The organism is Pseudonocardia sp. TMWB2A (assembly GCF_017312135.1).
On record NZ_QKQY01000002.1, the window covers coordinates 3122502 to 3237230 of the forward strand.

Genomic DNA, 114729 nt, shown 5'->3' on the forward strand with positions numbered 1-114729 from the left:
TCGCTGTCTGCGGGCTGAGGGATCGACGGGCTATCGCGACAGCGCTGTGGCGTCTGGCGCTGGCAGCCCGGGACCGCACAATCGAGTAGAGCCGGACCGCACAACCGCCCTCATCACCAGGTCGACCCGGTGATGAGGGCGGTTGTGTCTGTCGGCAGGTCGGTCGATCCCTCAACCGTCCACCACCGGGAAGATGTCGTCCATCGCGGTTGCGCCGTGCTCCAGGACGGGCCGGAGCTGCTGCCGGTACACCGCTTCGGTGATGGCCGTCCCGCTGTGCCCGACCAGCCGTGAGATGTGCTCCAGTGGCATTCCGGAGTCCGAGAGCAGCGAGACGAAGCTGTGCCGCATCTCCCGGGGCGTCCACTCGGCTGCGTTCAGGCCGGCGGCTGCTGCGACCTTGCGGAACGAGCGGCGGACATTGTGTGCGTCCATCTCCGATCCGGTTCGGGTGGCGAAGACGAGCGAGTCCGGTGCGCTGTCAGCACCGGGTCGGTTCGCGTGGTCCCGGAGCACGGTGACGCAACGCTGCGGCATCCCGAGGCGACGGCGGGACCTCCGCGTCTTGGTGTCCCCACCGATCCGCACCGACCTTACGACGGAGATCGACGGTGGGAGCGGGGGAGTCGCGTTCGGAGCCCCGTCGAGGTCCACGTCTCCCCAGCGCAGTGCACGCAGTTCCTCGGTCCGAGCCCCGGTGAGAAGCGAGAGGACGATGTACGCCCGCAACGGACTGGCGTCGGCGGCCTGGAGAAGCGCGGTCGCCTGTTCCAGGGTGAGGGACTTGGACGGGCGGCCCGTGCGACCGGCCGGGGGAGTGCAGATCGAGACGACGTTGCGCTTCACCTTGTCCCGGGCCATCGCGTGCGTCACCGCACGGTTGAGCAGCGAGTGCATGAGCCGGACCGTGCGAGTGCTGACCGTGCGTGCTTCCGCCCGCATCCACCGGTCGACGTCGTCGGCGGTCAGGTCGCGCAGCCGTCGCGCTCCGAGCTGGCCGACGATGTGGGTCTCGGCGATCGTCCGGTAGTTCGACACCGTCGACGGCGCGCGGCCCGACAGCCCGAATGCCAACCAGTCGTGCACCGCTTCCCGGACCGTGTAACTCCCGGGAGAGACTGTGGTGCCGTCCTCGTGGTCCCGCAGGATCTCGCGCAGCTTGGCCTTCGCCGCGGTCTTGGTGGTCCCGCTGGCCTTGCGGGTGATCCGCTTCCCTCTGCCGTCGAACCCGAGCGTAGCGGTGGCGATCCAGCGTTGACGGGACTCGTCCCAGTGCAGACCGCCCTCCCCACGGCTCCTCCGGGCGGTCACGACGCGGCCCGGTAGTCGTCGGTGTCGGCGGCTTCACGCTCCAGGAGAGCGATGTACTCGGCGATCGCCGACGCCGGGATGAGCCGGGTCCGCCCCACGCGGACAGACCGGAGGCGGCCACTGCGGAGCTGCTCGTAGATCACGCTGCGGCTCAGGGAGAGAACAACCATCGCGTCGGTCACGCGGTGCAGTTCCTTGCCGGTCATGACGTCCTCCCGTACTCGGTGGGCTGGGTGCTACTGGTGCGGCGTTGCTCGCGTCGTCGTTCGGCGATGCCGAGTGCGATCTCTCGTTCGGCGTCGTTGCGGTGTCCGATGTGGACGACGGCCCAGTCGTTGACCACCAGCACTGACCCGGGCTCGGCCGGGGTGTCGAGTGCGGCCAGGGTTTCCCCGAGCCGGTAGGTGCGTCGGTCGCCGCGGATCGCACCGAAGGTCGTCGAGTAGGCGCGGGACTTGGTGAGGAAGTGGCCGCGGAACCCGAGCATGTGCGCCCACCGACGCAGGTTCAGCCCCTCGTACTCCTCGCGCCCACCGAGCTCCCACGCGGTCTCGATCAGCCGCCGGTGGTGCGCGGTGATGTCGAGGTGGCGGACATGGGCGATGTCGCGGATCGGACGGTCGGTGGCCTCGGATTTGCCGGTGCCCTTGGTGGCGTACTTGGCGACGTAGGCCGCCAGGGCGCTATCGGTGATCTCGCCGTCGTCGTTCTCCAGCGCGACTGCGGTGGTGGAGGTGATCGGTCGGACGTCGACCTGCGAGCCCCACGCGAGCGCCAGCGGGACGCCGTCGGGCCGGTCGACGACGAGTGAGACGGCGCGCGCAGCGTCCCGGATTGCGGCGTTGAGCCCGTCGGCGGTGAGGCCGACGGGTGGGGTGGTCCAGGGCCCGTCGGGGCCGTCGAGGCGGACGACGGCGTGGAAGTGGACGAGTCCGCGGCGCTGGTACTCGGCGACCTTGGCGTAGGACAGGCGGGCGTGGTCGCGGAAGTCGCGGACCTTGATGCCGAGCATCGCGGCGAGGGTCCGGCGCAGCCGGATTGCGAACCGGTCCCACAGTTTGCCCACGTGGGCCTGCCATAGGACTGCGCCGACGTAGTCGTAGGTGTCCGGGTCGAGCGCGGTCCCGACGCGCGGGTCGTCGCGGTGGTGCTTGTCCCCACAGCCGCAGGGGACGACGAGCCCGCGGGCGGTGATCCGTCGCGTGTGGACGGGCCCGAACGACGGTGCGGTCAGCGTGGCGAACACCCGCGGATGCGCCGCAGCGGTGTCGGGAACGCCCTTGCCGCCTGCCATCCCGGAGCGGATGAGGTGGTAGGCGTCGGAGGCGTAGCGGTCCGAGCAGGCCGGGCACACCGACGCCCGTCGGTTGCCGCACGGGGCGAGGATCTCGCCGTCGCGTTCGGCGAGGACGGTTCCGGTGGCGCGGTCGTAGATCCGCGACGAGCCGGTCAGGTGGATGGGGGCGGCGCATCCGCCGATGGCGGTGACCTCGCGGCGCCAGGTCTGGAAGCCGGAGGATCGGAGCAGGTGCGACAGATCGTGCTCGTGCTGGGTGGTCGTGGCAGCCGTCATGGCGGCATCCCTCCTGGGATGTGGTCGTGGGGTGGCACCGGCCCCGCCGGGAGCTGGTCTCACGCGGCGGAGCCGGGCCGGAGCGCAGGACTGCTCAGCGGCGGTAGGTGCGGTGCTCGTGCTCAATCTCGACCGGCCCCGGCGTGAAGCCGTGGTAGCGGGCGAGGAGGCGGGCGGCGGCCCGGTAGCTGGATGCGTGGCCGACGAGTGCGCCGTGGTCGTTCTCGACCCGGTAGCGGCCGTCGTCGCGCAGGACGGTCCCGCCTTCGCCAGTGGTGCCAAGGATGACCAGGGCCTTGCCCGGTTCGACGACGTCGACACCGATCACCCCGGTGGAGCGCTGCGGCGCCTTCGTCGGCTTCTCCGCCGCTGGGCGCTCCGGGATCGGCTGGAAATGGTCCCAGCGGCTCACCATGTCGCGGGTCGCCTTCGGCACGAGTACCGAGCGGGCCGGGCCCTCGGAGCCGTTGTGGTGGACGTGGTGGGTGCCTCCGAGTCGGAGGTGTCCGGTGTCGAGGAGCTGGGCCACGGTGTCCGCGTCGTGGCGGGACACGGCGTCGGCGCAGCCGGGGCGGGCCGGGTCGGCGCGCAGGACGTGTCGGGTGCGCTCGATGATCAGGAAGCCGGGCTCCTGGGCGGTGGCGACGATGCGGGCGACCTCGCGCGGGTCCTGTGTGGCGGCCGGGCCGTGGTCGTCGGTCTCGACGGTGACCGGGTCGCCGAACAGTGCGTCCTGCACGGTGCCGGTCATGCCGACCACCACCACGTGGCGCGGGCTTCCCAGGACCATTCGCGGGCGAGCTGGCGGATGACGTACCACTCGGCGACGACGGCTCCGCCGGTCACGATCCAGAACCAGCCGGAGGCGGTGCCGAGGTAGAGCCAGGTGCCGCCGATAATCAGGGCGAACAGCAGGGTCAGCTTGGCCCAGGTGCGCAGGGCCCATGCGGTGGTGGCGCCCATCAGGCGGCGCCCCGATCCCCGGTCAGCTCGATGACCTGGGCGTCGCGGGGTGCGCAGCGCTGCACCAGCTCGGCGATGTCGTCGTCGGTCACGTAGGCGGCGCGGAAGCGGACCGGCAGCCGGGAGCCGTGGTCGATGACGAACCCGACACCGGCGTGCCGGTCGTCGCCGGGGATCTCGTCGGCCAGTGCTCCGCGCTCGCGGGCTCCTTCGCCGAGGACCATGTCGACGTGGCTGGCCGCGGTGACGGCGAGGCAGATTCGCTGGGTGAACAGCTCGCGGACGTCGAGGACGTCCTTGGAGGGCTCCTGGAGGTAGCCCTGCACCGTGAACAGCGATGCCCGGCCCTGGGTCATGATCTCGGCGAGCAGCCGGAGGGCGTCGCGGACGGCGGAGCGGTCGCCGTAGGCGGTGAGCATGGCCATCTCGTCGATGACCAGCAGCTCGACCGGTGTTTCGACCGACGGAGTGCAGCGGCGGATGTTGTTGTCGCGCATCCAGTCCTGCCGGTCGCGCATGGCGTCGCGGAAATCGGTGAGCAGCTCCAGCGCCTCGCCCATCGTGGTGGCGTAGCGGTGGAACAGCGGGGCGCCCTGCTCGGTCTCGACTCCGCCCTTGAGGTCGACCATCCAGACCCGGGCGACGCCGTCGCGCAGGCACGGTCCGAGGGAGCGCAGCGTGCCCCACAGGACCGATCCCTTGCCGGAGCCGGTGCGGCCGGCGACCAGGCGGTGTCCGTCGACGACGGAGGCGGTGAAGGGCTGGCCGTGCTCGTTGTCGCCGATCTCCAGGGCCCGAAGGTCGACGTCGTCGACGGTCTCGGGGATGTCAGGTGCGGGGATGGTGCGGGTGAACGGCAGCTCCCACTCGATGACGATCGCGACGACTCCCGGCCGGTGCCGGGTGATCGCGACACGGTGGGCGATCAGCGCCTCCCAGAGGACCGATGCCTTCTCCTGCCAGTAGGCGACGTCCTGACCGCGGACCATTCGGACGTAGACGGTGTCGATCGACGGCGAGGAGGAGCGGACCCGCAGGACGCGGGGGACGAGCTGGTCGCCGGTGTGGCGGTGCTCGCGGGTCAGTCCCGTGTCGGACATGAGCTGTGCCCAGCGTCGGCCGCGGTAGACCGTCCAGCGGCGCCACGAGGACCGCAGTCGCGGGGCGGCGAACCGGTCGAAGGTCGCCGGGTGGACCCGCCACCACACGAGGACGGCGGCGACCGCGGCAGCGACGGTGAGCCCGGCGCCGAGCGGGCCGAAGGTCGCGGCCAGGCCGAGGCCGAGCAGCGGCGCCAGGGCGAAGCCCGGGTGTCGGAGCAGCCAGGCGGCGGCCTGGATCTCGCGGCCGGGGGGACGGGTGGCGCGTCCCGCGTGGTGGCGGGCCGGGCCGTTGATACGGGTTGCAGTGCTACTACGGTTGTTCATTGCTACCGGTCCTCACGAGTTCGAGTCGGGTAGCGGGACGCCCGCCGGTGTTTCCGCCAAGAATCAGATCGGCGGGCGTCCCACCACCCAGGTGGTCATTTCTGTTCGCGCAATGCGCCGCGTGCCGAGTCGAGCTGCACCGTCAGGTGCGCGACGTCGCGGGCGAGGTTGTCGTGGGTGTTCTTGAATCCGCCCGTGCGGTACGGGATGCCGTGCAGCGAGCGCTTCAGCTCGCGCATCGCCGCGTCCAGCTCGTCCACGGTCCGGTCGACTGCCTTGGACACGTCACTTCCTCCACTCCCGGGAGACCAGCTCGGCCTCCCACTTCTGCGCCGACGAAGCCATGACCCGCAGCGAGCTGTGTGCCTTCTTCGCCGACGCGGAGATCTCGTCGGGGGAGGCGACCGACCAGTGCCGCCCGTCGGCGCCGGCCTTCGCCGAGCTGCCCTTGCCGTTCCTGCGAGGCTTGGCGTCGGTGGCCTTCGCGGCGACCTTCTCGGCGTCGGCGAGTGCGTCCCCGACGAGCTGCAGCGCCCGCCAGAACTCGCCGTACTTGCGCAGTGCACGCCGGTTGACCTTGGGCAGGGTCCTGAGCCGGTCACGGGGCCCGAGGTTGAGCGCCATCGGTCAGACCCCCTTGCGGATCGCGACCTGCGCCAGCCGCAGGCCCTCCGCGACACCGGCCCGCCACGCCTGCTCGGTCGCGACCTCCGAGCCGTAGGAACGGATCCAGGTCCGCCGCTCGTGTTCCAGACGCCGGACGAGTCGGCCGACCCCCGCGGTCACTCGCGATCGGTTCGTGGTGGTCGTGTTCATCGCTGTGCCTCCGTTCCGACCGGCGACCGGGCGTCGCTGGTCTCGCCTTCTCCGAAGCAGCCCGGGCAGGCCCCGGAACCGCTGCACGCCTCGCACTCGACACCGTCGGTCGAGTCGCCGTAGCCCTCGCACGCGTCGCAGGCGCGGCTACCGCTGCATTCGCCACACATCACCGGCGATCACCCCTGATCGGAGACACAGGTGTCCCCATTGCGGAATTGCTCGGATTTGCCGGAACCGGTCCGGCGGGAAGAACTACGCCGCTCAGAATCGCGGCGGGTACTGCTACTCGCCCTCGTTGTCCTTGCCACGCCGAACGGGCATCGCGTGCGCCGGACGCAGCCCCAGCGCCTTGAAGGCGATGCCCGACACCGTGCGGCCGTCGCCGGACTCGATCGAGTACGGGTTGATCCGCGGGTCGATGAGCTGGACCCGGCTGTCCTCCGGGAAGTCGTTGCCCGGGTCGGTCGTCAGCGTCACCTTGATCTCCTCGCCCTTCGGCGACCGCTCACCGGGACCGACCTGGAGCTTGGCGAACAGCGACACCACGAACTGCGCGACACCGTCCCGGTCGGTCACCGGGATCTGCGCGCCGTTGGCGTCCTCGCGCGTCTTGGGTGCGGGCGGCTCCACCACCGTGAGCTTGTAGCCGTCCAGCACCACCGGGAGGTTCTTCATCGTTTGCGCCCCTTCGTCTCGTCGTTGGCGTAGATCTATGAGACCTGGACCACGGGGGACGTCGGCACCGCCAACAAGGGACGTGACAGGACGTTTTAGGGACGCTATAATCGTCCCTGCTGTGGTCGACCGTCCCAGGAGGTCCCATGACCACGAACGAACGGCTCCGCGGCTCGATCGTCGCGGCCCGCCTGCACCCCACCGGGCTGGCCGAGCGCATCGGCGTGGACCCGAAGACGGTCGAACGCTGGATCACCAAGGGACGCCTGCCGCACCGCACGCACCGGGTCGCGGTAGCCGGCGCCCTGGAGGTCGACGAGGCGTACCTCTGGCCGGAGATCCTGGGCCAGCAGGTGACCCAGTCCGCCAGCGTCGCCGAGCTCCTGGAGCTCCACCCGACTCGGGCGTCGGTCCCGCACGACACCTGGCAGCAGCTCTACGGCTCCGCCCGCGAGGCGATGGACATCCTGACCTACGCCGGGTCGTTCCTGTTCGAGCAGCACGAGATCACCGAGGTGCTGCGCACCAAGTCCCGCGAGGGCGTGCGCTGCCGCTTCCTGATCGGCGACGAGACCTCCGACGCGGTCCGCCTGCGTGCCGAGGAGGAGGGCACCAGCGGCGGCCTGGAGGGACGCATCCAGCTCCACCGGCGCTACCTGCGCGACGTCGTCGGGCTGCCCGGCATCGAGGTCCGCACCCACGGCACGACGCTCTACAACTCGCTGTTCAGGTTCGACCAGGACCTGCTCGTCAACGGCCACGCCTACGGTGCCCCGGCCGGACACTCCCCGGTCATGCACCTGCGCCGTGTCCCTGGTGGACGGATGTGGGAGCACTTCATGCGCTCGTTCGAGGAGGTCTGGGACTCGGGAACGCCCATCGAGAAGTGAACGTGCGCCATGCTTGAGTCATGGGCCGCATCGACTACTTCCACGACCCCGACGCCCCGCAGGCGAACAGCATCGTCCCGTCGACCACCGCCGCCGTACGCGACGACCGCGGGCGGTTGCTCATGATTCATAAGGTCGACAACGACAAGTGGGCTCTGCCCGGCGGCGGCATGGACCTGGGGGAGTCGATCGCCGACGCCGCCGTGCGCGAAGTCGCCGAGGAGACCGGGCTGTCGGTCGAGATCACGGGGCTCGTCGGAATCTACACCGACCCCGGCCACGTCATGGCCTACGACGACGGCGAGGTCCGCCAGCAGTTCTCCGTGTGCTTCCACGCCCGCCCCACCGGCGGCACATTGCGCGAGGACGGCACCGAGACCAAGGCCGCGAAGTGGGTCGAGCCCGCCGACATCGACGGCCTCACGATCCACCCGTCCATGCGCCGGCGGATCGACGACGCGCTACGCGGCGACCCCACCCCTCAGATCAACTGAACTTGGCCCGCTCCAGCCGGATCATCGTCTGATCAATCGCGATCTCGATCGACGTCCGCGCCGCCGTCATCGCCCGCGCCACCACCGAGTCCGGCTCGTAGCGCTCCAGGATCTCCTCCAGGCGCTCCGGGTAGCCCATCCGCTGCCCGGCCGGGCCGGTCGTCATGTCCGCGGTCCACAGCGCATCGGAGACCGGGGAGCGCTCACACTCCCAGTGGGCCAGGCGGTCGCCGAGGCCGCGGTGAGCCACCTCGTAGGACGCCGCGGAGTGGTGTGCGACGAGGGCGCAGAGACGGTCCGGGTAGCCCAGGCGCTCCAGGTAGGCGGCGCCGTCGATCTGGTGGCTGCCCGTGTCGCGGACGTCGGGGGAGTAGCCGATGTCGTGCAGCCACGCCGCGACGACCAGTAGCTCGCGATCCTGCTCGTCGACCGCCGGGGACAGCTCGCGCGCCTTCTCCGCCACGGCCTGGACGTGGGCCCAGCGGCGGTGCAGCGGTTCGAGGAGCTGTTGGGCGAGGGAACGGGCCTCACCGGGCGTCGGCGTCTCAGGCATCACCGACAACTCTAGGCCCGTCCCACCAGCCGATCTCGGCCGCTCGGCGAGCCAGGACCTGGAGCCGAAGCGCGCCGGTGTCGAAACTCTCCGTGCATCATCAAGGCGGCGCCTCCGGCGCCGTGCGGCACTGTGTCTGATGCAGCCGCAAGCGCTCGCGCGGGGCGTGCGGCCTCCGGCCGGTCCCCGCGCGGCGCGCGGTTGCTGTCCGACGCCGGCGATATGTTCGTTCGCTGTGCAGAGCTGCCCGAACGCCGAACCGCACATCGCCCGCTCATGTAAGTGGGTCAGTCGAGCCACGCCACATGCCGACAGAGGTTGTGGCTTCCGTCCGATCGCCTCGGGTTCGATAGCCTTCCGGCCATGACGGCAGACGAACCGGTCGAGGCGGAACCAGTGGCGAACATGTTCGACCGCTCGTTGACGAGTGAGGAACTTGAAGACCTTACGGACGCGGACGAAGCGCCTGTTGCGGTCACTTTTTCCAGCCAAGACTTTGATGTCTCGGGGCTCGTCAGGCGTCTGGATAGCAATTCCATGTTTATTCCGCGCCTTGGAATCGTAGACGACCGTGTCGGAATGGCGGGCTTCCAGCGAGGATTCGTGTGGAGCAAGGCGCAGATGGACCGCTTCATCGAGTCCTTACTCCTGGGATATCCTGTTCCTGGCATATTCCTGATTAAGCAATCGGAAGACAATCGACTCCTCGTCCTGGACGGCCAACAGCGCCTTCTTACGCTCTCAAAATTTTCCGAAGGTGTACACCGCAACCGGCCATTCGTCTTGACAAATGTAGCCGACGAATTTAAAGGCTTGACGTATAAAACTCTGCCAGAGGCGCTAAAGTTCAAGCTCGACGACTCGTACATGCAGGCAACTATTGTTTCTGCAGACGGGTCAGCAGCGGTAGACAACGCGATCTTTCAAATTTTTGAACGCTTGAACTCGGGTGGAACCCAGCTTACGCCGCACGAGATTCGGGTAGCACTAGCGGCTGGCCCGCTCATTGAGTACCTAGAGGAACTCAATAGCGATGTTAGTTGGCGCGCGCTGTACGGGCCACGATCTGCGCGAATTAGGGATCAAGAGTTGGTCTTGCGAGCACTTGCGTTATATATTGACGCAGCTAGGTACTCTCGCCCGCTCAAGATCTTCCTCAACAGCTTCGCGTCCAAGAATCGCCAGCCGGATGAGGCGATTCGAGGCGCAGGGACGTTGTTTAGGGCCTCTTGCAAGGCCCTTATAGATGACGGTATTGGCCAAGCGGCTCTCCGTCGGCCCGACGTTAGTCAGGTCAACGCTGCCCAGGCAGAAGCTGTCATTGTCGGACTGATGCACGCAATAGATGAAGGAGGATCCCTGCCGAAAGATCTCGGCCACAGGATTCAAGGACTGCAGCAGGACCCAGAGTTCGTACACGCAACAACTCGCGCCACAGCGGACAATGATTCCGTAGCGTTTCGCCTCGCGAAGACCCGGCAAGCGTTCACTAAGAAATGACAACATCTGCGTGGCCGCCACCGGGGATTCGTCAGCGGTTGCTCGACCTGCGAAGTACGCGGGATGCGCTCAGTGCAGTCGATTCGACTGAGTACTTCACCGAGCAATGTCTCGCTCGATACCTTACGCTGCGTTCGGCCGGATATCTGGAGGCCGTCCGGGACGACGCTTCAGATCAATTTACCGAGACTCGAGCATCCATAGAAGTGGTCCGACGGGTACGAGCGCACCTTCGCACCGGCCTGGGTGTGACTCCAGAGCAGCTCAAGCGTTTCATTGGATCTTACTCACCGGACTGGGCGGAGGAATTTAACAACTTCCTTGATGCTGATGATAAGGCGTACCGTACGAGCCTAGGATCTCTTGTTGCGGCCCGCAAAAAGGTAGCCCATGGCGATGGCGACAACGTTACGACCGCAAGGGCACTCGCCTGGTGCGGCACTGCCGAGTCCGTAGGTGATTGGATCGTCCGGCGGTTCGACCCGTCTCGGCCGACCAAAGATCCGTGCTGATCCGCGAAGCATGTGCAGGCTACCGACTCCATCTAGATCCTATGCAGGGCATGCCCTCGCCGGGCGGCAGATCTCGGAGAGGGGGCACGCCATCTCCCCGACCTCCCGGAGGGCTACCACACGGCACACCGGGCGCAGGCCTGGCAGGGTCGGCGGCGGTGGGCGAGCAGCTGCGCCCGACGTGCCGCGCGGTCGGGCGAAGCCAGGTCGAGGAGATGGCGCTTCGGCCCAGGTGCGTGGGGCGGAGCATTTCCGGAGCGGGACCGGCGGGCGCGGCCGACACCGGCTGACACGAAGCATCAGGAAACCGCAGCTCAGACGACACGAAGCGGCACCGTCCGGGCGAGCGCGGGCGACAGCTTCCGCCTTCAGGACGAAGTGGTCTCGGCGGCCGCGCCGCGTAGTGCGACACATGGGACGAACGGTAATAGTCGGGCATGTTTGGTCGTCGACTCGTCAGGATCAATGAGGCAACCACCCCGAGCGATCTCGACAACAGGCAGATGAACGAACTCGTTGACTGCTGGGTCGAGGTGACGAACGCCGGAGGAGCCGCGGGATTTCCTTTCCCGCCTGTGAGCGAGACCGAGGTCCTTCCAGTGCTAAGGCACCTCGTCGACGGCTTGGACCCGATCACTCAGCGGTTGATCATCGCCAGCAGCGATGACGGCATCGTGGGGTGGGTAACCGTAGAACGCGATCTCAACCGTCTGGTTGCGCACTGGGGTGTGGTGGTCCGGCACCTTCAGGTTCGTCCGTCCTGCCGAGGTGTCGGCACCGGAGAAGCTCTGATGCAGCGTTGTCGCGACACTGCGCGCACCGAGATGGGGCTCGAACAGCTCCACCTGTCGGCACGAAGCGGGCAAGGGCTAGAGGAGTACTACACCCGTTTGGGCTGGACCTGCGTTGGCTCGTGGCCGAACGCGCTCAGACTGTCGAGTTCGGACACCCGCTCCGAGGTTCTATTTCAGCTCGCCCCCCTGTGAGACCGCGTGCGACGAGCGTGCGATACGGCAGGGTCCATGACGGTCAACAGCGGTCACTCGCGACCACGATAACCCGCAGGTCAGAGCCCAGATCCGGCGCCGTGTATCGGATTCCCAAGCTGAAGACGTCTGAGTGACCAAATGAGTGACAGTCGACGTGCGCGCCAACGAACGCCTACGAAGGCTCCCGGGCCGTTGACCTGCGTGGACTATGGAGTGGTGGCTGGCCGGCCGCCGCCCACGGGTGCCTGGGGGGAGGGGGCAAAGGCGTAGTACGTAGAGACGTCCGCACGAACGTTGATCCCGCTTGGTCCCTCAGGTGTCATATGGGAATGCCTGGCTCCAGCCGGTCGGCGAGCCCAGCAGGACCCGCTTGGAGAACGCAGGGGCAAGCCACAGGTGGCTGATGCCCTCGGGAGTCCATGCCCGGCCGGGTGGTACCTCCTGGCCAAACATCAACGCACTCGTGACGTCGAACCGCAAGTCGCTTTGATGCACAATGAGGAAGAGGTGCCGTTCGTCTGCCGGCGTCCGCCGCAGCTTGCTGACGCGGCGGATCAGATGATCGGCGGTGAATGCTTCATGCAGTACGTCATTGAGCCCCGAAAGGCTGTCGTCGACAACCCCGCCACCCCCCTCCGGCGTGACCATCGCCGCGCGGATCTTGCTGCCTTCAACCGCAGGAACTCCAGGGTGGCCCCGGAGACTGACCGACGACTCCTCGACCAGCCAACGTGCGTCGGCGTCGAGGTTCTCCACGTCGGCAACGAACAGCGCGTCCGGCCTCGTGACGCTTGCTGCCTCACACAGCAGCACGACCTTGGCGAAGCACTGGCGAGCTCGGGGGAGATCACGGACGTCGCCGATCGAGACCGTCCACCACCAGATGCCGGGCAAAGGCCACTCGAAGCCGTCTCGACCGAGTAGGTTATCGAGCTGCAGTGCAGTTGGGTCGGTCGCAGCCCTCGTGACCTCGAATGCGGCGCTGCGTCCGTCTGCGTAGTCGAGAAAGGCGTCGACGGCACCGATCCTGCCGCCGACATCCCATGCACGTGCCGCAGCACCAGTTACCCGCTCAGCAACCCGGCATGCCGTCCGCTCTGCGTTGTCCAAACCATTGAGCGCGTCGGTCATCGTACGAGTAAACCAGGTCCTTTCCCCGCCGCCTTTATCTCGGAGCGAGAGTGGCCGGGGCCGTGCGACCCAGTCCGTGCAATTGGCGTGCAACTACCAGCGGTCAACCGCGGTCACCTGCCGGGTATAGCTGTCCACTGTTCTCGCAGGTCGAGGCCGAAGAGCGCCAGTCTGGCGAGGCCTTCCAAGCTGGCTACGGCTGTTCGTCGGACAGGCGCGGCCCGGCGCTGTCGTAGTAGCGCCGTCGGGCCGCCTTGACGACCTCGGTGGCGGGCCCCGAGGCGTGGTCAAGGTTAAGAGGCGGGTCGAGAGCCTGGATGACATCAGCTTCAACGTCCCGGGGGGTCGGGTACTCGCACCAGGAGACGCGCAGGTTCTCGCCCATCCACTGGGTGAGCCGAGCTTCGTCGTCGTCGACTAGGACGACGCGACCGCTCCAGCGCGTCCGGTACTCCTGCTCATCGAGCAGAAGGCCGGCGAGTGTGCGGCGCAGGGTTGAACTGCCACTCCGACGCAGGTGGTTCGAGGCGAGCCGCGTGCAGAGCTTCGTCGCGAGACCGACGTAGAGGAGCCTCAGGCCCGGCACCCCAGGGTGGGGAAGACCCAGCAGGCCAGGCAGGACGGCGGGAGGCGCCTACCAGGCATAGAGGCCCGGAACCGACGGCGCCAGAATGCGGACGTCCTCGGTGGGGACTGGGTTGTCGATCAGCGCGTCGACGACGGACTCGATCGGCGGGGGAACAGGCGACACCACGGAAGTCTGCCCGGAGACCGAGCGGCGAGGTAGCTGTTCGTCAATCGTTCGTCAGCGCGTCCACCAACGGCGATAGACAGCGACAGCCGCGAGAGCGATTTCACGCAGGTCGGGGCGTGTGCGATCGCAAACCTCACACGTCCGTCGATCTTGCTGATTCGTTCCGCTTCAACTTCTGAACCGCACGTCGGGTCGGACCGCGTCCGCGCGGATGAGGCCCGGGGCGGTCAGGCGAACACGCGCGCGAGCCAGTCGGCCCAGGCCTGCTCGGTGGTCTGACGGTCGATGTCGGTGTAGATGTAGTGGCCCACGGCCTGGGGCATGCCCATCGCCGAGTTGTCGTGGAAGCGGTAGAGACCGTCGGCGGTGCGCAGCGCGAGGAAGTTGACGAACGCGGGGTAGGCGAAGTCGACCGCCCCCTCCAGCGCGGGCAGGCCCTGCGGGGTCAGACGTAGCTGCTGTCCCTGTTCGAACGGACCCTCGACGCCGAGGGCCTTCTCAAGGGTGGCCCACGAGTCCGGCGTCGCTGAGGACGGCGGCCCCTGGGCGGTGACGAAATTGGTGGGCCGTCCGGCGAAGTGCTTCAGGTACTGCGCCAGGGTGTGCAGATACATGTCCCAGCCGTAGCCGCTCATCTCGCCGAAATCGAACTCGGCGTCCCAGTCGTCGCCGAGGTAGCCGCTGTGGACGAAGGTGAGGGAAGTGGTGCTGTCGTCGTCGGCCGCCACGAGGTACTCGAACGCATGGAAGGCGCCGTTCTCGGCCTTCGGTGTGCGCACGACCAGACGCTCGTTCTCGGTGGCCTCGACTTCCATCCCGTCCTTCGCCTGGTAGGGATCCGGGGACCAGGCGGCCTGGCCCTCCGGGGTGGCGATCGCTCGCCACACCTGCTCGGGTGTGGCCTCGAGGACGACGGCCTTGCGGATCTCGAAGTTCTGGGACACGGCGATGCTCCTTTGCGGTGGTTCCGGCTGGCTTCGGTTGGGGCCGGAGGGCTTCGACGGGCGGTCGATGAGGTCAGCGGAGGTCGCCGTTGGTGGTATCGGGAACGGCGGGGTGCAGGGCGATGACCAGGCGGTTGAGCTTGCCTGTCCCGGCCGTACCCGGTTCCTGGCCGGTGTGATGCCTGGCCACCAGCCCGGTGACGACGGCGGCGAGCTCCTGGGTGAAGGCGGCCCGGTCCGCGGCGGAGGCGAAGCGGATCTGGCCGTCGATGGCGAAGGTCGCCACCGGCCTACGCGCCCGCTGCGCTCCCGTGAGCAACGTGCCCACGTCGCGCACCAGCCGGGATGCCAGGGCGAGCAGCCAGCGCGCCGAAAGCTGGTCCGGGGCACGGCCCGGGTCGGGCTGGAGCTGCCCGAGGGCGCTGGGGGAGATCACGTAGGAGGCGGATGTGGCCTGCAGCATCCGCTCGGTGAAGTTGCCGCGGCGCCGCTCCTCGACGAGCTCGACCAGGCCGTGCTGCTCGAGGACCCTCAGGTGGTAGTTCACCTTCTGGCGAGGAATGCCGAGCCGGGCAGCGATGGTGGAAGCCGACCCCGGCTCGATCAGGTCCCCAAGGATCTGACGCCGCAGGGGATCCAGCGACGCCTCCGCAGCGGCCGGGTCCTCGATGGTGCTCACCTCGTGCATGCCCTCATCCTGACCGTTGACAAATAATTTTGTCAAAGCCATGCCTTGCGAGCGGGGCGCCACCGGACTGCGCGGTTCTCAGTCGATGCCTATGTCTCCGGGGGGACGAAACGAGCGCTGTCAATCGCCCAGGCTGAGACCGTCGCCCGCGTCGGTCGGGGATCGCGCTCAGCAACGTAGTGGAGCAGCGGGACACGGCAGCCCGGTACAAATCCGGTACAAACCAGCCCGACCAGCGATGCCCAAGGACGACCAGCCATAACCAGTGAAATCGCAGGTCAGTGGCCGGACAAGCGGCGTTTCGGGTGGTCGGCATTTCCCCAGCGGCAGTACATCTCCTATCGCAATGCCCTCGCCGGGCGGGCTCACCTCCGGGACGGTGGGCCGTGCCATAGCGTGTGGGGGAGCGAGGCCGGCGGACACCCACGGACGGAACGAGGGCGCTGCCCCGGGCGTCGATGCTCTACTTCGGTTACCTCACACCGGCGAAGTCGAACGGAGCGAGTGTGAGGGCTGTGTCCCGACGTGTCCCACGCGATCGTGTACCGCTAACTCGCAGCTCAGCGCGTTAGCCTCATCTTATGGGGATTCGTCGATGGGGCATCGCGGCGACCGCTCTTGCGCTGGCGTTCGCCGCCTCTTGCGGGACAGGCGCCAAGCCGCAGGTGTGTACTGATCTGGAAGCAGCGAACGACATCTCCGGTATCGCACAGGCGATCGATGACGTCGCGCCTGGACACGACTATGCAGCGAACGAGCTGAAGGCCGAGGCGGCGGTAAGGGAGAGCTGTCCCGATCAGGATTTCAAGCTAGAACGCTACCGCGAGCAGGTCCTGAACCCGGTTCTCGGCGGGTCGTAAGGTAGGCAGGGCGCCGTATCGTTGACGGCGATGCTCGTGCTCCTGGTGGTCGATGGGGCGGCAGCTGCTTAGAGCTAGCAGCGAGTGTCTAGCTGAGTGACAACCGACTGGCGCCCTGATGGACATTCACGGACGTCATGGGACTCCGAACAGCGCGAACGCGAGCATCGGCGCACGCCATCAATGTTTCACCTGTGCCTGGGGGTCAAGGGGTCGCAGGTTCAAATCCTGTCGTCCCGACGGTCGGAAAAAGGCGGTATCACCTTCGGGTGGTGCCGCCGTTTCTGCGTCTGGCCTGCGGATGCGTCAACGGTGATGATCCTCGGATGATCGTCCTAGACGATCATGATTGAGTCTACTGTGGTCTCATCGTGGAGCAAACATGGAGCACATCGCTCCACGGCGCGAAAAGAGGTCCGGATTCTGCTCCACGATCGTTGTGTCGTTCGGGTGAATCTGGTGCGGTGTGGTGCGGTTGGGTTCGGTTGACCGCCGGGAGCCGGCGTTCGCATTGGGGTGGTCGTTTCGGCCGTGGTCGGGTATTAGGGTCGGGTCCGGGGAGTCGGTGGCGGCTTGCCGCCCCGGCGGGGCCCGAACCTGCGCTGTGCCCCCGGGGGATTCGCGCAGGTACTGCGACCGCCGACGTGCGGCAGCTGGTTATGGCGACAGCCGTTAGCGTTGTGCAGGGTCGTCGGCGGGACGCGGCGCGATCCACACCGGTGAAGGGGATGCCACGGGAGTCCGAGCATGGTGGGGACGTATAGGTGGTGGGAGTGAGGACGGGTCTGCCCAGATTTTGGTTGACTCCTGACCTGTGAGGACATGGTCCTCGCTGGAAGGATCGTCATCATGCCCAAGCCGTTCCCGAGGGAGTTCCGGAACGACGTGATCGCGGTCGCCCGCCAGGGCGACCGGTCCCGCGCCGAGGTCGCCCGCAGTTTTGGGGTCTCGGAGTCCTGCCTGAATCGGTGGTTGCAGATCGCCGACCGGGAGGACGGGATCGCCACCGACATCGGCTGTGAGACGGGCACTGCCGCTGGTGTCGCCAAGGACCTGGAGGCGGAGAACCGGGAGCTGCGTCGGCGGGCCAAACAGCTGGAACAGGAGAACGAGATCCTGCGCCGCGCGACGGCCTACTTCGCCCGCGACGTCCTCCCAAAATGATGTACCCGCTGGTCCTCGACCTTGCCGACGACAAGATCCCTGTCGCGGTGACCTGCCGGGTGCTGGGCTTCTCCAAGCAGGCCTTCTACCGGTGGAAGGCCAACCCGGTCTCCGACCGCGACTACGACGACGCGCACCTGATCAACGCCGCGATCGACGTCCACCACGACGTCCCCGAGTTCGGCTACCGGTTCATCGCCGACGAACTCACCGCCCACGGCCACACCGCCTCCCGCACCCGGGTCGGGCGGCTGTGCACGATGCAGCGACTCTGGTCGGTCCACGCCTGCAAGCGCGGCCACGCTCGCCGGCCGGGGCCGCCGGTGCACGAGGACCTTGTGCGCCGTGAGTTCACGACTGAACGACCTGACCAGCTGTGGCTCACCGACATCACCGAGCACCCCACCGCCGAGGGCAAGCTCTACCTCTGCGCGATCAAGGACGCCTGCTCGAAGCGGATCGTGGGCTACTCCATCGACGCCCGCATGACCTCGGCGCTGGCTGTCGACGCGCTGCGCAACGCCATCACACTTCGAGGAGCCCTGGCCCCAACGGTGGTGCACTCCGATCGCGGCAGTCAATTTCGATCACACGCCTACCAGCGAGAACTCCGCTCTGCCCGGTTGCGGGGTTCGATGGGCAGGGTCGGCACCTGCGCGGATAACGCCGCGATGGAATCGTTCTTCGCGCTACTGCAGAAGAACGTTCTCAACTGCCGGCGTTGGAGCACCCGCGCCGAGCTTCGACTGGCGATCGTGTCCTGGATCGAGACCACCTACCACCGGCGCCGCCGCCAACAGAGCCTCGGTCGGCTGACCCCGGTCGAGTTCGAGACACTGCTCGACACCGCTCACGCGGCCTGAACCGCCTACCCACACCGGGTCAACCAGAGTCTGGGCAGTCCCTACCGGAGACCGACGTGATCGCGGGCCGCTACATCCTGGCCACCCGCCTCGGTATCGGCTCCACAGCCACGGCTATCGGGCCTGGGGCCCGACGAGGGTTCCGCGGCCGCGCTCAGGCTGTTCGTGAACGGCTGCGACGCGACCGGACTGAATCGACAACGCCGTGAACTACGCGCGATGACCCACTTGCACCATCCGTGCCTGGTCCGGCTTCACGGCGGGGGAGTCGACCGCGGACGGCCCTTCCTGGTCTCCGACCTCATCGACGGCCAGACCCTCGCCGAGCGACTCGCTCACGCTCCGCTGGACATCGACCGGGGTCGATCACAGCGCCAGACGCCCATCGGCGACGACAAGCCCCGACCCCGACAGCTCGACCTGGGATCCGTTGACGTGGACTTCGAGCAGGCTCGGTCGGCCGATCGCACGCCCTTGCTCGATGCGGGTCACTCCGCCGTCGTCGGTCACGCCGTCTCGAACCAACAGCGCGGCGAGCGGACCGGCAGCCGTGCCGGTGGCGGGGTCCTCCTCGATCCCGACGGTGGGGTTGAAGAACCGCGCGTAGGCGGTCGAGGCGGCCCCGGGGGTAGCGGCGTAGAGGTAGCAGCCCTCCGCGCCGACCGCGGCGAGCAGGTCCTTCAGCTCACCGTGACGGGGCGCGGCCGCGTCGACGGCCTCGACGGAGGCGGCGGCGACGAGCAGGTGCTCGGCCCCGGTGGACCCGACCTGTGCGGCGACGTCGCGTCGCAGTGCGCCGGAGGTCAGTCCGAGTGCGCCCTCCAGTGCGTCGTGGTCGTCGGTCCGGCCGAGGAACCGCGGCGGGGACTGCCGCATCGTCACCCGCACCTCGCTGGTGTGCGGGTACTCGACGCGGACGGCCAGGACGTCGTCGCCGATCTGCTGGACGAATTCGGTGCGGCCCGCGGGCAGCCGCCCTGAGCGTGCCAGCCAGATCCACGCGCCCATCGCGTTGTGGCCTGCGCCGAGGACCTCCACCCCGCCCGGGGCGAACGACCGCAGCCGGTAATCGGCGCCGGGGGCGGTCGGTGTCACCAGGAAGGTGGTCTCGGACTGGTTGAACTCCTTCGCGATCGCGATCATGAGCTGCTCGGTGAGGCCGTCGGCGTCCGGGACCAGGGTCAACGGGTTACCCGTCAGCGGTTCCCGCGCGAAGACGTCGACCCAGAAGAACGGGACATGGGGCATCGAATCTCCTCTCATCGATCTCCACGTTAGAGACCGGCCGTCGCTGCTCACAGATCGTTCCGACGGTGTTGACCAGCCATCGCCACCGGATCTGCGACAGAATGGGTTCATGGCCGACGTATCACCTCTCGACCCCGTTGACGTCGGGTTGCTCACCGCGCTGCAGCGCGACGCCCGGACGTCGCTGCAGGAGCTGGCCCGCCTCGTCCATCTGGGCCCGTCGGCAACCCGGGCCCGCCTACTGCGGCTGCGGGAGCACGGGCTGCTCACCGAATACCGGGCCGTCGTGCCCCCCGCACGGGTCGGATTCGATCTGCACGCCGTGATGCGGATGAAGGTGCACGGGTCACTGTTCGACCAAGTGCTCGCGATAGTCGACGACGAACCCCAGGTCGTCCGCTGTCTACGCATCACCGGAGAGTTCTGCTACAACGTCGAGATCGTCGCGCGCGACATGTCCGACCTCGGCCGGATCACCGCCCGCTTCGCACGGATCGGCTCCGTCACCACCGACCTCGTGTACGAGGTCGTCGTCGACCGTCCCACCCCCGTCTCGACTGATCCGTGAGCGGAGCTCTCAGGACCGCGCCCCAGGGTCCGGCGACCGGTGAGTCGGGCGGTGTCGCAACCCCACGGGCGACGCGGACATGCAAACCCGGTCCCGGTCGCTCCACCGAACCGGGCCAACTCTGTGCACGTACTGATGCCGCACCCACCCGGCCACCATTGCAAACCCACCTGGCTCGCATGCCGTGACGGCACTCGCTCGACCGTCCTCACATGAACGTGACGACCTGCAGAATGGCGTCCGAACCGGCAACGAAGCAGACGATGGGACGGTACATCGGTGAGGTTCTTGATTCTGGGTGGAACGGTCTTCCTCGGACACGCGATCGCAGCCCGGGCCCGCGATCGCCATCACCATGTCACCTGTGCCGCACGGGGTAGTGCTCCGGTCCCGCAGGGATGTGACTTCGTGTCCATGGATCGTGACGACCGTGATGGGCTCAGCCCGCTGACGGAACACACCTGGGACGTGGTCGTCGACGTCTCCCGTACCCCCCGCCACGTCATGCGTGCGGTCCGTTCTCTGCGCGGCCGTCATTGGGTCTACGTCTCTTCGGGCAATGTCTACGCCCACCACGACCAGCGTGAACCCGCCGAGACTGCGCAGCTGCTGCCACCCGTCGACGACCTCGACGATCCCCACGACTACGACTACGGGCGAGCCAAGGTCACCTGCGAGAACCTCGTCCGGGAGAACGCCAGGTCAGCGACCGTGGTGCGTTCTGGACTGATCGGAGGCCATGGAGACTGGAGTGCCCGCAGTGGCTACTACCCGTGGCGCTTCGCGTATCCCACCGGCCAGGACGTGCTCGTCCCCGATGCACCGGACTTCCCGGTCGCGATGATCGATGTGGAGGACCTCGCAGACTGGATCGTGCAGGCCGCTGAGAACAGCCTCGACGGCGTCTTCAACGCCACCGGACCGACCATCACCCTCGCCCAGTTCCTCCACACCTCCCGCGTTGCCGCGGACAGCTCGGCGGAGACCCGCCCGGTGTCCCGCACCGACCTCGCTCGACATGGAATCACCGCCTGGAGCGGTGAGTGTTCCCTGCCGCTGTGGATCGACGATCCGGGCTGGTGGTGGTTCGCGACCCTCGACACACGCGCCGCCCGCGCGGCAGGCCTGGTCACGAGGCCTTTGGAACACACCCTCGTTGCCGCCCTGGCCTACGAGGACGATCGCCGCAGGCACGGCGGCGGACCCGGTCCATTGGGGGCCGGCCTGAGCGATGACGACGAGAGGCGACTCCGCTCCGCGTTGACGTGAGCTGCCAACCCGCGCCGGACGGCTCGACTGCGTCACCGAGACCTCTGTCGTTCAGTGCTGACGCGGTGACCGAAGTCGGTCCGGGGTCACGTCGGGGTCGATCACCTCGGTCGGAAGGGCACCGCGTAGGGGTCGGCGACGACCTCGACGTCGTCGCCCAGGGACCATTCGGCCGTACGGGCAGCAAGTGCCGCGGGCACGGCCTGCGACGGTCCTGGCCCGGCCGGAACATCGTAGGTGGCGTGAGCGGTGTGCGGGAGGACAACGCCGTAGCCGCGTGCCAGGGCGCCGCGAGCGGTCGCGGCGACACACATCTCCGACATCACTCCGCAGATCGCCAGGCGCCGCACTCCGCGCTCGCGCAGCTGTCCGTCGAGTCGGGTGCCGAGGAAGCCGTCGTCCTCGGATTTGTCGATGACGGGTTCACCGGCCCGCGGTGGACGGTGCAGCTGCCAGCTCGCCGTGCCGGGCTCGTCGATCGCGCCGGGTGGTCCGGCGTTGCGTAGGTGGACCACAGCGGCTCTCGCGGCTCGCGCTCGGCCCAGAAGCGTGTCGACCGCCTCGATCAAGGGCGGGGCGTCCGGAACGGCGTCCGCGCCGGTGACGACACCCACCTGCATGTCGACCACGACGACGCAGTCGACGGGCTGAGCCTGTTCGTGCTCTGAGGACTTCTCCACGAGATCGACAGGGTAGGGGCCCGTCCGGATTTGCGGGCGCAGGCGGTTCTCGGCCGAGTGAACGGATCGTGGATCCCCCGGCGTGTCCGGAGACGTGATCTTCTGAGGAGATGGAGTCATGACACGTCGTTGTCAGCCGCCCTATCCGCCGGGACTGCGTGAGCGGGTCGTGCGCATGGTCGCCGATGCCCAGGCTGACCACGAGTTGCTGTGGGCGGCGATGAACGCGGTCGCCTAGAAGCTTGGAGTGGGCACTGGGGAGACGGTGCGCAAGTGGGTCCGCCAGGCCGAGATCGACGCCGGTACCCGGCCCGGCACGACCAGCGAGGACTCCGACGAGCTGCGCCCGGCTCAAGCGGGAGAACGCCGACGGCGCACCGGTTCCCCGGTCGCCCGCTCCACGTGGCCCCCGGCCGCGTTCGCCGATCACTGCAAGGTGGTCGAGGGGATCATCTACCGGTTCCGCTGCGGTTCGGCCTGGCGCGATGTGACGGTCGTGACCGATGATCGGAGTGACCGGAACCGACGGGCTCGGTCGAACGTCGGGGTCCGCCCCGTCCTTCGTCGGAGTGGACTTCTACGGCTGACCGATGTGTGGGGATGAGCTGCGCTCCTAGCGTGCGGTCATGTCACACAGTGGTCAGCCGGCGGTCGGGTGGGCCTCCCCGACACCGGGTTCCGAGCGCCTCCTCGCCCCGGACCTGGCTCGGGGGGTGATGTTGCTGCTCATCGCCCTCGCCCACTCCCGGATGCTGCATGCGGGGGGGAACCTGCTCACGAGACCGGCCGGTGGGGGCTGGGTCGACGTCGGGGTCCAGTGGCTGCTGACCTCTTTCGTCGACGGACGGGCCGCGCCCCTGTTCGGGCTCCTGTTCGGGTACGGCCTCGTGCAGATGACCCGCCGCCAGACCGGTCCCGGCGGGGATCCTGCCAACGCGCGGCGCTTGCTCCGTCGGCGCGGGCTCTGGCTGATCGTGTTCGGTGTCGCCCATGTCGTCCTGCTCTACAGCGGTGACGTCATCGGTTCCTACGGTGTGTTCGCCCTGCTGTTCGCCGCGGCGGTGACTTGGTCGAACCGCCGGCTCTGGTGGGTGTTCGGGGTCACCCTCGCGTTCGGGGTCGCGGCCGCCACGGCTCTGCAGCTGCTCGCCGCCGCCGAGGCGTCGTTGGCGGTGGGGCCGACCCTGCTCGACAGCGCGGCGCTGCGCGCGTCCGCTCTGATCGTGCTGCCCATCGCCGGGCTCAGCGTCGCGCCCGCGATCCTGATCGGGATCTGGGCCGGTCGGATGCGACTGCTCGAGCAGCCCGCCCGCTATCGGAGCGTCCTGATCCGGGTCGTCCTGATCGGCTTCCCGGTGGGGATCGTGGGCGCCCAGCCGGTGGCGTTGCAGGCGGTGGGTCTGTGGTCCCCGGATTCGGTCGGCGCCGGTGCCCTGGCCGAGGCGGTGTTCGCGGCGACCGGTATTGCGGGGGGCCTGGCCTACATGGCCGCCATCGCACTCGTGGCCGACCGCCTCGATCAGCGACGCGGACCGGTGACGAACGCGTTGGTCGCCTGTGGTCGCCGGTCGATGACGTTCTACATCGCGCAGTCGCCGGTCTGGTTCGTCGCCACCGAACCGTCGTTGCTCGATCTCGGCGGTCGACTCGGCGCGGCGACGGCCGCCGCGGTCGCTCTCGGCACCTGGGTGGTCACCGTGATCATCGCAGCTGCTCTGGAACGTTGGGGACGGCGCGGACCGGCCGAAGCACTCCTGCGCCGCCTCACCTACGGAGCCGGGCCGAGCACCACACGTCCTGCGGCAGCGTGACCTGTGATCGGCCCCCGGAACCCGTCCGCGCTACAGAACGGATAGTGCTCATGCAGATCGACGGTCCACAGCGTGCACTCGATGCTGGAACGTCTCCTCCCAGAGACATCGCTGCGCGCACGGATACCGTGCCGGCCGGGGTGGAGTACCACCGTGTCCTGGCGGGGGAGAAGCGGCAGCTCGGGCGTGGCCTGCTCGCCATCGTGCTCCTCGTCGGGGGCATGTGGGCGATGTTTCTCGGCTTCGCAGTTCTGGCACGGTGGCTGGACCTGACGTTCGGCATCCCCCAGTCCGCTGACGGGCGGGGCCTCCTCACCCCGACCATGCACGCCTGTGGGTTGCTGGCCACCGGCTTGATCATCCCCTGGAGCATGTTCATCCAGCGCTGGCTCTACGGTGTACCCGGTGCCTCGCTGCACTCGGTCTTCTCACGATTCCGGCTGGACCTCTTCGCCCGTGCGTTGTTCGTCATCGCGCCGGCGTTCGTGGTCCTCAACGTCGTCAGCAACTACATCCTCCCTGCCGAGTCGACCGCGTGGGTGCAGAGCGACCTTCTCTGGATGTTGGCCGTGACGCTGCTCCTCATGCCGCTACAGGCCGCAGGCGAGGAGTACGGGATCCGTGGGCTGATCTTCCGGGTTGCGGGGAGCTGGGGGCGTGGCCCCCGGTCCTCGCTCGTACTCGGAATCGCGGTGTCGACTGTCGTCTTCGCCTCGATTCACCTGGCGGGAAATCCGTGGTTGTATCTCTGGTACTTCATCCTCGCTGTCTCTGCCGCGCTCATCACGTGGCGTACCGGAGGTATCGAAATCGCGGTCGTCATCCACGTCGCCTTCAACACGCTGAGCTTCGTCTTCGCCATCGCGATGAGTTCGGACCTCGCCGGCGGTCTCGACCGTTCTGTCAACAACGCTGCGACCGGTATTTCCATGATCACGCCCAGTCTCGTGGTCATCGCGACGGTCGTGGCCGTGTGGTTCCGGACGCGTCACACCGGTCCGGTCACGACACCAGTGATGGACTCGCAGCGCGCAGAGGGCTCCGCACCGCAGTCCTGACCACTCTCCGGGTCCATCGAGTCCTGAGCCCGGATCCGAACCGGGTCCCGTCAGATCTCGTGGGATATGACGATCTTGCCGCGTGGGCGACTCCGGCCCGGGACCGGGGCGCCGTGTTCCAGCAGGGTGTGGGCTCGTGCGATGTCGGCCAGGGGCAGTACGGCGCCGATCACCGGCCGGAGCCGGCGCTGGTCGACCAGGCGGGCGAGGGCGTCGAGCTTCGCCCGGCCGGGGCTGACGAACAGGAAGTGGTAGGTCGCGTTCAGCCCCCAGGCGGCGAGCAGGTTCTGCGGCTGCGGGGTGTCCACGATGGAGACCACGCGGCCTCGGTCGGCGAGCGCCCCGGGGCTGCGCGTGAGGGTGTCGCCGCCCACTGTGTCGATCACGACGTCGGCGCCGCCCAGCGCGGCGACCTGCGGCACGTAGTCGGTGGTCGAGAAGTCGATCGCGACGTCGGCGCCCAGCCCGGTGACGAAGTCGTGGTCCCCGGCCCGGGCGGTGGTCACCACCTCGGTTCCCAGCGCGGCGGCGATCTGGATGGCGACCGAGCCGACTCCGCCCGCTCCTCCGTGTACCAGTACTCGCTCGCCGGGCTGCACCTGAGCGCGTTCGACCAGGGCCTCCCACGCCGTCATGCCCACGAGGGCGAGCCCGGCGGCCTCGGTGTGCGACAGCTGTGCGGGTTTGCGCGCGACCAGTGCCTGGTCGGCCACGTGGAACTCGGCGTAGCTGCCGTGCTCGTCGAACAGCGGCGCCAGGTACCAGACTTCGTCACCGGGCCGGAACTCGTCCGCCCCGGGACCGGTCTGTACCACCACGCCGGAGACGTCGTTGCCGATCACCGCGGGCAGCGGCGTCTGGTCGCGGTAGTCGCCGCGCCGGGTCTGCAGGTCGAGGGGGTTCACGGAGGTGGCCTACACCTGCACCAGCACCTGGCCGGGCCCAGGGACGGGATGCGGACGCCTCCGGAGCGTGAATGCCGACTCCGGGGCACCGAAGCGGACGAGCTCGGCCACACCCATCGACTGCCGACCGGCTGCTGCGCGCCCTCCGAGGTGCTCGTCGAAGTGCCGTTCGACGGCTCGGTAGAAACGTATCCGGTTCTCCGGGTCGGCGAAGCCGTGGCCCTCGTCGTCGGCGACTAGGTACTCCACGGGAACGCTGCGTTCCCTCAGGGACGCGACGATGGTGTCGGACTGCTCCCGGGGGACGCGGACGTCGTTCGCTCCCTGCGCGACCAGCAGCGGGGTGAGGATCCGGCTCACCATGGTGATCGGCGAACGGGCGAGCATGTCGGCTTCCTGCCCGGGGTCGTCGGGGTCACCGATGTAGCGGTAGAAGCTGTTCCCGAAGTAGGGACGGCCGAACGGCGGCAGGGTGCGCAGGAACCGCACGAGGTCGGAGATGCCGACGTAGTCGACGGCGGCGGCGAACCGGCCTGGGTCGAGGGCGACGGCGACCAGCGCGGCGTAGCCGCCGTAGGACCCGCCGTAGATGCCGACGCGGTCGCGGTCGGCGTAGCCCTGGGCGACGGCCCAGTCGACGGCGTCGACCAGGTCGTCGTGCATGGCGCGGGCGAACTCACCGATCGCGGCGGTGACGTGCCGGCGGCCGTGTCCGGTGGATCCACGGAAGGTGACCTGCAGCACCGCGTGGCCGCGGCTCGCGAGGAACTGCGCCTCCGGGTCGAAGCGCCAGGAGTCGTGCGTCCACGGCCCGCCGTGCGCGAGGAGCACCAGGGGCAGGTCGCGGGGCGGGATCCCGACCGGGAGGGTGAGGTAGCCGTGCAACGGCAGCCCGTCGCGGGCCGGGAAGCCGACGGGGGTCATCGGCGCCATCGTCTCCGGATCGAGGTGCGGAAAGCTGCGGAACAGTCGCCGGCTCTCCCCGGTGGAGTGGTCGTGATACCAGGTCACGCCCGGGTCCCGGTCGTGGGTGAAGGTCACGACCCAGCGCATCTCGGACAGGTCCGAGGACACCGTGGCCAGCACCCCGTCCGACAGCGACCGCAGCGCGGCGTACACCTCGGCGAAGTGCGGGTCCACGACCTCGACGTGCGGGCGGTCGCCGACGAACCGCGCGGCGAGGACCTCGCCGGTGCGCCGGCTCGTGTACACCGCGGGCGGTAGCACGTCGGGCAGCATGACGCCGCTGGTGTCGAGGTCGTGCCCGTCGACGGCGGCGACGACGGTCTCCGAACCGGTGTCGCGGTCGATCCGGACCAGCCGCAGATCGTCGGAGTCCTGGTAGGACCCCACCAGCAGGCCGGTCCCGTCGGCGGTGACCTGCTGGGGCTGGACGCCCGTCGGGTACTCGGCGCCACCGAGACGGCTGCGCAGGTGCCCGTCCCCGGTGCCGGGATCGATCGCGTGGATCTCGAGCGTGCCGTCCTCGGCGAGCACCGTCCGGAAGGCGGGCTCACCGTCGCGGTCCAGCAGGACGGTGTCTCCCGGCGTCTCCTGCTCGTGGTGCAGGACCGTCTCGCCGGTACCGACGTCGATCCGGAACACGTCGATGAACATCGGCCGCTTGTTCATCCAGACCAGCACGGCGTCCGGCACCGGGTGGTGGGGCTCGACGCCGATCACCCGCGACCCGGGATCCAACGGTGTCAGGTCGACCGCGGCCCCCTCCGGGTCGTCGAGGTCGACCCGGTGCAGGTGCCAGTCCTCGTCGCCGTCGGTGTCCTGCAGGTAGAGCAGCCAGCGGGGGTCGCCGGTCCAGTAGTAGGTGGTGATGCCGCGGCGGGTGTCGTGGGTGACCGGGAGCGCGTCCTCGTGCGCGTCGTCGACGCCGCGGATCCAGACGTTGCGCCGGCCCCGGTGCGGGGCGAGATAGGCGATCCGGGTCCCGTCGGGCGAGATCGACGGGTTCGCGAACTGCGGGTCGGCGAAGAGGTCCTCGATCCCGATCGACTCGGGCGGCGGACCGTGGGGTGGGATGGTGGTCATCGGTGCTCCGTCTCGGGTCGCGTTCCGGTCGCGCGGACTCAGGTGAGGAAGACCGGCGGGTTCTCCCCGCGGAGCCGGTAGTCGGGTCGGGGTCGTTCGAGACGGATCGACTCGAGCACGGTGTAGGCGTGGTACTTGGTCTGGCTGGTCGCGCCGGCCAGCCACTCCCACCACAGCTGTCCGGTGCTCGTCTCCTTCTCCAGCACGTACCTCGTGGCGTGGTTCGCCATCGAGTTGATCCAGTTCTCGGTGCCGACGAAGACCCGGTCCCACCCGGCGCCGTCGAGGACGGTGAGCAGGGCGTCGGAGCGGCTGAACCGCTCGACCGCCGCCGTGGCGCCGTCGAGGACGTCGGCGAAGTACTCCACGCAGGTCCGGACGTCGTCGTAGGTGCCGAAGTGCATGTGGTGGCCACCGACGAAGTAGTCGAAGTCGTACTCGAGGATCTGCGCCTGGGCCTGGTACCAGCCCATGATGTTCTGCGAGGCGTCGCAGTGCATGAAGGTGACGCTGCCCGGGCTGACGATGTCGACGACGGTCAGCACCTTCTCCGCCGGGGCGTAGACGAAGATGTTGCCGGGGCAGTGGTTCTCCCCCTTGTAGGACAGCTCGAGTGTCACCCCGCCGACGACGAGGGTGAGGTCGTCGTCGAAGACCGTCGTGGGCGGTGGGCGCAGTGGGTCGGGGAAGCGTTCGAGGAGCTCCCCGGTGATCCGGTGCGCGACGATCTCGACGTCGGGTCCGTACACGGCCGCGGCGCCGATGTGGTCGGCGTGCCAGTGGCTGTAGACGACGTGGGTGACCGGCTCGTCGGTGACGTCGGCGATCGCGGCCAGCATGTTCTCGCCGATCGTCGGCGGCGCGTCGATGGCGACGACGCCGTCGTCGGTCACGACGAACGCGGCGTCGTAGCCGCCGCTGGTGACCCAGTGGAACCCCCCGCGCAGCTGCTGGACGTGGTACCCGAGCCGCTGGAAGCGCTCGCTGCGGAAGTACGGCGGGTAGTACGTGGCGGGGTCGGCCGGGTCGTCCTGCCCGGCGCGCGGGAAGCCGTAGTGGTCGATGGCGAAGAACGCCGGATCGTCGGTCGCGACGATGGGCTTCTGGGGCATGGCGTGGTTCTCCTGGTCGTTCTCGGGGCGCGGCTGGGGATCAGGCCGGGGTGGGGAAGCGCAGGACGGCTTTGAGCACCGCTCCGGAGGCCACGTCGTCGAACGCCGTGTCGATGTCGGCGAAGTTGTAGTGGCTGGTGAGCCGGTCGACGGGGAAGCGCCCGTCCCGGTGCAGCGCGATCAGCTCGTTGATCAACAGTGCCGGCACCGCGTCGCCCTGGATGATCCCGTGCAGGCTCTGCCCGACGGCGAGCCTCGACGCGTCCACCATCGCGTCGGCACCGTCGTGGAAGGCGACGAATCCGAATCGGCCCATCGGGGCGAGCGCGTCGACCCCGGCGGTGAGGTTCTGCGTGCGGCCGCTGGTGTCGAGGGCGAAGTCCGTCCCCCGCGGGACGACCGCGCGCAGTGCCCCCGTCAGATCGTCCACCCGGCCCGCGTCGACGACATGGGTCGCACCGAGCTCCCGGGCCAGGTCCAGCCGGGCCTGCTCGACCTCCACGGCGATGATGGTCGCGGCGCCCGCGATCCGCGCGGCCATGACCGCTGCCAGCCCGACCGCGCCGGTCCCGAACACCGCGAACGACGAACCGCGCGTCACGCCGAGTGCGGTGAGCACGGCTCCCGCCCCGGTCTGGAACCCGCAGCCGAGCGGTGCCAGCACCTCCAGCGGCAGGTCGGCGGGGACCTTGACCGTGTTGCGCCGGTGCGCCAGCGCGTACGTCGCGAACGACGACTGCCCGAAGAAGTGCCCGCGGGGCGCGACGCCGTCCGCGCCGTCCGCCGCGTGCAGACCGTTGGTCCCGTCGAGCCGGGCCCCGGCGAAGTTGGCGTCCCAGACCCGGTCGCAGTAGGCCGGGTGCGCGGCGACGCACGGCGGGCACACCCCGCACGAGTGGTAGGACAGGACGACGTGGTCGCCGGGCCGGACCGCGGTCACGGCCGCTCCGACCCGTTCCACGACACCGGCGCCCTCGTGGCCCAGCACCACGGGCAGCGGGGTCGCGATCCGCCGTGCGCGGACGTGGGCGTCGGTCGCGCAGATGCCGGTGGCGACCATGCGCACGAGCACCTCGTCGGGGCGGGGATCGTCGACGGTGATGTCGCGCATCTCGAAGGCGCCGTCCCGCGTCTCCAGGACGGCCGCCCGTGCGGACACACTCATCCGACGGTGCCGGGGTGACGGGCGGCGGTGCCGGGGCGATCGATCACGTGGGTCATGGCCTGCTCTCGGTGGGGTGACGCTGCGTGCGACGTACTCCGAGCACGCTAGGAGCGGTTCGGGCGACCCGGATCAGCCGTCCTATCCGCTGTCGGGGCGCCGTCCCCGGGCGGGGCACGGCCCGCAGATCCCGTCGAACCGCGCGGGCGCGGGCGATGACGGATCGGTCATCCGATTCGTGGGGACGGTCGGGCTCCTAGCGTGTGCGACGACCGGTGCACTGCCGGGCCGGGGGGAGTGTGGCCGTTCGTGATCGAGCGTGACTACGGACAGCGTCTGGAGTTCGGTGTCCGGCTACCCGGCGGACCCGACCCGGCGGCCACGGTCCGGCTCGCCCGGGCGGCCGAGGAGCTGGGGCTGGACCTCGTCGTCGTCCCCGACCGGCCGGACCGCCCGGACGCCGAGGCGTGGACGGTGCTGGCCTGGATCGCCGCGGTCACCGACACCGTCCGGCTCGGCACCGACGGGCACGACGGCACCGTGCGGAACCCGGCGGCGCTCGCCAGGACCGCCGCCGGCCTCGACCATCTCAGCGGGGGCCGGGTCGAGCTCGGGATCACGGTGGGGGAGCCCGGGAACGACGGCGCGGAGACGATCGACGTGGTCGCCGGGCTGTGGGACGTCCTCGAGCACGGGCTCGCCCGCGTGGACGGCCCGCGGCACCGGCTCGCCGGGGCGCAGAGGGCCGCACCGGCGCACGACGTGCCGATCACGGTGAGTGGCCCGGACCCGCGCGACCCGGACCTGGCGCGCCTGGCGGGACTCCGCGCCGACGGCTGGTCGGTGCCCCTGGCCGGCGCCGACGACCTCGCCGCCGGCCGGATCCTCGTCGACGCAGCCGCCCGGGAGGCCGGTCGTGACCCGCGCGAGATCCGCCGGTGGGTGACCGTTCCCGCCGCCGGTGCCGACGGCGGGGCGGCCATGCTGCTGGACCTCGTCGTCGCGCACGGGGTGGGGACGATCGTGCTCGACCCCGGTCCCGGCCGCGACGCCCAGGAGGCACTGACCCGGTTCGCGCGCGACGTCGTCCCCGCGGTCCGGGCGGGCGCCGATGCGGCCCTGCCGCACGGCGCGGGCGGGGTGCGCGTGCGCCGGTCCTCGGCGCTCGCCCGGCGCCGGCCCGGCATCGACTACGACGGCGTACCGGCCGGGCCGGTCGCCGTCGAACCCGGGGACCTCGCCTACGCCCGGCTGCGCGGCGGATACCTGCGTGGCGGTTCGCCGGGCATCGTGCTGCGAGCCGCGACCGCCGAGCAGGTCGTGGACGCCCTGGCGTTCGCCCGTCGACACCCCGACCTGCCGCTGTCCCGGCGCAGCGCGGGCCACGGGCTGTCCGGGCGCTCGACCAACGACGGCGGCATCGTGATCGACGTGTCGGCGATGAACGCCGTCGAGGTGCTCGACGAGGCGGCACGCCGGGTCCGGATCGGACCGGGCGCCCGCTGGACCGACGTCGCGACCGCCCTCGCCCGCTACGGCTGGGCGATCAGCTCGGGCGACTACGGCGGCGTCGGCGTCGGCGGGCTCGCCACCGCCGGCGGGATCGGCTACCTGGCCCGCGGGCACGGGCTGACGATCGACCGGCTCCGCGCCGTCGAGATGGTGCTGTCCGACGGCTCGGTGGTACGGGCCTGCGACACGGAGAACCCGGACCTGTTCTGGGCGGTCCGCGGCGCCGGGGCCAACTTCGGGATCGTCACCGCGTTCGAGTTCGTCGCCGACGAGGTCGGCCCGGTGGCGTTCGCCGCGCTCACCCAGGTGGTCCCCGACGTCGCGGGCTACCTCGTCGAGTGGGGCCGGGTGGTCGAGGAGTCCCCGCGCGACCTCACCGTTTCTCATCCTGCCCCCGCCGAACGGCCGGCGACCGACGGTGGCGCTCACCCGCACCGTCGTCGACTCGGCGGATCCGGACCCCGTGCTCGCCCGGTTGCAGCCGGTGGCCGGGCTCGCCCCGGTGTACGAGCAACAGGTGGCGATCACGTCCTACGCCGACATCATGGCGAACGCGAGCGACGACGCACCGGTCTCGCGCGGTGAGCCGGTCTCCCGCAGCGGGCTTGTGCACCATCTGACACCGGAGTTCGCGGCGGTCGCCGCCCGGGTGCTCCGCAGCGGTGCCGTGCACTGGTTCCAGCTGCGCTCGGTGGGGGGTGCGGTCGCCGACGTCGACCCGGATGCCACGGCCTACCCGCACCGGTCGCCGAACTTCTCGCTCGTCGTCATGGGCAGCGATCCCGACGCCGTCGACGCGCAGTGGGCGTCGCTCACGCCGTTCCTCGACGGGCTCTACCTCAGCTTCGAGACGAGCCTGCGACCCGAGCGGATCCAGCAGGCCTGGCCTGCCCGCACCCTCGCCCGGCTCCGGGCGCTCAAGGCGACCTACGACCCCGACGGCGTCTTCGACGACAACTTCGCCCTGACCCCGGCCCCGGAAGCGAGTCCCCGATGACCGACTACGGCCACGAGCTGACCTTCGGCTGCTTCCTCACGCCGGTCGCAGTGCCCCCGATGCGCCCGGTCGAGCTCGCGCTCGTCGCCGAACGGGCCGGGCTGGACCTCGTCACCTACCAGGACCACCCGTACCAGTCGGCGTTCACCGACACCTGGACGCTCATGTCGTTCGTCGCCGCCCGCACCGAACGGGTCCGGATCTGCGGCAACGTGCTCAACCTGCCGTTGCGTCCGGCCCCGGTGCTGGGCCGCGCCGCCGCGAGCCTGGACCTGCTCAGCGGCGGCCGGGTCGAGATGGGGCTGGGAGCCGGGGCGTTCTGGGACGCCGTCGTCGCCATGGGCGGCCCGCGTCTGGCACCCGGCGAGGCCGTCCGGGCGACAGAGGAGGCGATCGCGGTGATGCGCGGGATCTGGGCGGTCGACGAGCCCGGCCCGCTGCGCGTGGCCGGCGAGTTCCACCACGTCGACGGCGCGAAGCGGGGCCCTGCGCCGGCCCACCCGATCCCGATCCGGATCGGAGCGCTGGGACCCCGGATGCTGCGGCTGACCGGACGGCTCGCCGACGGGTGGCTGCCGTCGCTGATGTTCCTGCCGGACGGCCCGGCGTCGCTGGCGGGGATGAACTCCCGCATCGACGACGGCGCCGCCGCGGCGGGCCGCGACCCGCGCGCGGTGACCCGCCACCTCAACATCGCCGGATCGTTCACCGACACCGGGAAGGGGCTCTTCGACGGGCCACCGGAGCAGTGGGCCGAGCAGATCGCCGACCTCGCGCTCACCCACGGGACGTCGGGGTTCGTCCTGGCTTCCGACGAGCCGGGCGCACTCGAGCTGTTCGGACGGGAGGTCGCGCCCCGCGCCCGCGAGATCGTCGCCGCCGAGCGGACCGGGTGAGCCCGTGCGCGATCGGGTCACGCTCCTCGCCCGGCTCCGGGGCGGCGGTCCCGCCGGCCGCCCTTGAGTGTGCCCCGGGGGCACGGTGTCTCGTCGAGCCATGACGACCGACGGGGAGGACCCCATGGTGGAGAACGGCATGCTCCGGTGACGTGGAGTACCCGCGAGATCGCGGAGATCACCGGAACCAGCGTGAAGGCGGTGCGCTACTACCACGAGATCGGGTTGCTCCCCGAACCCGACCGGGCGCTCAACGGCTACAAGAAGTACGAGGTCCACCACCTGACCCGGCTGCTGCACATCAGGCGCCTCACCGATCTGGGAGTTCCGCTGGCGCAGATGGACGAGGTGATGCGGGACCGCAGCCACGCGTCGATCTTCCGGGCAGTCGACGCCGAGCTGGCGAGAACCGTCGAACGCCTGCAGGCCGTTCGCCGCGAGCTGTCCGCGCTGTCGCTCCCCGGCGCGACACCCCAGGTCCCCACCGAGTTCGGTGCCGTCGCACCACGGCTGCGGGAGAACGACCGCGCGTTCCTGACGATCTGCGCCCAGGTCTATTCCGAGGAGTCGATGACCGCGGTCCGGGAGCTTCTCGAAGCCGCCCCGAACGACGAGCTCGACGAGGCGTTCCGGGACCTGCCCGAGGACGCCGACGAGGAGCGCCGCCACGCACTCGCCGAACGGATCGCGCTCGTGACGGGGCCCGGTGCCGACGGCTCCGTGGCGTGGCAGTCCAAGGCCGTCACGCCGCGGCAGGCCGACGCGACCCGCAAGGTCGTCGGGCACGCCGTGGCGGCGTTGTTCAACCGTGCCCAGATCGACGTGCTGCGGCGCGTCCAGGAGATCAACGCGGCCGCCGGCGAGTCCTGAGGCCGCTCGCGCACACACCGCGGGCGGACCCGCATGTCCGCCACGAGACCGCATCGCCGTCCGGACCGGGCGGTGACACCGCACCAGGAGAACCCGATGACCAACCTGACCGTGCTCGACGCCCGGGGCCGGATCCGCGGCCTCGCCTGGACCATCGACTTCCGCCCGACGAACGCGCTCGCCACCCTGGTCCTGGACCCGGGGAGCTCGGTTCGCGCCGAGGCCGGCGCGATGGTCGCCATGGGTCCGGGGATCGAGCTGACGACCGAGGTCGAGGGCGGCCTGTGGAGTGCGGTCAAGCGCTCCGCCGGCGGCCGCTCGATGTCGGTGTCCACGTTCACCGCGCGGGAGGGCCGGGACCGGCTGCTGCTCGCGCCGCCGACCCCCGGTGACCTGGTCGCCGTCGGGCTGAACGGCCAGGCGTACGACATCGCCGGCCACGCCTACCTCGCCGCGTCCCAGGACGTGGCCGTGGACACCCGGTGGGGCGGCGCCAAGGCGTTCTTCGCCTCCGACAACGCTCTGGTCGTGCAGGCGAGCGGGAACGGGGTCGCGTTCCTCGGTGCCTTCGGGGTGTTGCTGCCCCAGCAGCTCGCACCGGGCGAGAAGCTGGTGGTCGACACCGGGCACCTGGTCGCCTGGGACGCGTCGTTGCGCTACGAGATCCGCAAGGCCGCGACGAGCGCCTGGAAGTCGATGGCCTCCGGCGAGGGGCTGGTCGCCGAGTTCACCGGGCCCGGCAACCTGTTCCTGCAGTCCCGCAACATCGAGGCGCTCGCCGCCGCCCTCAAGCCGCACCTGCCCGGCTCGGGCTGAGCCGCCGCCGCGCCGACGGCCCCGCGACAGTCACGACATCACCACGACCGAGGTGCACGAGAACCATGGACAGCCGTTCCGCCGCCGAGCTCGGCGCGCTCATGACCGAGAAGCTCGCCGGCTTCCAGATCGCCCAGGCGCTCCACGCCGTGGCGAGGCTGGGAATCCCGCAGGCCCTGCTGGACGGACCCCGGACCGTGGCCGATCTGGCGGCGACCGCCGAGGTGGACGAGCACCTGCTCGGCCGGGTGCTGCACACCCTGACCGGGCAGGGGGTGTTCACCCACCGGCCGGACGGGACCGTCGCGGTCACCGAGCTGGGGGCCACGCTCGCCCCGGGGACCCGGGGTTCGGTGTACGGCACCGCCCTGTTCTGGATGCAGACGCACTACGCGCCGTTCGCCGCGCTGACCGACGTCCTGCGTACCGGGCGCACCGCGTCGGACCTGGTCAACGGGATGCCGTTCGTCGAGTTCCTGCAGGCCCATCCCGAGCACGTTCCTGCGCTGACCGCCGCCATGGCCGACGTCACCCACGGCGCGCAGTCCGAGGTGCTGGAGGGCTACCGGCTCCCGCCCGGCACCGTCGCCGACATCGGTGGCGCCGACGGGTCGGTGCTGGCCGCGCTGGTCGCCGACGAACCCGACCGCCGCGGATGGCTGGTCGACCTCCCGGCCGTCGCGGCGACCGCGCACGAGCAGCTCGCGACGGCGGGCCTGGCCGACCGGATCGAGGTGCTGGGCGGGGACTTCTTCGAATCGGTGCCGTCGGCGCAGGTGTATCTGCTGTCCACCGTGCTGCACGACTGGGACGACGAGGACGCGCTGCGCCTCCTCGGACGGATCCGGGCGGCCGCGACCCCCGGAGCGCGTCTGGTCGTCGTCGAGGTCGTCCTGCCGGACGGGGACGAGCCCCATCTCGGCAAGATCTCCGACCTGACCATGCTCACGATGGCGGGTGGCCGGGAACGCAGGCGCTCGGAGTTCGCCGGGTTGCTCGACCGGTCGGGTTTCGCACTGGACCGGGTCGCGCGGTCGAGCGCGTCGGGGTACTCGGTCCTCGAGGCGACCGTGCGGGAGGTCTGAGTCCGCCGCCGGCCACCGCTCCCGGCGCGGGTCCGTGCCGGGAGCGGTCGTCAGCTGCCGTCCCGGACGGGACGGCGGGGGTAGAGCCACCGGCGCAGCAGGCCGGTCACGGCGGGCATCATCAGGTAGGTCATCACGGTGCTGAACAGGACGGCGAACAGCGCGGCGCGGACCGGGAGCGGGAGTGTCCCGAGCCACGGGGTGAGGACGCCGTTCGCCACCAGAGACACCGGGAACACCGCGATCCCCTAGGCGACGGCAATCTTCCAGCGCGGTGGCGCGGCCGTCGCCGCGGCGGACGGAGCACGGCAACAGGTCTCGATGCCCGACACCGTCCGGGGTGCGTCCCGGCCGTCCGCGCCGCTGCGGGGCTCCGGTCCGTCGGCCGCGGTCACGGCGCGGTGTGCACGAGGTGTTTGGTCTCCTGGAACTCCTCCAGCCCGCGCAGGCCGTTGAGCCGGCCCACGCCGGACTGCTTGTAACCGCCCTCCTCGAACTGGTCGTGGACGACCGCCCAGGTGTTGGTCCACACCGTCCCCACCCGCAGGTCGCGTCCGACCCGCAGCGGCCGGTCCACGTCCCGGGTCCAGACCCCGGCCGCCAGGCCGAAGTCCGTGGCGTTGGCGCGCTCGACCGCGTCGCGCTCGTCGTCGAAGACCTCGAACGTCGCGACCGGGCCGAACACCTCGCGCTGCACGATCGGCGCCGTCACGGCGGTGACCTCGACCAGCGACGGGCCGAGCAGCGCCCCCTCTCGGCTGCCCCGCAGCAGCACGGTGCCGTGGGCGGCGGCGTCGGCGACGGTCCGTTCGACCCGCACGGCGCTCGCCTCGTCGATCATGGCGCCCATGTCCGACGACGGGTCGGTACCGGGGCCGACGCGGACCGCGCGCAACGCGTTGACGAGCCGCCCACGCAGCTCGTCGGCGATGCCGCGGTGCGCGAGGACCCGGCTGCCGGCCATGCAGAACTGCCCGGCGAACGTGGTGACGGCCATGGACAGCACGGGCACGGCGGCGTCGAGGTCGGCGTCGTCGAACACGATCATGGGTGTCTTGCCGCCGAGCTCCAGGGACAGGCCCTTGAGCGTGGGTGCGGCGGCCTCCATGATCTGCCGCCCGACCGCGGTCGACCCCGTGTAGCTCACGACGTCGACGTCGGGGGAGGAGACCAGCAGCCGCGCACCGTCGGACCCGCTCTCGGTGAAGACCGTGACGACCCCGGCCGGCAGGCTCGGGGCCGAGCCGATGATCTCGGCGAGCAGCTCGTTGACCAGGCCGGTCTGCGCCGGCATCTTCATCGCGACGGTGCACCCGGCGGCCAGGGCGGGCGCGAACGAGCGCGTGGACAGGATCACCGGCGAGTTCCAGGGCACGATGATCCCGGCGACGCCCGCCGGTTCCTTGAGGGTCGTCGAGTACATCCCCGGGCGGACCTCGGCGGCCCGGCCGTGGTCGGACAGGGCCAGCGCGGCGTAGTAGCGCAGCTTGGCCGCGGACGGGCCGACCTCGAAGGCCGCCTCGTTCAGCGTCTTGCCGTTCTCGCGGGACAGCAGATCGATGATCTCGTCGCTGCGGGCGTCGAGCCGGTCGGCGATCTCCGTCAGCGCAGCGGCACGCAGATGCCGGTCCCGCGACCACTGCGTGGCGGTGATCGCGTGCCGCGCGGCGGCGATCGCGGCCCCGGCCTGTGCGGCGCCACCGTCGACGAACGTACCCAGGAGCTCCCCGGTGGCGGGGTCACGGGACTCCCGCCGGGTCCGGGCGGCGCCCCCACCGCCGCCGTGACAGTGGTGGGCATCGGGTGCTGCCGCGGGGTTCGACATCTGCGGGTCTCTTCTCGTCGGTGTCGAGGTCACGCTAGGAATCCCGGGCCGGGCGGGCATCGGTGGTGTTATCCGTCGTCGCGCGGCCGTGCCGTCCCGATCCGCCGTCTCCCGGTCGTGGCCATCCGTCATCCCCGCCCGGCGAGACCGGCAGCCACGAGGTCGCGGCGGGAGCGGACCCCGAGCTTGGCGAACACGTGGGACAGGTGATGCCCGACGGTGCGGTCGCTGATCCGCAGCCGGGCCCCGATCTCCCGGTTCGTGAGGTTCTCGGCGGCGAGCTGGGCCACCCGGCGTTCCTGCGCCGTCAACGTCGCCGCGCCCGTTCCGGCACCGTGGGCTCGGCGTGCGGGCGCCGTCGTGAGGCGCTGCTCGCGCCGGGCCCGCTCGAGCATCGGGCGGGCTCCGAGGGCGTCGAACGTCTCGACGGCGGCGTCGAGCTGCCGGCGGGCGTCGCGGCGCCGCCGCTGTCGCCGCAACCACTCGCCGTAGAGCAGGTGCGCCCGGGCGTGGTCGAACGGGCGCCGGGACGCGCCGGGCTCGTCCAGCGCCGCCCGGTAGGACCCTTCGGCGTCGGGCTCGTCCAGTAGCGCACGCGCCAGATGCGCGGCGGACCTCGCCCAGGGCGCACCGGTGCGCCCGGACCAGGCGGCGAGCGCCGCGGCGCGACGCTCACCGATCTCCGGCTGCCGCGCCTGCACGGCGGCCTCGACCGTGTCCGGGCCGGCCAGCAGCGCGACGACCGGATGAGCCGCGGGATACCCGCGCTCGTCCAACCGGGACAACAGGTCGAGTGCCGCGTCGGCGCGACCGGCCCCGAGCGCCGCCAGCCCGCGGTTCCAGTGCGCCGCCGCGCTGACCGCACGGTCGTGGCGCGGCCCGGCGAGCTGCAGGGACCGCGTGGTCAGCGCCTCCACGTCGTCGTGGTCGCCGCGGACGGCGGCGAGCCATCCGAGGCAGTTGCGGCACTCCGCGGCGATGTGCTCGGCGCCGATCCGTTCGGCCGATGCGAGCCCCTCGGCCGCGGCGTCCCGGGCGGCGTCCCACCGCCCCGCGGCGATGTCGAGTCGCGCACTCCGGGCCAGTGCCGCGGCGAGCGAGGTGCGGTCGGCGTGCCGGCGGTGCCGGTTGAGCAGGGTGTGCACGGCATCGGCGAGCGGCTCGTCGATGCCCCACGCCAGTCCGAGGAGCGAGGCGGGGAGCAGCTGCGACTCCACTCCGGCGATGCGCGCCATGACGTCGCCGAGACCGGCCGACGGTACGGCTCCGACGGGGTCCGTCGCCGGCGCCCACCACGTCCGGACGACGGGGAGGACGTCCGGCAGTCCGGGGGTCGTCAGGTTCGCGAGCCGGGCCAGGGTCTCGCGCACCAGGTCGTCGCGGGCCGCGGACCATCCCGCGTGCAGGGCGGCGACGCCGAGCTCCACACCGCTGTGCGGATCGTCGAGCTCGACGAGATCGCGGGTGAGCGACCGGTGTGCTCGTTCCAGGGACCCTTCGGTGAGCTCGAGCACCCCGCGCAGGCCGCGGCTGGCGCGGGTGGCCCGGTCCTCGTCGGTCAGGCTCCGGGCGTCGGCCAGCAACCGGCGCGCCGTCGAGGCCTCGCCGCCGTGCCAGGCGGCGACGGCCGCACGGGCGAGCCTGCGGGTCGCCGCGGCCGGGTCCGGGGAGAGCTCGGCGGCCCGGCGCAGGATCGGTACCGCGCCGGGACCCGTCGGCGCTGTCCGCTCGAGCGCCCCGGCGATCTCCTCGTCGACGTCGTGGACGGTCGCGGCCCGGTGCCAGAGATGTCCGCGACCACCCGGGGGGAGCGCGCCGCCGAGGATCCGGTGGGCGGTCCCGCGATCGGTCGGGGAGGCGCCGGCGTAGACGGCGGCCCGGACGACCGGGTGCCGCAGCGCGGGCCGGTCGGGTGTCCCGGCGAGCAGCCCCGACCGGGCCGTCTCGTCCCAGACCGGCTGCTCGCCGTCGCGGGGACGTGCCGACCGGGCGAGCGTGAGCTGGTCACCGTCGGTACGGGCGGCGGCCAGCAGCACCACCAGTTCACGCGCCGGGGACTGCATGGCCTGCAGGCGTTCGGCGAAGGCCTTCCGCAGCCGGGGGCCCACGGGCACCGTGCCGGTGAGGTCGCCGTCCGACGTCGGCAGCTCGTGCAGGGCCAGCGGGTTGCCCCCGCCCGCGTCGACCGCCCGGGTGACCGCGGCTCCGTCGATGCCGGGATGCGCGGTGGTGACCAGCCGGGCGGCGTCGTCGTCGGTGAGCGGGCGGACCGGGAGCCCCTCGATCCCCTCCCACGGTCCGCCCGCCGGCGCGTCGTGGTCGGCGACCAGGATCACGACCGGGTCGGTCCGCACCCGCCGGGCGACGAAGCCGAGCACGAATGCGGTGTCGGCGTCGAGCCGGTGCGCGTCGTCCACGACGATCAGCAGCGGACGGTCGAGGGCCGGCGTCGACAGCAGGGACAGCACCGCGACGGCGGTGAGAAGCCGGCCCGGTCCGCCCGCCGCACCTGCGAGCACGGCGCGGAGCGCTGCGGCTCGGGACACGGGGAGGGCCGCGATCAGGTGCTCGACCGGCCGGAGCAGCGTGTACAGGCCGGCGAAGGGGGTCGCGGACTCGCACCGCGACGGCCGGACCACCCACGACGTGATGTCGGGGGACAGGGCCGTGACGTGGTCGAGCAGCGCGGTCTTCCCGATACCCGGCTCGCCCCAGAGCACCAGGGCGCCCCCGGTGCCCCGGCGGGCCCGGTCGAGCACCTCGGTCAGGGCGGCGATCTCCGCCCGCCGTCCGACGAGCCCGGCCGGGGCACCGGGCGCCGTCATCCGAGGAGGTGCGCGGTCAGCCGGGCCGGGGCGTCCTCCTGCAGGAGGTGACCGGCGTCGTCGATCCAGTCCAGCGTCGAGTGCGGGATCCGGTCGTGCAGCCAGGTGCCGTACTCCGGTGGCAGGATCCGGTCCTGGCGCCCCCACAGCAGCCGGACGGGCACGGTGATGGAACCGAGCAGCTCCTCGTACGGTCGGGTGTCGGCCTCGGTGAGCTGGCGGTACTGCCGGTAGTAGGCGGCCTGCCCCTCCGGCCCCCGCCACGGCGCGAGGTAGGCGTCGAGCACCTCGGGGCGCAGTCCGCGGTGACTGGCGTTGCGCAGGTGGGCCGCGACGAGCGCCTCGTGCGCGTAGCCGGGCAGCGCGGCGAAGACGTCCGGGTGCTCGCGCATCAACCGGAACAGGCCGCGTTCCCAGGACCCGCCGCCGACGGCGTCGAAGATCGTGAGATCGCGGTAGCGGGCGTGCTCCAGCAGGTGGGCGCGCAGGACGATCGCGCCGCCGATGTCGCCCGCGACCACGCTGGGCTCGTCGAGCCCCCAGTGCTCCAGCAGGCGTGCGAACCGGCCGGCCTGGGCGGCGAGCGTCAGGTCCTGACCCTCGTACTTGTCCGAGCGCCCGTAGCCGAGGTGGTCGAAGACGTAGACGGTGCGCGTCCGGGCGAGCGCCGGGGCGATGTCGCGCCAGAGATACGACGAGTACGGCGTCCCGTGCACCAGCACGACCGGCGGCCCGGTCCGGCCCGACCGTGCCCACCGCACGGTCCCGGCGTCGGTCTCGTACGACTCGGGCAGCACCCAGTCCCCGCCGGCGTTCATGACGATCCTCCCGTGTCCGATGGCATGTCTCTCCTGGGTAGCCGGGTCGACGACCGTGGGCGACCGTTCAACGCACCGAGCGAGGGGCGGATCCGCGCCGCCTCTCGTGCAGCCAGACCACCACCACCATCGCGATGTTGACCGCGCCGAGGATGAGCAGCGGCGGGCCGCCGGTCTCGGTGGAACGATCGACGGCCGCGGTACCGCCCCCGGACATGACGTTGTTCCCGATGCCGGCCAGCACGTTGTTCACGACGTGGAAGGCGATCGGCGCCTCCAGCCCGCCGCTGATCATGGACATCAGACCGGTGCTCAGCGCGATCAGCGCGATGTATCCGGCCAACCAGGGGTCGGCCGAGCCGTGCAGCGCGGCGAACACCAGCGAGGACACGACGAGGCCGACGACCAGGGCCGGGCGGACGGCGCGTACCCAACTCGCCGTCGCGGGGAGCAGGACGCCGCGGTACATCAGCTCCTCGCCGGTCGCCTGGATCGGGGTGGTGAGCAGGGTGACGGCCAGCAGCGCGAGGGTGGTGTCGGTGATCCCGAAACCGGTCCACCTGGTGGCCTCGGGCCCGACCACTGCCACGGTCCCGAGGCCGGCGGCCACCAGGACGGCCGCGCAGGCCGAGTAGTAGCCGAGCCGTCGCCGGTCGAACCGGCGCAGCGGGCTGAGGAGCATCCGCCACGGGACCCGGGTCATCCACGCGAGCAGCAGGACCGCGACCACGCCCGTCGCCCCGATGGAGAGGTTGGCGGCCAGTGACTTCAGCGGGGTGAACTCGGTGGAGAACGCATCGTCGGAACCCTCGACGGCGCCGACGACCGACCAGGCCAGGACCTGGGAGCCGAGCAGGACCACCGGCAGGACCGCGAGCAGCACCAGCGGTTTCCACCAGCTCATCCGCAGGTGCGCGCCGAACGGCCGCGTGCCGTTGACCGCGGTGGGGAGGAGCTGGGTCACGTCGTCGGGTGTGGAGTGCTGTGGTCCGCCGGCAGCGGAACGAGGACCAGAGACCGGCCTGTGCATGGGAACCTTCCCGAGTTCTTGCGTCGACGGAACGAGGGGACGACCTACGGGCACCAGCACACAGCCTGCCCCCGGGGCAGGGTCAAGAACGCCGCCCGGATCGTGGCCACGCCCGGTCCGGGTGTCACGGGACCAGCAGCAGCTTTCCCCCGGTGTGCCCGGCTTCCAGCGTCCGGTGGGCATCGCCGGCCCGGTGCAGCGGGAAGGTGCGGGCGATCCGGGTGCGCCACCGCCCCGCGGCGATGTGCTCAAACGCCTCCCGCACCGGGCGGCGGTCCCGGTTGCCCGGGTGTCCGGCGCTGAAGGTGACGCCCTGGGCGGTCGCGGCCGGATCGGCCAGGGTGACGACGCGCCCGGTGCCGCCGCGCAGGTCGACCAGCGTCGACACGAGTCCCTTCCCCGCGGTGTCCAGTGCCGCGTCGATCGGGCCGGGTGCGACCGCACGCACGCGGTCCGCGAGGTCATCGCCGTGCTCCACGGCGGTCGCGCCGAGGCTCTGGACGTACTCCAGGCTGGACCGCCCGGAGATCCCGATGACGGTGAGCCCCTGCAGCCGGGCGAACTGCACGGCGGCGCCGCCGAGGGCTCCGCTCGCCCCGGTGACCACGATCGTCCCTCCCGGGCTCGGTCGCAGCAGCGCGAGTCCCCGCGCGGCGTTGTCCGCGGCGATGACGGTCGCGGCCGCATCGGTGAAGGACACCCCGTCGGGGATGGTCGTGTAGTTGCTGCTGAGCGTGAACTCGGCGTAGGAGCCCTGGGCGAAGCTGTCCGGCCAGCCGGCGACGCGCGCACCGACCTCGATCCCGGTGACGTCGTCGCCGAGCGCCGCGACGGTGCCGGCGAACTCGAACCCGATGATCGCCGGAGCCGGCAGGTCGAAGTCGCCGGACCGGGCGAGGAGCTCGGCGGGGTTCACCCCCGCCGCGCGGACCTCGACCAGTACCTGGCCGGGTCCCGGTACCGGGGTGTCCACCTCGGCCTCGTGGAGTACGTCGGCCGCGCCGAAGGACGTGATGACCGCTGCTCTCATGACTGCTGTTCTCCCTTTCGTCTGCCGTGCGGAACGGGGTCCACGCGACGGTCCGGTCGTTGTGCTGTGCCGGCCCCGGCCCGCCCGGGTGGACCGGGATGCCGGGCGGTGTGACCCGCACGTACGACGGCACGACGGTCCCGGTGCGTCCCTCGTGCGCCACCGGGTCGTCGTGCCACCAGGCGGCCAGGACGTCGAGGCACTCGTCCAGCCGTGCCCCGCGCTCCTCCCAGGGCACACCCACCGCGGCGTACTCGTCGGGACTCCACCCGATGGCCGAGCGGTCGATCACCCACCCACAGGCTCTCCGCGCCCTGCTCCTCGGCTGTCGTGGTGGCGGGGACCGCGGCGTCGACGCCCCGGTCCCCGCGCGCCGCGGACAGCGCCGGAGCTTTTCCTAACGGCGTCGGGTCCCGGGCGAATCGGGGAGCGGATCGGTCGGCTCCGGGGCGAGGGACGCGGCCGCCGACCGGGGGATGCGCGACGGCGGTCGGTCAGCCGGCGCGCGGACGGTCCCGGTGGCGCTGGCCGGTCCTGCGCTCGGAAGTCTCCTGCTACCGCACCCCGGTCAGCGCGGACTCGGCGACCCGCGCGACGAGACGGCTGTTGTGGACGGCGTGCTCGAATCCCGGGGTGTCGTGGGTGCCCAGCGCGATGTCCCGGGCGAGCGCGGCGTACACCTCGCCGACGTTGATCGACGCGCCGGTCCAGATCTCGGCCGCGGTCGGGCCGACACCCGAGGCGACCGGGCGGTCGGGGGCGGCGAAATCGACGGCGGAGGTCAGTGTCAGGTCCCCGACCTGGACCCCGGCCGGATGGTCACCGGTCAGCGTCAGCCATCCGTCGGTGCCGCGGACCTCCAGGCGGAACCCGGCGGCGGGCGGGACGACGCCGCCGAGGACCTGCACCCCGACGGGCGCGCCGGAGGTGGTCACGACGATCGCGTCGAGGTGGTCGGGGACCTCGCGGACCGCGGTCGTGCCGGTGTCGGTCAGCGTCACCTCCGGCCACAGGGTCGCGGTGCGGGCGTCGATCCCGGTGATGTCGCCGAGGATCGCCTCCACCACGTCGAGCACGTGCGCGGCCGCGATCGGGAGCAGCCCGGCGCCAGCGGCGGACCGGTCGAAGTAGGCGTGGTCGCTGGTGGACTCGGGACCGTTGCCGAAGGTCGTGCCCACGACCCGGGCGGAGAGGATCCGCCGAGCCGGCCGGACGCGACGAGCTCCGCCGCGCGCCGCGCCGACGGGTTGTGCCGGCCCTGCAGGCCGATCGCGGTGTGCAGCGCCCCGGCCGCCGCGGCCATCTCCTCGGCCTGGGCGACGCCCGTCCCCAGCGGGGACTCCGAGTACACGGCCTTGCCGGCGGCCAGGGCGGCGAGGACCAGCTCCCGGTGCGCCGGGACCCTGACCGCCACGGTGACCAGGTCGACGCCGGGGTCGGTGATCATCGCGTAGAGGTCGGCGAACCAGGTTCGGCTGTGCGGCGAGTGCGGGGACGTGGGACGCGCCCGCCCAGCTCGCCCGGGTGTCGGCGCCGATGATACCGACGCGGATCGGACGGTTCGTCATGGTGGTGTGCTCCGTTGGTGAGGGGTGGTGGGCCGGCTCAGCGGTCGATGGCCGCCATGTCCGGTTCGGCGTGGCGCTCTCCGACGGCCGGCCGCAGCGCGTCGAGGCGCGCGGTCTGTGCGGCGGTGAGCCGGACGGCGGCGGCGGCGGTGTTCTCCGTGACCCGCTCGATGCGGGTGGTGCCCGGGATGGGGGCGACGTCGTCGCCCCGGCCCAGTAGCCAGGCCAGTGCGACCTGTGCGGGTGTGGCGCCCACGTGGTCGGCGACGTCGCGGATCTCGTCGGCGATGTGCAGGTTGCGGGCGAGGTTGCCGTCGGCGAAGCGGGGGTTGGTGCGGCGCCAGTCGTCGGGGGCGAGGCCGTCGAGCGACCGAATGTCACCGGTGAGGAAGCCGTGTCCGAGCGGGGAGTAGGGGACCAGCCCGATCCCCAGCTCTCGCAGCGTGGGCAGGACCGCGGTCTCGACGTCGCGGGTCCACAGCGAGTACTCGGTCTGGACCGCGGCCAGCGGGTGGACGGCGTGCGCGCGACGGATCGAGTCCGGGCTCGCCTCGGACAGCCCGATGTGCCGGATCTTGCCCGCCGCCACCAGCTCTGCCAGCGCCCCGACTGTGTCTTCGACGGGCGTCGAGGGGTCGATGCGGTGCTGGTAGTAGAGGTCGATGTGGTCGGTCCCGAGCCGCCGCAACGATCCGTCGACGGCGGTGGTGAGGCCGTCCGGGCTGCCGTCGGGCACCGGGCGTCCGGTGTGTGACACCAGGCCGAACTTGGTCGCCAGCACGACCTCGTCCCGGCGTCCGCGCAGGGCCCGCCCCAGCAGCTCCTCGTTGACGAACGGCCCGTACGCCTCGGCGGTGTCGACGTGGGTGACACCGAGGTCGAGTGCATGTCGGATGGTGCGGATCGCGGCGGTGTCGTCGCGGCCGGCTCCGGTGTAGAACGCCGACATTCCCATCACTCCCAGGCCGACGCGGGAGACCGCGAGACCTCCCAACGACGTGTGTGGCATACGGAGAGCCTCCCGGTGTCCGAACTTGATGCTTCAACATGTACCGAGTTCAACTTGAACTGTCAATAAATGCGTAGGCTGGATCGATGACGGACGTGCATCGGCAGGACGACCCGCAGTGGCTGGACGACGCGGAGATGCAGGCATGGCTGGCCAACTCGGCGATCATGATCAGCCTGCCGGCGGCGCTGGACGCCCGGATGAGACGCGAGTCGGACCTGACGTTCTTCGAGTACATGGCACTGTCGGTGCTGTCCGAGCAACCGGAGCGCAGCCTGCAGATGAGCGAACTGGCCGCCCGCACCGCGGCATCGCTGTCCCGGCTCTCCCACGTGGTAGGACGGATGGAGAGGCGTGGTCTTGTCGTCCGGGCCCGTCTCCCCGGAGCCGGGCGGCGCACTGTCGCGACGCTGACCGAGGCCGGCCGGGGGGTGGTCGTGGCGGCGGCTCCGGGGCACGTCGCCGCGGTCCGCGAGTATCTTCTGGACCACCTGGAGCGCCGGGACCTGGCCGCGCTGACTCGGATCGGAGGCGCGGTGGACGCAGCTGTACGAGCAGAGGGTGCCGCCGGTGGGCAGTGACGCCGCCCGGCGGCCGCAGCCCGATCGCGGTCGGCGGTTCGGGTGCGGCCGTTTCGGCGAGGAGCGGGTGGGTTCCGGTCAGTCGTCGTTCGGGAGGTATCCGCCCAGGTGGCGGGCCAGGAAGCGCTCCAGAGTGCGGTAGAGCTCGATGTTGCTGTCCGGGTTGACGAACCAGTGACCCTCGCGGTCGTTGAGCAGATACTCGACCTCGGCGTCGCGGGCCCGCAGCGCCGCGGCGATCCGGTCGGCGTTGCTGCGGTGCACGCGGACGTCGTTCGCGCCGTGGATCAACAGGACCGGGGCGGTGATGTCGTCGACCCGGCTGATCGGGGAGCGGGCGAGCATGTCGGCCTCCTGGGCCGGGTCGTCGGGGTCGCCGATATAGCGGCCGTAGCTGTTGTAGACGGCCTTGCGTGCGACGGGGACGACCGAGCGGGTGAGATCGGTGAGGTCGGACATGCCGGTGTAGCTGATCGCGGCGGCGAAGCGGTCCGGTGTGAACGCGGCCCCGACGAGGGCGGCGTAGCCGCCGTAGGAACTCCCGTAGATCGCGACCCGGTCGCGGTCGGTGTGCCCCTGCGCGATGGCCCAGTCCACGGCGTCGATCACGTCGTCGTGCATGCGACCGGCGAACTCGCCCATCGCGGCCTGGGTGAAGGCCTTGCCGTAGCCGGTGGAGCCGCGGAAGTTGACCTGCAGCACCGCGTAGCCGCGATCGGCCAGCAGCTGGACCTCGGGGTCATAACCCCAGGTGTCGCGGTACCAGGGCCCGCCGTGCAGCAGTACCACGGTCGGCAGGTTCCGAGGCTCGGTCCCGACCGGCAGCGTCAGGTGGCAGGGCAGGTCCAGGCCGTCGCGGGAGCGGACGGTGACGGGGGTGACCGGTGCCAACCGCGCCGGGTCGAGGTGGGGGTGGGGCCGGAACAGGCGCCGCGCGGCGCCTGTGGTGTTGTCGTAGAACCACGTGGCCCGGTGATCACGGTCGTGGGTGAAGTCCACGACCCAGCGCTGCGCCTCGTCGTCGCAGGACACGTGGGCCAGGTCGCCGTCGGAGAGCTCGGTCAGCCGGGGCAGGACGGCGGCGAAGTGCGCGTCGAGGGCGTGGATCACCTGTCGTTCGCCGAGGTAGCGGGCACCGAGTAGCTCCCCGGTCGCCGGGTGCACGATCAGCGAGGGGGGGAAGCGCGGGTCGGCCTCGGGGCGGGGGGTGTCCAGGTCGAACACGGGGTGGCTGTCGACGCCTGTCTGCTCGCCGGTGTCGAGGTCGAGCCGGACCAGTCGGGTGCGGTCGGAGCCGCGGGGCGACCCGATCCACAGCCCGGCCCCGTCCGGGGTGGGGACGCACGGCACGAGGCCGAACGGGTGGTCGAGCCCGCACGATCGGCTGATCGTGCGGGGCGCGCCGTCGGTCTGCTCGGAGAGCAGGTGGGTGCCGTTCTCGGTCGTGCCGAGCTGCAGGACACGCCCGGTGGGCGTGCGCAGCCAGCCGATGGCGTCCCCGTCGCTCTCGGCGACCGGGATCGACCGACCGGTGTGGAGATCGACCTCGTGCAGATCGATCAGGTCGGGACGGCGGGCGTTGAGCTGGACGAACGCCGACGCAGGCCGGTCGGGACAGAACTGTGTGCCCACGACGCGTACGCCCGGTAGGGGAGTGAGATCGACCGCGGGTTCGTCGGGTCGGGCCGGGTCGACGCGCATCAGGTGGTGGTTCTCGTCGCCGTCGGCGTCCTGCAGGTAGAGCAGATAACGAGAGTCCCTGGTCCAGAAGAACGTGTCGATGCTGCGACGATCGTCAGAGGTCACCCGCCGGGCTTCCGGATCGTCCGCGGCGTCGGCGTCGGGCCACTCGCCGGAGGAGTTGTGCAGGCCGCGGACGAACACGTTGAGCCGGTCCCGCCACGGGGCGAGGTAGGCGACTGTCATGCCGTCGGGTGAGATCCGGGCGTCGATTCGAGCAGGTGGGGCGAAGAACTCCTCGACGGTGGTCAGGTCGGTCATCATGGCGGGCTCCTCCCGGTTCGTGATGCGGACACCCCGGATTCGAAGCTGTGCCGCCGCGTCCGAGTCAAGGAGTGGGTGGTGTGTCACATCCGACTGGGAGCGGACAGGTTCAGCGTGCTGTGAGCAGTGCGCACGAGGATGAGCGTGCGGTCACGGTGCCGCGGCGGGTGACGGCGTTGTCGAGGGCAGCGACGGTCCGGTACAGCCACTGATCGCCCATCCACTGCACGCACAGCGCCCGACCGTTCCTGCTTGGGACGGTCTCACCGTTGGCGCGCAGCTCGTCGAGGAAAGTCTCGACCTGGGTGTGCAACCGGTCCGCGGGCACCGACCGCTGGTCGCGGCCAAAGGAACTCTTGAACACCGCCAGCACCAGCGGTGTCAGCGTCGCCTACTCGGTCTGGATCGGCATCGGGGCGGTCCTGACGGTCGCCTGGGCGATGCTGACCGGGGACGAGGTGTTCACCCCGGCCAAGGCCGTCGTGCTGACCGTCCTGATCGGCTGCATCGTCGGCCTGAAGTTCGTGAAAGCGCCGGCCGAGCAGCCGGACGCATCCGTCGCGGGTGGGAACCCGACCACCGGACGGGCGCGCCCCTGAGCACACGACCGCAGCCGTGGGCCCCGGGCCGGCAGCGGCGGTGACGCGGTTGCGGGCGTCGGTACCGACGGGCCCTTCACCCGTACCGGGCGTCGGTCTCGCGCGTCACCACACGACGGGAAGACTCTCCACTCCGAATATGGCCTTGTGCCCGGCCCAGGCGACATCGTCGACGTCGACGGCCGGCCGGAGCCCCGGAAACCGGCGCAGCAGCGCCGGGAACGCGAGCTTCATCTCCATCCGGGCCAGCGGGGCACCCAGGCAGTGGTGGATGCCGTGCCCGAAGGCGACGTGGTTGGTCGGGGGGCGGGTGATGTCGAAGCGCCCGGGCTCCTCGGTGATCTCCGGGTCGCGGTTCGCGGCGGGCAGGTGGAACAGCACCAGCTCCCCGGCGCGGATCGTCGTGCCACCGATCTCCACGTCGCGGGTGGCCAGGCGCGGCGAGCCGGAGTTGACGATCGACAGCCAGCGCAGCAGCTCCTCGACGGCAGCGGGCACGGCGGCGGGGTCGTCGCGGACCAGCGCGAGCTGCTCGGGGTGGCGCAGCAGCGCGAGGGTGCCGAGGCCCAGCATGTTGGCGGTGGTCTCGTGCCCGGCGACGAGCAGCAGGTTGGCGACGCCGACGAGCTCGGCGTCGGTGAGGACGTCGGCGTGCTCGCGAATCAGCATCCCGATGAGGTCCTCACCGGGGTCACGGCGGGCGCGACCGACGAGGTCCTGCATGTAGGCCAGAGCCTCGGCGGCGAGGGCGACCCGCTCCTGCTCCCCGGTGGTGGTGTCGAGCTGGCGGGCGGTGCGGGTCTGGAACTCCTGCTGGTCGGCCGGCGGCACACCGAGGAGCTCGCAGATGACCAGCGACGGGATCGGCAGCGCGTAGTGGGCGACGAGGTCCGCGGGAGGACCGGTCCGTTCGAGGGCGTCGAGGTGGTCGTCGACGATCTGTACGACCCGCGGCTCGAGACGGCGCATCCGACGTACCGTGAACTCGGGGGTGAGCAGGCGGCGCAGCCGGGTGTGGTCGGGCGGGTCGAGCGAGAGCAGGTTTCCGCTGCGGTCCCCGGAGAGCTGGCGGGGGTCGCGGCCCGGGGAGCCCTCCAGGTCGGCGGGGGTCCACCCGTTGCGGAAGGAGTCGGCGTCGCCGAGCATCCGGCGGACGTCGGCGTGGCGGGTCAGCATCCACGCCTGCGGGCCGAAGGGGGTCGGTACCCGGCGGAGGGGCTGGTCGCGCAGCGCCTCCGCTGCGGGGGCGGGTCCGAAGCCGGTGCGGCGCAGATCGAGCTCGGTGGTGGTCATGAGTGGTCCTCCCGGACGGGGTCGATGGCGGGGCGACGGGGGATCGCGGCGGTGATCGCGACGGCGACGAGTGCGGAGCCGGCTCCGAGCAGCATCACGACGAGGAACGCGGTCTCGGTCGGGACGGCGACGCCGCCCACGGTCGTCGTCATGCGGGCCAACAGCACACCCGCGACGGCACCGGCGGTGGACAGCCCGATGGCGCGCATCAGGTTGTTGAGGCTGTTGGCGGCCGCGGTCTGGGTGACCGGCACGGCTGCCATGACCAGCGCGGGCATGGCCCCGTAGGCGAGACCGACCCCGGAGCTGATGACGACCGAGCTGAGCACGAGCTGCCAGATCGCGGCGTGGAACGCCGCACCCAGTCCGTACCCGGTGGCAACGACGACCGCGCCGACCATCAGTGTGGTCCGCGGCCCGCGGGCGGCACTGATCCGCGCCGACACCGGCGACATCGCCATCATGCAGAGTCCGCCGGGGGCCAGGACCAGCCCGGCGACCAGGATCGACTGCCCGAGCCCGTAGCCGGTCTCCTTCGGCAGCTGCAGCAGCTGCGGGAACACCAGCGACATCGCGAACATCGAGAAGCCGAACACGGCGGAGGCGATGTTGGTGAGCAGCAGCGGACGGCGCCGGCTGACCCGCAGGTCGATCAACGGTTCGGGGGTGCGCAGCTCGTGCAGGCAGAACAGTGCGAGTGCGAGGGCGGCGGCGCTGAGCAGCCACAGTGTCGGCGGTGCGGCCCAGCCCCAGCCGCCACCCTTGGACACGGCCAGCAGCAACGTGACCAGCGCGACCGAGAGCAGAAGGGCCCCGAGCAGGTCGAACCGGCCGCCGGTGCGCTGCGGCGACTCCGGCACCAGGCGGGCGACGAGGGTGATGACGACGGCTCCGAGCGCGGCGGCGGCCCAGAACAACGCGTGCCAGTCCGTGGCCTGCACGACCAGCGCCGACAGGGGCAGGCCCAGCGCGCCACCGACGCCGAGCGAGGCGCTCATCGTCGCGGTGCCCGACCCGACCCGCTCGGCCGGGAGCAGGTCGCGCATCAGGCTGATGCCGAGCGGGACGACACCCGCGGCCAGCCCTTGCAGCACCCGGCCCACGAGGAGCGGGACCAGCGTGGCGCTGAGCGCAGCGACGGTCGAGCCGATGACCAGCACCCCCAGGCACACCAGGAGCATGCGGCGCTTGCCGACCATGTCGGCGAGACGGCCCACGACAGGAACGGCGACGGCGCCCGCGAGCAGGGTTGCGGTGACGATCCAGGCGGTGTCGGCCGGATCGGCGCCGAGCAGCCGCGGGAACAGCGGGACCAACGGGATCACCACGGTCTGTTGCAGCGAGACCACGATGCCGGCCGCGGCGAGGACGGCGACCAACGCCGGGGCGCGTTCCCCGGGGACGGGCCCGGTCGGCGGGGAACCGGGCGTCGTGTCGGGACGAGTCATGTCACGAACGCTAAGTCAATCAGTTGACTGAAATCAAGTGTGGGTAGTTGACTGTCTGCGGAGAGGGAGGCGAGATGGACAGAGTGGACCGGCAACACGTGGACCGGGCGGGGGCGACCCGCAAACGCATCCTGGATGCGGCGGAGCGGCTCTTCGCCGAACACGGGGTGCGTGCGGTGTCCAACCGTGCCGTCGCCGAGGCGGCGGGGCAGGGCAACAACACCGTCGTCGGCTACCACTTCGGCACGAAGGCCGACCTCGTACGGGCGCTGGTCCGAAGGCACGCCGCTGCGATGGACGCGCGACGCGAGGCGATGGTGGCCGCGCTCGGTCCCGCACCGGGCGTGCGCGGCTGGGTGGACTGTCTGGTGCGCCCGGTCGCCGAGCACCTGGCCGAGCAGCGGGTGCCGACCTGGTACGCCCGGTTCGGAGCGCAGGTCATGACCGATCCCGAGTTCCGCGAGGTCATGGTGGGGGAGTCGCTCGGGTCCCGGTCGCTGACCACCGTCCTCGACGGACTGAACAGCGCGCTGCCGACGCTCCCGCCCGCTGTGCGGCTCGAACGCGGCGACATCTGCCGCCAGCTGCTGGTGCACCACTTCGCGGAGCGGGAGCGGGCGCTGGCCGACGGACTGCCCACACCACGGTCGTCCTGGGACGAGGCTGCGGACGGTCTCGTCGACGCCTTGGTGGGGATCTGGAGGGCGCCGGTGAGCAACACGAGGCGAGCCGACTAGCCACGCACATGCGGCACCCGTCTGATCCCGGCCGTCGCCGGTGACGTTCCCGGACGGGTCGCGGTGCGCCGTGACCGGGTAGGGCGGCCGCCCGCGCGTGTGGACGACGGCACTGACCGTCCTCGCGTCAGAGTGCGGCGAGTCGCTTCTCGATGTGTCGTGCCTGCACCGGTGTGAGGTCGGCGACGGGGCGTCGCGGTGAGCCGACGGGGTGGCCCAGCGAGGCCAGCGCGCTCTTGATCGCGGGCATGAACGGTACCGAGATCAGCGCGTCGATCACCGGGTACACGTGCTTCCACGCCGCGAGGGCCCGATCGTGGTCGCCGTCGCGCACCGCGCGGTAGACCGCAACGATCTCGGCCGGTACGACGTTCGCGGCGCCCGCGAGGACACCGGCCGCGCCCTCCACCAGCGAGGCGTGGATCAGGCTGTCCCAGCCGACGAACGTGGCGACGTGGTCGGCGTGGTGGTGGACAAGCTGCAGCGCCTGCTCCATGTTCGCGCTGGAGTCCTTGACGTAGCGGATGGTGTCGATCTCGCGGGCGAGGGTGCCGACGGTGTCGGGGTCGAGGTTGACCCCGGTGGCCGCCGGGATGTTGTAGAGCATGACGGGCAGGTCTGCCGCCCCGGCTACCTCGCGCAGGTAGTCGACGGTCTCGAGCAGGGTCAGCGGCTCGTAGTAGGGCGTCACGAGCATGGCGATGTCGGCGCCGGAGATCCGGGCCTCGTCGGTCAGCCGGATCGCCTCCGCGGTGCTGGTGGCGCCGGTCTGGGCGACCACGGGTACCCGACCGGCGGTGTGCTCCACGACGGTGTCGACGACGAGGCGTCGCTCGTCGGTGCTCAGCGCGGCGAACTCGCCGGTGGAGCCGCAGGCCACGAGGCCGTCGACACCCCCGTCGATCGAGCGGTCGACGAGGAACCGGAGTGCGTCGACGTCGACGGCGCCGTCGGCGTCGAAAGGGGTGGCGAGCGCGGTGAGGACGCCCTGCAGGTGCTGGGTCATGTCGATTTCTCCTGACGGTGGACGGTGTGGACGGATGCCGGTGGTCGGTCTCAGGACGCGACGGCGGAGGCGACGACCGGCGCCTCCGCACGGCGTCCGCCGCGGGTCTGACGTTCGGTCGCGAGGACGCCGGCGGCCTCCTGCGCGGCGGTGAAGCCGGAGGAGACGGCGGTCTCGGTGTAGAGCGTGCCGAGGTAGTCGCCGGCCAGGAACACGCGTTCGGCCGGTCGGGTGAGGGCCGCTTGCAGGGCACCGCGCCCCGGGAAGCAGTACGGGGCTCCGGTGGGCCAGCGCTGGACGTGGGCCTCGGAGATGACGTCCGCGGAGCCGGGCAGCACCTGATCGAGATCGCGGGTGTAGATGTCGAGGATCTCGTCGTCGGACCGGTCGAGGAGGGTGCGGGCCAGGCCGGCGGGGGAGAACGTCATCAGGCTGCCGCCCGGCCGGCGGTGGGTGGTCTCGGCGCCGCGGGCGATGTTGCCCATGTTGAGGGCGACGTTGAACGACCGCTTGGGTGTGGCGATTCCGTAGGCACCGTCCCACGGGCGAGGACCGGTCTCGTCGGTCAGGAACGCGGCGCTGACGTAGGGCCCGTAGACGATCTTCGACAGCGCCTCTCGAACGTCACCGGGCAGGTCCACGCCGACGCGGTGCGCGACCGGTGCGGGCGCGGCGAGGACGACGGTGCGGCCCTCGACCTCGTGGTCGACCCCGTCGCAGGTGTAGCGGACGACGACCGATTCGCGGCGGTGCACGACCTCTTGGACGTGGGCGCCGAGTCGGATCCGGTCACGCATCGACGCGGCGATGGTCTCGGTGAGCACGGACGGGCCGCCGGAGATGCTGCGGTCCAGGCCCTGGCCGATGTTCCAGACCAGGCTGAAGTAGCCGATCCCGGCGCCGGCGGCCAGCTCGTCGGGGTCGGCGGCCGAACGCGTGACGGTGGGCCGGAACAGGGCCTCGGCGTCCTCGGGCAATGAGCCGGTGTACTCGGCGAAGGTCCGGTCGTTCTCGAAGGCGTAGATGCGCTCCTGCCGGGCCCGGGGGCTCTCGCCGGGGCGGACGGAGACTGCGCGGGCGTAGCGCAGGACGTCGAGACCGACCCTGGCGCCGGCACGGACCAGGGCGATCCGTGACGCGATCGACATCGGGATGCGCACCGGGTAGCTCTCGACCCGGCCCTTGAGCAGGAGCTTGCCGTTCATCGCGAGCCCCGTGAGCGAACCCGGCACTTTCACCGAGCCGACACCGGTCTCGCCCAGCAGGGCCGCGGTCGCGGTGTTCGCCCCGGCGAAGACGTGCCCACCCCAGTTGAGGAAGTACGGTCCACGCCGTTCCGAGCGGATCCGCCCCCCAACCCTGTCGCCGGACTCCAGCACCACGGTGTCCCAGTGGCGCAGGCGCCAGGCCGCCGCCAGACCGGACAAGCCGGCTCCGACGATCACTACGTCCTTCACGTCGTACTCCTCGTGTGCTGTTACGGGCGGAACGGTTCTCGCGGTGCGGGGTTTCGACCTGGCCCCGGGGGACCGGGTCGACCGGGTCAGGACGACGGTGCGTCGGAGGAGCTGACCGCGGACCGTGCCCGGGAGTCCGCGGCGCCGAGCGCGGCCGCCTCGCCCAGACCGAGGTCGCGGGTCTCGGGTGCCCAGAGCCAGGACACGACCAGCCCCAGCAGCGTGATCACCGCACCGATGAGCATCGTGGGGCCGATCCCGAGACCGGACAGCGACAGCGGGACGAGGAACGTCCCGACAGCTGCTCCGATCCGCGACAGCGACGAGGCCAGACCCACCGCGGAGCCTCGGATCTCGGTCGGGAACAGCTCGTTCGGGTAGATCCACTGGAGGATCTGGGAGCCACCGATGAACACGGCGTAGGCGACGAACAGACCCATGACCACAAGGGTGGGGGCGTCCGGGAAGATGCCGAGCAGCAGCATCGCCAGGCCGGCCCACAGGAAGCTGTGGATGATCAGCGACCGGCGGCCCATCCGGTTCACCAGAAGCAACGAGACCACGCAGCCGACCATGAACATCACGGTGATGACGGCCGCGCCGATCGTGTCCGCGCCCTCCTCCAGGCTCAGTGCCCCGAGGATCTTCGGGCCGAACGCGTAGATGGCGAACAGCGGGACGATCGAGCACGTCCAGAACAGCGTGATGAACAGCATCCGCTTGCCGTAGCCGGCCCGGAGCAGGGCACCGATCCGCAGGTTCTCCTGGACCTCGGGCTCGATGTCGTCGACCGAGGCGTCCGGGCCGAAGACCTTCTTCATGACGGCCGTGGCCTCCTCGGTGCGCCCCTTCTTCAGCAGCCACCGCGGCGACTCCGGCGTGCCGATCCGGCAGAGCACGATGATCAGGCCCGGGAGCGCGGCGCTCGCGAGCATCCAGCGCCAGCCGTCCTCGTGGGCCAGCAGCAGCTCGCCGACCAGGTAGGCCGCGGCCGCGCCGACGAACCACATGGTGACGAACGCGCCCAGCAGCGGACCGCGGTACTTCCGCGGCGAGAACTCCGCGAGCAGGGACGTGGCGATCGGGTAGTCGGCGCCGACGGCGACGCCGACGAGCAGCCTCATGACGATCAGCCAGAACGCGTCGGTGACGAAGAACTGCAGGGCCGAGAAGACGATGATCGCGATGAGGTCGATCGTGAACAGCAGATGCCGTCCGAAGATATCGGTCAGCCACCCGCCGACGAACGCCCCGAGGAAGATGCCGATCAGCGCGGCGGCACCGACCAGACCCTCCTCGGACGGGGTGAGGCCCAGCGTCGGTGAAGCCTGGACGAGGGCGACACCGATGATCGACAGCACGTAGCCGTCGAGGAACGGTCCGCCCGACGCAAACAGCGCAAGCTTCTTGTGGAAGCGGGACAACGGCGCGTCTTCGAGCACATTGTGGGACATCGGGACTCCGGATTCGGGTGCCGTGCCGCGACTGTGCGGCAACGCTCCGCGTGGCCAGCGGCGCGTACCGACGACGGTGTCAGCGAGAGCGCGGTGGCGGCTTCCGGCCACCGTCCGAACCTCGGACCCTTCACTCCGACACGGTGTCGGATGCAGCTCTGTGAACTGATGATCCGTCTCGCCGCGCCGCCGTCGCCTACCGTTGACCCCTCTGCTGGGGGCGCATACCTTCGGACGCTCGAACGCCGACGCACCGATGTGACCGGGGGACTGACGTGACCACCGACCTTGCGGTCGTCACCCGCGGCCCCGTCCGCCGGTGACGGCCCCGCGAGCCCGGGGACCGGGAGGCCCGGACCTGCCGACCGGGGTGGTGGCCGACGGCCTCCAGCAGGTCGTCGACGCGCTCGCGGCGAGATTGGGCCGGTCGGTCGCGGTCGACGACGGCCGGGGCCGTCTGGTCACCGTCAGCCGGCATTTCGGTGACGAGGACGACATGCGTGTCCACGCACTCATCCGGCGCGAGTCGGACCCGCGGGTCATGGCGCACTTCCGCGCCCATGGCATCTACGACTGGCGTGCGCCGGGACGGACCCCGGCGGCCCCGGACTTCGGCTTCAAAGCCCGTGTCGTCTGTCCCGCGCGGGCGCACGGCGTGCCCTTCGGCCACCTGTTCCTCATCGACGACGGAGTGCAGGAGTGGGAGGTCGACCTCGCCGCGGCGGCCGCCGCCGAGGTCGGGCTGCTGATGTACCGGCGGCTGGTGATCCACGAGCAGGACGGCCGGCGGCGTGGGGAGCTCGTCCGTGACCTCGTCGCGCCCGCCGCCACTACGCGTGCCCTCGCCCGCAGGGCGCTGGGTGCCGAGCTCGGCGTCGAGGGGACCGCGCCGGTCGTCACGCTGGTGGTCGATGTTGCCGAGGCCGGGCACGAGACGGACGTGTGTGAGTCGGGTCTGGCCGCGGGAGTGGAGCGGGCCGCCCGCGACCACGGGATCTCCCGCCCCCTGCTGTCCGTGGTGGCGACCAGGGCCGTCCTCGTCCTGACCGGCGAGGCGACCATGACGGGGACGCCCCGCTCCGTGGCCACCCAGGCGGTCGCGGAGGCGGCGAGGCTCTGCCGGAGCCGGGTCGTCGCGGGCCTCGGGAGATCCGGTGTGGGGACTGATGCCACCGTCGACTCCTACGACGTCGCCCTGCTGACCGTGCGCGCGGCGACAATGCTCCCCGCACTCGGCGACATCGTCGGCGAGGACGACCTGGGGGTCTTCGCCGTCCTGCTGCGCCTACCCGACGACGAACTCCGACCGTCGCTGTATCCGGGTCCGCTGCGCAATCTGCTCGCCCACGAGTCGGGGCCCGGCCTGGCGGAGACGCTGGAGGTCTACCTCGACGAGGGCTGCGAGGCGACCCGGACCGCCGCGCGCCTACAGATCCACCGATCGACGCTGTACTACCGACTCGGGCGGATCGAGTCGTTGTCCGGGGTCTCGATGCAGGACGGGAACGGGCGGTTGGCGCTGCACATGGGCACCAAGCTGCGGCGCATCGTCGAGGCCCGCAGCGGCGGGCGGACCTGAGACCGACACCCGTCCCGACGGCTCGTCCGTACCGTGAGACGGGATGCGTGGGCGCGCGGAGCTCCCCGGTCCGGAACGGGAAACTCCGGATGATCGTCCGGCGTCCGACCTGGATCTGATCGAGCAGCTGCGGCGGAGCCAGAGCCAGAGCCAGCATGTTCACGAATGGTCATGGCCGTCGCACGTGCGGTGGAGCTGGGCGCCTGCGGTGGCAGGAGATCAGCAGGACACCGAACGGTACCCGCCGCCGGGTCTACCAGGATCAGCGTGCCGTGGGCACAACGGGCGACGACGAGTCCGCCGTCGGTCACCACCAGGGTCGATGATCAAACGCGTGCACGGCAGTGTCCACAGCGTCGCGCAGATGGCTAGGACCCCGACGCGGACGGGTCCGATCCCACGAACCGGGACCAGCAACTCGTCGCCCAGGAGTGCCACCCGCGCTCCACGACCCGGTGCGACCGGGCGGCGCTGCGATCAGGTGGGCGGAGCGGCACTCCCAGATCTCGATCATGCGCCCCTCGGTCGCCGTGTCGCGCGGCCCGCCCTCCGCCGGGCCCGCGGTCACCCCGGAGAGGAAGAGCTGTTTGCCGACCTGTTGGCCCTGGTCGACGGTCACGCCGAGGGCCAGCGGCGGCCGATTCGGCATTCGAACGACAGCGATCTGTCCGATCGGCGATGAGCGGCGTGAAGACTCATTGACCGGTTGGCTGGAGCAATCGTGGAGCAAGGCCCCTGCACGGGGCTGAATCCAACGACATCAAACCGCACCGTAACGCACCACCTGGCCTGCAAGGACGTGCGTTTCCCCTGGTCAGGGTCACCGTGAAAAGACCCTGGGGGTCAAGGGGTCGCAGGTTCAAATCCTGTCGTCCCGACGGTCGAACTGGGGCGGTTTCTCCTGTCGGAGGGGCCGCCCTTTTCGCTGTCTGCCTGGGGATACTCAGTACTTCGATACTCACAACGGTGATCTTCGGGTGCGATCGCCTACGGGGTCATTCCATGATCGAACCCCCGTTGTGTGCGCCCTGTGTGTGCGAGGGGTATTCGGTATGTGCGCCGAACGCCTCGCGGGCCCGCGCCGCAGCACGCGCCTCGGCCTCGGCCGCGTCGAGCGCGTCCTGCATCGCGTCCACGGCCTCCCCGGTTACGTCGGCGGTCAGGTAGGAGCACACGTCCGAGGTGATCGAGACGGCGCTGTAGCGCAGGGTCTGGCTCACGATCGGCAGGAGGACTCCCCCCCCCCCGCGATCATCATTGACGTCGCGAGGTGCCGCAGTTCATGCACCCGCACCCGGGGGAGTCCCGCCGCGTCGGTGAGCGCCCGGAACTTCCGCAGTACGTACTCCGGGCGCAGCGGCGCGCCGTTCTCCCGGGCGAACACCAGGTCGTGACCGGCAGAGGCCTCGCCCCATCGCGCCCGGTCGCGGTCGTGCCGTTCACGCTGACGCCGCAGTGCCTCTACAGCCCGCGCGCGTTGCGCCGGGCCGCCCCGAGGGTTCCTCCCGCGCGGGCGTGGATCGTCGAGGCCTTGTCGTCGGCGAGGAGCGGGCCCGGCTGGCCCGGACCCTGGGCGCGCACGTGTTCGCCGAGCGGGCCCGCCGCGGGTGGACCCAGGCCCGGCTCTCCGAGCTGTCGGGTGTGGGGGTCGGGCTGATCGCTGACCTGGAGAACAGGCGGGCGCGTCCGTCGGATCGGACGACGGCCCGGCTGGCCGCGGCGTTCGCCTCGGACGGCGACGACCTGGCCCGCGCGGTTGAGGGCCCGTCCGTCGCCATCCACACACGGCGTAGTCAACCAGTGCCAGACCGGATCGCCAGATCAGTACGGTCGCCGGATGATCCTCGCCGCCGAGGCCGCCACCTCCGCCACCTCCGCCACCACACCCCTGTGGGTCACGGTCCTGACTCCGACCCTGACGCTCGTCGGTGTCCTGTGGACCCAGCGTGCGGCGGACCGTCGGGCCGATCGCGACGCCGAGCGTCGTATCGAGCATGAGCGCGAGCGTGCCCTTGTAGAGCGAGTCCACGTTCTGTACGCGGACCTGCTGAGAAAGCCATGGAGCTTCTCGAATCCGCTTCTGAGGGCACTGGCAGCTTCGATCGGACCTACATTGACTTCGTTGCCCTCCAGATTCAGGCCCAAGCGCTCGGTGAACCGTCTGTTGCTTCGATGGCAGGGGTCTTCTTCTCGAAGACCAACGAGCTGGATGAAGCTCGTCGTTCTGTCGATCGTGGAAAGCTGCCGCCTGCCTGGGAGGCTGCTCTCGATTCGGCAGTAGACCACCAAACTGCCCTTATCGAGGTTATCCGGCGAGAGCTGGCGGTCCGTCCTACCCGTCTTGCCCGTTGAGCTTGTCGATAAACGAGCCGAACGAGTCCATGTCGTACTCGCGCTTGGCATCGAACCTGCACCCCGGACCGATGGCAACCCTCCATCGAACCCCGGCACGTCGACGGTCGTCGTCGACGTGCCGGAGAACGCGCCCGGCGCCCGTGACCCCTCGTCAGGGCGCGGGCACCGTGCCCTGACGACCCCCGGCGGAGGCCCCGGAGGTGGCGGTGACCATCTCGACGTGCCGGGTGTCGGGCAGGCCGAGCGTGCACAGCGCACTGACCAGGGCCAGGAACGCCAGGTAGAAGCCGATGGCCGTGCTCCCGTAGGACGCGACGAGCGCGGTGGCGACCAGCGGTGTCACCGCGCCGCCCAGCACCCCGGCGAGGTTGTAGGCCAGTCCTGCTCCGGTGTAGCGGTACTGCGCGCTGAACAGCTCGGGGAGCATCGCCCCGACCGGCCCGTAGGCGAATCCGACCACCCCGAGCACCAGGCACATCCCGAGCCCGAACGACCAGACGGTGCCGATGTCGAGAACGGGGAAGGCGATCAGCCCGACGACCACGGAGGCGAGGTTCCCGGTGAGCACGAGTCGCCTGCGCCCTCGCCGGTCCGAGGCCACCGCACCGATGATCGTGGTGACGGCGAAGACGGCACCGCCGATGATGCCCAGTGCGAGCACCGTCGTCCGCGGGTGCTCCAGCACCGCGGTCCCGTACGTGGTCAGGTAGGTCACGCCGATGTAGAAGAACGCGAAGACGGTCGTCGTGACGAACGCGCCGAGGAACACCTCACGCGGCTGGCGGGTGACCGCCTCGAGGACCGGCAGCTTCGCCACCGAGCCGGACGCCTTCGTCGCCTCGAACGCGTCCGACTCCTCGATCCGGAGCCGGACGAACAGTCCCACCCCGATCAGCAGGGCGCTCCCGATGAAGGGCAGACGCCAGCCCCAGGCGAGGAACGCCTCGTCCGACATGGTCAGTGCGGTGACCAGGAAGGTGGCGCTGGCGAGGGAGAACGCGACCGACGGCCCCAGCTGGGGGTACAGCGCGTACTTCCCGCGCTGGGCCTTGGGGGCGTTCTCCGCGGTGAGCAGCGTCGCCCCCGCCCACTCGCCGCCGACCGCGAGGCCCTGCAGGATCCGCAGGACCACCAGCAGGATCGGTGCGAGGGCGCCGATCGCGCCGGTCGAGGGCAGCAGCCCGATCGCGACGGTCGACGCCCCCATGAGCAGCAACGTCGTGACCAGGGTGCGCTTGCGACCGATCCGGTCGCCGAAGTGTCCGAACAGGACCGACCCGAACGGTCGGGCGACGAACGCGACGCCGAAGGTGGCCAGTGCCAGCAGGGTTCCCTCGGCCGCCCCCAGCTCGGGGAAGAAGACCTTGTTGAACACCAGCGCCGCGGCGGTGCCGTAGATGAAGAAGTCGTAGAACTCGATCACGGTGCCGGTCATGCTCGCGAAGGCGACACGGCTCATCGGGTTGCGCTGCGTCGCGCCGGTGGAGGTCATGGTCTGGGCTCCGTAGGGATCGTCACCGCGTGGAGGTCACCGTGGTCGGCGTGGGCCGGGACGGTCGCGAGCTGCTCTCCGGAGCCGAGCTCGTCGATCGCGATCCGGCGCATGCGGAACTTCTGGATCTTTCCGCTCGCGGTGGTGGGGAAGGAGTCGGTCAGGCGCCACAGCGCCGGGATCTTGGACCGGCTGATGCGGCCCGTGCAGAACTCGACGAGCTCGGATACGGCGGGTTCGGAGCCGGGGTTCGGCCGGACCCAGGCCATGACCTGCTCCCCGTAGTAGTCGTGCGGGACGCCGATCACCTGGGCGTCGCTGACCCCCGGATGGCCGCGCAGTACCTCCTCGATCTCGCCGGGGTGGATGTTCTCCCCGCCGCGGATGATGACGTCCTTGATCCGTCCCACCACGGTCACGACCCCCCGCTCGTCCATGACGGCCAGGTCGCCGGTGCGCATCCAGCCCGCCGGATCGATCGCCTCGGCGGTCGCCGCGTCGTCCGCCCAGTAACCGCGCATGACGCCGTAGCCGCGGGTGTACTGCTCGCCGGGTGTCCCGACGGGCACGACCCGGCCGGTGGCGGGGTCGACGATCGTGACCTCGACGTGCGGGGTCGGCCGTCCGACGGTGTGGTCCCGCACGTCTGGCGGGTCCTCGGGCAGCGTCTGGGTGGAGATCGGCGAGGTCTCGGTCATGCCGCACACGGTGGACAGCCGCGGGACGTGCAGCCGGTCGCGGATCGAGGCCAGCAGCTCCGGCGGGCACGGTGCGCCCCCGATCAGCCCGCCACGCAGCGAGCCGACGTCCGAGCCGGCCAGGTCCGGGTGTTCGAGCAGCGCGCGGAACATGGTCGGCACGCCGTAGACGGCCGTGCACCGCTCGGCGACGATGCTCCGCAGGGTCCGCCGGGCGTCGAAGGGCCCCCCGGGCAGGACCAGCGTCGCACCGTGCGAGCCAGCACCCAGCGTGCCGAGCACCATCCCGAAACAGTGGAACAGCGGTACCGGCACACAGATCCGGTCCTGCTCGGAGAACCCGGCCTGCGCACCGACGAGGTGGCCGTTGTTGAGCAGGTTGTGGTGGGTCAGGGTGGCGCCCTTGGGCCGGCCGGTCGTGCCCGAGGTGAACTGGATCGCCACCGGGTCGCCGGGATCGACCCGCCGCTCGGCCTCCGCGACCCCGGTGGGCTCCGCGGCGTCGAACTCGGCCCAGTCCCGCTCGAAGGTCACCGCACCCTGCAGCTCGGGGCAGGTCGTCGCGACGTCGGCGACCAGCTCGGCGCAGTCGGTCCCGCGGTACCGCGCGGCGTGGAAGAGCAACCGGGTGCCCGAGTGCCGCAGCGCCTGGCCGAGCTCGGCCCGCTCGTAGGTCGGGTTCAGCGCGACGAGTACCGCGCCGATGCGCGCCGCCGCGTACTGCAGGACGACCCACTCGTGGCGGTTCGCCGCCCACACCCCGACCCGGTCGCCGTGGCCGATGCCGCGGGCGTTCGGCGGCCCGCGGACCGATCGGGACCGTCAGTACGCGATGAAGAGGATCTCGTCGCGGCTGTACTCGTGGCCGGGGTGGAACTCGGCGAGATGTTCCTGGGTCAGGCGGACCAGGTCGTCCTCGTCGGTACCGGTGATCCGGGCCCCGCAGGGACAGGTCAGGTTTCGCTTCATGGTCGTCCCATCGTGACGTGACATCGGTCCACCGCGGATGCCGGCGGACGCCCGATCCCGGTCCGGGCGCCTCGCCCGGGGGAGCGGACGCCGGTTCCGCCGGGTGTCCACGGTGCACCCTGCTCAGCTGTCGGCGCCACCGGGCGCCGGGGAGAGCCGCGCGTAGCGCGACCGGTGGTCGTCGGCGGTGCCGAACTCGCGTTCGACGACGGTCAGCCGGGTGAAGTGATGGCCGATGGCGAGCTCCTGGGTCATCCCCATCCCACCGTGGAGCTGGACCGCGTTCTGACCGACGAAGCGTGCCGCCCGGGCGACGGTGACCTTCGCCGCGGACACCGCGCGGGCGCGCTCGGCGGGCGGTGCTTCCAGGCGCAGCGTGGCGAGGTAGGTCGCCGACACCGCCTGTTCGAGCTCGAGGTACATGTCGACCATGCGGTGCTGCAGGGCCTGGAACGAGCCGATCGGCTGACCGAACTGGCGGCGTTCCTTGGTGTAGGCGACGGTGTCGGCCAGCACCGTCCGCAGGGAGCCGACGGCCTCCGCGCAGACGGCCGCGACCGCCTCGTCCAGCGCGGGGGACAGCACGGTCCAGCCCTGTCCCTCGTCGCCGAGCAGCGCATCGGGCGGGAGCCGGACGCCGTCGAGCTCGAGGTCGGCCGCGTGCCGGTCGTCGATCGTGCGGTAGGGGTGCACGCGCATCCCGGCCGGCGGCGCGGCCGCGTCGAACGGTACGGCGAACAGGGAGATGCCGTCCTCGTCGCGACGGTCCCCGGCGGTGCGGGCGCTCAGCAGCAGGTGCGTGGCGTGCGGTGCGCCGACGACGACGGCCTTGGCCCCGTCCAGCACCCAGTCCCCGCCGTCGCGGCGGGCGGTCGTCGTGACGTCGTGCGCGGTGTGGCCCGATCCCGGTTCGAGCAGGGCGGGCGCGATCCGGGCCCCGCCCGAGGCGAGGGCCGTGAGGAGCGGAGCGGCGTCCACCCGCCGGAGCACGCCGCCGCCGAGCACCACGCTCTCCACGTAGGGCTCCAGGACCCGGGCCCGGCCCAGCTCCTCGGCGATGACCATCGTCTCGACCGGGCCGCCGCCGGAGCCGCCCACGCTCTCGGGCAGCGCCGCGCCGAGGATGCCCAGCTCGTCGGCGAAGGCCCGCCACAGCTCGGGCCGGTGACCGGCGTCGGAGCCGAGGGCCGTGCGGCTGGTCGCGATGTCGTGCCGGTCGGCGAGGAAGCCGGCGAGCGCGTCGCGCAGCAGGGTCTGCTCCGCGGTGAGGGTGAAGTCCATCAGAGTCCCAGAGCTGCCTTCGCGATGATGTTCCGCTGGATCTCGTTGCTGCCGGCGTAGATGGAGCCGGCCCGGTCGTTCAGGTAGCGCAGCGGCGCGAGCGCCTGCCAGGCCTCGCCCCCGACGTAGCCGTCGGCCGGTGGTGCGAATTCGGAGACCGCGCCGCCCGGGCTGGTCGCGTGCGGCTGGTAGGCCCGGCCTCGTGGCCCGGCCGCCTCCAGCAGCAGCTCGGTGAGGGTCTGGCTCAGCTCCGTCGCCAGGATCTTCAGCATCGACGAGGCCGTGCCCGGGTTGCCGCCCGCGGCCACGGTCGACAGCACCCGGAACTCCAGGACCTCGAGCACGTCGATCCGGATGCGGGCGTCCGCCAGCCTGTCGGCGAACACCGGCGAGTCGATCAGCGGTCGCCCGTCGGCACCGGGCTGGGTGCTCGCCGCGCGGGCCACCTGCTCGGCCATGACCTGCAGGCCGGGCGCGGCGGCCACCCCGCCGCGCTCGAACTCGAGCAGGTACTTCGCCACCGTCCAGCCGTCGTCGATGCGGCCGATCACGTTGGTCTTGGGCACCCGGACCCGGTCGAAGAACTCCTGGTTCTGCACGACCTCCCCCGAGGTCATGACGAGCGGGCGGACCTCGATGCCCGGCGAGGTCATGTCGATCAGGAGGAAGGTGATGCCCTGCTGCTTTCTGCCAGTACGGCTGGTCCGCACCAGGCAGAACATCCAGTTGGCCTCGTGCGCGTGCGTGGTCCAGATCTTGCTCCCGCTGCACACGAGGTGGTCGCCGTCGTCCTCGGCCGTCATCGACAACGAGGCCAGGTCGGAGCCCGACTCGGGCTCGGAGTAGCCCTGGCAGAAGAAGATCTCGCCGCTGAGGATCCGCGGCAGGAAGTATGCCTTCTGCTCCGGGGTCCCGAACTCGACGAGCACGTGGGCCACCTGGGAGATCCCCATCGGTGACAGGGGCGGCGCCCCGGCGAGCACGGACTCGCGGGTGAACAGGTAGTGCTGGGCGACCGACCAGTCGCAGCCGCCGTGCTCGACCGGCCACGCCGGGGCGGCCCAGCCGCGTTCGTGCAGGATCGCCTGCCACCTCATGCTCGCATCGTGATCGGCGTACACGCTGGTCATCAGGCTGCCGGCGCGCCGCAGGTCCGGTGTGAGCCGCTCGTCGAGGAACGCCCGGACCTCGTCCCGGAACGCCAGATCCTCCTCCGACCACCGAAGATCCATGTCTGTGCCACTCCCGCCGCCGTGCCGTCGGCCGGAAGCTAACACGTGTGGACAACGCTCACCTAATGCCAATAGGCTGCGGCTCGTTCGCGGTGACGGGGCCGTGGTCGAACCGGACCCCGGCCGTACCCCCCCCGGCATGAGGGAGCACTTCCATGGGCAGGCTCGACGGCAAGGTCGTGTTCATCACCGGAGCGGCACGGGGGCAGGGACGGTCCCACGCCGTCCGGTTCGCGGAGGAGGGGGCCGCGGTCGTCGCGGTCGACATCTGCGAGCAGATCCCGACCGTCTTCTACCCGATGGCCACCAAGGACGACCTCGACGAGACCGTCTCGCTCGTCGAGGCCGTGGGTGGCCGGATCGTCGCCCGCGTCGCCGACGTCCGTGACCGCGCGGCACTCCAGGACGCCCACGACGCGGGTGTGCAGGAGTTCGGCCACATCGACACCGTCCTGCCGAACGCCGGGATCATGCCGGTGATCAACGAGGGCGAGCAGCGTCAGGCCTGGTTCGACGGGATTGACACCCTGCTCACCGGGGTCTGGCACACCATGGAGGTCTGCCTGCCGGGGATGGTCGAGCGGGGCCGCGGCGGTTCGGTCCAGATCACCAGCTCCGCGGCCGGGCTCTCCGCGATCGGGCTGAGCACGGTCCCCGGGCAGGCCGCCTACTCGGCCGCGAAGCACGGCGTCGTCGGGCTGATGCGGCTCTACGCGTCCCAGCTGGCGAAGCACTCGATCCGGGTGAACACGGTGCACCCCACCGGCGTGAACACCCCGATGGTCGTCAACGAGCCCTACGGCGCGTTCACGGAGGCGTTCCCCGAGATCGCAGGCAGCCCGAACTACCAGAACCCCATGCCGGTCCCCCTCGTCGAGCCGGTCGACATCAGCAATGCGCTGGTCTACCTGGCCTCGGACGAGGGCCGGTACGTGACCGGGGTGACCTTCCCGGTCGACGCCGGCTACCTGAACCGCTGAAGGGACACATGCTCATGGACGTGCGGAACGAACTGCTGATCGACGGGGAATGGCGGAAGCCGGCGTCGCCGGTGCGGATCCCCGTCATCTCGCCCTCCACCGACGAGGTCATCGGTGAGGCGCCCGATGCGAACGCCGACGACGTCGACGCGGCCGTGCGGGCCGCCCGCCGCTCGTTCGACGAGGGCGTGTGGCGGCACCTCCCGATGGCCGACCGGGTCGACGTGCTCGCACGCGCGATCGACCTCATCGAGCCGAGGCTGGACGAGATCGGGCGACTGGTCACCGCGGAAATGGGGCTGCCGAGCACCTTCGCCGCCATGCAGATCCCCGGCGCCATCGGCGTCGGCAGGTTCTTCCTGGACGTCGCGCGCGGCAGCAGCCTGACCGAGCTCCGCACGACGATGCACGGACCGGCCGCCGTCATCAAGGAGCCGGTCGGCGTCGTCGCCTCGATCGCGCCGTGGAACGGCCCGTTCAACATGGCCGTCTCCAAGCTCTGGCCCGCCCTGGTCAGCGGCTGCAGCGTCGTCTACAAGCCCGCTCCGGAGACCCCGCTCGACGGGTTCTTCATCGCCGAGGCGCTGACCGAGGCCGGGGTCCCGGCCGGGGTCTTCAACTACATCACCGGGGACCGCGACGCGGGCCGCGCCCTCGTCGCACACCCGGGTGTGGACAAGGTCAGCTTCACCGGGTCGACGGCGGCCGGGCGCCAGATCGGCAGGGAGTGCGGTGGCAGCTTCAAGCGGCTGCAGCTCGAGCTCGGCGGCAAGTCCGCCGCGATCGTGCTCGACGACGCCGACCTCACCACCACGATGACCGGGCTCGCCACGGGGTCGTTCTTCAACACCGGCCAGGTCTGTGCCGCCTACAGCCGGGTCCTGGTCCCGGGCAACCGCTACGACGAGGTCGTCGGCGCCCTGGTCGCGACCGCCGAGTCGTTCGTGGTCGGTGACCCGTTCGACCCCGCCACCACGATGGGCCCACTGGTGTCGAAGCGGCAGCAGGAACGGGTGCTGGGCTACATCGAGACCGGCCGGGCCGAGGGGGCCACCGTGGCCACCGGCGGTGGCGTGCCGGCCGGCATGGACACGGGGGCCTACATCCAGCCCACCGTCTTCACCGGGGTCGAGAACGGGATGCGGATCGCCCAGGAGGAGATCTTCGGGCCGGTCGCGTCGGTCATCCGGTACGACACGCTCGACGAGGCGATCGCGATCGCGAACGACTCGGAGTACGGCCTGCACGGCGCCGTCTTCACCGCGGACCCGGAGCGGGCCGCGCACGTCGCGCGCCGGGTCCGGACGGGCACGTTCAGCGTCAACTCCTTCACCTACAACACCGAGGCGCCGTTCGGCGGGATGAAGTGCTCGGGGGTCGGTCGCGACACCGGTCCGGAGGCCATCGACTCCTACTACGAGCTGAAGGCCGTGAACCTCACCGAGGAGACGGCGCCGCTTTTCTCCTGACCCACCCGTCCACCACGACTCCTGGAGAACGATCGTGAGCGGTACCGTCGTCGATGCCCTGACCTGGTGGGCCCGCACCGTCCCGCACCATCCCGTCATCGACTTCGACGGCGACGTCGTCACCTACGCCGAGCTGGACTCGTGGTCGGACGGGGTCGCGACCGGGCTGCGCGAGCGCGGGATCGGGCGCGGTGACCGCGTCGGGATCGTGGGGGCGAACAGCCTCGAGTGGTGCGTGGCCGCCGTCGCCGCCTGGAAGACCGGTGCGGTGGCCTGCGGCTTCAACCAGCGGTTCCGGGCCGGTGAGCTGGCTGCACTCGTCTCCCTGTGCGAGCCGGCCGCGGTGTTCGGTGCCACCGAGCAGCTCGACGTGCTGCACGAGGTGCGCGACTCGGGCGCGGAGTTCACCGTGCTCGACCTCGGGGAGGTCGTCGGTGCGGCGCGTGGCGTCGCCCATCCGCCGGTGGGGGCCTTCGACGCCGACCCGGACGACCCCACGGCCATCGTGTTCACCAGCGGGACGACCGGCACCCCCAAGGGGGTGGTGTTCACCCACCGCACGATCGCCGGGGTCGTGCACGAGTGGTCGCTCGGCGAGCCGGTGGCACCGAACGACCTGCGCGTGCTGCTCGTCCTGCCGATGTTCACCGCGGCGGGGGTGATCTGGGGGCTCGCGCGCAGCGTCGTGCAGGGCGGCACGATGCACCTGCAGCCGCGGTTCGACCCGCCCCGGGCGCTGGAGGTCCTGCGCGACGCCCGGATCACCACCTTCACCGGCCCGCCGATCCTGTTCGAACAGGTGGCCGGGGTCGCCGGTTTCGCCGACACCCGCCTGGACCACCTCACGACGGCCTGGGTCGGTGGTGCGCGGGTCCCGGTCCCGCTGCTGGAGCGGTGGCGTCCCCGGGGTGTGGCGCTGCGCCAGATCTACGGTCAGACCGAGATCGGCGGAACGGCCACGGCCATGTCCGCCGAGGGGGCCGCACGGCACCCGGACCGGTGCGGCTGGGGCGGCCCCCTCACCCGGGTACGGGTCGTGGACCTGGAGGGGCGGGACTGCGCACCCGGTGAGGTCGGCGAGATCCTCCTGCGCGGTCCCGGGATGTTCCCCGGCTACTGGCGCAACGAGGAGGCGACCGAGCAGGCCCTGCGGGGCGGCTGGCTGCACACCGGAGACCTCGGCACGCTCGACGAGCAGGGGCTGCTCGCCTACGTGGACCGGATCGGCGAGATGATCAACTCCGGCGGCCTGAAGATCTCCCCGGCGGAGCTCGAGACGGTCATCGCCCAGGTGTCGGGGGTCGGGGAGGTCGCGGTCGTGCCCGTGCCCGACGCGAAGTTCGGCGAGACGCCGGCGGCGGTCGTGTGCGCCGACGGCGAGCTCGACCCGGCCGGTCTGGTGGCGTTCTGCAACGAGCGGCTGGCCGACTACAAGGTGCCCCGGTACGTGATCGCGCACGACGGCCCGTTGCCGCGCATGGCCAGCGGCAAGATCGCCAAGCGGGACCTGCGGGCGGCCTACGCCGACGCGCCCGCGCGGTTTCCCCGGGTGCGCTGAACGACCCGTGTCGCGACAGGTGTCGAGTCGTTACAGATGACTTAATCTGTCTCATCGATACCGAGCTGGGTGCCGCGGGCAGCCGGCCGAGGACACGGACTCGAAGGAGAGCCATGAGCGCGACGACCGAGCGGGACCCCCGGTCCACCGCCCACGCGGGTGCCGAGCGCGAGGTGCGGTGCCCGGCCGACGGCCGGGTCGTCGGCACCGTCTCGTGGCAGGGCGCCGACGACGTCGTCGCCGTGGCCCGGGACCTGCGTGCGGCGCAGCCCGCGTGGGAGGCACTCGGGCCGCGGGAGCGCAGCCGGCACCTGCGGCGCTGGCTGGACTGGCTGCTCGACAACGAGCGGCGGGTGATCGGCCTCGTCCAGGCCGAGACCGGCAAGTCGTGGTCCGACAGCGCGGTCGAGATGCAGGTGGCCGTCGACGTCATCAACTACTTCACCGGCAACGCGGAGAGGTTCCTGGCCGACCGCAGGGTCGCCCCGGCGGGTCTCCCCAACAAGGTCCGCCGGCTGCGGGTCCGCCACCGCCCCTACCAGCTCGTCGGGCTCATCACGCCGTGGAACGGCCCGCTCGCCGGGCCCATGATGGACGTGGTGGGCGCCCTGGTCGCCGGCGCCGCGGTGCTGAGCAAGCCCTCCGAGGTCACCCCGCTCACCTGGGCCGCCGCGGTCGAGGGGTGGAACGAGATCGGCGGGCCCCCGGTCCTGGCGGGCGTCATCGGCGACGGCACCGTGGGAGCCGCGGTCGTCGAGCAGGTGGACATGGTCATGTTCACCGGGTCCGTGGCCACCGGGCGGCGGATCGCGGCCCGGGCGGGCGAGCGGCTCATCCCGTGCAGCCTGGAGCTGGGCGGGAAGGACCCGATGATCGTGCTCGCCGACGCCGACCTCGAACGTGCCGCGGGCGGTGCGGTGTGGGGCGCGATGATGAACGGTGGCCAGGCCTGCATCTCGGTCGAGCGGGTCTACGTCGAGGCTCCTGTCCACGACGAGTTCGTCGCGAAGGTCGTCGAGAAGGTCCGCGCGATCCGCCAGGGCATGGACGCCCCCGGGGCCTTCGCCACCGAGATCGGCTCGATGGTGACCCCCGCCCAGCTGGAGGTCGTCGAGCGGCACGTCGCCGACGCCGTCGCCAAGGGCGCGCGGGTGCTCGTCGGTGGGCGGCGCGGAGCGGGGGAGGGCAGCTACTTCGAACCGACCGTGCTGGTCGACGTGGACCACTCGATGGACTGCATGCGCGAGGAGACCTTCGGCCCGACCCTGCCGATCATGAAGGTCGCCGACGAGCACGAGGCGCTGCGGATGGCCAACGACTCCGACTTCGGGCTGTCGTCCAGCCTGTGGACCCGGGACCGGCGCCGGGCGGACCGGCTCTCCCGGCTCATCGAGGCCGGGTCGGTCTCGATCAACAACGCACTCGTCGCCGTGTTCCAGATGCCGGTCCCGATGGGCGGCTGGAAGCAGTCCGGGCTCGGCACCCGCTTCGGCGGCGCCGAGGGCGTCCTGAAGTACTGCCGGCGCCAGTCGGTCGTCTCGGAACGCATCGAGCTCACGGCCGAGCTCAACTGGTTCCCGGTCGTGCCGGCCCGTTCGGAGCTGATGGGCAGGATCGTGCGGTTCCTCGGGGCCCACGACTGGAAGCGCCGCCTGGGGCGGTGAACCCGTGCTGCCGGGTGGTCGCGCGGCGACCACCCGGCAGCACGGAGGCCGCGGACCGTGCACGGGACCGGCCCGACGACAGGGGGGACCCTTCATGTCTCATGCTGGAACGGCGGCGACGCCGGTCGACCCGACCGGCCACCGTCCTCGGATCTGTCCGCTCTGCGAGGCGACCTGTGGCCTGCTCGTCGAGTTCGACGGCCGGCTCGCGCGCTCGGTCCGGCCGAACCCGCACGACCGGTTCAGCCACGGGTACGCCTGTGCGAAGGGGCTGGGGCTCGCCCGCCTCGACGGTGATCCGGACCGGCTGACCGTCCCCCTGGTCCGGCGCGACGGCCGGCTGCGGGAGACGAGCTGGGAGGAGGCCTTCGCCGAGATCGGGCGGCGGCTGCCGCCACTGGTCGCGGAGGACCCGCAGTCGGTGGCCGTCTACACCGGCAACCCCGCGGCCCACCACCTGGACCACACCCTGTACCTGCCCGCGTTGCTCGGCGCCATCGGCTCCCGCAACCTGTTCTCGCCGGCCAGCATGGACACGTGGCCGAAGAACCTGGTGACGGCGCTGCTGTACGGCACCGGGATCGGGATGTCGCTCCCCGACATCGACCGCACCGACCATCTGCTGCTGCTGGGCAGCAACCCGGTCGTCTCCAACGGCAGCACCGTCTGCGCCCCCGGGTTCGCCCGGCGGCTGGACGACCTGCGCGGGCGCGGCGGCACCCTGACCGTGGTCGACCCCGCACGGACCCGTACCGCCGAGATGGCCGACCGGCACCTGGCGATCCGGCCGGGCACCGATGCGCACCTGCTCATGGCGTTGCTGTCGGTCATCGACGCGCGGGGACTGGCCGACCCCGGCCCGGCCGGGGCCCACGTCGACGGCCTCGACGAGGTCCTGGCCCTCGCCCGCCCGTTCACCCCCGAGCGGGTGGCGCCGGTGTGCGGCGTCGGGGCGCGGGAGATCGAGGACCTCGCGATCGGGTTCGCGACGGCACCCGCGGCGGTGGCGCACTCCCGGATCGGCACCTGCACACAGGAGTACGGGTCCCTGGCCAACTGGCTGGTGGAGGTCCTGAACATCGCCACCGGCCGGCTCGACGTGCCCGGCGGGGCCATGTTCGCGACACCGCCGGCCGGTGGCCCGACGACCTGGCCGGGTGGTCCCGCCCGGCCGCAGTCCGGCCGCTGGCGGTCACGGGTCCGCGGGCTCCCCGAGATGCTCGGCGAGCTGTCCGTCGCCTGCCTGGCCGAGGAGATCCTCACTCCCGGCCCCGGGCAGGTCCGGGCGCTCATCACGATCGCCGGGAACCCCGCACGCAGCGTCCCCCGGAGTGCGGAGGTGGAGCGGGCGCTGCGCGAGGTCGGGTTCCTGCTCTGCCTCGACACCTACCTGAACGAGACGACCCGGCACGCCGACGTCGTCCTGCCGGCGCCGCACATGTTCGCGCACGGTCACATGGACCTGACCCTCAACCACTTCCAGATCCGCACCGTGGCGCGCTACAGCCCGCCGGCGCTGGACCCGGCCCCCGGGGAGATGCCCGAGTGGCACCAGGTGCTGAGGATCGCCGCGATCGTGCGTGGCACGCCGGACCTCGCGATCGAGACCATGGACGACGAGATCGCGGCCCAGGCCGCCCGGCGGGCCGGACGGCTGTGCGGCATCGGGGCCGAGGACGTGCTCGCGGCGGTGGCCCCGCGCCGCGGACCGGAGCGGCTGGTCGACATGCGGGTGCGCAGCGGGCCCTTCGGGGACCGGTTCGGAGCCGAGGCCGACGGGCTCACCCTCGCGCGCCTGGAGACCACACCGGACGGCGTCGACCTCGGGCCGCTCGAGCCACGGTTGCCGGACGTGCTGCGGACCCCGGGCTCGCGGGTCGACGTCGCCCCCGCGGTGCTCACCGGCGACGTGCCCCGGCTGTGGCAGAGCCTCCGCACCGTCCCCGCCACCGAGCTCCGCCTGATCAACCGACGGCAGCACCGCGGCATGAACTCGTGGCTGCACAACGCCCTGCCCCATCGCGACGACGGGCCCGGTGGCCTGATGATGCACCCGGCCGACGCGTCCCGCCTCGGCCTCGTGCACGGCGAACCGGTGCAGGTCGGGACCGGGTCCGGCACCGTCGTGGCCGAGCTGCGCGTGAGCGGGGACATCCGGCCGGGCGTGGTGAGCCTGCCGCACGGGTGGGGCCACACCGGCGAGGGGCTGCGGATGACCCGGGCGGCCGCGGCCCCCGGCGCGAACGTCAACCGGCTCGTCGACGACCGGCAGCTCGAACCGCTCACCGGGACGCCCGTCTTCAACGGCGTGCCCGTCACCGTGCGGTCCGCCGGGATCGCCGCCCCGGAGGGCGACCGATGACCCACGTGATCACCCGGACCTGCTGCAACGACGCGGCGTGCGTGGAGGTGTGCCCGGTCGACTGCATCCGGCCCCGTCCCGGCGACCCGGGGTTCAGCACGGCCGAGAACCTCTACATCGACCCGTCCTCGTGCATCGACTGCGGCGCGTGCGCGGAGGTCTGCCCGGTCGGCGCGATCGTCACCGACCGGGTGCTCGACGACGCGGGCCGGGCCGGCATGGCCCTGGCCGAGTCGTGGTTCGCTCAGGTGCACCCGCCCCGCCTGCCCGGTCGTGTGCCGGCCCGGACGACGCCCCGGCCGGCGGGCGGACTGCGCGTCGCCGTCGTCGGCACCGGCCCGTCCGGCTACTACGCGGCCCAGGAACTGCTGGAGCGCACGGCGGGCGAGGTGCAGGTGTCGATGTTCGACCGGCTGCCGGTCCCCGGCGGGCTCGTCCGCTACGGGGTCGCGCCGGACCACGGCGCCACCAGGACCTTCGGCGACGGGATGGAGCGCCTGCTGCGCCGTCCACAGGTCCGGCTCCACCTGAACGTCGAGGTGGGGCCGCACGTCTCCGCGGCGGAGCTGCTCGACCGGCACCACGCGGTGGTGCACGCGGTCGGTGCGGCGGGGGAGCGGCGCCTCGGCATCCCCGGCGAGGACCTGCCCGGGAGCCACTCGGCCCGCGACCTCGTCCACTGGTACAACGGCCATCCCGATCACGCCGGGTGGGCCCCGTCGCTGGACACGACGCGTGCGGTCGTGATCGGCAACGGCAACGTCGCGCTCGACCTCGCCCGCATGCTCGTGACCGACCCCGAGGAGCTCGCGACCACCGACATCGCGCCCCCCGCTCTGCACGCCCTGCGCCGCAGCCGGATCCGGGAGGTGCAGGTGGTGGGACGACGGGACCCGGCGCGGGGTGCGTTCAGCACCCCGGAGCTGCTGGGCCTGGACCGCATCGGTGGTGTGCAGGTCCTCGTCGCGGACTCCGAGGCGGTGTCCGGGCCTGCGCCGGAGTTCGCCGCACGGACGAAGGCCGAGGTCGTCGCCCGGTTCGCCGGGCGGGTCGCGGACCCCGCACGCCGCCGCATCGTGCTGCGGTTCGGGCGCACCCCGCGCGAGATCCTGGGCGGGGACGGGGTGCGCGCGGTCCGGTTCGGCACCGCGGACGGCGGGACGGAGGACGTGGAGTGCGGCCTGGTGCTGCGGGCCACCGGGTTCCGCGGCGTCCCGGTGGCGGGTCTGCCCTTCGATGACGAGCGGTCCGCCGTCCCCCACGAGGCGGGCCGGGTCCTGGCCGGCCCCGTGGGCCCGGTGGTGGCGGGCCACTACGTGACGGGCTGGATCAAGCGCGGCCCGTCCGGGGTGATCGGCACCAACCGGACGTGCGCCGCCGAGACCGTCGGCTCGCTGCTCGCCGACCACGCGGCGGGCGGGCTCGTCGATCCCGCGCCGACCGCGGCCGAGGACCTCGACCGGCTGCTCGCGGCCCGCAGGCCGGAGCGGATCGGCCTCGCCGGGTGGCGGGCGATCGACCGCGCCGAGCGGCTCGGCGGGCGCGGGGCCGGCGCCCCGCGCCGCAGGATCGTCACGGTGGAGGGCCTGCTCGCCGCGGCCCGTGCGGAGCCCGGTCACCGGTGACCCGGTCCGTCCGGTGTGGACGGTCCGGGTCGTGCCCCGGTGGTCCCGCGGCGGGTGGCGCCGGGGGCCGTCGCTAGGGCCGCTCCGGCCCGGCCGCGCGGCCGTCGGCGTCCTCCGCGACGTGGCGCAGGAACGCGAGCAGGTTCCCGGTGAAGACGTCGTTGTCGTCGCCCGCGACCATGTGCCCGGTGCCCTCGACCTCGAGATACCAGGCCGACGGCACCAGGTCCAGGAACTCGCGGGCGCCGTCCCGGCTGACCACGTCGGACCCCGTCCCGCGCACCAGCATCGTCGGCACCCGCAGGCTGCGTGCGGCGGCCACGGCCCTGCGCTCGTTCAGGTCCAGGGTCTCCGGGGCGGTCTGCCGCTCGGCCACCATCCGGGGATCCCAGTGCCAGTACCAGCGGCCGTCACGGTGGCGCAGGTTCTTGCGCAGACCGGCGGGGTCGCGCGGCCGGGGACGGTGTGGGTTGTAGGCGGCGACGGCGTCGGCCACGGCATCGAGGGAGGCGAACCCGTCGTGTCCGGCCCGCATGAACCGGGTCACCGCGGAGGTGCCGGTCCGCTCGGTCCGCGGCGTCACGTCCACCAGGACGAGCCCCCGCGCCAGGCCGGGGTCCTCGCCGAGGGCGAGCAGGGACGTCATCCCGCCCAGTGAGGCACCGACCAGGACCGGTGGCTCGCCGAGCCGTTCGACGGCGGCACGTAGGTCGCGGACGTGGGCGTCGAGCAGGTAGTCCCCGTCCGGGGCCCACCCGCTCTCGCCGTGTCCACGCAGGTCCAGCGACAGCACCGCCCAGCCCGCTCCGGCCAGCCGACGCGCCGTCCGCCGCCAGGAGTGCCGGGTCTGGCCACCGCCGTGCAGCAGCACCGCGGCGCCGCGCCGGTCCCGGCCGCTCGGTGCCCGGAGGTCGCCGACCAGCACGATGCCGTCGCTCTCGATGCGGACCACGGTGTCGTCCGGCTCGTTGCGGACGTCGGTCGAGGCGCTCACCGGGCGCCTCCCGAGGTCGCCGAGGGCCATTCGGGCACCAGGTGCATCCGGTCGTCGACCCGGTCGCGGAAGCGGGCGGGCCGCTTCTCGAGGAACGACGAGACGCCCTCCGCGACGTCACCACCGCGGCCCAGCTCGTCGATCACCAGGGTCTCCAGCCGGTGGGCCTCCCACGGGTCCGCGGCCCCGAGCATGCCCCAGAGCAGCCTGCGGGACAGCCCGACCGAGGCGGCCGAGGTGTTGTCGGCGATCTCGGCCGCCAGCGCGAGCGCCACGTCGAGGAGCTCCGCCCCGGGCACGACGCAGGAGACCAGGCCACCCGCGAGTGCCTCGTCGGCGCCGAACACACGCCCGGTGCTCACCCACTCCATCGCACGGGAGATGCCGACGATGCGCGGCAGGAACCAGGTCGACGCGGCTTCCGGGACGAGGCCGCGACGGGCGAACACGAAGCCGAAGCGCGCGCTGTCGGACGCGATCCGCACGTCGGACGGGAGGGTCATGGTGGCCCCGACCCCGACGGCGGCCCCGTTGACGGCGCTGATGACCGGTTTGCGCGAGGCGGCGATCCGCAGCGCGACGACGCCCCCCAGATCCCGGGCCACACCGTCGATCGTGCCGTGTCCGGTGGCCGCGTCCGGCGGGCCGAAGGCGAAGGTGTCGGTGCCCCGTCCCAGGTCGGCCCCGGCGCAGAACCCGCGCCCGGCCCCGGTGAGCACCACGGCGCGGACGGCGTCGTCGGCGTCGGCCCGGTCGAGGGCACCGACCAGCTCGGCGGCCATCGTGGAGGTGAACGCGTTCATCCGGTCCGGCCGGTCGAGCGTGATCACCGCCGTGGCGTCACTCCGGTCGTACCGGATCTGCGTGGTGTGCGCGGTGTCGGTCGTCGTCATGGCCTTCCTCCGGCTGTCGTGGCCCGTGCCGGGCGAGTCGAACGGTTACGACGGTGTCGGTGGCCCGAGCCAAACCATAAGGCTGTAGGTTTTCTACCGCGCGGCACGGCGGTCCGGTAGGGGCGGTGCCGCTCAACATGGTGAGACATATGACGTTGAGTGTCGCAGAGACCGGCGGATAGCGTCCGGCACTCCGGACGCGATGCGGCGCCCCCGGGGCGCGGAAGGAGACGCGGTTCGTGACGAACGATCTCGCCGGGACCGTCGAGCGGAGCTCGTTCTTCGTCGGCGGTCGGTGGCGCCCGCCGGCGGGGACCGAGCGCGTGGACGTGTTCGAGGCCGCCACCGGCTCCCCGTTCGGCGTCGCCGCCCTGGCCGGCACCGCCGACGTCGACGCCGCCGTGGCCGCCGCGTCCGACGCGCTGCACGGCCCCTGGGGCCGTGCGACCGGCGCCGAGCGGGCCGCGACGATGCGTCGGCTCGGAGTCGCGCTGACGGCCCGCGCCAAGGACACCGCCGCGCTCGTCAGCCGGGAGAACGGGATGCCCCGGTCGCTGTCGATCGGCGCGAACGGGTTCGCCCCGCCGATGATGCTCGACTACTACGCGGGCCTGGCCGAGCAGCTCGGCGTCGACGACCTCCGCTCGGGGACGCTGGCCCGGGTCCGTGTGCGGCGCGGGCCGGTCGGTGTCGTCGCCGCGGTCACCCCCTGGAACTACCCGCAGGCGCTCGCGGCCATGAAGATCGCCCCGGCGCTGGCCGCGGGCTGCACCGTCGTGCTCAAGCCGGCACCCGAGACCGCGCTCGACGCCTACGTGTGGGCCGAGGCGGCCCTCGAGGCCGGCCTGCCCGACGGCGTGCTGAACATCGTGCCGGGTGGCCGCGAGGCGGGGGCGCACCTGGTCGCGCACCCCGGCGTCGACAAGGTCGCCTTCACCGGGTCCACGGCCGCGGGCCGGGCGATCGGCGAGGTCTGCGGACGGCTACTGCGGCCGGTCACGCTGGAGCTCGGCGGCAAGTCCGCGGCGCTGCTGGCCGAGGACGCCGACCTGGACGCGTTCCTGGCCGCGTTGCCCGAGGTGTCGCTGGCCAACAACGGCCAGACCTGTCACGCGTGCACCCGCATCCTCGCCCCCCGCCACCGCTACCGGGAGATCGTCGACGCGATCACCGACACCGTGCGCTCCCTGCCGGTGGGCGACCCGCTGGACCGCGACACCCGGATCGGGCCGCTGGTCAGCGGCGCGCAGCGCGACCGGGTGCTCGGGCTCGTGGCGGCCGGCCGCGCCGCCGGTGCCCGCGCCACCACCGGTGGTGGTGTCCCGGAGGGCCGCGAGCGGGGCTGGTTCGTCGAGCCGACGGTGTTCGCGGACCTCGACAACGACGCCGCGATCGCCCGGGAGGAGATCTTCGGCCCCGTGCTGTGCGTCCTGCCCTACGACGGCGAGGACGACGCGGTCCGGATCGCCAACGACTCCGAGTACGGCCTCGGCGGCACCGTCTGGACCACCGACCCGGGACGGGGACAGGCGCTCGCGGACCGGATCCGGTCCGGCACGGTCGGCGTCAACCACTACGCGCTCGACGTGCTCGGGCCCTTCGGCGGGATCAAGGCGAGCGGTCTCGGCCGGGAGCTGGGCCCCGAGGGACTGTCGCCCTACGTCGCCCTCAAGTCCGTCTACCTCACCCCGGAGAGCCGATGACCGCCACCGAGAACGTCGAGCAGGCCGCGGCACTCTACGAGCGTCGCGGGCACATCGGCCTGATCACCCTCAACCGTCCGCGTGCGATGAACGCGGTCAACGCCGACCTGTCGGCCGCCGCGGGCGACGCGCTCGCGGCCGCCGCCGTCGACGACGAGGTGCGGGCGATCGTGATCACCGGGGCCGGCCGCGGCTTCTGCGCCGGTGCCGACCTCAAGGAGGTCGCGCGCGGACGGAGGATCGACGACCGCGACCACCCGGAACGCGGTTTCGCCGGCCTCGTCCGGCAGTGGGTCGACAAGCCCACCATCGCCGCGGTGAACGGCTTCGCGCTGGGCGGGGGCACCGAGATCGTCCTGGCCTGCGACCTCGCGGTCATCGACGAGACCGCGTCGCTGGGGCTCCCGGAGGTCACCCGCGGTCTCGTCGCGGCCGCCGGCGGGGTCATCCGGCTCGCCCGGCAGATCCCGCAGAAAGTCGCGCTCGAGGCCGTGCTCACCGGGGAGCCGATCAGCGCCGCACGCGCCCACGAGCTCGGTCTGGTGAACCGGGTCGCGCCCGCGGGCACCGCGCTGGAGGTGGCGCTGGCGACGGCCGGGGTCGTCGCCGGCAACGCGCCGCTGTCGGTGCGGCACAGCAAGCGCGTCGTGCACCGGTCGCGCGACGCCGGCTCGGACTGGGACGACGCGGCCTGGGCGCTCAGCGACGAGGCGATGACGACGGTCTTCGGCAGCCGGGACGCCCGTGAGGGGCCGACCGCGTTCGCCGAGAAGCGCGCCCCCCGCTGGGAGGGGCGCTGATGACGGGCGCCGCGATCGCCGGTCTCGGTCTGACCGAGATGGGCAGGGTCTACGGCCGCTCCTCCACCTCGCTCGCCGCCGAGGCGGTGCGCACCGCGGTCGCGGACGCCGGCCTCGGACTCGCCGACCTCGACGGACTGCTGGTCAGCTCCGGGATCAAGCAGGACGTGGGTGTGGGGCTCGCCGCCGTGCTCGGCCTGCACGAGCTGTCGGTGCTGAACCAGGTGAACGCGTTCGGTGCCACGGCGGGCGTCATGGTGGCGCAGGCGGCCCAGGCGATCGCGGCCGGTGCGGCCACGACGGTGGCGTGCGTGTTCGCGGACAGCCCGCTCCGGCCGAAGGAGTCGGCCGGGTCGAGCTACGGCAACCCGGGCCGGCGGTCCGGCGGCGGCGCGGCCGTGCGGGGACTCGCGGGGTGGTCGGTGGCCTCGGGTGCGACCAACCCCACCATCCTCTACGCGTTGTGCGCCCAGCGGCACATGTCGCGCTACGGCACCACCTCCGAGCAGCTCGGCGAGATCGCGGTCGCGCAGCGGGCGTGGGCACGGCACAACCCGCTGGCGCAGATGCGTGACCCGATCACTCTCGACGACCACCGGGACTCGCGGTGGATCGCCGAGCCGCTGCACCTGCTCGACTGCTGCCTGGTCAGCAACGGCGCCGTCGCGGTCGTGGTCACTTCGGCCGACCGTGCGGCCGACCTGGCCCGGCCCCCGGTGCACCTGTGGGGTCACGGCCAGGCGCACGCACCCCGCCGGATGCAGGCGGGATCGGAGTGGGGCCTGGTCACCCCGGCCGCCCGGTCGGGGCCGCAGGCGATGGCCATGGCGGGGATCGGCGTCGACGACGTCGACGTCGCCGAGATCTACGACTGCTACACCTTCACCGTGCTGGTGACCCTGGAGGACTACGGGTTCTGCGCCAAGGGCGAGGGCGGCGGTTTCGTCTCGGGCGGCCGGCTGGCACCGGGCGGGTCGCTGGCCTGCAACACCGGAGGCGGCCAGCTGTCGTCGTACTACATGTGGGGTTTCACCCCGTTGTCGGAGGCGGTCGTCCAGGCCCGCGGAGCCGGCGGCGCGCGACAGGCACCACGCAACGACGTCGTCCTCGTCAGCGGGAACGGCGGCATCCTCGAGCACCACTCCACGCTGGTGCTCAGCCCGCACCGCCGGGACAGCGGTCCGGCACGGACCCACGGTGGGAGGAGCCCGCGATGACGAGGTTCCCGAAGGTCGAGCGCGACCCGGCGACCGCAGCCTTCTACGACGCCGCCGCGCGGGGGGAGCTGCTCGTGCAGCGGGGGCCGTCCGGCACCGTCCTGCCCCCGGAGGCGCGCACCGACCCCTCGGACGGTTCGGCCGATCTCACCGGGACCGGGGTCTCCGGGGACGCCACGCTGGTGAGCTGGGCCGTCGTCCACCGGGCCCCGCTCCCCGTGCTCGCGGAAGCGGTCCCGTACGTGAGCGCGGTCGTCGAGCTCACGGAGGGCCCGTGGCTGGTCGTCCGGCTGGTCGGGGACACCGGCGCGCTGCGGGTCGGGGACGCGCTGCGGGCACGCTTCGTGGTGTCGGGCGGACCCGACGACCCGGGGGAGACGTTGCCGGTGTTCGAGAAGGTCGGTCCGGGCCGCTAGGCTCGTCGCGAGGTGGAACGATCCGGGAGGTCACGGGTGGCACGGGGACGAGGTCCGTTCGCGGGTGGGCCGGAGCAGGCCAGGACCCGCCTGGTGGCCGCGGCCGAGGAGTGCTTCCTCGACTACGGCGTCCGCCGGACCACGATGGACGACGTCGCCCGCCGGGCCGGGGTGTCGCGCCCGACGGTCTACCGCTACTTCTCCGACCGGGACGCGCTGATCGTCGAGGTGGTCACCCGCCGGGCCCGGAGCTTCGGTGTCCGCGCCCGCGAGTACATCTCCGGCCGTCCCGACTTCCCGGCGAAGATCGTCGACGGGCTGGGCTACCTGGTCCGCGGCGGCCGGCGGGACCCGATCCTGCGCGCCCTGCTCCAGCCGGACAACCTCAGCGCGACCAGCGGCATCCTGACCGCGGGGAAGGTCGCCGAGCAGCTGACCCTCGAGGTCTGGGAGCCCATCCTGGTGGCCGCCCAGGAGGCGGGCGAGATGCGGGCGGACATCGACCCGCGCGAGCTCTGCGGGGTCATGGCCGACCTGGAGTTCATGATGATCGGCCGCGAGGACCTCTTCGCGCCGGGCGGGCCGGGGGTACGGGAGCTCGTGGGCGACTTCCTGCTGCCCTCCCTCGTGGCCTGAGGCGCCCGCGGTCAGCCGGCTACGGGCACCTCGGCGCGGATCCCGGCCCGGTGGAGGGCGGGCGCGACGTAGGTGCGCAGCAGCGCACGCCGATCGTCGTCGGTGACCGACGGCCGGCTCAGCCGGCTGAGCAGCACGAGCTCGATGAAGGTGAGCCAGGTGCAGAAGTCGGCGACGTCGAGCTCGGCGCGGACCTCGCCGTCCTCCTGCGCCTGTCGCAGGATCGGGGCCCACAGCTCGGTGGTGAGGGTGACCGGGAGCCGGGCGGCGTCCGGGTGGTCCTGCATCCCGTCCATGAACTCCAGGCTCACCAGCTGCTGCACCAGGGGGTCGCGGCTACCCGCGTCGACCAGGAAGAGCATGCCGTCGACGAGCTTGTCGTCGATCCGGCCGCGGGTGTCGATGAACCGCCGGGCCCGGTCGAGCAGATCGCGCGCCCGTGACAGCAGCACCCCGAGGACGAGGTCGTCGCGATTGGCGTAGTGCCGGTAGACGGTCGGACGGGAGACCCCTGCCTCCCGGGCGATGTCGTCCATCGTCGCCTTGGTGATGCCGAGCCGCAGGTAGCACGCCTCCGCCGCGAGCAGGATCGCCGTCGCGGGGTCGGAGACCCGGTTGCGGGGCGCCTGACGTCGGCCACCGCTCGGGGTTCTCGACATGTCACCTCATTCTCCTGCGATCGGTCGTCAGGATACACCGGCGACCGGGACCGGCCGGGGAACGTCGGGCCGCGCGCGGCGTCCGGTGGTCCGTCCGGTCCCGTGCCGGGTCCGCCGTCCTCCGGATCGATCGTGACACGCGAGACGAAGAACGGGAATTGTCGCCCGTAGTGACAGCGACCACCGACAGCGCGCGACAGCTAACCTACGATGTGTAGGTAAGGAGTGATCGGGCCGCGACGAGGCGGCGACGACCGAAGGGATGCAGGGCGTGAGCGGTACGACCACCCAGCACGACATCCTCCCGCTGGCCGGGATGCGCGTCATCGACCTGGCGGAGGGGGCGGGGGAGGGCTGCGGCCGGTTCCTGGCCGACCTGGGCGCCGACGTCCTGCGGATCGAGCGGCCGGGCGGGTCGCCCGGCCGCGCCGACCCCATCGGCTTCGGTCTGGGCAACGCCAACAAGCGGAGTGCGGTGCTGGACCTCGACGGGGCCGACGGGGCCGGGCGGTTGCTCGCCGCGGTGGCGGGTGCCGACCTGCTGATCGAGTCGTTCCGGACGGCGGAGGCGCAGGCCCGCGGACTGACCCCGGAACGGCTCCTCGAGGCCAACCCGGAGCTCGTCGTCGTCTCGATCACCGACTTCGGGCGGACCGGGCCCTACCGTGACCGTCTCGCCGACGAGGACGTCCTCGCCGCGGCGGGCGGCGTGCTGTGCCGCTCGGGCAGGCCCGGCCACGTTCCGCTGCTCCCGCCCGAGGGGGTCGTGGGCCAGGTCGTCGGTGTGCACGCTGCGTGGGCGGCGCTCGTCGCCTACGTCAAGCGGCTCCGTACCGGCCGGGGCGAGCACGTCGACGTGTCCGCGCACGAGGCCGTGGTGCACGGCGTCGACCCGGCGTTCGGTGCCCAGGGGACCGCCGCGGCCGGCCGGGCCGAGAGCTTCCCGCGTGACCGTCCGGACGCCGCGGACTTCTACCCTGTCTTCCCCTGCGCCGACGGGCACGTCCGGATCTGCCTGCTCGCGACCCGGCAGTGGCGCGCGATGTTCGGCTGGCTCGGCGAGCCCGCCGAGTTCGCCGATCCCCGGTTCGACGCCATCCCGGCCCGCTTCGCCGCGGCCGGGCGGCTGCACCCGCTGATCGCCGCCCTGTTCGCCGGCCGCAGCCGTGACGAGCTGGTCGCGGAGGGCACCGCACGCGGCATCCCGATCGCCGGGATGCTCGACGCCGACGAGGTGCTCGCCGCCGATCACTTCCGCGAGAGCGGTTCCCTGGTCGACGCCGAGCTGGGCGACGGGCTGCGGGCCCGGGTGCCGTCCGGCTACGTCACCGTCGACGGCGTGCGTGCGGGTCTGCGCGCCCCCGTGCCCGCGCCCGGCACCGACACCCTCGGTTTCGCTCCGGCGCCCGTGCGTGATCTCGGCCTGCCCGGGCAGGCCGAGGGCGAGCGGCCGCTGGCCGGGCTGCGGGTGCTGGACCTGGGGATCATCGTGTTCGGCGCCGAGCTGGGACGGCTGTTCGCCGACCAGGGCGCCGACGTGATCAAGATCGAGAACAGCGCCTTCCCGGACGGGCTGCGGCAGACCCGCAAGGGGGGCGGGATGAACCCGTCGTTCGCCTGGGCGCAGCGCAACAAGCGCGGGCTCGGGCTCGACCTGCGCAGCGCCGAGGGCAGCGGGCTGTTCCGGGACCTGGTGGCCCGCGCCGACGTGGTGCTGGCGAACTTCAAGCCCGGCACCCTGGAGTCGCTGGGCTTCTCCCACGCGGAGCTCGCCGCGGTCAACCCGCGCATCGTCGTGTCCGACAGCAGTGCGTTCGGCTCGCGCGGCCCGTGGCGCGGACGGATGGGCTACGGCCCGCTCGTGCGGGCGGCCTGCGGCCTCTCCGAGCTGTGGCGTGACCCCGCTGCCGACCCGTCGGCGCCCGAGGCGTTCTGCGACGGCTCCACGGTCTACCCCGACCACGTCGCCGCCCACGTCACCGCGGTGGCGGTGCTGGCCGCCGTGATCGGGCGGTCCCGCACCGGCCGGGGTGCCGCGGTCGACACCGCCCAGGCCGACGCCGCGCTCATGGCGCTCGGCCCGACCCTGGCCCGGGCCTCGTTGCGTCCCGGCACGGAGACGGCCGAGGGCAACGCGCGTCGCGGCAGGGCGCCCGCCGGGGTCTTCCCCTGCGCCGGCGACGACGAGTGGTGCGTGGTGTCGGTCGCCGACGACGTCCGGTGGCGGCGCCTGGTCGCCGCCACGGGTCTGCCCGACGACCCGGACCTGCGGACGGCGGCGGGCCGGCTCGCGCGCCGGTCCGAGATCGAACAGGCGCTGGGCCGCTGGACGGCCGAGCGCAGCCCGGACGAGGTCACCCGCGTCCTGCAGGACGCGGGTGTCCCGGCCGCGGGGATGCTGCGCCTGCCCGACGAGCTGACCGATCCCCAGCTCGTGGCCCGCGAGGCGTTCGGGGTCCTGGAGCACGCGCAGCTGTCCGCCCCGGTGCCCACGGGCGCACGCATCGCGCGGTTCTCCTCGGTGCCCGACCCGGAGCTGCGGCCCGCGCCGATGCCGGGTGAGCACACCCGCGAGATCTGTGCCGAGGTGCTCGGATCGGGTGCGGACGAGATCGACGGGCTGGTCGCCGCGGGCGTGCTCCAGGCGCCCGTCGAGGCGCCGGCGGACCGGTAGGAGCCCGGTCACCCGCTTCGGGGGTCGACGACATCTCCCCGTGTCTCTACGTTACCTTGAGACAACTTCCGTCGTTTGTCATGTTGCGTGTCACCGTCGACCGAACAGGAGCGACCCATGACCACCACGAAGGCCGAGCTCGAGCCCAGCCTCGTCGTCGATTTCGACATCTACGACCCCTCCCTCACGATGCCCGTCGACCGGATGCAGGAGAAGGCGGCCGAGCTGGCCGCCATCGGACCCATCGTCTGGTCCACCACCCACGGCGGGCACTGGCTCGTCACCTCCTACGAGCACGTCCACGCGATCCTGCGCGACCCGCAGACGTTCTCCAGCCACCCGAACAACCTCGTCGACGCCGGGCAGGGCAAGTTCCTGCCGATCGAGCTGGACCCGCCGGAGCACACCTCGTACCGGCAGGCGCTGCAGCCGCTGTTCAGCCCGAACCGGATGCGGCAGCTGGAGCCGCGCATCCGCGAGATCGTCGTCGAGCTCCTCGCCTCGTTCCAGGCCGACGGGAAGGTCGAGTTCGTCGAGAAGTTCGCCCACGAGCTGCCGACGCAGGTGTTCCTGGCCCTGATGGGCTGGCCGCTCGAGGACGCGGGCCTGTTCACCGAGGCGACCGAGATCGCCCTGAACGGACGCCCGGGCGACACCCCCGAGCAGGCCAACGAGTCGCGGACCGCGGCGGCGTACGAGATGTTCGGCTACTTCATGAAGGTCATCGCGGGCCGGCGGGCGGCGATGGAGGCCGGTGAGGCCTCGGCCGACGACGTCACGAACGCCATCATCGCCACCTCCATCACCGACGTCGACGGCGTCGAGCGCCCCCTCACCGACGACGAGCTGGCCCGGATGTTCTTCCTGCTGCTCATCGCGGGTCTGCACACCACGCAGGGGTCGTTGGCGTGGATGATGCTGCACCTGTCGCAGAACACCGAGGAGCGCGACAAGATCATCGACGATCCGGCCGCCGTGCCGGCCGCGGTCGAGGAGATCCTGCGTTTCGAGGCGGCGGTCGCGATGGGCCGCAGGGCTCTGGAGGACACCACCGTCGGTGGGGTCACCGTCCGGGCGGGCGACCAGCTGCTGCTGCTCCTCTGTGCCGCGAACCGGGACGAGCAGGAGTTCGAGGAGCCCGCGACGCTGGACGTCGAGCGGACGCCGAACCGGCACCTGACGTTCGGGTCCGGCCCCCACCGGTGCATCGGCTCGCACCTGGCCCGGCTGATGCTGACGATCGCCGCCGAGGAGATCCACCAGCGGATCCCGGACTACCGCCTCGACCCGGAGGACCCCCCGGTGGTCCTGCCGAGCCAGGTCCGGGGATTCGCCCGGTTGTCACTGCGGTTCACGCCGGTCACCACGGGCTGAGCGCCCGCACGGCCGGGTGCCGCGGGCGGGACCGGGCCGTATGGGCCGCGCCCGCCCGCGACCGTGGCGGCGCGCCCGGTCCTCCCGTCGCGGGAGGCCGGGGCGCCGGTGCCCGGGACGCGGCGGCGGACGGCCGCACGGTGTACGAGGAGGAGGACGAGATGGACCAGCATCTGACGGTGGACCGCACGGCGTGCGCCGGACACGGTCTCTGCTACAGCACGGCGCCCGCGCTCGTCGACTGCGACGACCAGGGTGACCCGGTCGTGCCGGCCGGTCCGGTGCCCGAGGAGCAGCTGCGCGACGCGCGGCGTGTGATCGACATGTGCCCCGAGCGGGCACTGGCGCTGCAGGCGGTATCCCAGCCGGCGTGACCGGCGGGCCGTCCGCGGCTCCGTGACGAGGAAGGTGGCATCGAGGTGGGACGGTCGGACGCGGCATCCGCGGAGACCCTGGAGATGGAGGTCGCCGAGCGCGAGCCGGTCGCCGACGGCGTCGTACGGCTCACGCTGCGGCGCCCGGACTCCGCGCCGTTGCCGGTGTGGGAGCCGGGCGCGCACCTGGACCTGCACCTCGGTGCGGACCTGGTCCGGCAGTACTCGCTGTGCGGTGACCCGGCCGACCGCACCGCCTTCCAGGTCGCGGTCCTGCGCGAGCAGGACGGCCGCGGTGGCTCCGCGCACGTGCACGACGTGCTGGAGAAGGGGACGGTCCTGACCGTCCAGGGCCCGCGCAACAACTTCGCCCTGGCCGGGTCGGACGAGTACCTGTTCGTCGCCGGCGGGATCGGCATCACCCCGATCCTGCCGATGGTCGCCGCGGCGGAACGCGCCGGCGCGCGGTGGCGGCTGGTGTACGGCGGCCGGGCCCGCGGCTCCATGGCGTTCGTCGACGGACTGGTGGACCGCTACGGGGACCGCGTGGACGTGGTCCCGCAGGACGAACGCGGCCTGCTCGACCTGGACGGTCTGCTCGGTGTGCCGCGCGACGGCGTGCTGGTCTACTGCTGCGGGCCCGAGCCGTTGCTGGCGGCCGTGGAACAGCGGTGCTCCGCCTGGCCGCCGGGTGCGCTGCACCTGGAGCGGTTCTCGCCGAAGGAGGTCGCCGAGCCGGGCACCGGGGCGACGACGTTCGAGGTCGAGTTCGCCGGGTCCGGCGTGACGGTCGAGGTGCCGCCGGGGGTGAGCATCGTCGACGCCGCGGCGGAGGCCGGGGTCGAGATCGAGACCTCGTGCCGCGAGGGGGTCTGCGGCACGTGCGAGTCCGCCGTGCTGGAGGGGGTCCCGGACCACCGGGACTCGGTACTCACCCCGGACGAGCAGGCGGCCAACGACGTGATGTTCCCGTGCGTGTCGCGGTGCCTGTCCGGGCGTCTGGTGCTCGACCGCTGAGCGACTCCCGGCGGCGACGCCGGGCCGGAGCGTGGACTCCCGCCCAAAACCTTAAGGCTGTAGGATAATGACCGGACCAGTTCTCGATCCGCGACGTCTGCTGTCGCGGGAGCAGGAGGCGACAGTGGCGACCGACCAGAACGGGGCCAGTGCCCGGCAGGCGGATGAGCTCGTCGCCCGCAACGATCGGATCCGGCGGGCGCTCGACCACATCCGCAACGACAGCACCGACGAGTTCGACGGCGTCTCCTCGTTCACGGCGGAGGAGTTCACCGACCCGGAGATCGCCCGGCGGGAGCGCGACGCGGTCTTCGGCACCGTGCCCTCGATCGTGTGCCACGGCAGCGAGATCCCCGAGCCGAACGACTTCATCACCCTGCAGATGCCGCGCAACAACGTGATCGTGGTGCGGCAGAAGGACCGCTCGGTGAAGGCCTTCGTGAACCTCTGCCGGCACCGCGGAGCGTTGCTGGAGGAGCAGGAGAAGGGCCGCTGCCGGCTGTTCTCCTGCGGCTACCACCGGTGGTCCTACGACACCGACGGCTCGCTGCGCGCGATCACCCGCGACAACACCTTCGGCACGATCGACCGTTCCCGGTACGGCCTGATCGAGCTGCCGACCGAGGAGCGCCACGGGTTCGTCTGGATGATCGACGACGCGGACGCCCGGATCGACGTCGCCGCGTGGCTGGGTGCGGAGATGGACGGCATCCTCGCCGGCTACGGCATGGACAAGCTGGTCTCGGCACAGGCCGAGGGCTTCGACGAGCCGGTCAACTGGAAGATCATGCAGGACGCGTTCCTGGACGGGTACCACATCCAGTACGCACACCCGAACACCGCGGCCAAGCACATCCACACCAACGTCATGGCGGCCGAGGACTTCGGTCGGCACGCGCGCTTCATCGCGCCGCGCAAGACGATCGACAAGTACCTCGAGGAGCCCCCGGCGCCCGACGAGGATCTCTCGCCCTACATCACCGAGACCCACTTCCTCCTGCCGAACAGCACCCTGCTGCGCCAGCCCGACCACTTCGAGCTGCTCACCTTCCGGCCGCACCCCACCGACCCGGGCCGGTGCCGGATGGAGATGCGGCTCGTCGTGCCCACGATCGAGGACTCGGGCATGACCGAGGAGCGCTGGCACAAGATCTGGGAAAAGAACTGGAAGATCCTGCTGGCCGTGCTGCACCAGGAGGACTTCCCGCTGCTGCGCAGCTCCCAGCGGGGCATGACCAGCGCCGACGCCGGCGGGATGCTGCTGGGGCGCAACGAGATCATCAACCAGATCTTCCACCGTGAGCTGCGGAAGCTGGTCTCGTGATCGATGTCGAGTGGTACCGGCCCGACGGCCCGGGCCTCGCCCCCGACGTCGAGGCGGAGCTGCGGGAGATGCTCGTCGAGGCGGCGGAGGCCGACGCGGAGGCGGGCTTCCCCCGCCTGTCGGTCGACGACCCGGTGGAACCGGGCACGTCGTACCTGCTGATCTGGCTGCTGCCCGACGAGCGGTCCGGGCGCACCGTGCCACTGGTGCCGAGCCTGGCGGGATTCCTGCGCGTCGAGCCCCTGCGCGACGAGGACGCCGGGACCGGCGAGGTCTCCTACGTCGTGCGGCCCGCGTACCGCTCGCGGGGCATCACCACCCTGCTGATCGAGAAGATCGGGCTGGAGCTCGGGACCCCCGACGGCTGGCAGGGCACCGGTGTGTCCCGCCTGCGGGTCTGGGCCCGGGCCAACCACCCGGCCGCGCTGCGGATGGCGCTGCGGTTCCGCCGCTACGGGATCCGCACCGCGCTGCGCGAGTGGCAGATGCTCGCACCGGTGCGGATCGGCAGGGAGGTCGATCCCGGTGCCGAGTCCCGCGGACCGGACGTGCACGAGGTCACCGCGGGCGCCGGGCGCGCGGCCGCCGCCGAGCTGTGGACGGCGTCCGGGCGCAGGCACGCCCCGCCGGACCGCTGGGTGCTGCTGGTCGGCGGCCCGGACGAGCGGCCCGACGGCGCGGTCTGGATCGACCCGGACTCCGCCGAGCCCACCGAGTACGGCACCGCGGGCCGCCTGGTGGCCGTGGTGACCCGGGACGGTCGTGCGGACCGTGAGTCGGACCCGTTGGTGCGTGCGCTGCTGGTGGCCGGGCTGGAACACCTGCGCGACGCCGGTCTGCGGGTCGGCGCCGCCACGATCGACTCGGAGGACCGCTCGCTCGTGCACGAGGCACGGACCCTCGGGTTCATGCACGACCAGACCGACGTCCAGTACACCGTCGAGAACCGGACCGCCGAGCCCCGGCCGGCGGCCCGATGAACCCGCCGGAGGCGGCACACCGATGACCGACACACGATTCCCCGACGTCCCCACGGACCTGGCCGAGGTGGTGGAACGCCACGGCCGGGCCGTCGCCGCCGGCGAGAACGACGTGGTCCTGGCCGACTTCCGGCGTGACCGGATCGGCCAGCTGCTCGCCTCGGCGCGACCGCCGGACCGCATGAACGCATCCGAGCTGCTGTCGATCGAGCCGGGCCCGGACGAGCTCTACACCGCACACATCCGCTACACCGGCGCCGGCGGTGACCAGGCGGTCTTCCGGTCCCGCTGGATCGAGATCGACGGCACGTGGCTGGTCACCCAGGTGCGGAACGTGCCGGACACACCGCCGGTCACGCCCTTCGCCGAGCCGTCCGAGGACGGCCTCGACACCCCGCACTGGGAAGGGCTCGCCGCCGGCGAGCTCCGGATCCAGCACTGCCCCGCCTGCGACGAGTGGATCTGGTCCCCGCGCCCGATCTGCCCCGCCTGCCACCACGGCGAGCTGGAGTGGCCGTCGGTCGAACCCGTGGGAACGATCTACGGCTGGACCCGGACGTGGCAGGCGTTCCACCCCTCCGTCACCGGACACCTGCCCTATGTGGTCGTGGCCGTGGAGCTGCCCGCCGCGGGCAACCGCCGGGTCGTCGGAGTGCTGCTCGACGGTGACGGCGCCGACGTGCACGTCGGCCTGCACGTGAAGGCCGAGTTCGACAGCGCCCCGGATCCGGCGACACCGCCGTTGCTGCGCTGGCGCCTGTCCTAGGAACGGAGAAACATGACGACACCCGATCGGTTCCGCGGCGCCACCGCCGTGGTGGGAGCGGCGAACACGGCGTTCCACAAGCGGGGCACGGCGACGTCGACCTCACTCGAGCTGACACTGCGGGCGATCATCGACGCAGCGACGGACGCGGGTATCGACGCGCACGACATCGACGGCTTCGTCTCCTACGCGAACGACGACAACGAGGGACTCGCCGTCGGTGCGGCCCTGGGTGTCAAGGAGATCCGCTGGTCGAGCATGGTCTGGGGCGGCGGGGGCGGCGGGGTCGCCGCAGCGGTGAACGCCGCGGCCGCCGCCGTCGCGTCCGGCCAGGCCGAGACCGTCTGCGTCTACCGGGGCATCTCGGAGGCCGACGCCGGGCGGCAGAGCTACAGCAAGGGGCACATCGGTCCGCTCTACGGGGCGCACGGGGTGTTCGCGCCCGCGCAGATCTGTGCGCTGCGGACCCAGCGGATGATCGAGGTCGACGGCGTCCCGCGTGACGCGCTCAAGGCACTCGTCGCGGCGTCGTACCACCACGCCCAGAACAACCCCGCCGCCGTGGCCTACGGCAAGCCGCTCACCCCCGAGGTGTACGACGACTCCCGCATGATCTCCGAGCCCTTGCGGCTCTACGACTGCTCCCGGGAGAACGACGCCGCCGGAGCGGTGATCGTGACCAGCGCGGCCCGGGCCCGCGGTCTGCGGCAGAAGCCGGCGTTCGTCCTGTCCGGTGTGCAGGGCGCCGGACCGTCCTGGACCGAGTCGGTCGAGAACGAGAACCCCTACACCAGCGCCGGGTTCCATCCCGCACTGGTGTCGAGGCTCTGGGAGGGAGCGGGCCTGAAGCCGGGCGAGGTCGACGTGACCCAGGTCTACGAGAACTTCTCCGGGCCCGCCGTCGCCTCCCTCATCGACGTCGGTCTGGTCCCTCCCGGTGCGGAGGCGGGCCGGGTGATGCAGGTGGAGAACCTGGTCGCCCCGACGGGCCGGCTGCCGGTGAACACCGCAGGCGGCAACCTCGCCGAGGGATTCGTGCACGGGTTCGGCCTGATCGTCGAGGCGGTCCGCCAGATCCGGGGGACCTCGCCGAACCCGGTCCCGGGAGCGGAGGTCTCCCTCCTGCTCGGTGGGCCCATGGCACCGTTGGTCAGCGCGACCGTGTTCGGGTCCGAGTCCACCCTCTGAGTGGGCGGAGCCCCGCTCCTCGTCGCACACGGGCGGGGAGCGGGGCTCTCACGACGCCGCGGTCGACGGGAGGTCGGAGACCTTCCCTCCCGGGGCGCGCGCCGGTGCGGGGGCGTCGACCGGCAGCTCGGGCACCGCCCCGCGCAGGAAGCTGCGGATGGTCTCGGCGAAGGTCTCCTCGGCGGAGAGCCCGTTGTGCGCCACCGCGTCCGCGAGCGTCGGTTCGGTCCCGGGGTCGGCCGTCCCGAACAGCTCGCGTGCCTCACCGGGCTCCTTCGCGGCCTCGGTGATGGCGGCGCCGAGGGTCAGCTTGTCCAGGCCGTCGAGGACGAGCACACACCGGTCGACGGGCACGCCGAGCTCCACCAGCGTCCGTGCGCTCTGCTCGTAGGTGCGGATCAGCACGTCGCGGGGCATGAAGCTGAGCAGCAGCGGCGCGGCGTTGCGGTGCCGGAGCACGGCGTCGCGGAAGTTCATGCTGAGCGCGACGAACCACTCGATCCAGTTCGGCGTCTGCCGTGAGTCCGGCATCCGGGTCTCCACGACGATCGCCCGCGCGACGCCCCGCAGGATCTCCGCCTTGTCGGCGAAGTGGTGGTAGAGCGAGGGGGCGCGGACGTTCAGCTCTCGGGCGAGTCGCGGCAGGCTGAACGCGTCCAGGCCCTCCGCGTCGATGAGCCGCAGCGACGTCGTGATCACGACGTCGTACCTGATCAGAGGGCTGGCCGGACGGGGCATCGGGCCATTATCGCGCCCATGGTCCCGCCCGCACCGGTGGCACGGCCCACAACGACCACGACCGGTCAGACCGACCGTGCGACCGGTGCGATCCGCACCGGGATCGCGTTCATCTGGACGGTGCCGGACAGGGGGTCCAGCACCGTGCCGTCGGTCAGGGTGTTGCTGTTGACCCCGGGCCGGCGGGCGGCGACCCGCAGGCGGGCGTGGGCGTCGTCGTGACCCCAGCCGTGGGCCAGCGAGCAGACTCCCGGCGCCACCTCGTCGGTCACCCGGACCATGACCTCGATCCGCCCCACCGACGAGGACACCGCGACGGTCCCGCCGTCGTCGACGTCGTGGTCGCGGGCGTCGGCGGGGGAGAGGTAGAGCAGTCCCCGTTCGGGTCCCGCGGCGAGCCGGTCGACGTTGTGCAGCCAGGAGTTCTTGGAGCGCAGGTCGCGCCGGCCGATGAGCGAGAGCGTGCCCGGCTCGGCGACCGGCGGTTCCGCCTCGGCCAGCGCGTCCCGGATCCGTGGTGCGACGAGCTCGATCGTCCCCGACGGGGTGCGGATCACCTCGTCGAGGCGGGGGACGTGCCCGCCGAGGTCGATCCCGTGCGGGGAGTCGAGCACCCGGGCGAGGGTCAGACCGCCGGGGGACCGGCCGAAGTGGTCGCCGTAGGGGCCGGAGCGGATGCGCAGGTCGATCAGCCTGCGCGGCCCCCGGCCCGGGAATCCGGTGACGACCTCGTCCACGGGGATGTCGAGACCGCGGGCGACCGAGCTGCGCAGGCTCGCCGCGATCTCGTCGTCGATCTCGCCGGGATCGGCGTCCGGGCCGCGGCCCTCGTACACCGCACACAGCCGCAGCAGGATCTCCCACTCGGAGAGCATCCCGTCCGGCACGGGCCGGGCCGGCGGTGAGAAGCGGACGAAGTTGCGCTGGGCGAACTGGTAGAGGACCAGGTCGAAGTGGTCGCGGCTGAGCGAACCGGGCGGGGGGAGGACGACGTCGGCGTGGCGGGTGGTCTCGTTCAGGTAGGGGTCGACGCAGATCATCGCGTCGAGCTCGGTGAGCGCCTGCTGCACCGACGACGAGTCCGGCAGCGACCGGGCCAGGTTGCCGCCGTAGACGACGAGCCCGCGTACCCGCCCCGGACCGGGTGCGCGGATCTCCTCGGCCAGCGCCGCCACCGGGAACTCACCGAGCACCTCGGGATGGCCGCCGACCCGGGTGTGGTGGCGTCCGGTGGTGAACGGACGCGGCGGGCCGGAGGGCCGGCGGGTGGTCGGGGAGCCGGTGACCGGCCGGCTGAACAGCATGCCGCCCGGGCGGTCGAGGTTCCCGCACACCACGTTGAGGACCTGCAGCGCCCAGCAGGTGAGCGTGCCGTTCCGGTTCAGCGTGGTGCCGAGCCGGCCGTACAGCGCGGCGCGGTCGGTGCCGGCGATGTCGCGTGCCAGCTCGACGACGGTGTCCGGGGCGATCCCGGTGGCCCGCGCGGTCTCGTCCGGGGTCCAGCGGGCGACCAGTCCGGCGAGCTCGTCGAGACCCGACACCCTGCCCTGCGCGGCCCCCGGCCGGACGCGACCCTCCGTGAGGACCACGTGCAGCAGCCCGAGCAGCAGGAACAGGTCGGTGCCGGGACGGATCCGCAGGTGCAGGTCGGCCGCGGCCGCGGTCGCCGTCCGGGCCGGGTCGACCACGACGACCCGCCCACCCCGGGCCCGCAGCGCGCGGATGCGGCCGCGGTAGTCCGGAGCGGCCCCGACGCTCCCGTTGGACACCAGGGGGTTCCCGCCGACGATCACCAGCAGGTCCGTGGCGTCGAGGTCGGGCACGGGAGTGCTGGTCGGCTCGCCGAACAGGACCGCAGCGGTGACGGTCTGCGGGAGCTGGTCCATCGTCGCCGGGGAGTAGCTCTGCACCGTCCCGAGGGAACGGGCGAGGCGCCCGGCCAGCAGGGTGAAGGCGACGTTGTGCCCGGTGGGGTTCCCGGTGTACACGGCGACGGTGTTCCGGTCCTCGGCCAGCAGGGGGCCCAGCAGCCGGTCGACCTCGGCGAACGCCTCGTCCCAGGTCGCCGGACGGAGCTCCCCGTCGCGCCGGACCAGGGGCCGCGTCAGGCGGTCCGGGTCGTCGTCGACGGCACCGAGTGAGGCGCCCTTGGGGCACAGGTAGCCCTTGCTGTAGACGTCCTCGGGGTCGCCCCTGACCGCGACGACATGGTCCGCGGCGTCGAGGGTGACGGTGAGACCACACATGGCCTCGCAGAGGGGACAGCCCCGGAGCACGTCCCGCCCGGGCCCCGGGATCGGCAGCGGTCTCGTCCTCCGGCCGGCAGACATGCCCCGAGCCTATGGCCTTTAGATTTCCGAGTCCATCCTTGCGCGGTGGCGGCGGCGGGCGCCTCCCGGGCGGCCGCCGCCACCGGGTCTCACCGGACGCGCGGGATCTCGGCCGTGGCCGGGCCGTCGACCAGGCCGTGTCGGCCCGCTCCGGCTCCCGCCGGAACCCTGTCCCCGTCCATGTTCGCGCGGATCGCCTCCTGGGCGGCCGGCGGGAGGGTGTGCATCATCGTGCGGACCCGCTCCTGGCGTCGCGCCACCGCGCGCCGCTCGGGCATCCCGGGGGAGGCCTGCAGCTGGGGCTTGAGCGGGGGGAGCCCCGCGAGCCCGCCGGACTCGGCCATCTCGCGCTCGGCCTGGGCGGCGTCCTTCTCCTCGGACATCCCGATCGGTCCCTGGCGACGCCCGTTGAGGAACTGGGCCACCACCGGCTCCTCGGAGGTGAGCAGCTGCTCCCGGGGCCCGAACATCGCCAGGTGCTTGCGGTACAGCAGGCCGATGTTGTCCGGGATCGTCTGGGCGGTGTTGATGTCGTGGGTGACGATCAGGAAGGTCGAGTCGGTCTGGGCGTTGAGGTCGATGATCAGCTGGTTCAGGTAGGCGGTGCGCACCGGGTCGAGCCCCGAGTCCGGTTCGTCGAACAGGATGATCTCCGGATCGAGCACCAGCGCCCGGGCCAGGCCCGCGCGCTTGCGCATCCCGCCGGAGATCTCCCCGGGCAGCTTGCCCTCGTCACCGCGCAGCCCGACGAGATCCATCTTCTCGAAGACGATGTCGTTGATCTGCGACTCGGTCTTCGAGGTGTGCTCCCGCAGCGGGAAGGCGATGTTGTCGTAGAGGTTCATGGACCCGAACAGGGCGCCGTCCTGGAACAGCACGCCGAACAACTTGCGGATCTCGTAAAGCTTCGACTCGTTGCACCGGACGAGGTCGGTGTCGTGGATCACGATGGACCCCTGCTCGGGCTTCAGGAGCCCGATCAGGGTCTTGAGGAACACCGACTTGCCCGTTCCCGAGGGGCCGAGCAGAACGGAGACCTCACCGGGAGGGAGCGTCAGTGTCACGTCCGACCAGATGTTGGCCCTGCCGAAGGACTTCGACAGGTTCTCGACCTTGACCTCAACGCCCTTCACGGCGCACCTCCTCGTGTCGCTGCCCCGGCCGTCCCGGAGGGCTCGATACTGAGACAACGAGACATCTAGCGTCGAGTGTCTCTCCGAACGGGTCACGATCGGGTGATCGCGACGGGCTCCGGTAGTCCGTTCGGGTTAACCATGAGACGAAAGACGAAACTTGTCAACGCGTAGCTCGTTGGCCTGGCACCGGAACCCGCCGTCGACCGGAGGGCCGGTGTTCCCCCGTCGTCTCAGAGCAGAGGCCCCGATGCAGCCCGATGTTGTGACCTGCACCGCCGCCGTGCCGGACCGGGAGGCGTGATGGGTACGCCTCCGGTCGTGGCGCGGACGGTCGCGCCGCTCGGCACGTTCTTCGCGTTCACCGCCGACACCTTCGTCGCCATGTTCAAGCGGCCGTTCCAATGGCGGGAGTTCGTCCAGCAGACCTGGTTCGTCGCCAGCGTCTCCCTGGGGCCCGCGATCCTGTTGGGCATCCCGTTCGTCGCGCTGGTGACCTTCCAGTTCAACCTGGTCCTCGTCGAGATCGGCGCGATCGACCTCAGCGGGTCGGGCTCGGCGTTCGCCACGGTCACGCAGATCGGCCCGGTCGCGACGACGTTCATCATCGCGGGCGCGAGCTCCACCGCGATCTGCGCCGACATCGGCGCCCGCCGGATCCGGGAGGAGCTCGACGCGATGGAGGTGCTGGGCATCGACGTCGTCCAGCGGCTGGTCGTCCCGCGCGTCCTCGCGACCGCCGTCAACGCCTTCCTGCTGAACGGCGTGATGATCCTGATCGGTCTCGCCGGCGGCTACTTCTTCGCCGTGTACCTGCAGGACGCCAGCCCGGGGCAGTACATCGACTCCCTGACGCTGCTCGTCGGGTTCGACGACCTCGTCCACGGTGAGCTCCGGGCGGTCGTCTTCGGTGTCGTCGGCGCCCTCATCGGCTGCTACCGCGGCATGACCTGCAAGGCGGGTCCCCGCGGCGTCGGCAACGCGGTGAACGAGACGGTCGTCTACACGTTCCTCGCGCTGTTCCCGATCAACATCCTGCTGACGCAGATCCCCTACTCGCTCGGGCTGGTGTGACGACGTTGTCCGTGCTCTCCGCTGTCCGCAACGCCCTCGGAGCGCCGCTCCGGCTGCTCGACGACCTCGGCCGGCAGGCCGAGTTCTACGGCAAGGGCGTCATCTGGATCCCCAAGGCCGTCAAGAGCTACAAGACCGAGCAGGTCCGGCTCATCGCCGAGGTCGGCATGAGCACCGGCGCGCTCGCCGTCATCGGCGGGTCCTCGGTGATCACGTTCTTCATCACGCTGTTCGCCGGTGTGACCGGTGGCCTCCAGAGCTACGACGCCCTGTCCAACCTGCAGCTCGAGGCCCTCGGCGGCTTCGCCTCGGCGATCATCAACCCGCGCCTGCTCGTGCCGATCATCGCGGGGGCGGCGCTGGCGGCCACCGTGGGGAGCGGCTTCACCGCCCAGCTCGGGGCCATGCGGGTCTCGGAGGAGATCGACGCGCTCGAGGTGATGGGCGTCCGCTCCCTCCCGTACCTGGTCACCACCCGGCTCGTCGCGGGGATGATCACGATCATCCCGATCTTCGCGATGGCGATGGTGGGTGCGTGGGTCGGGTGGAAGACGACCCAGGTCGGCTTCTTCGGGCTCTCCGAGGGCACGTTCGACCACTACATGCAGACGTTCATGCAGTGGGAGGACGTCCTCTACTCCTTCGCCCAGGCGATCGGGATCGCGGTGGTCGTGATCTCGATCCACACCTACTACGGCTACACCGCGACGGGCGGGCCGGCCGGTGTCGGCCTCGCCGTCGGCAAGGCCGTCCGCACGTCGCTGATCGCCGTGCTGGCCGCCGAGCTGGCGATCTCGATGGCGCTCTACGCCGACTCCGACGCCTTCCGCATCACGGGATGACCAGGTGAACGACTCCTTCTTCACGCGGTTCAAGTACCGCGTCTACGCGCTGATCCTGATCGGGATCGTCCTCGGGTTCCTGGGCCTCTGCTCGGCGATGTACCTGAACGCCTTCGCCTCCACCGTGCCCGTCACCCTGCGTGCCGACCGGTCCGGGCTGCAGATGTACCCCGGCAACCGCGTCCAGCTCAAGGGCGTCGACGTCGGCAAGGTCGGGTCGGTCTCACTGGCCGACGGCGACCGCGGCGCCGTGGACATCGTCCTGGACATGGACTCCGACCGGATCGGTCAGGTGCCCGCCGACGTCCGTGTCTCCCTCGACCAGCTGACGGCGTTCGGTGCCAAGACCGTCCAGCTCGCGATGCCGGCCGCGCCGAACGGACGCATGCTGGCCGCGGGCGACCGGATCGACACCGGCTCGGTGACCGTCGAGGTCAACACCCTGTTCGACTCGCTGGACAGGATCCTCGACACGCTCGAGCCGCGCGAGGTCAGCGAGGTCATCGGTAACCTGGCGACCGCGCTCGACGGGCGCGGCGACGAGGTCGGTGCGACCGCCCAGCAGCTCGCCGCCTACCTCAAGCGGTTCAACGCGAACCTGCCGCAGCTGCAGACCGACTTCCGCAAGGGAGCCGACCTCACCAACCTCTACGGCGACGTCGCCGGTGACCTGGCGACGATCCTCGACAACGGCGCGGTGACGAGCCGGACGATCGTCGAGCAGCAGGCCGACCTCGAGAGCTTCCTGTTCCAGATCTCGAAGGTCTCCCGCACCGGCGAGACCTTCTTCCTGCAGAACCGCGACGGGATCCGGAACGTCACGCAGACCGCGCTGCCCACCACACAGCTGCTCCACGACTACTCCCCGATGTTCGCCTGCTGGCTGAAGGGGCTGGACAAGTCCCGCCGGCAGCTCGAGCAGCAGCAGGGCAACACGGTCCCGGGCTTCGTCGGCCTCGTGACCCTGCAGCCGGGAGACAGCCCCTACACGAGCCCACCCGTCGTCGGTGCCGACAACGGCCCGGACTGCCACGGCATGCCGGACCTCGACGGGTCGGTGTTCCCGGAGTCCCTCATGAAGAACGTGGACAAGGGCGGCGAGCCCAACCCCGACGGCGACAACACCCTGCGCATCGGGAACCCGCCGCTGGTCACCCAGCTGTTCGGTCCGTTCGCCGGTGCCGGTCAGGAGCTCGGGCTCCCGGGCGCCCAGGTCGCCCCGGTTCCCGGTCAGCCCGGTGCGCCCGGTCAGCCGGGTGCCCCGGCCCCGGCCGGCCCGACGGCACCCGCACCGCTCGCCCCCGGTGCCGAGACGGCTCCGCCGACCGCACCCGCGGACGACGGCGGCGGTCTGTTCGGTGGCCTGTTCGGTGGGGAGGGCGGCCGATGAGCGAGGTCTCCAAGGCCCAGAACATCACCGGGCCGCTGGTCAAGACGACGGTGTTCGTGGTCGTCACGATGTTCGTCCTGGTCATCGTCAGCATCCAGATGGGTGCCGGCGGGGCGGGGTTCGGCGACCAGCGCAGCTACTCCGGCGTCTTCACCGACACCTCGGGGATCAAGTCCGGTGACTCGGTCCGCATCGCGGGTGTCGAGGTCGGGACGGTCTCCGACGTCGAGGTCGTCGACAACACGCTCGGGCAGGTGAGCTTCACCGTCGACGCCGGCCGCGACCTGCCGACCGACACCCACCTCGCGGTCCGCTACCTCAACATCACCGGAGACCGGTACCTCGAGGTCGCCCGCGGCCCCGCGGCCACCGGGGTGCTGCCCGAGGGCGCGGTCATCCCCGTCGCACAGACCAGGCCCGCCCTCGACCTCGACGTGCTGCTCGCCGGGTTCTCGCCGCTGTTCGAGGGCCTGGCCCCCGACCAGATCAACCAGCTGAGCTCGGACGTGATCTCGGTGTTCCAGGGGCAGGGCGGGACGATCGAGTCCCTGCTGGCACGGATCGGCTCGCTGACCAACACCCTCGCCGACAAGGACGCGGTGATCGGCACGGTGATCACCAACCTGAACACCGTGCTGGGCACGCTCGACCGGCGCGCCCCCGAGCTGGAGTCGACGATCTCGGAGCTCCAGAGGCTCACCACCGGGCTCGCCGGTGACCGGGAGCGGATCGGCAACTCGCTGGAGGGGGTCAACCGGCTGACCACCAGCGTCGACCAGCTGCTGGGCAAGGTCCGCGGGCCGCTGAAGGGCACCGTCGACCAGCTCGACCGGGTGTCGAAGCAGGCGAAGGCCGGCGAGGCCGCCATCGACGAGAACCTGGCGCTGCTGCCGGGCGCGTACCTGCGGGTCAGCCGGCTGGGCTCCCGCGGCGCGACCTACAACCTGTTCATCTGCTCGCTGCGGGTGAAGACGACCGGCCCGACCGGTGACCCCGTCTACTCGCCGTGGCTCGGCCCGGCCGACAACGTCGACCGCTGCAAGTTCGGCAACTCCCCGCTGGAGACCCCCGAGCAGCGCGAGGCGAACCCGATCCCGCAGCAGGACGCCGCGGACCAGGGACAGGTCCCCGACCAGATCCTCCGCACCGACGACACCTCCGGGGGTGGCCGATGAAGCTGCGATTCCGGGAGAAGAACCCGGTCACCATCGCGATCGCGGGCCTGGCGATCCTCGTCGTGCTGCTGGTCGCCTCGTTCCAGCTCGCCGACCTCGAGGTGTTCTCGGGCAAGCACTACCAGGCCCGGTTCACCGAGGCAGGCGGGCTGAAGGCGGGCAACACCGTGCGGGTCGCCGGCACCGAGATCGGCACGGTCACCGGCGTCGACCTGGACGGTGCCGACGTCGTCGTCGACTTCACGGCCAAGAACGTCGTGCTGAACGACCTGACCTCCGCGACGATCGGCACCCAGACCCTGCTCGGGGAGCGCAACCTGGAGATCCGCCCGGACGGGCGGGCGCCGCTGCCCGACGACGTCATCCCGCTGGAGCGGACCGTCGCCCCCTACAGCATCACCCAGGGGATCGAGGACCTCACCCGCCGGACCGGCGAGATCGACATGCGGCAGGTCGGTCAGGCGCTCGACACCTTCAGCGAGGCGTTCGCGAACACTCCCGACGACATCGGGCCCGCGTTCGAGGGCATCACCCGGATCTCGCGCACCATCGCGAGCCGCGACGCCGCGATCGGGGACCTGCTGAAGCGCGCCGAGAGCGTCACCGGCGTGCTGAACCGCCAGACGGCCAAGCTCAGCACCCTGCTGATCGACGGCAACAAGCTGCTCGGGGAGCTGGAGGCGCGGCGGGAGGTGATCGGCGAGCTGCTGGTCACCACCCGCCGGGCCACCGACCAGATCGTCGGCCTCGTCGACGACCAGCGCGGCCGCCTCGCGCCGGCGCTGAACGAGCTCAACGGGGTCCTCACGATCCTCAAACGCAACGAGGGCAACATCGTGTCCGCGATCCAGCGGGTGTCCAGCTTCATCACCGGCCTCGGTGAGGGGCTGGCCGGCGGGCCGTACTTCGCCGGACACGGCGACCTCGGCAACGCCGCGCCGACGCTGTTCCCGGCGGCCGACTTCGTGCCCAGCCTCGCCGTTCCCACGACGCCCCTCGAGGGCGCCGCCCCCACGCTGCCGTCCGTCGGCGGCCTCATCGGCGCCGGAGGCAACTGATGGCCCGACCGAAGACCGGATCGATCCTCTACCGGGCACTCGCCGCCGGCCTGGTGGCCGTGGTCGCGGTGGCCGCGGCGGTCGTCCTGTTCAACCAGTCCAAGACCGGCGTCGCCTACTTCACCTCGGTCAAGAACATCTACCCGAACGACCGCGTCAAGATCCAGGGCGTCGACGTCGGCAAGGTGACCTCCATCGAGCCGTCCGGTGACAAGGTGCGGATGGAGTTCTCCTACGACTCCAAGTACGAGCTGCCCGCCGAGGTGAAGGCGGCGATCGTCTCGCCGACCCTGGTCGCGACGCGGTTCCTGCAGCTCGCCCCCGCCTACACCGGTGGCCCCACGATGGCCGACGGCGGGGAGATCCCGCTGGAGCGCACCGCGTCGCCGCTGGAGTTCGACGACCTCAAGAAGGAGCTCGACGAGCTCAGCACCGCGCTCGGTCCCGATCGCATGAACCAGAACGGGGCACTGTCCCGGTTCCTCGACACCGCTGCGGCGAACGCCGCGGGGCACCAGGGCGCGAAGTTCAACGAGATGATCCGCCAGGCCTCGGCCGCGGTGGAGACCCTCTCGGAGGGCCGGGGCGACCTGTTCGGGACCGTGCGCAACCTGCAGGCCTTCGTCACCGCGCTCAAGCAGGTCGACGGTCAGATCGTCGAGTTCAACCAGCGTCTGGACACCGTGTCCGGGGTCCTCACCGACAACGAGGACGAGCTGTCGGCGGCGCTGGACGGCATCTCGCGCGCGGCGAAGTCCGTCGACGAGTTCGTGGCCGACAACGGCCCCGTGCTGAACGACTCCGTCACGCAGATCGGGGACCTGACCCGGACCCTGGCCAACTCCCGTGACGACCTCGCGACGATCCTGCACGTCGGCCCGAGCACGCTGATGAACCTGTTCAACATTGTGTCCCCGCGGACCCACGCGCTGTCCGGGAAGCTCGTCGTGGACAACCTCAACACCCCGGCGGACTTCGTCTGCTCGGCCTTCACCGCGGCGAGCCAGGACCCGATCCAGGGCATCGACTACTGCAAGAGCAACCTCGGTCCGCTGTTCAACCTGCTGCGGATCCAGCAGCCGCCGATCGGCATCAGCCCGATCGCGGTCCCCGGTGCCGGCGGGCCGACCGACAACCGGCCGTCCCGTGACGCGCCGTACCGCCAGCCGACCCCGGGGCCCGAGGCCCCGCCGGACGTCGACGCCCCCGGCCTCGGTGGCCTGCTCGTGCCCCAGGGAGGCAACTGATGCGACGGACCAGACGCGTTGCGGCGATCGCCGCGCTGCTGTCCTGCACGCTGTCGCTGACCGCGTGCGACTACCGCGGGCTCAACGACTTCACCCTGCCCGGCGTCCCGGGCGTCGGCGACGGCGCCTACACCGTGCAGATCGAGATGACGAACGTCGCCGACCTCGTGCCGAACAACCCGGTACGGGTGGGGGACCAGCCCGTCGGCAACATCTCCGACGTACGGCTCGACGGCTGGAACGCCGTGGTCACCGTGACCCTCGACCCCGACGTGGAGCTCCCCGCCAACGTCCGGGCGAAGATCGGTCAGACCTCGCTGCTCGGCGCGAAGTTCGTCGAGCTGACCCGGCCGACCGACGAACCGCCGGCCGGTCGGCTCTCCGACGGCGCCCGGATCGGTCTGGACCGGGCCGGCAAGTACCCGGAGACCGAGGAGATCCTCGCCTCGGTCGCCACCCTGCTCAACGGCGGCAACCTGCAGAACATCAAGACGATCACCCGGGAGCTCAACAAGGCCCTCGGTGGCCGGACCGACGACTTCCGCAGCCTGCTGACCGAGCTCGAGACCTTCAGCCGCGGCCTCGACGACCAGAAGCAGGACATCACCCGCGCCATCGACGGCATCGACCGGCTCGCGGCCCGGTTCGCCGAGCAGGACTCGAAGATCGACGGAGCACTGCAGTCGATCCCGCCCGCGCTGACCGTCCTGAACCGGGAGCGGGAGAACCTCACCGACAGCCTCGTGTCACTGGGCGAGTTCGGGAAGGCGACCGACGCCGTCGTCGCCGAGAGCTCGGACAACCTCGCGAAGAACCTCGACAACCTGACCCCGGCCCTGAAGGGCCTCGCCGACGCGGACAGGTCGCTGACCGACTCGCTGGGCCTGCTGGGCACGATCATCTTCCCGCTGCGCAACTTCGGGGAGACCTTCCAGGGCGACTACATCAACTTCTGGCTCACCCTGGACCTGACGCTGGGGACGCTCGACCAGAACTTCCTGACCGGCACACCGGCGCAGGGCCAGCTGATCCGGCTCCAGGAGATCATGAAGGCGGGCGGGAACGCGCTGGAGGCGGCGAACCCGCTGACCGCCCCGGTGCTCCCGCAGGAACCGGGTGCGCCGGTCGGCGAGCCCGGCCTGGACCTGCTCGACGGAGCCGTCCCGAACCAGCCCCCGCCCGGTCCGCCGTCCGGAACGCTCGAACGCCCGGCGCCGCCGGAGCAGACCGAGCGCGAGCGGCAGGAACAGGAACGACCCACGGAGGCGCCGCGCGGTGGCCTGCTCGACGGCCTGACGGGAGGCAACTGACGTGATCACCCGGTACGTCAAGGTGCAGATCGCGATCTTCGCGGTGCTGACGCTCATCGCCACACTGCTGATCGTCTTCTACTACGTGCGGGTACCGCAGGTGCTCGGCATCGGCCGGATCGCGGTCACCGCGACCCTGCCGGCCGCCGGCGGCCTGTACCCGAACGCGAACGTGACCTATCGCGGCGTGACCGTCGGGACGGTGACCGACGTCGACCTCGACCCCGAGGGCGTGCGGATCCGGATGACCCTCGACAAGGACCACCTGCCGCCGACCGGCAGCCGGGCCGAGGTCCACAGCGTCTCCGCGATCGGCGAGCAGTTCGTCGACTTCGTGCCCCAGGACCCGGCGGCCGCCCCGATGGCCGACGGCGACCACGTCCCCCTGGCGCTCACCTCGATCCCGACCCCCACCGCACAGGTCCTGCAGGGCACCGACAACCTGCTGACCTCGGTCGACCAGCAGAACTTCACCACGGTGCTGACCGAGTTCGCCGACGCGTTCCGGGACCTGGGCCCGGACCTCGGCCGGCTCATCGACAACACCGGCAGCCTGGTCGGCGAGGCGGGCGAGGAGCGGAACTTCGCCGCCACCGAAGGTCTGATCAACGACTTCGAGGGGTTCGCCGACCCGCAGCTGGCCACCAGCGACTCGATCCGGAACTGGGGCCGCAACCTGGCGTCGTTCACCGGACAGCTGCGGGAGAGCGACCCCGCGCTGCGGTCGGTCCTGACCGACGGCAACCGTGCGGCCCAGCAGGCCGACTCGCTCCTGACCGACCTCGGTCGCAGCACGCCGCCGTTGCTCAGCACCACCGAGGTGCTGACCCGCCTCGCCGAGGCCTACCACGCGCCCATCGAGCAGATCCTGGTCGTCTACCCGATGTTCACGGCGGCCTCGCTGGTCGTCGCTCCGGAGAGCGAGCCGGGGATCTTCCGGTTCAACCTGGAGACCAACGTCAACCAGCCCAACTGCGTCGAGGGGTGGATCCCCGCCGGGCAGCCGGGCGGACCGCGCAACGCGATGGAGACCGGGGACGTGCCGTTGCCGGCGAACAGCTACTGCAAGCTGCCCCAGGACGACCCGACCCTCGCCCGCAGCGCGCGCAACCTGCCCTGCTTCGAGCCGGGATCACCTCCCGGCCGGCGTGCCGCGACCATCTTCGAGTGCCGTGGGTCCGGCTTCAGCCCGACCGCGGCAGGCCGCCTGACCCTCCGGCCCGAGACCCCGCTGAACAACCAGCCGGCGTTCGAGCCGCTGGGCGGGATCGGAGCCGTGAGCTCGCCTGCCACCCCGTCGGAGCGCATGACGCTGGAAGGGCTCATGACTCCGTCACCCGCAGGGGCACCGTCCTGAACTGCGGAGACAGCGGGGGAGTACCCCGCGAGCGATACAAATTCAGTGATGTGTCACGATCGACCAGCTGTGACGGCCGTTACCCGACCGTCCCGCTGCCGGTGCCCGCCCGGGCGGGCACCTCCGACCGGCGCCGGCGACCCCCGCGTTCCGCCCACCCCCCGGGGCGGGACGATCCGACGCCGCCGATGCGAGGAGCTGACGTGGTGAGAACCTTTTCCCTCGGCCGAGGGGCGACGACGCCTCCGGACGAGAACGACACGACCCCGGACGCCCCGGCGCCCGGCACGGGGTCGACGACGCGCGCCGCGGAGCCTGCAGGCGCCGCGGACGAGGCCCCCGGCCCGGCGTCCGGGGCGGGAGAGGCCGGGCTCCCTGCGGCCGCACCCGTCGACGCCGGGACCGAGGGCGACCACCCGGCCGACGTCCGGCCGGGGGAGGACGGGCCGCGTCCCGCCGTCCGGCGGGCGGTGCTCGTGGGGTTCGCCCTGGCCCTCGTCGCGGCCGTGGTCTGCGGGGTCTGGTGGAACGGCGGACGGGCGGCGGAGGCCGACCGCGCGGCCGCGCTGGAGAAGGCACAGGCGGCTGCCGTCGAGCTGACCTCGATCAACTACGAGACCGCGGAGCAGGACGTCCGCCGGGTCCTCGACGGAGCGACCGGGGACTTCGGGGGCCTGTTCGCCCAGAACCTGGACTCCTACATCAGCCTGGTGAAGGAGTCGAAGGTCGCCACGCAGGGCGAGGTGACGGGAGCCGGTCTGGAGAACATCGACGGTGACACCGCCCGCGCGATCGTCGCGGTGAAGGCGACCGTGCACAACCAGAGCGTCCCCGCGGGGGAGTCGCGCTTCTACCGGATGGTGACCGAGTTGCAGAAGAAGAACGGTGAATGGCTGGTCGCGCGGGTGGAGTTCGTCCCGTGAGGCGCGCGGTGCGATCCGTCGGCCGCGGGGCGAGGGCTCTGGCCGCGCTGCCGGTCCGCGGTACGCGGGCGGTCACGACCTGGTATCGGACCCGCCCCCGCACGGCGACGAGGGTCCTGGCCGTCGCGGCCGTCGCGCTGGTGGCGGTGGCCGTCACCTTCTCGGTGCTGCAGGTGCGGGCGACCCAGGCCGCGGCGGCACGGGACGAGGCGCTCGCCGTCGCGAAGGAGGCCGTCCCGAACCTCCTGTCCTACGACCACCGCAGCATCAAGAACGACCTGGACGCACGGCTCGGTCAGGTCGGCGGCCGGTTCAAGGACGACTACCAGGGTCTCGTCCGTGACATCGTCATCCCGGCGTCGGACCGGGACCAGCTCGTCACCCAGACGTCGGTCGCCGCGGCCGGGGTCGGTGAGCCGGCGTCGTCGGACCGGGTCCGGCTGACGATGTTCCTGAACCAGACCTCGACCCGTGCGGGGCAGCAGCAGCCCACCCTGTCCGGATCCCGGGTCCTGGTGACCATGGAGCGCGACGGCGACCGCTGGCTGGTGACGGCGCTCGACCCGGTCTGATGCCGGGGTGGGGACGCCGGGCGCGACCGGGCGTCCCCACCCGGCACGTGGTCAGTGGCCGCTCATCCCGCCGTCGACCGCGATCGTGGCGCCGGTGACGTAGCCCGAGGCGGGCGTAGCGAGGAACAGCAGCGCCGCGTCCAGCTCGCGCTGGGTGCCGAGCCTGCCGAGCGAGGTGGTGGCCAGGAACCCGGCCAGCGTCTCGTCCGGCATCTCCTGGGTCATCTCCGTCCGCACGAAGCCCGGAGCCAGGGCGTTGACGCGGATCCCGCGACGACCGGACCACTGCCGGGAGAGGTCCCTCGTGAGTCCGATCAGCCCGGCCTTGCTCGCCGAGTAGGCCGCCTGCGGCAGGGCCGAGGCGATCAGTCCCAGCACGCTGGACACGTTGACCACCGACGAGCCGGGCTCCATCCGCCGCGCGCACGACTGGGCCATCCAGTACGCCCCGGAGAGGTTGACGTCGAGAACGCGCCGGAAGTCCGCGGGGGCCTCGCGCAGTGCGGGGACGACGGTGCTGATCCCGGCGTTGTTCACGAGGACGTCGATGCGGCCGTACCGGTCCATCGCCGCGGCCGCGACGCGGTCGCAGTCCTCCGGGACGGCGACGTCGGCCTCCACCGCGTGCCAGCTCCGCCCCCGTTCCGCCACGGCCCGTCCGGTCCCGGCGAGCCGGTCGGCGCGGCGGGCGGCCAGGACCACGTCCGCGCCGGCCTCGGCGAGTGCGGCGGCGAAGCCGGCGCCGAGGCCCGAGCTGGCGCCGGTCACGACGGCGACCTTGCCCCGCAGCCGGAACAGGTCGAGGAGCGGGGTGCCGGGAGCGGGGGCGTCCGGGCCCGGAGGTCGTGGATCGTTCATGAGACAAACCTTTACATATGTTGCGGAGAAACGGTCGAGGTGGCCACTGAGCTGCAGCTCAGCAGTACAGGTGATCGCTCGTGAGACATCTGGGCCGGAACGTATTGACGCGTATATCTACGAACATTAGGCTGACGAGCGCTTCGGGTCGACCGTCGTTCCCCGTCGACGGGCACGACCCGACGGTCGTACGACCGAGCCATCACTCCCCTTCCCCGAGAGGAACAAGACGATGAAGTCGAGGGCAGCTGTCCTGTGGGAGGCCCCGGGCGAGTGGGACGTCGTCGAGATCGACGTCGACGAGCCCAAGGACCACGAGATCCTGGTCCGGTACGTGTCGTCCGGTCTCTGCCACTCCGACGATCACCTGACCAAGGGCGACGTACCGTCCGCGCACTACCCGTACTGCGGTGGGCACGAGGGCGCCGGTGTCGTGGAGAAGGTCGGGCCCGGGGTCCGCGGTCTCGAGGTCGGCGACCACATCGTGGCCAGCTTCATCCCGGGATGCGGCCGGTGCCGCTGGTGCGCCGAGGGCAAGCAGAACCTCTGCGACAACGGCGCCTTCATGATGACCGGCACCCAGCTCGACGGGACGTTCCGGCTCCACCACGGCGACACCGATGTCGCCCAGTGCTCGTTGGTCTCGACCTTCTCCGAGTACAGCGTCCTGCCCGAGTGGGGCGCCATCAAGATCGACAAGAGCATCCCCCTCGAGTCCGCGGCGCTCGTCGGCTGCGGTGTCCCCACCGGGTGGGGGTCGGCGGTCAACGCCGGTCAGGTGCGGCCGGGTCACGTCGTGATCGTCATGGGCGTCGGCGGTATCGGGATCAACGCCGTGCAGGGTGCGAAGCACGCCGGTGCGCTCCGCGTCATCGCGGTGGACCCGGTGGCCTTCAAGCAGCAGAGCGCACTGAAGCTCGGCGCCACCGATGCCGTGGCCACCATGGCGGAGGCGACCGAGCTCGCTCGCGAGCTGACCAACGGCCAGGGGGCCGACTCGGCGATCGTCTGCGTCGGTGTCGCCACCGGTGACCACGTGGCCGAGGCGTTCGCCTCGATCCGGAAGGACGGCATCGTCGTCCTGACGGCGGTGGCGAACTTCGCCGCGACCGGTATCCCGGTGAACCTCATGGAGCTCGCCATGTACCAGAAGCGGATCCAGGGCGCGCTGTTCGGGATGTCCTCGCCGACCCGGGACGTGCCCTACTTCCTGGAGATGTACCGGCAGGGCTACCTGCGGCTCGACGAGCTGGTGACCCGCAGGTACAAGCTGGAGGAGATCAACCAGGGGTATGCGGACATGCACGCCGGCGTGAACCTCCGCGGAGTGGTCGACTTCGCGTGACCGCCGTGGCGGAGCCGGAGGTGACCGTCCGGCGCGACGGCCCGGTCGCGACGGTGGAGCTGTCGAACCCCGGCCGGCGCAACGCACTGACCGGCGCAATGCTGGCCGAGCTGTCCCGCGTGTTCCCCGAGCTCGACGACGACCCGGAGGTCCGGGTCGTCGTCGTGACCGGGCGCGGGGAGGACTTCTGCTCCGGGGCCGACCTGTCGGCCGTGGACGGGGACAGGCACCCGCTGGGCTCGATGAACCGGACCAACCGGGCCGCGCTCGCCCTGCACCGGATGGCGACGCCCACCGTCGCCCGCGTCGACGGCGTCGCCGTCGGGGCGGGGCTGAACCTCGCGCTGGGCTGCGACCTGGTCGTCGCCTCCGACCGTGCCCGCTTCTCCGAGGTGTTCGTCCGGCGCGGCCTGGCCGTGGACTTCGGTGGGTCGTGGGTGCTTCCCCGGCTGATCGGCATGCACCGGGCCAAGGAGCTCTGCCTGCTCGGTGAGGTCCTGCCCGCGAGCCGGGCCGTCGAGATCGGGCTGGTCAACCGGTCGGTCCCGGTGGACGAGCTCGACGCGACCGTCGACGAGCTCACCGGGAGGCTCGCCGACGGCCCGGCGGTGGCGATGGCACTGACGAAACGCCTGCTCGCCGACGGAGCCGGGCGCAGCCTCCCCGAGGCACTCGACGCGGAGGCCGCCGCCCAGGCGATCACGCTGCGCGGCGAGGACGTCGAGGAGGCGTTCGGAGCGTTCCGCGAGAAGCGTGACGCCCGGTTCACCGAGCGGCTCTGACCCGTTCGGCCACAGACACGAGAGGAGAGACATGCCGCTGCGCACGAGGTTCACCGAGGTGTTCGGGGTCGAGCACCCGGTGGTGCAGGGCGGGATGCAGTGGGTGGGGCGGGCCGAGCTCGTCGCGGCCGTCGCCGAGGCGGGCGGGCTGGGCTTCCTCACCGCGCTCACCCAGCCGACGCCCGAGGATCTGGCCCGGGAGATCGCCCGGTGCCGTGAGCTGACCGACAAGCCGTTCGGTGTGAACCTGACGATCCTCCCCTCGATCGAGCCGCCGCCCTACGACGAGTACCGGCGGGTCATCGTCGAGGCGGGCATCCCGGTCGTGGAGACGGCGGGCTCGAACCCGGAGCCGCACCTGCCGCTGTTCCACGAGCACGGCGTGAAGGTGCTGCACAAGTGCACCAGCGTCCGGCACGCGCTGAAGGCGGAGCGGGTCGGGGTGGACGGTGTCAGCATCGACGGCTTCGAGTGCGCCGGTCATCCCGGCGAGGACGACGTCGCCGGGCTCGTGCTCATCCCGGCGGCGACGGCCCGCCTGTCGATCCCGGTGGTGGCCTCCGGCGGCTTCGCCGACGGCCGCGGCCTCGCCGCCGCCCTGGCCCTGGGCGCCGACGGCATCAACATGGGCACCCGGTTCATGTGCACGGTCGAGGCGCCGATCCACGACCGCGTCAAGCAGGCCATCGTCGACGCCGACGAGCGCGCCACCGAGCTGATCTTCCGGCCGCTGCGCAACACCGCGCGGGTCGCGAGCAACACGGTCAGCGCCGACGTCGTGCGGATCCTCGACGACGGTGGCGGGTTCGCCGACGTCCGGGAGCTGGTGGCCGGTGTCCGCGGCCGGTCGGTGTTCGAGACCGGGGACCTGGACGCCGGCATCTGGACCGTCGGCCAGTGCCAGGGACTGATCGACGACATCCCGACGGTGGCGGAGCTGTTGCACCGCATCGTGGCCGAGGCGGAGGACGTGCTCGGCCGTCTCGCCGGGCGCGTCGTCGCGTCCGCCTGACACAGGAGGACCCGGCCGCGGTGGCGGCCGGGTGGAGCAGTGGGAACGGACAGCCGGCCCGGTGGGAACCGGCCGCGCATCGTGGCGCGAGAAGGAGAGTCATGGCGACGTCGATCGCATCTGCCCTGCACTGGTGGGCCCGTCGCAAGCCGGACCAGCACGCCGTCGTCGTGGCGGACGACGCCGCGACCTACCGCGAGCTGCAGGACTGGTCCGGCCGGATCGCCCGCACGCTCGTCGACCGGGGCGTGGAACCGGGCGACAGGGTCGGCCTGATGGGTGTCAACAGCGTCGAGTGGGTCGCCGCGGCGTGGGGCGTCATCAAGGCGGGCGCCGTGCTCGTGCCCCTGAACTCGCGCCTGGTCGCGGGCGAGCTGCAGAAGGTGCTGGGCGACTCCGGGGCCGAGGTGGTCCTGGCGGCCGAGCCGTACGAGGAGACCCTCCGGCAGGTCGGCGAGCTCGGGCACCGGCACACCCGGATCGGCTTCGAGGAGATCAGGGGCCTGCGCGCGGGGGAGCGGGAGGACTTCCGCATCGACCGCGGGCCCTCGGACACCGTGGCGATCCTGTTCACCAGCGGATCGACCGGGCTGTCCAAGGGCGTCATCTGCACGAACCGGACGCTGCTCGACATCGTCTTCGAGAACACGCTGACCGATCCCGGGATGCGGCCCGGAGCCCGCACGCTGCTCCTGCTGCCGCTGGCCTTCACCCCGGGCCTGGTCTACGGCCTGGTGATGACGGGTGTGCTCGGCGGGACGCTCGTCGCCGAGCGCGAGATGAACCCGTCGCGGGCGGTGCAGCTGATCGAGAAGCACCGCATCACCGTGATGTTCGGTGTGCCGCTGATCTTCCAGGCGCTCGCGTCGGCACCGGAGTTCGCCGGGGCCGACCTGAGCAGCCTCGACTGCGCCATCGTGGGTGGTGCGGCCGTCCCCGTCCCGCTCCTGGAGGCCTACTCGGCCAAGGACGTGGTGCTGCGCCAGATCTACGGCATGACCGAGGTCGGTGGCGTGGCGACCGCCACCTGGCCGGAGGAGGCGGGTGACCACCCCGACAAGTGCGGCAGCGGCAGCATCTTCACCGACATCAAGGTCGTGCGGCCGGACGGCACCGAGTGCGAGCCGGGTGAGAACGGCGAGATCCTGATGCGGGGCCCGGGCGTCACCCCCGGGTACTGGAACGACCCGGACAACACCGCCCGGGCGCTCCGGGACGGGTGGCTGCACGGCGGCGACCTGGGACAGCGCGACGAGCAGGGCCGGCTGACCTTCGTCGACCGGCTCAAGGACCTGATCATCACCGGCGGCATCAACGTCTCGCCGTTCGAGCTGGAGGCGGTGATCGCCGCGATCCCCGGGGTGAAGGAGGTCTCGGTGATCGCGGCGAAGGACGAGCGGTTCGGCGAGACACCGGCCGCGATCGTCTGGGGCGAGGGACTCGACGAGGCCACGATCATCGCGGAGTGCAACCGGAAGATGGCCGACTACAAGGTGCCGCGCTACGTCGTGGTCCGGGACGAGCCCCTGCCGCGGCTGCCGAGCGGCAAGATCGCCAAGCCGACCGTCCGCACCGAGTACGCGGACATCCATTCCACCCACGAGAAGGTGCGCTGACCCCAGCGCGACGCACCGGGCCGCCGGTGGCGGGCCGTCACCGGCCGCCACCGGGGCTCCGTGCCCGGCCCGGCCACGAGGACCCCCGATGACCCATGTGATCACCCGGTCGTGCTGCAACGACGCGTCGTGCGTCGAGGTCTGCCCGGTCGACTGCATCCATCCGACCCCCGACGAGCCGGGCTACACGACCGCGGAGATGCTCTACATCGACCCGGACACGTGTATCGACTGCGCGGCCTGCATCGACGTGTGCCCGGTGTCGGCGATCGTCCCCGACGACGACCTGGAACCGGTCGACCTGCGCTACCTGCGGATCAACGCGGCGTGGTTCGACGGCCACGAGCCGGGGGAGCGGTTCGAGCGGGTCGACCCCGAGATCACCCCGCCGGAGGGGGCCGGACCACTGCGCGTGGCCGTGGTCGGGACCGGCCCCGCGGCCTCCTACGCCGCCGAGAGCCTGGTGCGCCGTCGTGGTCTCGACGTCGAGGTCACGATGATCGACAGACTGCCGGTCCCCGGCGGGCTGATCCGGCACGGTGTGGCGCCCGACCACCAGGACACGAAGGGGGCGGGCACGGCACTGGCACGCACCTGGGGGCGGCGCACGGTGACCCTGCACCTCAACGTGGAGGTGGGCACCCACGTCGCGCACGCGGACCTGCTCGACCACCACCACGCGGTGCTCTACGCGGTGGGGGCCCCGGGGGGCCGCTCGCTCGGCATCCCCGGCGAGGACCTCGGCGGCTGCGCGTCGGCGACGGACTTCGTGGCCTGGTACAACGGCCACCCCGACGCCGCGCGGCACGCGTTCGACCTGTCCGGGCACCGCGCGGTGGTGGTCGGCAACGGCAACGTC

Annotated in this window: 105 protein-coding genes, 1 tRNA gene and 4 pseudogenes (2 of these 110 running past the window's edge); 59 read left to right on the plus strand and 51 right to left on the minus strand. The window is 71.5% G+C overall.

Going from position 1 to position 114729, the window contains the following annotated elements:
* A protein-coding gene (locus DMP17_RS29615) for a hypothetical protein (protein WP_337831211.1) crosses the window boundary here: on the plus strand, positions 1-89 show its 3' portion. The gene continues 52 nt to the left of window position 1, outside the view; the window shows 89 of its 141 coding nt (coding positions 53-141); its start codon lies beyond the left edge, outside the window; its stop codon occupies positions 87-89.
* Positions 90-171: 82 nt separating this feature from the next.
* Here DMP17_RS29615 and DMP17_RS29620 read toward each other — a convergent pair whose 3' ends face one another.
* The 10 genes from DMP17_RS29620 to DMP17_RS29665 all read right to left on the minus strand — a co-directional run bounded on the left by DMP17_RS29620 (position 172) and on the right by DMP17_RS29665 (position 6768).
* Positions 172-1311 (minus strand): site-specific integrase, encoded by a 1140-nt coding sequence (locus DMP17_RS29620; RefSeq protein ID WP_337831212.1) that lies wholly within the window; start codon positions 1309-1311, stop codon positions 172-174.
* Positions 1308-1517, minus strand: coding sequence for a helix-turn-helix domain-containing protein (locus tag DMP17_RS29625; protein WP_073575205.1), 210 nt, complete (start codon positions 1515-1517; stop codon positions 1308-1310). The genes DMP17_RS29620 and DMP17_RS29625 overlap by 4 nt, the downstream gene beginning before the upstream one ends.
* Complete coding sequence (locus tag DMP17_RS29630) at positions 1514-2884, minus strand: replication initiator (protein WP_337831213.1); 1371 nt, start codon at positions 2882-2884, stop codon at positions 1514-1516. The genes DMP17_RS29625 and DMP17_RS29630 overlap by 4 nt, the downstream gene beginning before the upstream one ends.
* Positions 2885-2978: 94 nt before the next feature.
* Entirely contained in the window at positions 2979-3635 is a 657-nt protein-coding gene (locus DMP17_RS29635; protein ID WP_337831214.1) for a hypothetical protein, read from the minus strand.
* A complete protein-coding gene (locus DMP17_RS29640; protein WP_337831215.1) occupies positions 3632-3847 on the minus strand; it encodes a hypothetical protein in 216 nt (71 codons plus the stop codon). Before DMP17_RS29640 ends, DMP17_RS29635 begins: the two co-directional genes overlap by 4 nt.
* Positions 3847-5274, minus strand: coding sequence for an FtsK/SpoIIIE domain-containing protein (locus DMP17_RS29645; RefSeq protein ID WP_337831216.1), 1428 nt, complete (start codon positions 5272-5274; stop codon positions 3847-3849). The genes DMP17_RS29640 and DMP17_RS29645 overlap by 1 nt, the downstream gene beginning before the upstream one ends.
* Before the next feature lie 95 nt (positions 5275-5369).
* Positions 5370-5558, minus strand: coding sequence for a hypothetical protein (locus tag DMP17_RS29650; RefSeq protein WP_073575200.1), 189 nt, complete (start codon positions 5556-5558; stop codon positions 5370-5372).
* A gap of 1 nt (position 5559) precedes the next feature.
* Positions 5560-5898, minus strand: a complete 339-nt coding sequence (locus tag DMP17_RS29655; RefSeq protein WP_337831217.1) for a hypothetical protein — start codon at positions 5896-5898, stop codon at positions 5560-5562.
* 3 nt (positions 5899-5901) lie between these two features.
* Positions 5902-6090 carry a hypothetical protein gene (locus tag DMP17_RS29660; protein ID WP_337831218.1) on the minus strand — a complete coding sequence of 63 codons (189 nt, stop codon included), beginning with the start codon at positions 6088-6090 and terminating at the stop codon, positions 5902-5904.
* A gap of 285 nt (positions 6091-6375) precedes the next feature.
* Complete coding sequence (locus tag DMP17_RS29665) at positions 6376-6768, minus strand: hypothetical protein (protein WP_337831219.1); 393 nt, start codon at positions 6766-6768, stop codon at positions 6376-6378.
* A 146-nt stretch (positions 6769-6914) separates the two neighbouring features.
* Between DMP17_RS29665 and DMP17_RS29670 the strand changes: the two genes are divergently transcribed.
* Together DMP17_RS29670 and DMP17_RS29675 are read left to right on the plus strand one after the other, a co-directional pair.
* Entirely contained in the window at positions 6915-7658 is a 744-nt protein-coding gene (locus DMP17_RS29670) for a helix-turn-helix domain-containing protein (RefSeq protein WP_337831220.1), read from the plus strand.
* Positions 7659-7678: 20 nt separating this feature from the next.
* Positions 7679-8152, plus strand: a complete 474-nt coding sequence (locus tag DMP17_RS29675) for an NUDIX domain-containing protein (protein WP_337831221.1) — start codon at positions 7679-7681, stop codon at positions 8150-8152.
* Here the strand turns inward: DMP17_RS29675 and DMP17_RS29680 are convergent.
* The gene (locus DMP17_RS29680) at positions 8145-8705 is read right to left on the minus strand and encodes an HD domain-containing protein (protein ID WP_337831222.1); all 561 of its coding nucleotides are present in this window, start codon (positions 8703-8705) and stop codon (positions 8145-8147) included. The genes DMP17_RS29675 and DMP17_RS29680 overlap by 8 nt on opposite strands.
* Positions 8706-9068: 363 nt before the next feature.
* Between DMP17_RS29680 and DMP17_RS29685 the strand changes: the two genes are divergently transcribed.
* Positions 9069-10205, plus strand: a complete 1137-nt coding sequence (locus DMP17_RS29685; RefSeq protein ID WP_337831223.1) for a DUF262 domain-containing protein — start codon at positions 9069-9071, stop codon at positions 10203-10205.
* Positions 10206-11220: 1015 nt separating this feature from the next.
* Positions 11221-11703 (plus strand): GNAT family N-acetyltransferase, encoded by a 483-nt coding sequence (locus DMP17_RS46500; RefSeq protein ID WP_443217920.1) that lies wholly within the window; start codon positions 11221-11223, stop codon positions 11701-11703.
* A 315-nt stretch (positions 11704-12018) separates the two neighbouring features.
* On the opposite strand, the gene DMP17_RS29695 is transcribed toward DMP17_RS46500, so the two are convergent.
* The 4 genes from DMP17_RS29695 to DMP17_RS29710 form a co-directional block, all read right to left on the minus strand.
* A complete protein-coding gene (locus DMP17_RS29695; protein ID WP_337831225.1) occupies positions 12019-12837 on the minus strand; it encodes a hypothetical protein in 819 nt (272 codons plus the stop codon).
* Between the two features lie 193 nt (positions 12838-13030).
* Positions 13031-13423, minus strand: coding sequence for a GIY-YIG nuclease family protein (locus DMP17_RS29700; protein ID WP_337831226.1), 393 nt, complete (start codon positions 13421-13423; stop codon positions 13031-13033).
* A gap of 395 nt (positions 13424-13818) precedes the next feature.
* Complete coding sequence (locus DMP17_RS29705) at positions 13819-14535, minus strand: SRPBCC family protein (RefSeq protein ID WP_337831227.1); 717 nt, start codon at positions 14533-14535, stop codon at positions 13819-13821.
* Positions 14536-14608: 73 nt separating this feature from the next.
* A complete protein-coding gene (locus DMP17_RS29710; protein WP_337831228.1) occupies positions 14609-15223 on the minus strand; it encodes a helix-turn-helix domain-containing protein in 615 nt (204 codons plus the stop codon).
* 581 nt (positions 15224-15804) lie between these two features.
* Between DMP17_RS29710 and DMP17_RS29715 the strand changes: the two genes are divergently transcribed.
* Both DMP17_RS29715 and DMP17_RS29720 read left to right on the plus strand, forming a co-directional pair.
* Positions 15805-16083: a hypothetical protein gene (locus DMP17_RS29715; protein ID WP_337831229.1), complete on the plus strand. Its 279-nt coding sequence runs from the start codon at positions 15805-15807 to the stop codon at positions 16081-16083.
* A gap of 849 nt (positions 16084-16932) precedes the next feature.
* Positions 16933-18110, plus strand: a protein-coding gene (locus DMP17_RS29720; RefSeq protein WP_337831230.1) for an IS3 family transposase whose coding sequence is annotated in 2 segments (ribosomal slippage) — positions 16933-17236 and positions 17236-18110 — 1179 coding nt in all. Because the reading frame shifts where the segments join, the coding sequence is not laid out codon by codon here.
* A gap of 366 nt (positions 18111-18476) precedes the next feature.
* Here the strand turns inward: DMP17_RS29720 and DMP17_RS29725 are convergent.
* A complete protein-coding gene (locus DMP17_RS29725) occupies positions 18477-19358 on the minus strand; it encodes a PhzF family phenazine biosynthesis protein (RefSeq protein ID WP_337831231.1) in 882 nt (293 codons plus the stop codon).
* 109 nt (positions 19359-19467) lie between these two features.
* Between DMP17_RS29725 and DMP17_RS29730 the strand changes: the two genes are divergently transcribed.
* The gene (locus DMP17_RS29730; RefSeq protein WP_337831232.1) at positions 19468-19926 is read left to right on the plus strand and encodes an Lrp/AsnC family transcriptional regulator; all 459 of its coding nucleotides are present in this window, start codon (positions 19468-19470) and stop codon (positions 19924-19926) included.
* A 279-nt stretch (positions 19927-20205) separates the two neighbouring features.
* Positions 20206-21195: an NAD-dependent epimerase/dehydratase family protein gene (locus DMP17_RS29735; RefSeq protein WP_337831233.1), complete on the plus strand. Its 990-nt coding sequence runs from the start codon at positions 20206-20208 to the stop codon at positions 21193-21195.
* A 101-nt stretch (positions 21196-21296) separates the two neighbouring features.
* On the opposite strand, the gene DMP17_RS29740 is transcribed toward DMP17_RS29735, so the two are convergent.
* Entirely contained in the window at positions 21297-21875 is a 579-nt protein-coding gene (locus tag DMP17_RS29740) for an isochorismatase family protein (protein ID WP_337831234.1), read from the minus strand.
* 118 nt (positions 21876-21993) lie between these two features.
* Between DMP17_RS29740 and DMP17_RS29745 the strand changes: the two are divergent.
* The 3 genes and pseudogenes from DMP17_RS29745 to DMP17_RS29755 all read left to right on the plus strand — a co-directional run.
* Positions 21994-22246 (plus strand): annotated as a pseudogene (locus DMP17_RS29745) (transposase); the annotation flags it as partial.
* A 255-nt stretch (positions 22247-22501) separates the two neighbouring features.
* The gene (locus DMP17_RS29750) at positions 22502-23686 is read left to right on the plus strand and encodes a DUF418 domain-containing protein (protein WP_337831235.1); all 1185 of its coding nucleotides are present in this window, start codon (positions 22502-22504) and stop codon (positions 23684-23686) included.
* A gap of 50 nt (positions 23687-23736) precedes the next feature.
* A complete protein-coding gene (locus tag DMP17_RS29755) occupies positions 23737-24744 on the plus strand; it encodes a CPBP family intramembrane glutamic endopeptidase (RefSeq protein WP_337831236.1) in 1008 nt (335 codons plus the stop codon).
* Between the two features lie 50 nt (positions 24745-24794).
* Here the strand turns inward: DMP17_RS29755 and DMP17_RS29760 are convergent, their stop codons facing one another.
* Genes DMP17_RS29760 through DMP17_RS29775 form a run of 4 tightly spaced genes read right to left on the minus strand, consistent with a single transcriptional unit; the run spans position 24795 to position 29966 of the window.
* Positions 24795-25649: a zinc-binding dehydrogenase gene (locus DMP17_RS29760; protein WP_337831237.1), complete on the minus strand. Its 855-nt coding sequence runs from the start codon at positions 25647-25649 to the stop codon at positions 24795-24797.
* 9 nt (positions 25650-25658) lie between these two features.
* Positions 25659-27695, minus strand: a complete 2037-nt coding sequence (locus tag DMP17_RS29765; RefSeq protein WP_337831238.1) for a S9 family peptidase — start codon at positions 27693-27695, stop codon at positions 25659-25661.
* Between the two features lie 38 nt (positions 27696-27733).
* Positions 27734-28807, minus strand: a complete 1074-nt coding sequence (locus DMP17_RS29770) for an MBL fold metallo-hydrolase (RefSeq protein ID WP_337831239.1) — start codon at positions 28805-28807, stop codon at positions 27734-27736.
* 40 nt (positions 28808-28847) lie between these two features.
* On the minus strand, positions 28848-29966 hold the full coding sequence (locus DMP17_RS29775; protein ID WP_337831240.1) for an NAD(P)-dependent alcohol dehydrogenase: 1119 nt from the start codon (positions 29964-29966) through the stop codon (positions 28848-28850).
* 312 nt (positions 29967-30278) lie between these two features.
* Between DMP17_RS29775 and DMP17_RS29780 the strand changes: the two genes are divergently transcribed.
* From DMP17_RS29780 to DMP17_RS29805, 6 genes are all read left to right on the plus strand, one after another.
* Positions 30279-32066: an LLM class flavin-dependent oxidoreductase gene (locus DMP17_RS29780; protein ID WP_337831241.1), complete on the plus strand. Its 1788-nt coding sequence runs from the start codon at positions 30279-30281 to the stop codon at positions 32064-32066.
* Complete coding sequence (locus tag DMP17_RS29785) at positions 31999-32478, plus strand: hypothetical protein (RefSeq protein WP_337831242.1); 480 nt, start codon at positions 31999-32001, stop codon at positions 32476-32478. Before DMP17_RS29780 ends, DMP17_RS29785 begins: the two co-directional genes overlap by 68 nt.
* Positions 32475-33374 (plus strand): LLM class flavin-dependent oxidoreductase, encoded by a 900-nt coding sequence (locus DMP17_RS29790; RefSeq protein WP_337831243.1) that lies wholly within the window; start codon positions 32475-32477, stop codon positions 33372-33374. Before DMP17_RS29785 ends, DMP17_RS29790 begins: the two co-directional genes overlap by 4 nt.
* Positions 33375-33521: 147 nt before the next feature.
* Entirely contained in the window at positions 33522-34244 is a 723-nt protein-coding gene (locus tag DMP17_RS29795) for a MerR family transcriptional regulator (RefSeq protein ID WP_337831244.1), read from the plus strand.
* 96 nt (positions 34245-34340) lie between these two features.
* Positions 34341-35060 (plus strand): TIGR00266 family protein, encoded by a 720-nt coding sequence (locus tag DMP17_RS29800; protein WP_337831245.1) that lies wholly within the window; start codon positions 34341-34343, stop codon positions 35058-35060.
* Between the two features lie 65 nt (positions 35061-35125).
* Positions 35126-36145: a methyltransferase gene (locus DMP17_RS29805; RefSeq protein WP_337831246.1), complete on the plus strand. Its 1020-nt coding sequence runs from the start codon at positions 35126-35128 to the stop codon at positions 36143-36145.
* A gap of 50 nt (positions 36146-36195) precedes the next feature.
* Here DMP17_RS29805 and DMP17_RS29810 read toward each other — a convergent pair whose 3' ends face one another.
* From DMP17_RS29810 to DMP17_RS29850, 10 genes and pseudogenes are all read right to left on the minus strand, one after another.
* The gene (locus tag DMP17_RS29810; RefSeq protein WP_337831247.1) at positions 36196-36384 is read right to left on the minus strand and encodes a hypothetical protein; all 189 of its coding nucleotides are present in this window, start codon (positions 36382-36384) and stop codon (positions 36196-36198) included.
* Between the two features lie 152 nt (positions 36385-36536).
* Positions 36537-37970: an aldehyde dehydrogenase family protein gene (locus DMP17_RS29815; protein ID WP_337831248.1), complete on the minus strand. Its 1434-nt coding sequence runs from the start codon at positions 37968-37970 to the stop codon at positions 36537-36539.
* Positions 37971-38098: 128 nt separating this feature from the next.
* Entirely contained in the window at positions 38099-40795 is a 2697-nt protein-coding gene (locus tag DMP17_RS29820; RefSeq protein WP_337831249.1) for a helix-turn-helix transcriptional regulator, read from the minus strand.
* A complete protein-coding gene (locus DMP17_RS29825; protein WP_337831250.1) occupies positions 40792-41613 on the minus strand; it encodes an alpha/beta fold hydrolase in 822 nt (273 codons plus the stop codon). Before DMP17_RS29825 ends, DMP17_RS29820 begins: the two co-directional genes overlap by 4 nt.
* Positions 41614-41680: 67 nt before the next feature.
* The gene (locus DMP17_RS29830; protein ID WP_337831251.1) at positions 41681-42577 is read right to left on the minus strand and encodes a CPBP family intramembrane glutamic endopeptidase; all 897 of its coding nucleotides are present in this window, start codon (positions 42575-42577) and stop codon (positions 41681-41683) included.
* A 190-nt stretch (positions 42578-42767) separates the two neighbouring features.
* The gene (locus DMP17_RS29835) at positions 42768-43673 is read right to left on the minus strand and encodes an NADP-dependent oxidoreductase (protein WP_337831252.1); all 906 of its coding nucleotides are present in this window, start codon (positions 43671-43673) and stop codon (positions 42768-42770) included.
* A gap of 76 nt (positions 43674-43749) precedes the next feature.
* Positions 43750-43965 (minus strand): annotated as a pseudogene (locus DMP17_RS29840) (LLM class flavin-dependent oxidoreductase); the annotation flags it as partial.
* A gap of 262 nt (positions 43966-44227) precedes the next feature.
* The gene (locus DMP17_RS29845) at positions 44228-44869 is read right to left on the minus strand and encodes a Gfo/Idh/MocA family protein (protein WP_443217982.1); all 642 of its coding nucleotides are present in this window, start codon (positions 44867-44869) and stop codon (positions 44228-44230) included.
* A 146-nt stretch (positions 44870-45015) separates the two neighbouring features.
* A pseudogene (locus DMP17_RS46505) lies at positions 45016-45120 on the minus strand (hypothetical protein); the annotation flags it as partial.
* Between the two features lie 158 nt (positions 45121-45278).
* Entirely contained in the window at positions 45279-46250 is a 972-nt protein-coding gene (locus DMP17_RS29850; RefSeq protein ID WP_337831254.1) for an aldo/keto reductase, read from the minus strand.
* Between the two features lie 86 nt (positions 46251-46336).
* Between DMP17_RS29850 and DMP17_RS29855 the strand changes: the two genes are divergently transcribed.
* Positions 46337-46831: a MarR family winged helix-turn-helix transcriptional regulator gene (locus DMP17_RS29855; protein ID WP_337831255.1), complete on the plus strand. Its 495-nt coding sequence runs from the start codon at positions 46337-46339 to the stop codon at positions 46829-46831.
* Between the two features lie 78 nt (positions 46832-46909).
* Here DMP17_RS29855 and DMP17_RS29860 read toward each other — a convergent pair whose 3' ends face one another.
* Together DMP17_RS29860 and DMP17_RS29865 are read right to left on the minus strand one after the other, a co-directional pair.
* The gene (locus DMP17_RS29860; protein ID WP_337831256.1) at positions 46910-48835 is read right to left on the minus strand and encodes an alpha/beta hydrolase family protein; all 1926 of its coding nucleotides are present in this window, start codon (positions 48833-48835) and stop codon (positions 46910-46912) included.
* A gap of 109 nt (positions 48836-48944) precedes the next feature.
* On the minus strand, positions 48945-49208 hold the full coding sequence (locus DMP17_RS29865) for a DUF3375 family protein (RefSeq protein WP_337831257.1): 264 nt from the start codon (positions 49206-49208) through the stop codon (positions 48945-48947).
* Between DMP17_RS29865 and DMP17_RS29870 the strand changes: the two genes are divergently transcribed.
* Positions 49192-49434: a DMT family transporter gene (locus DMP17_RS29870; RefSeq protein WP_337831258.1), complete on the plus strand. Its 243-nt coding sequence runs from the start codon at positions 49192-49194 to the stop codon at positions 49432-49434. The genes DMP17_RS29865 and DMP17_RS29870 overlap by 17 nt on opposite strands.
* A 105-nt stretch (positions 49435-49539) precedes the next feature.
* Here DMP17_RS29870 and DMP17_RS29875 read toward each other — a convergent pair whose 3' ends face one another.
* Together DMP17_RS29875 and DMP17_RS29880 are read right to left on the minus strand one after the other, a co-directional pair.
* On the minus strand, positions 49540-50727 hold the full coding sequence (locus DMP17_RS29875; RefSeq protein ID WP_337831259.1) for a cytochrome P450: 1188 nt from the start codon (positions 50725-50727) through the stop codon (positions 49540-49542).
* On the minus strand, positions 50724-52175 hold the full coding sequence (locus tag DMP17_RS29880; RefSeq protein WP_337831260.1) for an MFS transporter: 1452 nt from the start codon (positions 52173-52175) through the stop codon (positions 50724-50726). The genes DMP17_RS29875 and DMP17_RS29880 overlap by 4 nt, the downstream gene beginning before the upstream one ends.
* 74 nt (positions 52176-52249) lie before the next feature.
* Between DMP17_RS29880 and DMP17_RS29885 the strand changes: the two genes are divergently transcribed.
* Positions 52250-52912, plus strand: a complete 663-nt coding sequence (locus DMP17_RS29885) for a TetR/AcrR family transcriptional regulator (protein WP_337831261.1) — start codon at positions 52250-52252, stop codon at positions 52910-52912.
* 127 nt (positions 52913-53039) lie between these two features.
* On the opposite strand, the gene dapA is transcribed toward DMP17_RS29885, so the two are convergent.
* From dapA to DMP17_RS29900, 3 genes are all read right to left on the minus strand, one after another.
* Positions 53040-53918, minus strand: a complete 879-nt coding sequence (dapA, locus tag DMP17_RS29890) for a 4-hydroxy-tetrahydrodipicolinate synthase (RefSeq protein ID WP_337831262.1) — start codon at positions 53916-53918, stop codon at positions 53040-53042.
* 50 nt (positions 53919-53968) lie between these two features.
* On the minus strand, positions 53969-55375 hold the full coding sequence (locus DMP17_RS29895; RefSeq protein ID WP_226349879.1) for a protoporphyrinogen/coproporphyrinogen oxidase: 1407 nt from the start codon (positions 55373-55375) through the stop codon (positions 53969-53971).
* Positions 55376-55461: 86 nt separating this feature from the next.
* Positions 55462-56829, minus strand: a complete 1368-nt coding sequence (locus DMP17_RS29900; RefSeq protein ID WP_337831263.1) for an MFS transporter — start codon at positions 56827-56829, stop codon at positions 55462-55464.
* A 319-nt stretch (positions 56830-57148) separates the two neighbouring features.
* On the opposite strand from DMP17_RS29900, the gene DMP17_RS29905 reads away from it, so the two are divergent.
* Positions 57149-58408, plus strand: a complete 1260-nt coding sequence (locus tag DMP17_RS29905; protein WP_337831264.1) for a PucR family transcriptional regulator — start codon at positions 57149-57151, stop codon at positions 58406-58408.
* Positions 58409-59201: 793 nt separating this feature from the next.
* A tRNA-OTHER gene (locus DMP17_RS29910) sits at positions 59202-59283 on the plus strand.
* A 120-nt stretch (positions 59284-59403) separates the two neighbouring features.
* Here DMP17_RS29910 and DMP17_RS29915 read toward each other — a convergent pair.
* Positions 59404-59628, minus strand: a complete 225-nt coding sequence (locus DMP17_RS29915; protein WP_226349876.1) for a hypothetical protein — start codon at positions 59626-59628, stop codon at positions 59404-59406.
* A gap of 361 nt (positions 59629-59989) precedes the next feature.
* Here DMP17_RS29915 and DMP17_RS46510 point away from each other — a divergent pair.
* A pseudogene (locus DMP17_RS46510) lies at positions 59990-60148 on the plus strand (helix-turn-helix domain-containing protein); the annotation flags it as partial.
* Between the two features lie 97 nt (positions 60149-60245).
* Positions 60246-60689, plus strand: coding sequence for a hypothetical protein (locus DMP17_RS29920; RefSeq protein ID WP_337831265.1), 444 nt, complete (start codon positions 60246-60248; stop codon positions 60687-60689).
* A 225-nt stretch (positions 60690-60914) separates the two neighbouring features.
* Here DMP17_RS29920 and DMP17_RS29925 read toward each other — a convergent pair whose 3' ends face one another.
* From DMP17_RS29925 to DMP17_RS29945, 5 genes are all read right to left on the minus strand, one after another.
* Entirely contained in the window at positions 60915-62255 is a 1341-nt protein-coding gene (locus tag DMP17_RS29925; RefSeq protein ID WP_337831266.1) for an MFS transporter, read from the minus strand.
* The gene (locus tag DMP17_RS29930) at positions 62252-63736 is read right to left on the minus strand and encodes an AMP-binding protein (RefSeq protein ID WP_226349883.1); all 1485 of its coding nucleotides are present in this window, start codon (positions 63734-63736) and stop codon (positions 62252-62254) included. The genes DMP17_RS29925 and DMP17_RS29930 overlap by 4 nt, the downstream gene beginning before the upstream one ends.
* 39 nt (positions 63737-63775) lie before the next feature.
* Positions 63776-63922 (minus strand): DUF1059 domain-containing protein, encoded by a 147-nt coding sequence (locus DMP17_RS29935; RefSeq protein WP_226349873.1) that lies wholly within the window; start codon positions 63920-63922, stop codon positions 63776-63778.
* Positions 63923-64045: 123 nt separating this feature from the next.
* Entirely contained in the window at positions 64046-65203 is a 1158-nt protein-coding gene (locus DMP17_RS29940; RefSeq protein WP_226365414.1) for an acyl-CoA dehydrogenase family protein, read from the minus strand.
* On the minus strand, positions 65203-66435 hold the full coding sequence (locus DMP17_RS29945) for an acyl-CoA dehydrogenase family protein (protein WP_337831267.1): 1233 nt from the start codon (positions 66433-66435) through the stop codon (positions 65203-65205). The genes DMP17_RS29940 and DMP17_RS29945 overlap by 1 nt, the downstream gene beginning before the upstream one ends.
* Positions 66436-66590: 155 nt before the next feature.
* On the opposite strand from DMP17_RS29945, the gene DMP17_RS29950 reads away from it, so the two are divergent.
* The 6 genes from DMP17_RS29950 to DMP17_RS29975 all read left to right on the plus strand — a co-directional run bounded on the left by DMP17_RS29950 (position 66591) and on the right by DMP17_RS29975 (position 76093).
* A complete protein-coding gene (locus DMP17_RS29950; protein ID WP_226349870.1) occupies positions 66591-67415 on the plus strand; it encodes a mycofactocin-coupled SDR family oxidoreductase in 825 nt (274 codons plus the stop codon).
* Positions 67416-67435: 20 nt separating this feature from the next.
* Complete coding sequence (locus tag DMP17_RS29955; RefSeq protein WP_443217921.1) at positions 67436-68884, plus strand: aldehyde dehydrogenase; 1449 nt, start codon at positions 67436-67438, stop codon at positions 68882-68884.
* A 34-nt stretch (positions 68885-68918) separates the two neighbouring features.
* Entirely contained in the window at positions 68919-70442 is a 1524-nt protein-coding gene (locus DMP17_RS29960; protein ID WP_337831269.1) for a class I adenylate-forming enzyme family protein, read from the plus strand.
* A gap of 113 nt (positions 70443-70555) precedes the next feature.
* Complete coding sequence (locus DMP17_RS29965; RefSeq protein WP_337831270.1) at positions 70556-72106, plus strand: aldehyde dehydrogenase family protein; 1551 nt, start codon at positions 70556-70558, stop codon at positions 72104-72106.
* A gap of 94 nt (positions 72107-72200) precedes the next feature.
* A complete protein-coding gene (locus DMP17_RS29970) occupies positions 72201-74468 on the plus strand; it encodes a molybdopterin dinucleotide binding domain-containing protein (protein ID WP_226356735.1) in 2268 nt (755 codons plus the stop codon).
* Positions 74465-76093 carry a 4Fe-4S binding protein gene (locus DMP17_RS29975; RefSeq protein ID WP_226365410.1) on the plus strand — a complete coding sequence of 543 codons (1629 nt, stop codon included), beginning with the start codon at positions 74465-74467 and terminating at the stop codon, positions 76091-76093. Before DMP17_RS29970 ends, DMP17_RS29975 begins: the two co-directional genes overlap by 4 nt.
* 73 nt (positions 76094-76166) lie before the next feature.
* On the opposite strand, the gene DMP17_RS29980 is transcribed toward DMP17_RS29975, so the two are convergent.
* Both DMP17_RS29980 and DMP17_RS29985 read right to left on the minus strand, forming a co-directional pair.
* Positions 76167-77087: an alpha/beta fold hydrolase gene (locus DMP17_RS29980; RefSeq protein ID WP_337831271.1), complete on the minus strand. Its 921-nt coding sequence runs from the start codon at positions 77085-77087 to the stop codon at positions 76167-76169.
* Positions 77084-77980: an enoyl-CoA hydratase-related protein gene (locus DMP17_RS29985; protein ID WP_337831272.1), complete on the minus strand. Its 897-nt coding sequence runs from the start codon at positions 77978-77980 to the stop codon at positions 77084-77086. The genes DMP17_RS29980 and DMP17_RS29985 overlap by 4 nt, the downstream gene beginning before the upstream one ends.
* 239 nt (positions 77981-78219) lie before the next feature.
* Here DMP17_RS29985 and DMP17_RS29990 point away from each other — a divergent pair, with 239 nt between their 5' ends.
* From DMP17_RS29990 to DMP17_RS30010, 5 genes are read left to right on the plus strand one after another with little or no spacing between them, the layout of a single operon-like run.
* Positions 78220-79683 carry an aldehyde dehydrogenase gene (locus tag DMP17_RS29990; RefSeq protein ID WP_337831273.1) on the plus strand — a complete coding sequence of 488 codons (1464 nt, stop codon included), beginning with the start codon at positions 78220-78222 and terminating at the stop codon, positions 79681-79683.
* A complete protein-coding gene (locus DMP17_RS29995) occupies positions 79680-80483 on the plus strand; it encodes a crotonase/enoyl-CoA hydratase family protein (RefSeq protein ID WP_226356740.1) in 804 nt (267 codons plus the stop codon). The genes DMP17_RS29990 and DMP17_RS29995 overlap by 4 nt, the downstream gene beginning before the upstream one ends.
* Positions 80483-81700 carry a thiolase family protein gene (locus tag DMP17_RS30000; protein WP_337831274.1) on the plus strand — a complete coding sequence of 406 codons (1218 nt, stop codon included), beginning with the start codon at positions 80483-80485 and terminating at the stop codon, positions 81698-81700. The genes DMP17_RS29995 and DMP17_RS30000 overlap by 1 nt, the downstream gene beginning before the upstream one ends.
* Complete coding sequence (locus DMP17_RS30005; RefSeq protein ID WP_226356742.1) at positions 81697-82116, plus strand: Zn-ribbon domain-containing OB-fold protein; 420 nt, start codon at positions 81697-81699, stop codon at positions 82114-82116. The genes DMP17_RS30000 and DMP17_RS30005 overlap by 4 nt, the downstream gene beginning before the upstream one ends.
* A gap of 36 nt (positions 82117-82152) precedes the next feature.
* A complete protein-coding gene (locus DMP17_RS30010; protein WP_226356743.1) occupies positions 82153-82752 on the plus strand; it encodes a TetR/AcrR family transcriptional regulator in 600 nt (199 codons plus the stop codon).
* An 11-nt stretch (positions 82753-82763) separates the two neighbouring features.
* Here the strand turns inward: DMP17_RS30010 and DMP17_RS30015 are convergent, their stop codons facing one another.
* Positions 82764-83411, minus strand: a complete 648-nt coding sequence (locus DMP17_RS30015) for a TetR/AcrR family transcriptional regulator (RefSeq protein WP_226356744.1) — start codon at positions 83409-83411, stop codon at positions 82764-82766.
* 271 nt (positions 83412-83682) lie between these two features.
* Here DMP17_RS30015 and DMP17_RS30020 point away from each other — a divergent pair, with 271 nt between their 5' ends.
* The 8 genes from DMP17_RS30020 to DMP17_RS30055 all read left to right on the plus strand — a co-directional run bounded on the left by DMP17_RS30020 (position 83683) and on the right by DMP17_RS30055 (position 93108).
* Positions 83683-86085 (plus strand): CaiB/BaiF CoA transferase family protein, encoded by a 2403-nt coding sequence (locus DMP17_RS30020; protein WP_337831275.1) that lies wholly within the window; start codon positions 83683-83685, stop codon positions 86083-86085.
* 117 nt (positions 86086-86202) lie between these two features.
* Positions 86203-87459, plus strand: coding sequence for a cytochrome P450 (locus DMP17_RS30025; RefSeq protein ID WP_226356749.1), 1257 nt, complete (start codon positions 86203-86205; stop codon positions 87457-87459).
* A gap of 161 nt (positions 87460-87620) precedes the next feature.
* The gene (locus DMP17_RS30030) at positions 87621-87833 is read left to right on the plus strand and encodes a ferredoxin (RefSeq protein WP_226356750.1); all 213 of its coding nucleotides are present in this window, start codon (positions 87621-87623) and stop codon (positions 87831-87833) included.
* Between the two features lie 45 nt (positions 87834-87878).
* Positions 87879-88850, plus strand: a complete 972-nt coding sequence (locus DMP17_RS30035; protein WP_443217922.1) for a PDR/VanB family oxidoreductase — start codon at positions 87879-87881, stop codon at positions 88848-88850.
* A 67-nt stretch (positions 88851-88917) separates the two neighbouring features.
* Complete coding sequence (locus DMP17_RS30040; protein WP_337831276.1) at positions 88918-90174, plus strand: aromatic ring-hydroxylating oxygenase subunit alpha; 1257 nt, start codon at positions 88918-88920, stop codon at positions 90172-90174.
* Entirely contained in the window at positions 90171-91154 is a 984-nt protein-coding gene (locus tag DMP17_RS30045) for a GNAT family N-acetyltransferase (RefSeq protein WP_226356752.1), read from the plus strand. Before DMP17_RS30040 ends, DMP17_RS30045 begins: the two co-directional genes overlap by 4 nt.
* Positions 91155-91176: 22 nt before the next feature.
* Complete coding sequence (locus tag DMP17_RS30050) at positions 91177-91920, plus strand: Zn-ribbon domain-containing OB-fold protein (RefSeq protein WP_226356753.1); 744 nt, start codon at positions 91177-91179, stop codon at positions 91918-91920.
* A gap of 12 nt (positions 91921-91932) precedes the next feature.
* On the plus strand, positions 91933-93108 hold the full coding sequence (locus DMP17_RS30055; protein ID WP_226356754.1) for a thiolase C-terminal domain-containing protein: 1176 nt from the start codon (positions 91933-91935) through the stop codon (positions 93106-93108).
* Positions 93109-93156: 48 nt separating this feature from the next.
* Here DMP17_RS30055 and DMP17_RS30060 read toward each other — a convergent pair whose 3' ends face one another.
* From DMP17_RS30060 to DMP17_RS30070, 3 genes are all read right to left on the minus strand, one after another.
* On the minus strand, positions 93157-93846 hold the full coding sequence (locus DMP17_RS30060; protein ID WP_226356755.1) for a TetR family transcriptional regulator: 690 nt from the start codon (positions 93844-93846) through the stop codon (positions 93157-93159).
* Between the two features lie 65 nt (positions 93847-93911).
* The gene (locus DMP17_RS30065) at positions 93912-96122 is read right to left on the minus strand and encodes a molybdopterin-dependent oxidoreductase (RefSeq protein ID WP_337832749.1); all 2211 of its coding nucleotides are present in this window, start codon (positions 96120-96122) and stop codon (positions 93912-93914) included.
* 143 nt (positions 96123-96265) lie between these two features.
* The gene (locus tag DMP17_RS30070) at positions 96266-97309 is read right to left on the minus strand and encodes an ABC transporter ATP-binding protein (RefSeq protein ID WP_226356756.1); all 1044 of its coding nucleotides are present in this window, start codon (positions 97307-97309) and stop codon (positions 96266-96268) included.
* 303 nt (positions 97310-97612) lie between these two features.
* Here DMP17_RS30070 and DMP17_RS30075 point away from each other — a divergent pair, with 303 nt between their 5' ends.
* The 10 genes from DMP17_RS30075 to DMP17_RS30120 all read left to right on the plus strand — a co-directional run bounded on the left by DMP17_RS30075 (position 97613) and on the right by DMP17_RS30120 (position 108257).
* Positions 97613-98383, plus strand: a complete 771-nt coding sequence (locus DMP17_RS30075; protein ID WP_226356757.1) for an MlaE family ABC transporter permease — start codon at positions 97613-97615, stop codon at positions 98381-98383.
* A gap of 11 nt (positions 98384-98394) precedes the next feature.
* On the plus strand, positions 98395-99225 hold the full coding sequence (locus DMP17_RS30080) for an MlaE family ABC transporter permease (RefSeq protein ID WP_226356758.1): 831 nt from the start codon (positions 98395-98397) through the stop codon (positions 99223-99225).
* Positions 99226-99229: 4 nt separating this feature from the next.
* On the plus strand, positions 99230-100615 hold the full coding sequence (locus DMP17_RS30085; protein ID WP_337831277.1) for an MCE family protein: 1386 nt from the start codon (positions 99230-99232) through the stop codon (positions 100613-100615).
* The gene (locus tag DMP17_RS30090; protein ID WP_226365400.1) at positions 100612-101790 is read left to right on the plus strand and encodes an MCE family protein; all 1179 of its coding nucleotides are present in this window, start codon (positions 100612-100614) and stop codon (positions 101788-101790) included. Before DMP17_RS30085 ends, DMP17_RS30090 begins: the two co-directional genes overlap by 4 nt.
* Positions 101787-102848 carry an MCE family protein gene (locus DMP17_RS30095; protein ID WP_226356761.1) on the plus strand — a complete coding sequence of 354 codons (1062 nt, stop codon included), beginning with the start codon at positions 101787-101789 and terminating at the stop codon, positions 102846-102848. Before DMP17_RS30090 ends, DMP17_RS30095 begins: the two co-directional genes overlap by 4 nt.
* Positions 102848-104095: an MCE family protein gene (locus DMP17_RS30100; protein ID WP_226356762.1), complete on the plus strand. Its 1248-nt coding sequence runs from the start codon at positions 102848-102850 to the stop codon at positions 104093-104095. The genes DMP17_RS30095 and DMP17_RS30100 overlap by 1 nt, the downstream gene beginning before the upstream one ends.
* Entirely contained in the window at positions 104095-105405 is a 1311-nt protein-coding gene (locus DMP17_RS30105; RefSeq protein ID WP_226356763.1) for an MCE family protein, read from the plus strand. The genes DMP17_RS30100 and DMP17_RS30105 overlap by 1 nt, the downstream gene beginning before the upstream one ends.
* Before the next feature lies 1 nt (position 105406).
* On the plus strand, positions 105407-106762 hold the full coding sequence (locus tag DMP17_RS30110; protein ID WP_337831278.1) for an MlaD family protein: 1356 nt from the start codon (positions 105407-105409) through the stop codon (positions 106760-106762).
* Between the two features lie 206 nt (positions 106763-106968).
* Positions 106969-107685, plus strand: coding sequence for a hypothetical protein (locus tag DMP17_RS30115; protein ID WP_337831279.1), 717 nt, complete (start codon positions 106969-106971; stop codon positions 107683-107685).
* Positions 107686-107693: 8 nt separating this feature from the next.
* Positions 107694-108257 (plus strand): hypothetical protein, encoded by a 564-nt coding sequence (locus DMP17_RS30120; protein WP_226356766.1) that lies wholly within the window; start codon positions 107694-107696, stop codon positions 108255-108257.
* 51 nt (positions 108258-108308) lie between these two features.
* Here DMP17_RS30120 and DMP17_RS30125 read toward each other — a convergent pair whose 3' ends face one another.
* Positions 108309-109115, minus strand: coding sequence for an SDR family NAD(P)-dependent oxidoreductase (locus DMP17_RS30125; protein ID WP_226356767.1), 807 nt, complete (start codon positions 109113-109115; stop codon positions 108309-108311).
* Positions 109116-109347: 232 nt separating this feature from the next.
* On the opposite strand from DMP17_RS30125, the gene DMP17_RS30130 reads away from it, so the two are divergent.
* The 5 genes from DMP17_RS30130 to DMP17_RS30150 form a co-directional block, all read left to right on the plus strand.
* A complete protein-coding gene (locus DMP17_RS30130) occupies positions 109348-110460 on the plus strand; it encodes an NDMA-dependent alcohol dehydrogenase (protein ID WP_226356768.1) in 1113 nt (370 codons plus the stop codon).
* Positions 110457-111242 (plus strand): enoyl-CoA hydratase/isomerase family protein, encoded by a 786-nt coding sequence (locus DMP17_RS30135; RefSeq protein WP_337831280.1) that lies wholly within the window; start codon positions 110457-110459, stop codon positions 111240-111242. The genes DMP17_RS30130 and DMP17_RS30135 overlap by 4 nt, the downstream gene beginning before the upstream one ends.
* A 31-nt stretch (positions 111243-111273) precedes the next feature.
* Positions 111274-112254 (plus strand): NAD(P)H-dependent flavin oxidoreductase, encoded by a 981-nt coding sequence (locus tag DMP17_RS30140; RefSeq protein WP_226356770.1) that lies wholly within the window; start codon positions 111274-111276, stop codon positions 112252-112254.
* Positions 112255-112355: 101 nt separating this feature from the next.
* On the plus strand, positions 112356-113870 hold the full coding sequence (locus DMP17_RS30145) for a class I adenylate-forming enzyme family protein (RefSeq protein ID WP_337831281.1): 1515 nt from the start codon (positions 112356-112358) through the stop codon (positions 113868-113870).
* An 88-nt stretch (positions 113871-113958) separates the two neighbouring features.
* Positions 113959-114729, plus strand: the 5' portion of a protein-coding gene (locus tag DMP17_RS30150) for an FAD-dependent oxidoreductase (RefSeq protein WP_337831282.1). The gene runs 918 nt beyond the window's last position; 771 of the gene's 1689 nt are visible here — the first part of the coding sequence; the start codon lies at positions 113959-113961; its stop codon lies off the right edge, out of view.

Coding starts and splice junctions, on each gene's coding strand:
- DMP17_RS29850 (WP_337831254.1), bottom strand. CDS start 46,250: ATGCCACACACGTCGTTGGGAGGTCTCGCGGTCTCCCGCGTCGGCCTG.
- DMP17_RS29940 (WP_226365414.1), bottom strand. CDS start 65,203: ATGGACTTCACCCTCACCGCGGAGCAGACCCTGCTGCGCGACGCGCTC.
- DMP17_RS30000 (WP_337831274.1), top strand. CDS start 80,483: ATGACGGGCGCCGCGATCGCCGGTCTCGGTCTGACCGAGATGGGCAGG.
- DMP17_RS29820 (WP_337831249.1), bottom strand. CDS start 40,795: ATGACGGCGCCCGGTGCCCCGGCCGGGCTCGTCGGACGGCGGGCGGAG.
- DMP17_RS30130 (WP_226356768.1), top strand. CDS start 109,348: ATGAAGTCGAGGGCAGCTGTCCTGTGGGAGGCCCCGGGCGAGTGGGAC.
- DMP17_RS29730 (WP_337831232.1), top strand. CDS start 19,468: ATGGCCGACGTATCACCTCTCGACCCCGTTGACGTCGGGTTGCTCACC.
- DMP17_RS29665 (WP_337831219.1), bottom strand. CDS start 6,768: ATGAAGAACCTCCCGGTGGTGCTGGACGGCTACAAGCTCACGGTGGTG.
- DMP17_RS29790 (WP_337831243.1), top strand. CDS start 32,475: ATGACCGACTACGGCCACGAGCTGACCTTCGGCTGCTTCCTCACGCCG.
- DMP17_RS29925 (WP_337831266.1), bottom strand. CDS start 62,255: ATGACCTCCACCGGCGCGACGCAGCGCAACCCGATGAGCCGTGTCGCC.
- DMP17_RS30060 (WP_226356755.1), bottom strand. CDS start 93,846: ATGCCCCGTCCGGCCAGCCCTCTGATCAGGTACGACGTCGTGATCACG.
- dapA (WP_337831262.1), bottom strand. CDS start 53,918: ATGACCCAGCACCTGCAGGGCGTCCTCACCGCGCTCGCCACCCCTTTC.
- DMP17_RS29815 (WP_337831248.1), bottom strand. CDS start 37,970: ATGTCGAACCCCGCGGCAGCACCCGATGCCCACCACTGTCACGGCGGC.
- DMP17_RS29710 (WP_337831228.1), bottom strand. CDS start 15,223: ATGCACGAGGTGAGCACCATCGAGGACCCGGCCGCTGCGGAGGCGTCG.
- DMP17_RS30125 (WP_226356767.1), bottom strand. CDS start 109,115: ATGAACGATCCACGACCTCCGGGCCCGGACGCCCCCGCTCCCGGCACC.
- DMP17_RS46500 (WP_443217920.1), top strand. CDS start 11,221: ATGAACGAACTCGTTGACTGCTGGGTCGAGGTGACGAACGCCGGAGGA.
- DMP17_RS30005 (WP_226356742.1), top strand. CDS start 81,697: ATGACGAGGTTCCCGAAGGTCGAGCGCGACCCGGCGACCGCAGCCTTC.
- DMP17_RS29995 (WP_226356740.1), top strand. CDS start 79,680: ATGACCGCCACCGAGAACGTCGAGCAGGCCGCGGCACTCTACGAGCGT.
- DMP17_RS29655 (WP_337831217.1), bottom strand. CDS start 5,898: ATGGCGCTCAACCTCGGGCCCCGTGACCGGCTCAGGACCCTGCCCAAG.
- DMP17_RS29635 (WP_337831214.1), bottom strand. CDS start 3,635: ATGACCGGCACCGTGCAGGACGCACTGTTCGGCGACCCGGTCACCGTC.
- DMP17_RS29660 (WP_337831218.1), bottom strand. CDS start 6,090: ATGAACACGACCACCACGAACCGATCGCGAGTGACCGCGGGGGTCGGC.
- DMP17_RS29715 (WP_337831229.1), top strand. CDS start 15,805: ATGGGGATTCGTCGATGGGGCATCGCGGCGACCGCTCTTGCGCTGGCG.
- DMP17_RS29675 (WP_337831221.1), top strand. CDS start 7,679: ATGGGCCGCATCGACTACTTCCACGACCCCGACGCCCCGCAGGCGAAC.
- DMP17_RS29900 (WP_337831263.1), bottom strand. CDS start 56,829: ATGTCCCACAATGTGCTCGAAGACGCGCCGTTGTCCCGCTTCCACAAG.
- DMP17_RS29970 (WP_226356735.1), top strand. CDS start 72,201: ATGTCTCATGCTGGAACGGCGGCGACGCCGGTCGACCCGACCGGCCAC.
- DMP17_RS29950 (WP_226349870.1), top strand. CDS start 66,591: ATGGGCAGGCTCGACGGCAAGGTCGTGTTCATCACCGGAGCGGCACGG.
- DMP17_RS30145 (WP_337831281.1), top strand. CDS start 112,356: ATGGCGACGTCGATCGCATCTGCCCTGCACTGGTGGGCCCGTCGCAAG.
- DMP17_RS30015 (WP_226356744.1), bottom strand. CDS start 83,411: ATGTCGAGAACCCCGAGCGGTGGCCGACGTCAGGCGCCCCGCAACCGG.
- DMP17_RS29770 (WP_337831239.1), bottom strand. CDS start 28,807: ATGCCCCAGAAGCCCATCGTCGCGACCGACGATCCGGCGTTCTTCGCC.
- DMP17_RS29680 (WP_337831222.1), bottom strand. CDS start 8,705: ATGCCTGAGACGCCGACGCCCGGTGAGGCCCGTTCCCTCGCCCAACAG.
- DMP17_RS30030 (WP_226356750.1), top strand. CDS start 87,621: ATGGACCAGCATCTGACGGTGGACCGCACGGCGTGCGCCGGACACGGT.
- DMP17_RS29885 (WP_337831261.1), top strand. CDS start 52,250: ATGGACAGAGTGGACCGGCAACACGTGGACCGGGCGGGGGCGACCCGC.
- DMP17_RS30095 (WP_226356761.1), top strand. CDS start 101,787: ATGAAGCTGCGATTCCGGGAGAAGAACCCGGTCACCATCGCGATCGCG.
- DMP17_RS29640 (WP_337831215.1), bottom strand. CDS start 3,847: ATGGGCGCCACCACCGCATGGGCCCTGCGCACCTGGGCCAAGCTGACC.
- DMP17_RS30055 (WP_226356754.1), top strand. CDS start 91,933: ATGACGACACCCGATCGGTTCCGCGGCGCCACCGCCGTGGTGGGAGCG.
- DMP17_RS29875 (WP_337831259.1), bottom strand. CDS start 50,727: ATGACCACCACCGAGCTCGATCTGCGCCGCACCGGCTTCGGACCCGCC.
- DMP17_RS29965 (WP_337831270.1), top strand. CDS start 70,556: ATGAGCGCGACGACCGAGCGGGACCCCCGGTCCACCGCCCACGCGGGT.
- DMP17_RS30105 (WP_226356763.1), top strand. CDS start 104,095: ATGCGACGGACCAGACGCGTTGCGGCGATCGCCGCGCTGCTGTCCTGC.
- DMP17_RS29625 (WP_073575205.1), bottom strand. CDS start 1,517: ATGACCGGCAAGGAACTGCACCGCGTGACCGACGCGATGGTTGTTCTC.
- DMP17_RS29975 (WP_226365410.1), top strand. CDS start 74,465: ATGACCCACGTGATCACCCGGACCTGCTGCAACGACGCGGCGTGCGTG.
- DMP17_RS29750 (WP_337831235.1), top strand. CDS start 22,502: ATGTCACACAGTGGTCAGCCGGCGGTCGGGTGGGCCTCCCCGACACCG.
- DMP17_RS29945 (WP_337831267.1), bottom strand. CDS start 66,435: ATGGATCTTCGGTGGTCGGAGGAGGATCTGGCGTTCCGGGACGAGGTC.
- DMP17_RS30050 (WP_226356753.1), top strand. CDS start 91,177: ATGACCGACACACGATTCCCCGACGTCCCCACGGACCTGGCCGAGGTG.
- DMP17_RS29805 (WP_337831246.1), top strand. CDS start 35,126: ATGGACAGCCGTTCCGCCGCCGAGCTCGGCGCGCTCATGACCGAGAAG.
- DMP17_RS30090 (WP_226365400.1), top strand. CDS start 100,612: ATGAGCGAGGTCTCCAAGGCCCAGAACATCACCGGGCCGCTGGTCAAG.
- DMP17_RS29725 (WP_337831231.1), bottom strand. CDS start 19,358: ATGCCCCATGTCCCGTTCTTCTGGGTCGACGTCTTCGCGCGGGAACCG.
- DMP17_RS29645 (WP_337831216.1), bottom strand. CDS start 5,274: ATGAACAACCGTAGTAGCACTGCAACCCGTATCAACGGCCCGGCCCGC.
- DMP17_RS29630 (WP_337831213.1), bottom strand. CDS start 2,884: ATGACGGCTGCCACGACCACCCAGCACGAGCACGATCTGTCGCACCTG.
- DMP17_RS29835 (WP_337831252.1), bottom strand. CDS start 43,673: ATGAGAGCAGCGGTCATCACGTCCTTCGGCGCGGCCGACGTACTCCAC.
- DMP17_RS29755 (WP_337831236.1), top strand. CDS start 23,737: ATGCAGATCGACGGTCCACAGCGTGCACTCGATGCTGGAACGTCTCCT.
- DMP17_RS29855 (WP_337831255.1), top strand. CDS start 46,337: ATGACGGACGTGCATCGGCAGGACGACCCGCAGTGGCTGGACGACGCG.
- DMP17_RS30140 (WP_226356770.1), top strand. CDS start 111,274: ATGCCGCTGCGCACGAGGTTCACCGAGGTGTTCGGGGTCGAGCACCCG.
- DMP17_RS29920 (WP_337831265.1), top strand. CDS start 60,246: ATGATCCTCGCCGCCGAGGCCGCCACCTCCGCCACCTCCGCCACCACA.
- DMP17_RS30075 (WP_226356757.1), top strand. CDS start 97,613: ATGGGTACGCCTCCGGTCGTGGCGCGGACGGTCGCGCCGCTCGGCACG.
- DMP17_RS30025 (WP_226356749.1), top strand. CDS start 86,203: ATGACCACCACGAAGGCCGAGCTCGAGCCCAGCCTCGTCGTCGATTTC.
- DMP17_RS29860 (WP_337831256.1), bottom strand. CDS start 48,835: ATGATGACCGACCTGACCACCGTCGAGGAGTTCTTCGCCCCACCTGCT.
- DMP17_RS29880 (WP_337831260.1), bottom strand. CDS start 52,175: ATGACTCGTCCCGACACGACGCCCGGTTCCCCGCCGACCGGGCCCGTC.
- DMP17_RS29985 (WP_337831272.1), bottom strand. CDS start 77,980: ATGACGACGACCGACACCGCGCACACCACGCAGATCCGGTACGACCGG.
- DMP17_RS29825 (WP_337831250.1), bottom strand. CDS start 41,613: ATGAACGCCGGCGGGGACTGGGTGCTGCCCGAGTCGTACGAGACCGAC.
- DMP17_RS29670 (WP_337831220.1), top strand. CDS start 6,915: ATGACCACGAACGAACGGCTCCGCGGCTCGATCGTCGCGGCCCGCCTG.
- DMP17_RS30100 (WP_226356762.1), top strand. CDS start 102,848: ATGGCCCGACCGAAGACCGGATCGATCCTCTACCGGGCACTCGCCGCC.
- DMP17_RS29695 (WP_337831225.1), bottom strand. CDS start 12,837: ATGACCGACGCGCTCAATGGTTTGGACAACGCAGAGCGGACGGCATGC.
- DMP17_RS30040 (WP_337831276.1), top strand. CDS start 88,918: ATGACCGGACCAGTTCTCGATCCGCGACGTCTGCTGTCGCGGGAGCAG.
- DMP17_RS29800 (WP_337831245.1), top strand. CDS start 34,341: ATGACCAACCTGACCGTGCTCGACGCCCGGGGCCGGATCCGCGGCCTC.
- DMP17_RS29935 (WP_226349873.1), bottom strand. CDS start 63,922: ATGAAGCGAAACCTGACCTGTCCCTGCGGGGCCCGGATCACCGGTACC.
- DMP17_RS29765 (WP_337831238.1), bottom strand. CDS start 27,695: ATGACCACCATCCCACCCCACGGTCCGCCGCCCGAGTCGATCGGGATC.
- DMP17_RS29685 (WP_337831223.1), top strand. CDS start 9,069: ATGACGGCAGACGAACCGGTCGAGGCGGAACCAGTGGCGAACATGTTC.